The following is a 113,490-nucleotide window of genomic DNA, read 5'->3' on the forward strand; positions in this document are numbered from 1 at the left end:
GCGACGGCGCACCGATCAGGATCGCCGCCACATGGTTGGCAGGCTGCGGGTTGCCGACCTTGTGGCCCATGCCTTCGAGCAGCTTCTGCGTGTCGGGGCTGATCGCGAAGCGCTCGAAGTTGGTCGCCTCGGGCAGCCACTGCTGGTGGAAGCGCGGCGCGTCCACCGCCTCCTGGATGTTCATGCCGTAGTCGACCACGTTGAGGATGGTGTGCAGCACCACGGTGATGATGCGGCTGCCGCCGGGCGTGCCCACCACCATCACCGGCTTGCCGTCTTTCGAGACGATGGTCGGGCTCATCGAACTCAGCGGCCGCTTGCCGGGCTCGATCTTGTTGGTCTCGCCCTGCACCAGCCCGTAGATGTTGGGCACGCCCACCTTGGCGGTGAAGTCGTCCATCTCGTTGTTGAGCAGCACGCCGGTCTTGCCGGCGGTCACGCGCGCGCCGAACCAGTCGTTGAGCGTGTAGGTCACCGAGACCGCGTTGCCCCACTTGTCGACGATGGAGTAGTGCGTGGTGTTGCTGCCTTCGTGCGGCGGCACGCCAGGCTTGATGTCTTGCGACACCCCGGCTTTGGCCGGGTCGATGGCGGCGCGGATCTTCCCGGCGTAGGTCTTGTCGAGCAGCCGCTCGACCGGGTTCTTCACGAAATCGGGGTCGCCGAGGTAGGCGTTGCGGTCGGCATACGCATGGCGCATCGCCTCGATCTGGTAATGCACCGCCTGCGCCGAGCGGAAGCCCAGCTCCTTGAGCGGGTAGCCCTCCAGGATGTTGAGCATCTCGCACACGATCACGCCGCCCGAGCTCGGCGGGGGCGCCGAGATGACACGGTAGCCGCGGTAGTCGCACTCGATGGGCGCCATCTCGCGGGTGGTGTACTGGTCGAAGTCGGCCTGCGTGAAGAGGCCTCGTCCGGCCTGGCTTGCGGCGACCATCTCGGCGGCGGTACGGCCCTTGTAGAAGCCGTCGGCACCGTGGTCGCGGATGCGCTTGAGCGTGGTGGCCAGGTCCTTCTGCACCAGCGTCTGGCCGACGTCGAAGGGCTCGCCCTTGTTCAGGAAGATGGCGGCCGAGGGGGCGTCCTTGCGGAAGTCGTCGGTCGCGGTCTTCAGCATGTCGATGTCGCCCTGGTCGAGCACGAAGCCGCGCTGGGCGTAGCGGATCGCCGGGTCGATCAGCGCGGCGCGTTTCATCGTGCCGTATTTCGAGAGCGCGACTTCCAGTCCGTGCACCGTGCCCGGCACGCCGGCGGCGAGGTAGCCGCGCGTGCTCAGGCCTTTGACGATGTTGCCGTCGGGGCCTAGGTACATGTCGGGCTTGGCGGCGAGTGGTGCCTTCTCGCGGAAGTCGAGAAAGGTCTTGCGGCCGTCGGCGAGCTGGATCGTCATGAAGCCGCCGCCGCCCAGGTTGCCGGCCGCGGGGTAGACGACCGCGAGTGTGTAGCCCACGGCCACCGCGGCATCGATCGCGTTGCCCCCGTCCTTCAGCACGTCGACGCCCACGCGCGTGGCGAGGTGCTGGGCGGTGACGACCATGCCGTTCTCGGCGGCCACGGGCGCCACCGAGGCGGCTTGTACCGCCGGCAACACAACGGCGAACGCAAGGCTCAGAACGAAACGCAAGACGGTCATCGGTAGCTCCAGAAACGAGGAGCGCCGATCACAGCACAGCCCGCGCGGGCCGTCGACAAAGGCCCGCTCAGGTGTAAGGCGTGCCGTCCTTGTGCGTGAAGCGCCATTGGCCGTCGACGAGTTCGGCGCGCAGGTCGTCGTCGGGGTAGCTGCCCTGGTCGCCGGGCGTGCGGTCGCCGATCTCGAGGTAGACCACGTCTTCGGTCGTCTCGTTGAGCAGGCGGTGGCCGTTGCCGGTGCCGTGCGCGAAGCCGGCGCACATGCCGGGCGCGAGGCGGGTGAGACCTTCGTCGGTGTGCAGCGTGGGGTGGCCTTGCAGGATGTAGATGAACTCGTCTTGCTTGCTGTGCGCATGCCGCAAGGCCGAGGCGGCGCCTGGCGCGAGCGTGGTGTGGTTGACACCGAAGTTCACGAGCCCGAAGAGATCGCCGAGCGGCTTCTTCAGCCGGCCCGTCATGCGCGAGGCGAAGGGCTCGGGGTAGTTCGAGGGTTTGGTGCGGGCCGGGGCGTCTTCGGCGCGCAGGGCCACGGGGCGGTGGGAGTCGCTCATGTCGTCACTCAGCTTTCACGGGGGTGGGCTTCTCGCCACAGCTGGACCATCTCCATCGGATCCGCCGGGCTCTTCTCGTAGCGGCGCGTGCCTTCAGGCAGCACGACCCAGGGCTGCGCTTCGCTCATCCACTGGTGGGCGATCGGCACGAGGCCGGTCGGGCCTTCGAGCGTGCCGGGCTGCACCACGCGCACGGGTCGGCCATCGGGCCCGCCCCACAGGCGCGTGCCGCAGGTCGCGCACATGCGGCCGGCCTTGATGCGGCCGTCGGGCAGCGTGGCGGTGTAGGGCACCGTCTCGCCCTGCAGCAGTTCGATGGCCTCCTGCTTCACGAGCATCGACAGGCCGAAGGCCGCGCCGGTGCGGCGCTGGCAGTCGGTGCAGTGACAGGCGTAGTACGTGAGCGGCTCGGCGTTCACGCGGTAGCGGATGGCGCCGCAGAGGCAGTGGCCGAAGTAGGGCGCTGCCATGCGGGCTGCGATCACACGGCGACCGGCGCCTTGATCGTCTCGTGGTGCTGGTAGTCCACGAACTCGAAGTCTTCGTACTGGTAGTCGAAGATCGACTCGGGCTTGCGCTTGATGCGAAGCGTGGGGTACGGGTAGGGCTTGCGCGAGAGCTGCAGCGCCACCTGCTCGGTGTGGTTGCTGTAGATGTGGCAGTCGCCGCCGGTCCAGATGAAGTCGCCGACTTCGAGGTTGCACTGCTGCGCCAGCATGTGGGTGAGCAGCGCGTAGCTTGCGATGTTGAACGGCACGCCGAGGAAGATGTCAGCCGAGCGCTGGTAGAGCTGGCAGCTCAGTTTGCCGTTGGCCACGTAGAACTGGAAGAACGCATGGCAGGGCATCAGCGCCATCTTCGAGAGCTCGGCCACGTTCCAGGCGCTCACGATGATGCGGCGCGAGTCGGGGTTGGTCTTGAGCGCGTTGACGACTTCGGCGATCTGGTCGATGTGGCCGCCGTCGGGCGTGGGCCACGAGCGCCATTGCACGCCGTAGACCGGGCCGAGGTCGCCGTTGGGGGCGGCCCATTCGTCCCAGATGGTCACGCCGCGCTCCTGCAGCCACTTGGCGTTGCTGTCGCCGCGCAGGAACCACAGCAGCTCCAGGATCACCGCCTTGGTGAAGATCTTCTTGGTGGTGACGAGCGGGAAGCCTTCGCTCAGGTCGAAGCGCATCTGGTGGCCGAACACGCTCTTGGTGCCGGTGCCGGTGCGGTCGGCCTTGAAGACGCCGTGCTCGTGCACGTGCCGCATGAAATCTTCGTACTGGGAACGGATGGGGCGGGTCACGTGGGCGGCTCCTGGGTCGGGTGCCGCGGATTATCGGCGAGCATGAAAAAGGGCGCCTCGTGGGCGCCCTTCCGGGGTGCGTGATTCACGCGATGAAATGAATCACCCTTGCTGCGCAGGTTCGCGCAAATACATCTCGACGCGGCGGTTGCGGGCGCGGCCGGCTTCGGTGCTGTTGTCGGCGATCGGCTCGCGCTCGCCGCGGCCGGCGGTCTCGATGCGCGAGGCCGGCACGCCGCGGGCGGCCAGGTAGTCGCGCACGCTGCGAGCGCGCTCCAGCGACAGCGGGTTGTTGATGGCGTCGGAGCCGGTGCTGTCGGTGTGGCCGACGATGGTGAGCACCGAGCTCTGGTCGCCCCGCAGGCTGTTGGCGAAGGTGTCGAGCACACCGCGCAACTCGGGCTTGATGTTGGCGCTGTTGACGTCGAACGACACGTCGTTCGGCACGTTGAGCTTCAGCTGGTTGTCGGCGGTGCGGGTCACGTCGATGCCGGTGCCTTGCGTGGCCTGCTCCATCTGGCGCTTGCGCTCTTCCTGCCGCTTCGACCAGATGTTGCCGGCGATGGCGCCCACGGCGCCACCCACCACGGCGCCCACGCCGGCACGGTCACCCGCGGCCTTGCCGATCACGGCGCCACCGGCGGCGCCCACGCCGGCACCGACGGCGGTGCCTTTCTGGGTCGGGGTCATGCTTTCGCAGCCGGCCAGCGTCACCGCGGCGGAGGCGAGGGCGACGAGACTGAAGCGAGAGAGAGGGGATGCGGTTTTTCTATTCATGAGAGGCTCCTTCGAGAGCGGCGCGCCCCACGAGCGGGGGCGAGCGCCGATGCCGAAGGAGTGTCGGCGGCTCCTCAAGGGCTGTCTGTCGGAAGGGGCCGAGAGCCGGTTGTCGGACGATGCCTACACCCGCAACATCTCATTGCTGAAATTGCAGTGCCGCAAGCCGCGCGTACAGCCCGTTGCTGGCAATCAGGCTCGCATGCGTGCCGGTCTCGACGATGCGGCCGTGCTCCATCACCACGATGCGGTCGGCCCGCTGGATGGTGGCGAGCCGGTGGGCGATGACGAGCGTGGTGCGGCCCTGCATCGCAGACTCGAGCGCGGCCTGCACCATGCGCTCGCTTTCCGCGTCGAGCGCGCTGGTGGCTTCGTCTAGCAGCAGCAGCGGCGGGTTCTTCAGCATCGCGCGGGCGATGCTGATGCGCTGGCGCTGGCCGCCCGAGAGGCGCACGCCGCGCTCGCCGAGGAAGGTGTCATAGCCCTCGGGCAGCTGGCGGATGAACTCGTCGGCAAACGCCGCGCGGGCGGCGGCCTTCACCTCCTCGTCGCTCGCGTCGGGTTTGCCGTAGCGGATGTTCTCCATCGCGTTGGCCGAGAAGATCACACTGTCTTGCGGCACGATGCCGATGCGCTGGCGCAGCACGTCGAGCGCGATCTCGCGCACCGGCACGCCGTCGATGCGCACCTCGCCCTGGCTCGCGTCGTAGAAGCGCAGCAGCAGCTGGAACACGGTGCTCTTGCCCGCACCGCTCGGGCCCACGAGCGCCACCGTCTCGCCCGGCTTCACGCTGAGCGACACCTGCGCGAGCGAGGCCTGCGTGGGCCGCGAGGGGTAGTGGAAGCTGACGTCGCGCAGCTCCACCGACGAGCCCGCCGCCGTGGGTGGCAGCGCCGTCGGCTTGGGTGGCGATTGGATCGGCGAGCTGGCCGCCAGCAGCTCCATCAGGCGCTCGGTGGCGCCGGCTGCGCGCAGCATGTCGCCATACACCTCGGACAGCACCGCCACGCTGCCCACGAGGATGATCACGTACACCACCGTCTGCCCCAGGTGCCCCGGGGTGATCGCGCCGCGCATCACCGCCTGCGTGCCCTGGTACAGGCCCCACAGCAGCGCGCCGAAGGTGGCGCTGATGATGAAGGCGACGAGCAGCGAGCGCACGCGGGTGCGCTTGATGGCGGTGCGGAAGGCGCTCTCCGTGGAGCTGTCGAAACGCTGCGCCTCGCGGGCTTCCTGCGTGTAGCTCTGCACCACCGGCACGGCGTTGAGCACCTCGGCGGCGATGGCGGCCGAGTCGGCCACGCGGTCCTGGCTCGCGCGGCTCAACTTGCGCACACGCCGGCCGGCGTAGAGCGAGGGCAGCACCACCAGCACCAGGATGCCCAGCACCTGCGACATCACATACGGGTTGGTGATGACGAGCATCAGCAGCGCGCCGAGGCCCATCACCGCATTGCGCAGGCCCATCGAGAGGCTGGAGCCGACGACCGTCTGCACGAGCGTGGTGTCGGTGGTCAGGCGCGACAGCACCTCGCCCGTCTGCGTGGTCTCGAAGAACTCGGGGCTCTGCTTCACCACATGCGCGTAGACGGCGTTGCGCAGGTCGGCCGTCACACGCTCGCCGAGCCAGGTCACCGCATAGAAACGCGCGGCCGAGAAGATGCCGAGCGCGGCACCCACGGCGAAGAGGGCGAAGAAGTGCTCGCGCAAGGCCATCACCCGCTCGCCAGGATCGGCTGCGACGAGACCCTGGTCGATGAGTGACTTGAGCGCGAGCGGCAGCACCAGCGTGGTCACGGCGGCCAGCACGAGGAACAGCACGGCGAGTGCGATGTGAAAACGGTAGGGGCGCAGGAAGGGGCCCAGGCCGCTCAGGGAGCGGACGTTGCGCGGTGCGGCGCGTGCGGGGGTGGCGTCAGGCATGGGCAAGGAGTCTAGGTGCGGTGTGGCGTGACGGTTCGCACGACCCGCGTCGCGATCCTCTTCATTCGCCGCAAGAGTCCATTTCGGATTTAGCAGCCTTGACAGTATTTGCTTAGGCAATTAAATTCTCGACCCATGCCCCGCACGCCTGCCCCTGCCGAGTTCTACCGGCCCAACGAGTACACCGCCGACGAAAGCGTCGGCTACCTGTTGCGCCGCATCCTCACCTCGCTCAAGGGCGAGACCGACAAGCGCCTCGAGCCGCATGGCCTGACCAACGCGCAATGGGAGCCGCTCTTCAAGCTCAAGAAATGCCAGAACGCCACCGTGGCCGAGCTGGCCCGCGAGATGCAGACCGACCCTGGCGCCACCACCCGCATGCTCGACCGCCTCGAGGCGAAGGGCCTGTGCAAACGCGCGCGCTCGACCTCCGACCGGCGTGTGGTCAACGTCGAGCTCACCCCCGAAGGTGAGGCCGCGGCCGAGAAGGTGCCGCCCGCGCTGGCCGCGGTGATGAACGAGCACCTCGCCGGCTTTTCCAAGACCGAATGGCAGGCGCTCGTCGGCTACCTGCGCCGCATGCTGGCCAACGCCGAGTCGATGCGCGACGGGGCCGACAAGTAGACCCTGAGCCCACCAAGCCCTCACAAGAAAACCAGACGACAGCCATGACACCGCAAGACACCCTCCACACCTCGCCACACGCGCCGCCTTTCACGCGCACCGTGGCGCCCGTGCTCACCGCACTCGCCGTGGCGCTCGCCTCGGCCCTGGTGCTCACGCTCGCTGGCTGTGCCAGCACGCAGGGCATCGCACCCGCTGCGCAGAAGATCGACCCGGCCACGCTCGGCCTGCCCAGTGCGCCGACCGATGCCGCGCCGCGCGTCGAGGCGCAGTGGTGGCGCAGCTTCGGCGACGACACGCTCTCCGGCCTCGTCGACCAGGCGCTCGCGGGCAGCCCCAACCTGAAGGTGGCGCAGGCGCGCCTCCAGCGCGCACAGGCCGGTGCCGACGTCGTGCGCTCGGCCGACTGGCCGCAGCTCAACGCTGGTTTCGATGCGCAGCGACAGCACTACACCGCCAACGGCCTGGTGCCACCGCCGATCGCCGGCACCATGCGCGAGACCGGCACGCTGCAGGCCACGGCCTCGTGGGAAATCGATTTCTTCGGCCGCAACCGCGCCGCGCTCGATGCCGCCGTGGGCGCGCAGCGCGCGGCCGAAGCCGATGCGCAGGCCGCGCGCGTGCTGCTCGCGAGCAACGTGGCGCGCAGCTACCTGCAGCTCGCCCGTCTCATCGAGCAGCGTGAAGTGGCCAAGGCCTCGCTGCAGCAGCGCGACAGCGTGCTCTCGCTGATCCGCCAGCGGGTCGACGCCGGCCTCGACACCAAGGTCGAGCTGCGCCAGGGCGAGGGCGCATTGCCCGAGACACGCGCACAGCTCGAAGCGCTCGACGAGCAGATCACGCTCACCCGCCACGCGCTGGCCGCGCTCACGGTGCAGCCGCCGAACGCACTCGATGCGCTCACGCCGCGCCTGGCCACGCTCAAGGCGCAGCCGCTGCCGGGCGCCGTGCCGGCCGACCTGCTGGGCCGCCGGGCCGACATCAGCGCCGCGCGCTGGCGTGTCGAAGCCGCCACCGGCGACGTGAAGGCAGCACGCGCGCAGTTCTATCCCAACGTCAACCTCACCGCCTTCGTCGGCTTCTCGAGCATCGGGCTCGATCGCTTGTTGAAGAGCAGCAGCGAGCAGTACGGAGCGGGCCCGGCGATCCGCCTGCCGATCTTCGACGCCGGCCGCCTGCGCGCCAACCTGCGTGGCAAGTCGGCCGACCTCGATGCGGCGGTCGAAAGCTACAACGCCACGCTCGTCGACGCCGTGCGCGACGTGGCCGACCAGATCGCCTCGCTGCAGTCCATCACCCGCCAGCAGGCCGAGCAGGCCGCGGCGCGCGAAGCCGCCGAGTCGGCCTACGACATCGCCGTGCAGCGCTACAAGGCCGGCCTCGGCACCTACCTCGTGGTGCTCAACGCCGAAAGCGGCGTGCTCGCCCAGCGCCGCGCGGCGGCCGACCTGCAGGCGCGTGCGCTCGACACGCAGGTGGCGCTGATCCGCTCGCTCGGTGGCGGTTATGCCGACACCTCGCCCGTGCGGACCGCCGCCGGCCACTGAACACGACACCTCAAGAATTCCCCGGAGAAACCTCATGAACGCCCCTCAAGCCACCAACGTCAACGGCCCCACACCGGCCGGCAACCCGAAGCGCAAGAAGGCCCTGACCGCCGTGGCGCTGGTCGTGGCCCTCGCCGGCATCGGCTACGGCGCCTACTACGGCCTCGTGCTCAGCCACTACGAGCACACCGACAACGCCTACGTGCAGGGCAACGTGGTGCAGCTCACGCCGCAGGTCGGCGGCACCGTGCTCGCGATCAACGCCGACGACACCGACTTCGTGAAGGCCGGCCAGGTGCTGGTCAAGCTCGACCCGGCCGATGCGCAGGTCGCGCTCGACCAGGCCGAAGCCCAGCTCGCGCAGACGGTGCGCGAGGTGCGCACGCTGTACGCCAACAACGCCACCTACAAGGCGCAGATCGCGCTGCGCGACGCCGAGCTCGCACGTGTGCAGAGCGACGTGGCGCGCGCCCAGGAAGACGTGAACCGCCGCACCCCGCTCCTGGCCACCGGCGCCGTGGGCAAGGAAGAGTACGAGCACGCCACCGCGCAGCTCAACGCCGCCAAGGCGGCCGTGGCCTCGGCGCAATCGGCCGCACTTGCGGCGCGTGAGCAGCTCGCCTCCAACCAGTCGCTCACCGACAACACCTCGGTCGAGCAGCACCCCAATGTGCAGCGTGCCGCGGCGCGTGTGCGCGAGGCCTTCCTCGCCGTCAAACGCTCGGAACTCGTGGCGCCGGTCGACGGCTACGTCGCCAAGCGCAGCGTGCAGCTCGGCCAGCGGGTGCAGGCCGGCACGCCGCTGATGTCGGTGATCGCGCTCAACCAGGTCTGGGTCGACGCCAACTTCAAGGAAAGCCAGCTCAAGTCGCTGCGCATCGGCCAGCCCGTCACGCTGACGGCCGACATGTACGGCAACAAGGTGCAGTACCACGGCAAGGTCGAAGGCCTGGGCGCGGGCACGGGCGCGGCCTTCGCGCTGCTGCCGGCGCAGAACGCGACCGGCAACTGGATCAAGGTCGTGCAACGCCTGCCGGTGCGCGTGGCGCTCGACCCGAAGGAACTCGCCGAGCACCCGCTGCGCGTGGGCCTCTCGATGGAAGCCAAGGTCGACGTGGCCGACACCAGCGGCAAGGCGCTCGCCGATGCGCCGCGTGCGAACGCCGTGGGCCATGCCGCGGCCATCGAGGCCAACAACGCCGAGGCCGATGCCGAGGTGCGCAAGATCGTCGCGCTCAACGCGGGCCGCCCAGCGCCGCGCCAGGCGCTGCGCTCGGCCGCGCCGGCCGTGGTGCAGCCGAACGGCCACGTCGCCTCGTCGGCCGGTGCTTCAGGCGCACGGGCCTCGGTCGTCGCTGGCAAGTGAGCTGAGAGGCCTCGCCCATGTCGTCTTCCTCCACCGCGGCCGAGCTGCCGTCGGGCCCGGCCGCGCCAGCGCCTGCGCCCGCAGCGCCGCCGATGCGCCCCCCGGCCTTCCCGCCGCTGAGCGGCAGCCAGCTCGTGCTGGGCACGGTCGCGCTGTCGCTCGCGACCTTCATGAACGTGCTCGACAGCTCGATCGCCAACGTGTCGATCCCCGCGATCTCGGGCGACATGGGCGTGAGCCCGGCGCAAGGCACCTGGGTCATCACCTCCTTCGGCGTGGCCAATGCGATCTCGGTGCCGCTCACCGGCTGGCTCACGCAGCGCTTCGGCCAGGTGCGTCTCTTCGCGGCGAGCATCCTGCTCTTTGTGCTGGCCTCGTGGCTGTGCGGCCTGGCGCCGAGCATCGAGTTGCTGATCGCCTTCCGCGTGCTGCAAGGCCTGGTGGCCGGGCCGATGATCCCGCTCTCGCAGACGCTGCTGCTTGCGAGCTACCCACCCGCCAAGGCCGGCATCGCGATGGCGATGTGGGCGATGACGGTGCTGGTGGCGCCAGTGGTCGGCCCGCTGCTCGGCGGCTGGATCACCGACACGATTTCCTGGCCGTGGATCTTCTACATCAACATCCCGGTGGGCCTGGTGGCCGCGGCCTTCACCTGGTCGATCTACCGCAGCCGCGACCCGGGCCCGCGCCGTGTGCCGCTCGACACCGTGGGCCTCGTGCTGCTGGTGCTCTTCATCGGCGCGATGCAGATCATGGTCGACAAGGGCAAGGAGCTCGACTGGTTCGAGTCGAGCGAGATCGTGGTGCTGGCCGTCGTGTCGGTGGTGAGCTTCATGTTCTTCATCGCGTGGGAGCTAACCGAGAAGCACCCCATCGTCGACCTGCACCTCTTCGCGCGGCGCAACTTCTGGCTGGGCACGGTGTCGCTCTCGGTGGCGTATGGCGTGTTCTTCGGCAACGTGGTGCTGATGCCGCTGTGGCTGCAGCAGTACATGGGCTACACCGCCACCTGGGCCGGCATTGCGTTGGCACCCGTGGGGCTGCTGGCCATCGTGCTCTCGCCCTGGGTGGGCAAGAACGTGCGGGTGATCGACCCGCGCAAGCTCGCGACCGTGGCCTTTCTCGGCTTCGGGCTGGTGCTGTGGATGCGCTCGCACTTCAACACGCAGGCCGACTTCTGGCACATCCTGGTGCCGACCGTGCTGCAGGGCGCGGCGATGGCGTTCTTCTTCATCCCGCTGCAGGCCATCACCTTCTCGGGGCTGCAACCGCACCAGATGCCCTCGGGTGCGGGCCTCAGCAACTTCGTGCGCATCACCGCGGGCGCGGTGGGCACCTCGCTCTTCACCACCGCGTGGGACAACCGCGCCACGCTGCACCATGCGCAGCTGGCCGAGAGCATCCACCGCGGCAACGGCGCCGCGATGCAGACGCTCTCGCAGCTGCAGGCGGGCGGCCTGAGCTACGAGCAGGCGCTGGCGCAGGTCAACCGCATGATCGACCAGCAGGCCTTCACGATGGCGGCGACCGATCTCTTCTGGCTGTCGTCGATGCTCTTCGTGGCGCTCGTCAGCCTGGTGTGGCTTACGCGGCCGAAGATGGAGGCGGGGGCCGGCGCACCGGATGCTGGCGGCGCTCACTAGCTTCGTCATTCCCGCTTTCGCGGGAATGACGGCTACTGTTGGTTGTAGACGCGGATCGTGACTCGGCCGAGGCCCGGTGTGATCGTGCCGACGAACTGGCGGTCGTTGAGGCCGGCGTAGGCACCATCGCGCTTCGCCTCGAACATCACCTGTGTGAGATCGCCGCTCGCGAAGTTGCCGCAGTTGCGCACGACGAGGGTCTCGCCGTTGCTGGCCTTCAGCGTGTAGCGCGCTTCGATCTGCAAGCCACCGCCCGGGTTGAGCTGGTAGTCGGCGCCGCCCGGGTTGACCGAGCCCGGCACCAGCGTGCCCGAGAGGCTGCCGCCGGTGATCGGGATGATGTTGCGCGAGCCGTACTTCGAGCTGCCGATGGACTGCGAGCTGCCGATGTTCACGGTGGCCGTCAGCGCCAGCGTGCCCTGCGTGGCGGTGCTCGGCGGGTAGCTGCAGTTCCAGGCCTGCTGGCGCACGCTGGGGTCGGCCGGCACGCGCACGACGGCATGCGCCGGGTTGGGCGTGGGCGACACCGCGTACACCGAGACCTCCACGCCGCTGGCCGTGACGCGGCGCTTGCCGACGTAGGTGCCGGCGTTGAGCCACTGCAGGCTGCTGCTCGACGGGGCTTCGAAGTCGGCCACGAAGCGCACGTCGTTGCCATCGGCCACGCCGCAGCTGCGCATGTAGACCAGCGTGCCGGTGCTCGCGCGCAGCACGTAGCGGCTTTCGTGCTCGACCGCGCCGCTCGGCAGGGTGAGGTCGAAGTCGAGCGAGCCGCCCTGGATGCTGCCGCTCACGCGTGAGCCGCTCACGCTGCCGCCGCCGTTGGGCGTGACGCGCCGCGCGCCGTAAGGCGTGTTGCCCACGTTGAGCGCGGCGCCGCGGGCCAGCGTGCCGCTGAAGACGAGCGTGCCGCCCGACGGGTCGGGAATGCCGCCGGGCAGGCCGCAGGCCCAGCTCGCGTCGGGCACGATGGTGGTGGCGGTGCCCGGGTTGCAGTTGGGTTCGCAGCCGCCGCCGCTGGCCGTGCCTTCGAGCTTCACCGAGGTGACGGTGTAGGTCTCGAGCAGGCTGCTGGCGTTGACGGCGAACTGCAGGCTCACCGAGGTGATCCCGTCGCCGAGCTTGTAGGTGGTGGAGCCCGACGCGCTGCGCGTCGACTCGAGCGTGCGTGTCTGCCCGTTGACGATGGCCGTGAGCACGGCGGTCTCGCCGGCATCGAGCCCGCTGGTCGCGCGGTTCACGCTCAGCACCAGGCCGCTGTAGCCGGTGGTGCTGATGGTGGGCGAGTTGAGCCGCCCGGGCGACGAGCCGCCGCGCAGGCGTGCGCCTTCGGTCACGAGCGACACGCTGCCGGTGGCGCTGAACGAACCCAGGCCACCTGAAAACTGCTGGTCGAGCAGCACGGCCGCGTGCGCGCCGAAGGCGCATGCGGTGAGTGCTGCGCCGAGGAGGCCCCGGCGCAGACGTGGAAGAAGTTGGATCTGCACGGAGGGCCTCCGGTGTCAGGTCAGGCGCCGCAGGCGTCGGCCTTGAGGCCCGGCGTCACTTGCGTCTGGAAGACCTTCCACGCATCGACGGGCGGCGGGCCGAAGGAGGTGTCGGTGCAATAGCCGTGGCCGCACGAGAGGCTCGCCAGGCCGACGACCACGCCGTTCGGGCAGTTGCGGTATTGCTTGTTGTTGGCGGTCAGGCGCGACCACACGGTGGTGGGGCTGCCGGTGCACCCGCTCAGCTGCGCCCATTTTTCGAAGCTCGCATTGGCCGACAGGTGCGTGACGGTCTGGCCCTGCACGCTGCTCGTGCCGCCGCTGTAGCGCACCAGCAGGTCGTTGCGGCCGGCGTACTCGAGCACGGTGATCGGGCGCTGCGGCGCGCACACGTAGTCTTGCGGGCTGCTGTGCAGGTGGAAGACCACCGGTGCCGCTGCGGCGAAGTAGTTCGCTTGCGTGCACGCCATCTTGTGCGAGAAGCCACCGCCGAGCGAGGTGCCGCTGATGTAGACGCGGTTGGGGGCGATGCGCACGCGCTGCGAGATGTGGTCGACGATGGCCTTCATGAAGCCGGTGTCGTCAACGGTGGGGTTGAAGCCGGCCACGTTCCAGCGCGAGTTCACGCCGTCGGGGTAGGCGACCACGAAGTTGCGGTTGCTGTTGGAGACGGCGTCCCAGCCGCTGCCGTTCTGCTGCGACGACGACGAGCTGGAGAGCCCGTGCAGGCTCAGCACCACCGCGGCCGGCGTGGTGAGGTTGGCCGGCACGTGCAGGCGGTAGGTGCGGCTGATGCCGCCGTGGGTGATGGTGTGGGTGGTGTTGCCCGCGGCTTGCGTGGTGGTGTTGCACACCGGCGCGGCGTGGGCCAGGGGCAGTGCGGCGCCGAGTGCCACGGCGGCTGCGATGAGTTGCTTTTTCATGTGAATCTCCAATCAGGCGTGATGCCCAGGGTTTCGGAAAAATCGCGTGCACAACCCGTTCTTGCTTTTCGACGACCACTGGCCCATGCGCAATGCACTGCGGGTCGAGAGGTAGATACCGCGGCGAGAGAGATCAGTACGGCGACCGCGCTGCGGTCTTCAATGCGCCTTCCGGCAGCGAGGCCACCCACGCCTGGTAGGCGTGGGGGTCTTTCTTGTTCCACAGCTGCGCGAGCTGCTGCGCCGCCGCGGCCTGCGCTTCGCCGCTGGCCACCTGCGGCAGCAGCGTCGCCACGTGCTCGGGCTTGGCATACGACCACTGGTAGAGCAGGTTGCGCACGTTCTCGGCGTATCCGGGGTCGGCTCGGTGCTGCGTGAGCCAGGTCCAGGCGCCACCGAGGTCGTCTTGCGCCTTGTGCGCGGCGATCTCGCGGATGAGCTCGCTGCGGCGTTGCGGGTCGCGCTCCTGCAGCAGCGAGGCCTGCGCAGACTGCAGAGAGGTCGCCTTGGCGCTGGCCTCGCGCTCCAGCGACTCACGCTCGGCTCTGGCGACCTCGGCCGCACTCACGCTTGCTTCGGCCTGCTGCGGCGAGGGCGGGCACACCGGCGTTGGTAGTGCCTTCGGCACTGCCGCTACCGGCCGCTCCACCACGACGGGTGGAGCGCTCTCGACAGGAGGCATGCTCACACGGCCGAGCAACACCCCGACCAGCACGCCTACCAGCAACAAGAGCCCGCGCATGTCGGCTTACCAGTTCTTCTTCTTCGACGACCACTTGCCGCTGCAGAAGGCGCAGCTGCTGGCGAGGAACATGTCGCGGCGGAAGGTCTCGCCGCCGATGTGCCAGCGCAGCCACGCGGTGATCGCGGGCAGTGCCTCGCGGGCCGCCTGCACGTGGCTCACGTTGGCCATCACCGTGTAGAAGACCGGCACGTCGGTGTTGGTGTAGTCGCGGTCGCAGTTGGGCAGGGCGGTCGAGTCGCTGCCGCCGCACATGTAGGCCGCGGGCTTGCGCAGGTTGTCGGGGCCGTTGCCGTCGAACGAGCCGCCCGAGATGTGGATCGTGGTGGTCAGGCGCGTATCGCTGCCGATCGCGAAGGTGGCGATGGAGCCGCGCGAGTGGCCGCCGGCGGCGATCTTGGTGGTGTCGAGCTTCTGGTAGTAGGGGCTGGCGGCGCGCCTGTTCTCGGCGATGAGCCAGGTGATGGCCGAGGTCATCTCGCTGCCGCTGTTGCTCGAGGTCTGCGAGAACACCACGAAGCCGTGCGAGGCCAGGCGGCGCAGGTGGAACTCGTATTCCGCCGGGCCGGTGCCGGCGCCCGGGCCCCAGATGAAGATGGGGTGCTTGAGGCCGTTGGCGCCGAGGTTGGTGGGGTACACCACCCAACCGCTGCGGCTCGAGCCGGCGCTTTGCTGGATGCTGGTGGCGAAGGGGCCGTCGGCGTCGACGCTGTTGACCGGGGGCAGGGTGCCGCCGGTCGGGGGTGGCGTGGTGCCGGTGCTGCCTTGCAGCGTGAGGCTTGCCACGGTGTAGCTCTCGGTGGCGCTGTTGGCGTTCACGCGGAAGCGCAGGCGCAGCGCGCTCTGGTTGGCCGCCACCGAGGGCAGCGAGACGGTGATGGCGCCGCTCGCGCTCTGCGCCGATTCGAGCGTGGTGTAGTTGACGCCGTCGACCGAGAAGGCGGCGATGCCGGCCTCGCCGCTGTCGAGCCCGCTGGTGCTGCGGGTGAAGGTGAGCGTGAGGTTCGAGAAGCCTTGTGTGCTGATGGGGGCCGAGGTGATGGCGCCGTCGGTGCTCAGCAGGGCGGCCGTCATGCGCGCGCCGGCGCTGCTCGTGCTCACGCTGCCGGCCGAGGTGAAGCTGCCGAGGCCGCTGGCGAAGTTCTGCTGAAGCACGACGACCTGCGCGTGGGCGGCGAGGCTCATGGCCGCCAGCAGGCCGGTGGCTGCATGGCGCAGCCAGGGAATGGAACGATGAAGCATGCGTGTCTCCTGGAGGTTGGGAAGCGATTTCCAATCAGCTTCAGCCGGGTCCGCGGCCTCTGTGGGCCGATGCGGCGGCGACTCTAGGAGCGCAGGGCGCGAGGGTCTTTCAGATCCTTGCGCCGCGGGGCGCAATTTTGCGTGGCCGTCTTTTTTAGAGAGGGTGCGCGCTTCAGCGACGGCTTTCGCGCAGGCTGCGCGGTGTGACACCCAGCTCGCGCCGGCACAGGGCGCTGAAGTGCGCCTGGCTGGAGAAGCCGGCGCTCAAGGCCACCGCCGCCACCGACAGCTCGCTGCTCACCAGCAGATGGCGCGCACGCGCCAAGCGCTTGCGGATCACGTGCTGGTAAGGGCTGCGGCCGAGCGTGTTGCTGAAGAGGCGGCTGAAGTGGAAGCGGCTCAGGCCGACGGCCTGCGCGAGGTCGTCGAGGCCGATGCTCTGGTCGAGGTGTGCGTCGATGTAGTCGTCGATGCATTGCAGCTGGCGCTGCGTGAGGCGCGCCCCGGCCTCGCCGCGCTCGCTGCGGCTTTCACCGAAGCGGCGGTACACGTGCATCGCCAGGCCCAGGCACAGGCTGTCGGCGAAGAGCCGGCCGTGCGGGCAGCCGTCGTGCCCTTCGCGCCAGAGCATGCGCACCAGCGCGCCCAGCTCGGGGTCGGTGAAGCAGGGCTCGCCGCGCAGGTGCCGCTCGGGGTGGCGGGTGTCGTCTCGCGCATCCATGCGCAGGCGCTCGGGGTCGAGTTCCACCGCGATCAGCGTGGCGTCGCGCGTCTGCCAGTGCGCGTAGTCGATCTCCTTGCCGCCGCTGTAGAACATCAGCTCGTTGGCCTTCACCTCGGCGCGCATCTCACGCTGGCCTGCGCGCATGCGCGACGCCATCGTGCCCTCGCAGAGCAGCGAGACGATGGGGTGGGGCGCCATCACGTGCCGGTCGGTCACGAGTTCGGGCACGCGGAAGCGCACGATGCGCAGCCCCGTCCAGCCCGGCAGCACCTCGGGCCGCGCGCAGGGGCGTTCGCCCAGGGCGGTGGCCTGGCTGTCCTTGGTGATGCGGATCTGTTGCGTGTCCATGGGCTGCGGGTTTGGGCGGCCATGCTAGTGAACGTGCCGACGCTTTTTCAACGGAATGGATGGCACTCAGCAAGTCGATACAAGGTTCCGGGGAATCTCCCAATGCGCTAAAAGTAGACGGCCGTCTACATTTGCGCCGGCTACTACAAACAACCTCAAGGAGATCCGCCATGACCTTCCGTTTCAGCGCTGCGCTGCGCGCGCTGCTGCCCGCCCTGGCCCTGCTCAGCTTCGGTGCTGAGGTGGCGGCGTCCGGCATCACCCAGAACGCCTCGTGGACCGTCAACCGCTCGGGCACGACGACCAAGTACCGCGTCGTCGCCTACGGAGACTCGATCTACGCGGGCTACAACACCTCGCTGACCAACGTGGCGAAGTACTCCGCCCCGACCGTGCAGGCCGAGTACCTGTCGGCCGCCTGGAACGCCGACATCGAGAGCATCCGCCGCACCAAGTCGGGCGCGCTGGCGAAGGAGATCTACGACAGCAAGATCGTCTCCGAGCGCTCGTACATGCAGAACAGCAGCACGCGCGTGGTGGCCTTCGAGATGTGTGGCAACGACGGCTTGCAAAACCGCGCCGACTTCGACCGCCAGACCGGCACCTGCAGCTACGCCAAGCTCGACTCCGGCACCGAAAGCTGCCGCACCTACGTCGCTCGCGCGATGGATTACATCAACGCCAACGCCTACTCGGGCGTGAAGCTCAAGATCATCGGCAACCTGCACTACCCCGGTCTTGACGCCTACAACAAGACCAGCTCCTGCCGTGATGCGTCCACCGGCCGCGGTGTCAACATCTCCGAAATGATGCTGCGCTACGCCGCCAAGGTGAACTGGTTCATGGGCGACTTCGCCCGCCAGAAGGGTTTTGTGTACGTGGACAACTTCGCCCAGTACCACGCTGCCGACTACGACACCAACGGTGACGGCCTCGTCGACTCCGAAGCCATCAAGTACGTGCCGGGCGAGAGCGAGCAGAGCTACGTGACCCGCATCACGCAGACCCTGCGCTCGACCATCAAGGACGCCAACGTCAAGCGCCTCACGGCCAGCACCAGCATCGACTACATCCAGTCGGACGACATCCACCCCACCTACACGGGCGGCAACGTGTCGCTGAGCTTCGGCACGGGCACCGGCTCGGCAGCACCGCGCTACACCTCGTTCACCGGCGGCAAGAGCCCCATCTGGGACCGCTACGCCCACGAGCGCTCGGGCTGGTCGATGGCCACGAGCAACCCGTCGGCACCCTGAGGCTGACCGAGGTGTGACGTGACAGAGCCGGGAAGTACGGGCCGCCCTGCGGCCGATCCGGCAAACGGAAGACGGGCCGCGTCGTTCGGCCCGTCTTTCGGCTACCTGCTGGCCGTGGTGGTGGTGATCGGGGGCGTGGCCTATTGGCTGACCGTGCCGTCCGACGCTGACACCGCGGCCTCGCCGCGGCCTGTGCTCCCCGTGCAGGTGCCGACAAACCCCGAAGTGAGAGTCGCAGCCGAACTCGCGGCTTCTGCCCCGGCGGCGGCGAGCGCCCCGGCGCTGCCCGTGCGGGTGACGGCCCACGTGCCCAACCCCGACGACGACCAGACCCCTGATCTCACCGCCTACCTCAACCCCGGCGAGAAGCCGACGATGAACGAGGTGATCGACCGACTGCGCCGTGCCGGCGTGACGACCGGCGTCGCGGCCTTCAACCCGCCGGGCACCAAGCCGCCGATGATCGGCCTGGCCGTGCCCGAAGACTTCGTGCTGCCGCCGGGCTATGTGCGCCACCACCAGTCCACCGACGATGGGCAGGACATCGAGCCCATCCTCATGTACGCGCCCGACCACCCGCGCTTCGTCGACGCGTCCCGCCAGCCCATCGGCAGCACCCGCGACCGCATCGTGCCGCCCGAGCAGGCGCCGCCCGGCCTGCCGCTGCGCAAGGTCGTGATCCCGGCACCGGTCGAGCCCGACAAGGCCGGCAGCTGATGGGGCCCGCGACGGTGTTTTCCCGCGTCGGCGGGCGTGCGTGGGCGGGCATCCTCGCCAGCGCCGCGCTGAGCTTCCTCTATGCCCTGGGCGGCGCCGGCTGGGTGCTGGGTTTCGTGGCGCTCGTGCCCTGGCTTCGCACGCTCGACGCATCGCCCACCCTTGGCCGCACGCTGCTCAACGCGTGGGCGATGGCGGTCGCCTTCACGCTCGCGGCCTTCCCCTGGTTCGGCGCGGCGATCGGGCACTACGCCCACGTGGGCACGCCCGTGGGCCTGCTGGTGCTGCTGATCGCGGCGCCGGTCTTCCAGCCGCAGTTCCTCGTCTTCGCGCTGGTGCGCCGCCTCACGCGTGCGCGCGGTGCGGTGCTGTGCGCGCTGGCCGGCGCCGCCGCCTGGGTGGCGACCGAATGGCTCGTGCCCAAGATGCTGGGCGACACCTATGGCTACGGCCTCTACCCCTCTCGCCTGCTGCGCCAGGCGGCCGACGTGGGCGGCATCGCCGGGCTCACCGTCTTGCTGCTGCTGGTCAACGAAGCCGTCGCGGCAGCCCTCGCACGCCGTGGCGAGGGTGCCCGCGCGGTGGCCCAGCCGCTGGCGCTGGCGATGCTGGTGCCACTGGTGCTGGCCGGCTACGGCTGGGCGGCACTGGCGGGCCTGCCCGCGTCGGCCGACAAGCCGCTGCGCGTGGGCCTGGTGCAATCGAACATCGCCGACTACGAGCGGCTGCGCCAGGAGAAGGGCGCCGATGCCGTCGTGCGCGAGGTGCTCGACACGCATTACGAGATGTCGCACGGCGCCGTGGCGCAGCACCGGGCCGACGCGGTGCTGTGGTCGGAGACGGTCTACCCCACGACCTTCGGCCACCCCAAGAGCCTCGCCGGCGCCGAGCTCGACCAGGAGATCCAGGGCGTCGTCGACGAGCTCAAGGTGCCCTTCGTCTTCGGCACCTACGACCGCGACGACGCCGGTGAATACAACGCCGCCGCCTTCGTGAACCCCGGCACCGGCCTGCTCGGCTTCTACCGCAAGACGCGGCTCTTCCCGCTGACCGAATACGTGCCGGCGTGGCTCGACAGCCCCTGGCTGCGCCAGCTGCTGCCGTGGACGGGCGCCTGGCTCGCCGGCAACGGCGCACGGGTGTTCCCGCTGCGCCTGGCCGACGGGCGCGAGATCCCGGTGCTGCCGCTGATCTGCCGCGACGACGTCGACCCGAGCCTTGCCATCGACGGCGCGCGCCTCGGTGCCCGCGCCATCTTCACGATGTCGAACGACGCGTGGTTCACCACCTACCCGCAGGGCGCCGAGCTGCACCAGGCTGCCGCCGCCTTCCGCAGCATCGAGACGCGCCTGCCGCAGTTTCGCGTCACGACCACCGGCTTCAGCGCGGCGATCGACCCCAGCGGCACGATCATCGCCAGCACGCACATGGGCCGGCGCACGCTCGTGATCGGCGACCTGCCGGTGATGGAGCCGCCGCGCACGCTGATGGTGGCGTGGGGCGATTGGGTGGGCCGGGCGGCGACGGTGTTCCTCGTGCTCCTCGCCTTGGCGGTGGCCGTGCAGCGCTGGCGCCGGCCGACGCTCGCGGCTACCCCGGCCGCGGCCGAGCTGCCGGCGAAGGTGGCGGTGTTGCCGGCGGCCGTGCGCCTGGCGGCGGGGGGGCTGCGGGCCTTTGCCCGCGTGAGCCTGATCGCGATGGCGCTCGTCTTCCTGTTCGGCGACGGGCCGTTCCGTTCCAACAACTTCGCGCAGATCCGCGTGTTCACCGCGTTCTTCGTGGCGCCGGAGCTGGTGGCGTGGTGCCTGCTGCAGGCCTTTGCGGCGCGGCTCTCGATCGAAGGTGGGCGGCTTGTGCTGGCCCGCGGGCGCTCGCGGCTGGAGCTGCCCCTGGCCGAGATCGCGGCCGTCGAGCCGTGGCGCTGGCCGATCCCGGGCAACGGCGCCAGCCTGCTGCTGCGCACCGGTGCGCGCTGGTCGTATGGGCTGCTGCACGCCGACCCGGCCGGCCTCGCGCGGGCGATCGAGGCGGCCGGCGGCGCGCCGGCGCAGGAGCACCTGAGCCTGCGCGCGCACACCTACGCGCAAGTGCGCCAGGCCATCCAGCGTGGCTGGCTCGAGCACCCGCTGCTGAAGTTCGGGCTCTTTCCCTTGCTGCTGGCCATTCCGGCGTTCCGGGTGCACCAGTTCATCATGTTTGGCAGCGGCCTCGGCGAGTACCACGTGTACGGCCTCGCGGCCTACCTGAAGGCGTTTGCCCTCTGGTGGGCGGCGTGGACGATCGCGGTGGTGGTCTGCGCGGCGGTGCTGCGCGCGGTGACGGAAGCCGGCACGCTGGCCAGCGTGTGGCTGCGGCCGGCGGGCGCGCTCGACGCACGCTGGTGGCTCGACCGGCTGGGGCTCGCCGCGCTCTACCTCGGCCTGCCAGCGTGGCTGGCCGTGAAGACGCTGGCCTGAGGGCTCAGGCGGTTTCGAGTGTCTGTGCGTCGGCCTGGCGCGGGCGCACGCTCGCGAGCATCTCGGCCGCGTGTTCCAGCACCGCGTCGAGCGTGTCGCCGTGCATTGGCCAGATGGCCAGCCCGACGCTGCAGCCGATGTGCAGCGTGCTCAGGGTGCGGTAGTTCAGCGGTCGTTGCAACTCCGCCTTGATGCGTGCCGACATGCTGCGCGTGAAGCCCAGGCATTCGGTGTGCGGAGCGGCCAGCAGCAGCACGAACTCGTGTGTCTCGACACGCAGCACGCGGTCGTCCTCGCGCACCAGCTGGCGCAGTCGGCGCGCCACCTGGCGCAGGATCTGTTCGCCCGCGTCGGCGCCGTAGCGCTCGGTGATCGGGCCCAGCCGGTCGAGGCCGACGTGCAGCACGCACAGGCGCAGGCCGCGCTGTTCGAGGTCGTCCGACCAGGCGGTGTCGGCCTCGCCCAGGGCCCGCAAGGCCGAGAGGTCGGTGAGGGCGTCTTGATGGGCGGTGAGCAGTGGCACCGAGGGCTTGGCGGGCTGGCCGAAGGCATCGGTGCGGCGGCGTGTGGGGTGCACGGGCTCGGGCCGCGGGCGGCTGGGCGGGCGCGTGGTGCGGGCGTCGTCGGGCAGCGCGGCGCTGCGGCGGCTCACGAGGGCCAGCGCGAAGCAGGAGAACCACGCCCAGGCCGCGATGGGGGCCTGTGCCGCGGTGACCGCCCAGGCGAGCAGCGCCGGCCGCGCCGGCTGCACAAGCAGGGGGGCGGTCGAAGCGTCTTGGGTCGGGTCGGTCGGGTGCATGTGCGGGCCACGGGCAGGCAGAGGCGGGCGCTTTGATTGTGAGACCGCGTGCAATTTGCCGTCTGCCGAATAAGGCACGTTTGTGCCTCTTTTTTCAGCAGATCGACAAGAGGCCGCGAGCGGGGTGTTCAGAGCACGAGCCGGCCGGCGTATCCCGTCATCTCCAGGTAGCCGCGGCCGAGCTTGGCATCGCCCGCGCCATGCAGGTCGCACAGGCCTTCCCAGTACCAGGCGCCGGTGCTGCCACGGCTGTCGAGTTCCTGCGCGTCGAAGCGGGCCAGCACGCGGTAGCGGCCGGTGGGTGTGGCGATGGTCCATTCCACCGGGTAGCGGCCCTGCGAGGCCGGGCTCTGCCAGGTGCGGCCGGGGGTGAAGCGCAGGTCGGCGGGGCCGAAGGTCTGCAGCTGCCCCGCGGCGTTGCGCAGGCTGCCGCCGGCGTAGAGCACCGAGCCGTCGGCGCGGCGCAGGCGGAAGGCGGTGAGCGCGCTGCCGTCGTCGAGGTTCATGCCGATCCAGTCCCAGCCCACGGCCTCGGGGTGGAGCAGGGTGTCGCTCCATTCATGGTCGAGCCAGGCCCGGCCGTGGGCGGCAAGCGCCTGGCCTTCGAGCGTGAGCCGGCCCTGCACCCGCAGCTGCGGCTGGCTGTAGTAGTGGCTGGCGGGGCCGGGCTGCGGGGCCTTGGCCGAGAAGCCGGCGTTGCCTTGCAGCAGCACCGGCTGGGTGGTGTGGCAGTGCAGGTCGAGCGCGAAGCCGGCGCTGTCGCTCGCGATGCGGGCGCGGTAGACGCTTCGCTGCGGCTCGCCGCTGCGCTCGAGCGACCAGCCGCGCAGCTGCACGGCGGTGTCGCCCACGCCCGCCTCGGCGATGCCGAAACCTGCGCGGGCGATGCGCTGGTCGTGCCGCTGGCGGCGCTGGGCCAGGTCGCTCAGGGCCGAGTGGGCGAAGACGAGCTGTGTGGGCGCGAAGCGGCTGGCGCTGGGTTCGACCGGCGTTCGGCTGCGGAAGAAGGTGACCTGGAAGCCGAATTCGCGCTGACCGGCCTGGATCACGCCGGTCAGGTACCACCACTCGGTGCGGGTCTCGGGGTGGGCGCCGAAGTCGGCCGGGAAAGCCAGCGCGCGCGGCGCCACCGTGGCGTGCGAGGGCCGTGCCATCACCCCCAGGGCCGACAGTGCGGGCCCGGCGCCCATAACCCCGAGCAAATCGCGGCGTTTCATGCGTTCAAGCTTCTCATGCCAGATGACAATGCAGGGTTCCGCAGACAACGTTGCCGATGAGTTCATTCTCGCTACCCGAAGACTTCGACCTGGGCGAACACTTCGACCACCGCACCCTGATCCGCGCCATGGAGCTCAAGCCCCAGCAGGCGGTGACGGCGCTCCAGGTGGATGGCCCGCGGCTCGTGAGCCGCGTGCAGGGCACCGGCCCCACCGCCTACCAGCAGCACATCCAGTGGGTGGAAGACCGCCGCCTCGGCCCCAAGCTCGAAGGGCGTTGCTCCTGCCCCGCCGGCCACAACTGCCAGCACGTGGCCGCCGCGCTGATGGCCTTCGAGGCACAGCAGATCCGCATCAAGAAAGGCCTGCCCGAAAAGCCCGGCGTCGCCACGCCCGTGGCGCGGCCCGCACCGCCCCCGCCGCCCGAGATGCTGGAGCTGGGTGCGCTCGCCCTCGTGCCGGTGCTCAGGCTCACGACCTGCGTCGACGTCGCCTCCGAAGCCCTGCTGCACCACCGCTACGGCTCGGCCCAGGCGCGCGCCTCCACGCTGCGCCAGGGCGCGGCACAGCTGCTCTACCGCTACCAGCCGCCCGTTGGCAAGGCGCTCGAGTACCACGCGCCCGCCGGCACCGCGACCACCACGCTCGCCGAGGTGAACGACCCGCAGCGGCCTGGCCGCATCGTGATGGGGCACTTCCAGCGCCAGTCGCTCGCCGAGGCCGCGGCCTTGCGCTCGCTCGTGGGCGAGCTCGACCTGCGGCCGTGGAGCCTCTCGGCCGGCCTCGCCGTCGAGCGCGCCACACGCCAGTCGATGCTGCGCCAGCCGGCGAGCGTGCAGGCGCAGGGTGGCCCCGAAACGCACGCGCCCATGCTGCTCGTGCCGCAGCGGCGCGACCGCTGGCCCGAGCTGCTGGCGCACCACATCCCCGAGCTCGAGCGGCGCGGCTGGGTGGTCGAAGTGGCCGACGATTTCCCCTACGAGCTGCACCAGGCCGACGACTGGGCGGTCGACATCGGCGAAGAGCCGGGCGGCCACTGGTTCAACGTGGGCTTGCGCGTCACGGTCGATGGCGAGCCGGTCAACCTGGTGCCGCTGCTCGTGAGCCTGGTGCAGAACGGCTGGCTCAACACCGAAGCCCTGGTGGGCCGCGGCGAAGGCAGCGAGGTGCTGGTGCCCTGGTCGGTGGAGGCAGCGCCGACGCCTGGCACCGCGCCACGCCAGCGCCTGCTGCGCCTGCCGGTCGCACGTGTGCTGCCGCTGATGGAGTGGCTGCGCAGCGTCTTCCGCATGGGCGAGCGCACGAGTGCGCTGCGCCTGTCGCGCTTCGACCTGGGCACGCTCGAGTCGCTGGGCGACGCGGGGCGGGTCACCGCACCGCCCAGCTACACCCAGCTGATGGAGCAGGTGAAGCTGCTCAACGCCGACGGCGGCCTGCCCGCCATCGAGGCCTCGCCCAACGTGCAGGCCACCCTGCGCCACTACCAGCTCGACGGCCTGGCGTGGATGGACTTCCTGCGCCGCTCGCGCCTGGGCGGCATCCTGGCCGACGACATGGGCCTGGGCAAGACGCTGCAGGCGCTCGCGCTCCTGCAGGCCGAGCTCGACGCCGGCCGCCTCGACCGCCCGAGCCTCGTCATCGTGCCCACCAGCCTCATCGGCAACTGGGAGACCGAGGCGCGCCGCTTCACGCCGCAGCTCAAGCTCGTGGTGCTGCACGGCGCGCAGCGCTCGCGCCACTTCAAGGAGATCGCAGGCGCGCACCTCGTGATCACGAGCTACCCGCTCGCCATGCGCGACATGGCCACCCACGGCGTGCAGGAGTGGCACTACGTGATGCTCGACGAAGCGCAGCGCATCAAGAACTCGCGCAGCCAGGCCGCGCTCTCGGTGAAGGAGCTGAATGCCCGGCATCGCCTCTGCCTCTCGGGCACGCCGCTCGAAAATCACCTGGGTGAGCTGTGGAGCCTGATCGATTTCGTCTGCCCCGGCCTGCTCGGCAGCGAGGCGCAGTTCCGCGAGCACTACCGCACCCCCATCGAGCGCCGGCAGGACACGCTGCGTGCACAGCAGCTGGCACGCCGCGTCAAGCCCTTCCTCTTGCGGCGCACCAAGCAGCAGGTGGCGCGCGAGCTGCCCGAGAAGACCGAGACGCTGCTGCGCGTCGAACTCACCGGCACCCAGCGCGACCTCTACGAGACTGTGCGCGCCACGATGGACAGCAAGCTGCGCGAGGTCATCGCCCAGCAAGGCCTCGCGCGCAGCCAGATCATGGTGCTCGACGCACTGCTGCGCCTGCGCCAGGTGTGCTGTGACCCGCGCCTGCTCAAGACCGGCGGCGACGAAGGCGATGCCCCCGCTGCGCGCCCGCACCACCCGTCGGCCAAGATGGAGCTGCTGCTCGACCTCTTGCCCACGCTCGTGGAAGACGGCCGGCGTGTGCTGCTCTTCTCGCAGTTCACCGAGATGCTGGGGCTGATCGAGCTGGAGTTGCAGCGCCTGAAGCTGCCCTACCTGCTGCTCACCGGCGAGACCAAGGACCGTGGTGCGCTGGTCGAGAAATTCCAGGAAGGCAACACACCGCTCTTCCTCATCAGCCTGAAGGCCGGTGGTGTGGGCCTCAACCTCACCGCGGCTGACACGGTCATCCTCTACGACCCGTGGTGGAACCCGGCCGTCGAGCAGCAGGCCATCGACCGCGCCTACCGCATCGGGCAAGACAAGCCGGTTTTCGTCTACAAGCTGCTTGCGAGCGGCACGGTGGAAGACAAGATGCTCGAGCTGCAGGCACGCAAGGCGGGCCTCGCCGACTCGCTGCTCTCGGGTGTGGCGAGCGATGCGGCGCTGACCACGCAAGACTTCGACGAGCTCTTCAAGCCCCTTGGGGGAGAGTAGGAATAGACCCGCGCCGGGCCGACGCCTCGACGCGGATTTTTCCTACAGCCCTGGCTGGAACACGCTTCGATCATGGTGTCTCCACGAAGCACTCTCCAGGGGGCCCCATGTCAGACCTTCCCCGTTTCCAGCGCCAAGTCCAGGCCGTGGGCCAGATGTTGTCGTCGGCCGGCTACGACGCCAATGACTTCGAGATCCAGGCCGACCGTTCGTCGCCGCTCGCGCAGTTGTTCCGCCTTGCCGGCGGGCTGCTGGTGGTCAAGCGCCGCTCCACCGGCGAATCGCGCTTCTACGCCACCGACAGCGAATCGGCCTGGGCCGACACGCTGATGAGCGACCTGGAGCACGGCGCGCTGGCCGCGCCCACCGATACCCGACCGGGCCTGCTGTCATAGCGCCTGCGGGCCCGGAGGCGTGTCTATACTGAAATAGAGACGCCTTCGAGGGCCCGCCCATGACCTACAAGACCGCCAAGCTTTTCACCAACGGAGGCAGCCAGGCCGTGCGCCTGCCGGCCGAGTTCCGCTTCGAGGGAGACGAGGTCTACATCCGCCGCGACCCGCGCACCGGCAACGTCATCCTGTCGGCGCGGCCCGAGCTGTCTTGGGTGGAGTTCATGGCGCTGCGCCATCAGCTGGGCGAGCTGCCTGACGACACGCTGAGCGACCGTGCGCAGAGCACGCAACGCCGCGACCCGTTTGATACCTGGGTGGAGTGACGATGCTCTACCTGCTCGACACCAACACCGCCACCGCCGCGATGCGCGGCACCGCCGGCCTCGACAGCCGCCTCTCGCGCCTGCAGCCCGACGAGTGGTGCATCTCCGCCGTCACCAACGCCGAGATGCGCTACGGCGTGGCGCTCAAGCCGCAGGCGATCCAGCTCGAGCGCTACGTGGATGCCTTCCTCTCGGTCGCCCGCACGGAACCGTGGGACGACGCCTGCGCCGAGTTCCACGGCCTGCTGCGCGCGAAGCTGCGCGCCAAGGGCCACACGCTGGGCGACTTCGACGAGATGATCGCCGCCCATGCGCTCGCGCTCGGCGCGGTGCTCGTGACCGACAGCGTGCGGCACTTCAAGCGCGTCGAAGGGCTGCGGGTGGAGAACTGGATCCGCAGCTCGTGACGAGGCCTACTGCGCCACGCCGGTGACCCACGCGCGGCGGATCAGCGCGCCGCAGTCGGCCGACTCGTTGCCTCCGCCCAGCACGTCGGAGCGCGCGACGATGCCGTACCAGGTCTTGGTCGCGTCGACCCAGGGGTAGAAGCCGAAGGCCCCGGCGCTGCTGAAGGCGCCGTCGCTGCGTGTGGCGTCATCTTCCACCCAGTGGCCGATGGAGTAGTGCCAGTCGAGCCCGTTGGTGATCGGCGTGGAGAGTGCGTCGCTGCAGGTCACGGGGTTGGTGCAGACCTTGTTCGCGCCGAGGAGTGCGCCCATGCGCAGCTGGTTGGTGATGAGCTTGCGCAGGAAGACGGCGTAGTCGTTCGCGCTGGTGCGCACGCCGCCGGCCGGCTGCGGCTGGGTGTAGGTCATCGCGATGTCGTTGCCGAGCAGGCGGCGCATCTCGGCGGCGAGTGCTGCGTTGTCCATCGCGCCGAGGTCCACACCGGGCGCGGCGAGGCTCGCATGCTTCTGCATGTGGCCGCCGTTGTAATAGAACTTGCCCACGTGCGCGGGTGTCTGCACGTCGTTGTCGTTGCGGGCCACGCAGCCGGCCACGGTGTCGGTCTGCTGGCAGTCGCCGATGGGCACGAGGCCGGTGTAGCCGCTGCGGAAGGTGAGGTACTGGATGTCTTCGGTGGTGAGCGCGCCGCCTCTGCGCTCGGCCACGTAGGCGCCGTAGAGCCACTTCGAGGCCGAGGCGATCGACATCACCGTGCTCGCGGTGTAGGTGGTGGCGTTGCCGGCGGCGTTCACCGAGCCGCTGGCGCGGCGCTGCGTGCCGTCGCCGATCTCCCAATAGAAGGGTCGGATCGCGTTGCAGAGGTTGGTGCTGCTTTGCGCGGTGGCGGTGGCCGCGTTGCTGCGCTGTGTGAGGTCGGGGCCGCTCGGGGGCGGCGCGGGCGAGTCGGAGCTGCCACCACAGGCGCTGAGGGTCACGGTGGCGAAGAGCATGGCCAGTGCGGCGGCGGGCCGGCGGTCGAGCATGGTGGTCCCTCGGGTGTTGCTGTTGTGGGGTGAATTCTGGCAAGCGGCTTCGCGGGCTTGTGTTTCCGGCGTGCAAAGACGCGGTATCTGTTTGCGACACGCGGCCGGTGCTGACGATAAAGTGGGCGCCCCTCTTCCAGGAGTTCGTGATGAGTGTCGTCTTGCAGCAGCTCGACGCCGACGCCACGCGGGCGCATGTGCCGGCGCTGTGTGACCTGTTGATGGACTGCGTGGCCGGCGGCGCCTCGGTCGGCTTCGTGCAGCCGATGTCGGTCGCCAAGGCCCAGCGCTTCTGGGAGGGTGTGGCCGACGCGGTCGAGCGCGACGAGACCGTGCTGCTGGTGGCGCGAGACGGCGATGGCCGCATCGCCGGCACCGTGCAGCTCGTGCTCGCGATGAAGGAAAACCAGCCGCACCGCGCCGACGTGTCGAAGCTCCTCGTGCACCGGCGCGCACGGCGCCTCGGCGTGGGTGCGCAGCTGATGCGCGAAGCCGAGGCCGTGGCACGGCGCATCGGTCGCACGGTACTCGTGCTCGACACCGCCACGCCGGAAGCCGAGCGGCTCTACCGGCGCGAAGGCTGGTCGCTGTGCGGCACCATCCCCGACTACGCGCTCATGCCCGACGGCTCGCTCTGCGGCACCACCATCTTCTTCAAGAGGCTGTCATGACCCTCGAGATCATTCAAGCGCCGTCCGGGTTCCAGCAGTGGCCCGAACTCTGGGCGCTGCTGCTCGCGGCGTTCGACTATCAGCGGGCGCGGATCGACCCACCGTCGTCGCTGTACCGGCTGGATGCGACGTCGCTGGCGCAGAAGGCGCAGGATGAAACGCTCTTCCTGGCAGTCGAATCGGGGCAGTTGATCGGCTGCGCTTTCGCGAAGGTGAAAGCCGAATGCGTCTACGTCGGGAAGGTGGCGGTCAAGCCGGGCCGGCAGGGGCAGGGCATCGGCCGCCGGCTGATGCAGGCCGCCGAGCACTTTGCGCTGCAGACCGGCCGGCCGGTGATGGAGCTCGAGACGCGCATCGAGCTGGTGGAGAACCACAAGACCTTCGCCGCCCTCGGCTTCGTGCGCACGGCCGAGCATTCGCACGAGGGCTATGCACGCCCCACCTACATCATGATGCAGAAGCCGCTGCGGGCGGAGATCACTTCCCCAGCGGCCTGACGCTGCCGCACTCGGCGCCGAGCCAGCGGCCGGTCTGCTCGACCGACACCCGCTCGCTCTGGCCGAGCACCACCGTGTCGACGATGCCGCGGCTGGTGTAGGCGGTCGGGCTCTGGAAGTCGACCACCGCTTCGCCGCTGGCCGGTGGGTTGGTGGTGCAGCTGAACTTCACCTTCATCGAGCTGGCGGTTTTCTCCAGCACGTCTTGTGTGCAGTCGCCGGCCTGCTGGGGGATGGTGCCGCGCTCGGCGTCTTCCTTGCTGATGCAGGCGTTGACGGTGCTCGTCTTGTCGCCGAGCTTCACGCCCTGCTGGGCCATCACCTCCTCGACCTGCTTGCGCTGCGCGGGCGGCAGGCTCGCGATGTAGGCCTGCGCCTGGCGCATCGCCATCTCGGCCTTGCCGGTCTGGCTCTTGATCGACATGTTGATCTCCCACAGGCCCGCTTCGATGCGCGGGCTGGGGCTGGTCTGGGCCTGCGCGGCGAGCACGGTGCCAGCGCAGAGCAGGGCGGTGAGCGTTGTCTTCGACTTCATCATCGATGCGGGGTCCTCTGGAGATGCTGCGGTCGGGTCATCGGCCAGAATGCCGGCCTGTGACGACCCATCTGCCAATGATCCGACGAGTGCGGAACCTGACCGTGGCCGCGGCCCTTTTCTTCACAGGGGTTCTGGCCGTGGCGCAGACCGCGAGCACCGCGCCCTGCGTGGAGCCCGTGCCGCCGGCGGCCTCGGGTGCTGCGCCCGTGCTGCCCCCGCCGCGCCTGCAGCAGCTTCAATACAAGTGCCTCAAGCTCAACGGCGGCCAGCGGGTGCTGACGGGCGAAGCGGGCGATGCGAAGGCGCCGCCGGTGCTGCTGGTGCATGGCCTCGGCAACAACGCGCATCGCGACTGGGCGCCGGTGATCCGGCCGCTGGCGGCGCAGTTCCATGTGATCACGGTCGACCTGCCGGGCTTCGGCGCCTCGCCGGGGAATGGCGAGGGCTACTCGTTCATCGCGCTTGGGCGCGTGCTGTCGCAGGTGCTGGAGCAGCTCGCGCCAGGCCAGAAGGCCCATGTGGTGGGCCACTCGCTGGGCGGAGCGGTGAGCCTCTTCTTCGCGCATGCCTATGGCGCGCAGGTCGAGCGGCTCGTGCTGGTCGACGCGGCCGGCATCCTGCTCAAGACGGTCTACGTGCAGCACATGGCCAACCTGCGCACGCCGCAGGTCGGCATCGCGCCGGTCGATCGCATCCTCAGTGGCGTGAGCGATCGGCTGCGCGGCATCAAGCGCGGCGTGTTCGGCAACCTCGACGACCGTTTCGACTTCAGCCGCTGGCTGGCGCAGAACCCGGGTGTGCGCTACGCCCTGCTTGGCCGCTACACGCAGGTGGAAGCCGGGCTCGGGCTGGTGGAGCACGACTTCACCCGCGCCATCCGCGAGACCACCGCGGCCACCACCGTGATCTGGGGCGCCGACGACCCGATCGCCCCGCTGCGCACCGGCCGGCTGCTGGCCGCGCGCCTGCCCGATGCAAGGCTCAAGGTGATCGACGGCGTGGGCCACACGCCCATGCTGGAGAGCCCCGAGGCCTTCCGCGCGCTGCTGCTGGAGGCGCTGACCGCACCGCTCGCGCCCAAGTACGCGGTGACGGTGCCCGAGATCTCGCAAGGCGACGTGACCTGCTCGGCCGAGGCCAACCGCAGCTACACCGGCCGCTTCGACACCCTCACGCTCGACAACTGCCTCGGCGTGCGGGTGCACTCGGCGCGCATCAAGCGCCTCGTGCTCAAGGGCTCGACGGCGACGATCGACGACACCGTGGTCGAAGCCGACGACGTGGCACTCGCTGCCACCGACAGCGAGGTGACGGCCACCAACCTGCGCCTCACCGGCCGGGTGGCGGTGCGCGCCGACAACAGCCGCATCGACCTCGCCGGCGCCAGCCTCGTGGCGCGCGACATGGCGGTGGAAGCCCCGCCGCCCAGCCGCGTGTACTTCTCGGTGAGCGAGATGCGCGGCCGCGAGAACAACGGCGACGTGCACACCATCTGGTCGCAGACGCCCGCCATCACCAAGTGACGCCACGTTGAAGAGCGAGCCGACCGCGCTTTGGCTATCCCTTGAGTTTGGGGGTTAGCACACCAAGTTGTCACCAAGTACGCCTGGGGGACGCCTGCGCAAACAACTCGCAACAACTCATGCGCATGACCCCTCTAGGTGCCGACACGCCGCCTTGAGATGCTTGCACCGGGAGCCCGACAGAGCGAAACGCCACGGGTTGCAACAGGGACCATCATGTACAGGGAAGACTTTTCTCCGGCAACGCTGTTGCCGGTGTCGCGTGCGCCTGAATTGGGCAGGAGCACCACCAGCAACATCACCACCACGCCACTCGGCGACGGCACGGGCCCCGATGCGGTCATCACCGCCATCCCGCGGCCGGCGCAACCCGCCATCGGGCTTGGCCTGCCGTTCAAGGTGAAACTCGTGTGCGACGAGCTCCAGCTGCTACGGGTACAGGCGCTTCGGCAGATGGCTTATGGCCGGCACCTGCCCGAGCAGGCCGCCGCCTTCGGCAGCGCCGACGCGCAAGACCGCACGCCGGGCACCGTGATCTTCTACGCCGAAGACAAGGCCACCGGCAGCATCGTCGGCTCGGCGCGCATCCAGAGCAACCGCCATGCGCCGCTGCAGATCGAAGGCAGCATCGAGCTGCCGCCCGAGAAGCAGGGGCGACTCCTCGCCGAGATCACCCGCCTGTGCGTGCTGCCCGGCTACGAGCACCAGGTGCGCCTGGCCCTGCTGAAGGCGGTGCACCTCTACTGCATCGCGATGCAGATCGGCGGCGTGGTCGCGGGCTCGCGCCGCTCGCTGCTGCGCACCTACCTTTGCCTCGGGTTCACCGATCTCTACGGCGACGAGCGCCTCGCGCCACTCAAGCACGCCGGCAACCTGCCGCACCGCGTGCTCTTCCGCGACACGCTGCTGGCCGACTCGCAGGTGCGCGACAAGCGCCCGCAGGACTACGACTTCGTGTTCCGCGAGTTCCACCCCGACATCGAAGTCTTCGAGGCGCTGGCGTCGGCGGTGAGCTTCGGCCTCGGGGGCCGCGCCACCTCGGGCCTGTCGCACTGAGCGCTCAGGCCGGCGTTCGCGCCGTGGCTTCTTCGAGGTGCAGCGCGAGCACGGCGCGCAGTTGCTCGATGTCGAAGGGCTTGGCGAGGTAGTCGTCCATGCCAGCGGCACGGCACTGCTCGCGGTCTTCGGGGAAGACGTTGGCGGTGAGCGCGACGATCGGCAGGCGCGGCAGACCGTGTTCGGCCTCGTGCGCGCGGATGCGGCGCGCCGCCTCGAAGCCATCCATCTCGGGCATCTGGCAATCGAGCAGCACGAGGTCGGGCCGGGGCTGCTCGGTCTGGCACACCCGCTCGACCACGCCCACGCCGCTCGGCACCCGGTCGACCTGCAGCCCCAGGCGCACCAGCGCCGACTCGCCCACGATGGCGTTGACCTCGTTGTCTTCGGCCAGCAGCACCTTGCCGCGCAGGCGGGCGGTCGATGCGCCGTGGCCGGGCGGCAGCGAGGCCGGGCTTTGCGCTGGTGTGGGCGGCAGCTCGATGGGCAGCATCACCTCGAAGGTCGAGCCCTGGCCCAAGGTGCTGCGGCAGGTGATGCGACCGCCCATCGCCTCGCACAGCGAGCGCGTGATCGACAGGCCCAGGCCGGTGCCGCCGAAACGGCGGGTGTTGGAGCTGTCGACCTGCACGAAGGGCTCGAAGATGCTGTCGAGCGCCGAGGGCGCGATGCCCACGCCGGTGTCTTCCACACGCACGCGCAGCTGCCGGCCGCCTTCGGTGGCAGCGGCGTGCACACGAATCGACCCACGCTCGGTGAACTTCACCGAATTGCCGATCAGGTTGAGCAGGATCTGCCGCAGGCGGAACGGGTCGGCCATCGCCACGCAGGGGCGCGGCAGGTCGATGCTGCCGTGGATGGGCAGGCCTTTCTCGGCCGCGCTCGGCTTGCACATCGCCACGCTGTCGTCGACCAGCTGCGCCAGGTCGACCGCCTGCGGGTGCAGCTTCACGCCCTGCACGCCGAAGCGCGAGTACTCGAGGATGTTGTTGATGAGCCCCAGCAGGTGCTCGCCGCAGCGGCGGATCACGCCCAGCCCCTCGCGCGGGCTCGCGCCGGCCGGGCCGCTGAGCAGCATGTTCGACACGCCGAGGATGCCGTGCAGCGGCGTGCGCAGCTCATGGCTCATGTTGGCGACGAACTCGTTCTTCGCCTGGTTCTCCAGGCGTGCCATCTCGAGCGCCGAGCTGAGCTGCGTGGTGAGTTGCTCGTTGGTGTAGCGCAGCGTGAGCATCTCCACCACCTGCCGCTCGGAGCGCCGGGTCGACACCAGCAGCAGCGTGTAGAAGGTCAGCACGGCGAAGGCGCCGTAGACGCCAAGCGCATCGCCGCGCGACAGCATCATCACGATGCCGGGCACCTGCATCGGCGCGGTGTAGGCCACGCACGAAGGCCAGTCGGCGTGCAACACGAAGGCGGCGATGGTGCTCACGCCGGCCAGCGTGGCCACCACGAGCGTGAGCGTGGAGTGGTCTTCGATGCCGGCGAACATGAGCCCGGCCAGGCCCCAGGCGGCGCCGTCGATGAAGAGCATGGCGCGGCCCCAGTGCAGCCAGCTCAGCGAGTCGTTCTTGCGGCTGCGGAAGAGCAGGCCGTGCGCCACGCGCGGCACCACCACGGCCACCTTGATGGCGAGCCACAGGTAGACGATGTCGCGGCCGATGATGTCTTGCAGGTAGAGCGCCAGTGCCACGGCAAAGCCGGTGGCGGCAAACACGGCCACCGAGGTCTGGTCGAAGACCATCGCCATCTGGGCCACACGCACCCGCCTGCGGATGTCGTGCGCCGCATCGGGTGCGGCACCCGCTGCGCTTCGAGGCGCACCGGGGGTCGCAGAAGGCGTGGGGTCGGCTGATGCCATGTGGCGAGCAATGTACCCCCGTTGGTGGGGCCCACGAACAAAAACGCCCTCGCACGGTGCATGCGAGGGCGGGCCTGTGGTGGCGTGACGACGCACGCCGTGAGGTGCGCCGTGTGCTCAGCTCGTGAAGAGCACTGCAGCGATGGCGATGGCCCCCGGCAGGGCCTGCACGAAGAGGATCTTGCGGCTCGCGGTGAGGGCACCGTAGACCCCGGCGACGACCACGCAGCCGAGGAAGAAGAGGGCGATCGGGCGCCCCGCCGCGGCCAGGCCGAGCCACAGGCTCCACACGAGGCCGGCGGCGAGGAAGCCGTTGTAGAGCCCCTGGTTCGCTGCCAGCACCTTCGAGGCCGCGGCGAACTCGGGCGTGTTGCCGAAGACCTTGCGGCCGGTGGGCGTGTCCCAGAGGAACATCTCCAGCACCAGGAAGTAGAGGTGCAGCAAGGCCACGAGGGCGACAAGAGCGACGGCGATCCACATGGTGTTCTCCTTTGTACGTATTTGGCTGGGTAGTTTCTTCAGCGCCTTCCGCGGAACGGCGTCTAGGGCATTCCCGGCTGGGCAGTGTACGGATCGGCACGCATAGTGCGCCGCCTCACACCGCTGTCATCCCCACACCATGAACCTGTCTGCCGACCGTCGCCGCCTGCTGCTGGCGGCTGCCGCCGCCCCCATCGCCCTGTCAGCCCCGCGCGCCCAGGCCCAAGGCTGGCCGAGCAAGCCGGTGCGCATCGTCGTGCCCTTCGCCCCTGGCGGCACGACCGACGTGCTGGCCCGCGCGCTCGCCCCCGAGCTGCAGAAGGCTTTCGGCCAACCCTTCGTCGTCGACAACAAGGCCGGCGCCGGCGGCAACGTGGGTGCGGCCGAGGTGGCCAAGTCGCTGCCCGACGGGCACACGCTGCTGCTGGGCACCGTGGGCACGCACGCGATCAATGCCGCGCTCTACCAGAGCATGCCCTTCGATCACATCAAGGACTTCGCCCCCATCACGCTCGTGGCCAACGTGCCCAACGTGCTGGTGATGAACCCGGCCAAGGCCGCCGCCGCCAAGATCAACAGCGTGGCCGACCTGATCAAGTACGCCAAGGCCAACCCCGGCAAGCTCAACATGGCCAGCGCCGGCAACGGCACCTCCATCCACCTCGCGGGTGAACTCTTCAAGACCATGAGCGGCACCTTCATGGTCCATTTCCCGTACCGCGGCTCGGGCCCGGCGCTGATCGACCTGATCGGCGGCACGATGGACGTGATGTTCGACAACTTCCCGTCGTCGATGCCGCACATCAAGTCGGGCAAGCTCAAGGCGCTGGCCGTCACCGGCAGCACCCGCTCGTTGACGATGCTGGACCTGCCCACCGTCGAAGAGGCGGGCGGCCCGGCGCTCAAGGGCTACGAGGCGACCTCATGGTTCGGCCTGCTGGCGCCGGCCGGCACGCCACCCGACGTGGTGAGCCGCGTGCAGCAGGAGACGGCCAATGCGCTCAAGAACCCCGCCCTGCGCGACCGCATGCTCGCGCAGGGCGCCATTCCGAGCGGCATGAGCTCGGCGGCTTTCACCCGGCTCATCGCCTCCGAGACCCGCAAGTGGGCCAAGGTGGTGAAGGCCTCGGGGGCGCGCGCCGAGTAGGGGGACGATCAGCACCTCGGCCGATCGCGGGCCGAGGGCCTCCAGCTCCACCCACCCGCCGCGCTGCAGACAGTGGGCGCTGCCGGCGGGGAGCGTGAGCGTCGCGCGCGGCCCCATGGCCAGCCAGCCGGCCGCGGGCAGGGTGATCCTGGCGCCGCCGCGCTGCACGATCAGGTGGCTGCCTCCTTCGATCCATGACGATTGCGCCTGGCCGGGTTGCAGCCATTGGGATTCGGTGTGCATGGTGGCTCCTCAGGGTTGCCCATTGCGGCCGTGGCGCAGAAAGCCCGGCCGTGTGCTCAGACGCTCGTAGTAAGCGGCGACGGCCGGCAGTGCGGGGCGCTCCACCGGCAGCGAATGCCAGCGGTGCGTCGACAGGCCCAGCACCACATCGGCCAGCGTGAAGGTGGCGCCTGCCGCATAGGCGCCGGTGCGGGCCAGTTGCGCATCGAGCATCGCCATGTGGCGATGGAACTCGGCGACGCTCGCTGCGATGGCGCTGCGGTCGGCGTGCTGCGGGCTGTGCCGCACCAGGCCCATGAAGGCGTAGCGCCAGCTGTTGTTGAGCTCGGTGGCTTGCCAGTCCATCCACTTCTCGACGGCAGCGCGGCCCTGCGCATCGGCCGGCAGCAGGTCGGTGCGGCCGGCCTTGTGCGCAAGGTAGCGGCAGATGGTGTTCGACTCCCACAGCACGAACTCGCCGTCCCGGATCACCGGCACCATCGCGTTCGGGTTGAGGGCGGTGAACTCGGGAACGCGGGTGTCGCGGAAGCCCGCGCCCCATTCCTCCTGCTCGAACGCAAGGCCTAGCTCTACACAGGTCCACAGCACCTTGCGCACGTTGATCGACGATGACTTTCCGAGCACTTGCAGCATGGCGGCCTCGTGTTGATGCGATGGCTGCAAGCGTAGGGATCGCGCTTCACGCCGAACAGGCACAGGCCGCGGCCGTGTGTTCCGCATCAGATGCGCAACGCCGTGCCTGTTATGGCGCAGTAAGCTGGCATCTGTTCCGGTCTGCCCGCGCCTGCGGCCTGCATCATGGACACCGTGGAAACGAACCTCGCCTCCGAGCCTCTGTATCAGCGCGTCGCGCACCACTACCGCGGCGCCATTCGCGCCGGCACGCTCGCGCCCGGCGCCCGCATGCCCTCGGTGCGCTCGATGACGCGCCTGCACCAGGTGAGCCTGTCGACCGCCTTGCAGGCCTGCCGCCACCTCGAAGACGAAGGCCTGCTCGAAGCGCGGCCCCGCTCGGGCTACTTCGTGCGCACGGCCCGGCGCCTCGCGATGCCGCCGGCACGCGAGCCCGACACCGCCGAGGCGGTCGACGCCGCGCGCTACGTCGGCATCCACGACCGGGTGTCGGCCTTCGTCGCGCAGGGCGAGCGCAGCGCGGTCAAGCACGACTTCGCCGCAGCCTATGCCGCGCCCGAGCAATACCCCGGCGAGGCGCTGAAGAACGCCGCGATGCGCGCCCTGCGCCAGCACCCCGACCTGCTGGTCAAACCCGTGGGCTCGTCGGGCGATGCCGGCCTGCGCGCCGTGCTCGCCCGCCGCGCGCTCGACGCCGGCATGCAGCTGACCGCGCACGACATCGTGGTCACGCAAGGCTGCGTGGAGTCGCTCAACGTCGCGCTGCGCGCGGTGTGCCAGCCCGGCGACACGGTGGCGGTGGAGTCACCGGCCTACTACGGCCTGCTGCAGGTGCTCGAGAGCCTGAGCCTGCGCGCGCTCGAGATCCCCACCAGCCCCAGCACCGGCCTCTCGATCGAGGCGCTGGAGCTCGCGCTGCAGACGCACGAGCGCATCCAGGCCGTCGTCGTCGTGCCGAATTTCCAGAACCCGCTCGGCTGCGTGATGCCCGATGGGCACAAGCAGCGCCTGGTCGAGCTGTGCAGCCGCTTCGAAGTGCCGGTGATCGAAGACGACACCTACAGCGCGCTCTGCGACGACGGCGTGCCGCTCAAAGCCGTGAAAGCGTGGGACCGCGACGGCAGCGTGATCCACTGCGCGTCGCTGCGCAAGACGCTCGCGCCCGGCCTGCGCCTGGGCTGGGTGAGCGGCGGGCGCTGGCATGCGCGCATCCAGATGCTCAAGTACGCGCAGAGCCGCGCCAACGAAGCGCTCTCGCAGATCACCGCGGCCGAGTTCATCGCCAGCAGCGCGTATGACCGCCACCTCGCGCGCCTGCGCCGGCTGCTCAAGGCGCAACGCGAGCAGGTGGCCGAGTGCATCGTCGCGAGCTTCCCGGAAGGCACGCGCTTCAACGTGCCGGCCGGCAGCCTCTTGCTGTGGGTGCAGCTGCCCGACGGCTGCGAGGCCCAGCGCGTGAGCGATGCGGCGCTGGAGCGTGGCATCCGCGTGGTGCCCGGGCCGCTCTTCTCGAACTCGAAGCGCTACGACAACTGCCTGCGCATCAGCAGCGGCTTTCCCGTCACGGCCGAGGCGCAGCAGGGCTTGCGCGAGCTGGGGCGCCTCGCGGGGAACCTGATCAGCGCGCGGCCTTGATGCGCGCCTGCAGCGCGGCCCAGCCCTCGGGCCCCAGCCGTTCCATCGTCTCGATGTTGGCCTCGTAGATCGCCTCGGCCTCGGGGAAGGCCGCCACCGCCCGGTCGATGCTCGCCTCGCGCAGCAGGTGCAGCGTGGGGTAGGGCGCGCGGTTGGTGGCGTTGCCCACGTCGTCGGCGTCGGTGCCGGCGAACTGGAAGTCGGGGTGGAAGCTCGCGAGTTGCAGCACACCTTCATGTCCAGCCTCGGCCAGCGCGTCTTCGGCGAGGCCGAGGAAGTCGTTGAAGTCGTAGAAGTCGTGCAGCACCTGCGGGTGGATCAGGAGCGTGGTGTCGACCTCGGCCGGGTCGGTGTCGGCAAGCCGCTGCATCTCGGCGAGCAGCTCGGCGAGCAGTGCCTCGGGGTCGGTGGCTTCGCTCACCACGTAGCGCACCTGGCCCTTGGCGTGCACGGCCTTGGCGAAGGGGCAGAGGTTGAGGCCGATCACCGCGTGTTCGAGCCAGGCGCGGGTTTCGGCGATGACGGTGCTGGCGTGGGGCGTGTTCACGGTGGGCCGTGGTGGTGGGAGGTGCAGAGCATCCCACACAGCGCGGGTGCTTGACGGAGCTGTGGCAGGCGCGATTCAGGCGCTTCGCGCCAGGGAGCGGCGAGCCTCCGCTGCGGCCAGTGCGACGAGTGCGATGACGGCGAACGCGGCACCCGCCAGGAACGTGGTCGCTGCCCCAAGATGGTCCCACAGCAGGCCGGCGATGGCGCTCGCCGCCAGCATGGCCAGGCCGCTGACCAAGTTGAATAGGCCGAAGGCGGTCCCGCGCAGGTCCTCTGGCGCCGTGTCTGCCACCATTGCAGCGAGCAGCCCCTGCGTCATGCCCATGTGCAGGCCCCACAGGGCCACGCCGAGCAGCATCACCGGCCAGCCTGACGCGAAGGCGAGCGTCAGGTCGGCGGCGACAAGTGCTACCAGGCCGCAGGCCAACAAGGCGGCGTGGCTCATGGTGTCTGCGAGCTTGCCAAACGGGTAGGCGCTGAACGCGTAGGCGAGGTTCATCGCCACCATCACCAGCGGCACAAAACTGGCCGCCACGCCGAGCTGCTCGGCCCGGAGCACCAAAAAAGCTTCGCTGAAGCGTGCGAGCGTGAACACGCCGCCAATCGACACCACGGCCCAGTAAGCAGTGCCCAGGCGCCGCAGAGACTCAGGCCGGATGGGGTTGACCGCAGTGGGCCCAGGCGTGGACTCGGGCTCTCGCACACCGAAAAGCAGCAGCGCCACCGCCATCAAGGCCGGCACCACTGCCAGCCAGAACACCGCGCGGAAGTCGCCGAGGAACAGCAGCATCAGCGCGGTGGCGAGCAGCGGGCCGACAACGGCGCCCACGGTGTCGAGCGACTGGCGCAGCCCATAGGCCGCGCCGCGTTGATCGGCGCCGACCAGATCGGCCACCAGCGCATCGCGCGGGGCCCCACGAATGCCCTTGCCGATGCGGTCGACGAAGCGTGCTGCGACGACCAGGCCGGCGCCCTGGGCCAGCGCGAAGGCGGGCTTGGTCAGCGCACCCAGGGCATAGCCCACCACGGCGAGCAGCTTGCGCCGGCGGAAGTAGTCGCTGAGCGCACCCGAGAAGACTTTGACGATCAGCGCCGTCGACTCGGCGACGCCCTCGATGAGCCCGACCACCAGCACGCTCACGCCCAGCGTGCCCACGACGAACAGCGGCAGCAGGCTGTGAATGAGCTCCGACGAGACGTCCATCAGCAGGCTGACGAAGCCGAGAACCCAGATCGCGCGTGGCAGCGGTGGTTTGGGCGATGCCCCGTCGCGAGTCGGCTGGTGGCGCATGGGAGTGGCCTGATGCGAAGTCGTTCAGGATTGTGCGACTTCGATCCCGGTGACCTTCCTGCGATCGGTGGTCATGCCGGCGCCGATGTGAAATGGCGCCGCATCACATTCCCACGGGGCATGTCACCCCGGTGTCGATTCCGCCACGATCCATTGCTGCATCTTCTCGACCTCACGGCGAGGATGCGCGTCGGCCCGGATCAGCCAAAAGCCATAGTTGGACGCGCAGGGCGGGTTTTCGTCGACGACCACCAGCTGTCCAGAGGCCAGCAATGGCTGAATCAGTTCAAGCCGACCCAGCGCCACGCCTTGGCCTGCCAGCGCTGCCTGGATCGTGTGGTCATATTGATTGAAGTGGACCATCCCTCCAGGCTTGGCGGCAGCCCAGCCACGAGCCTCGAGCCACCCGGCCCATTGCAGCCAAGGGTGACGCGGCGAGTCGAACTCCAGCAGAACCTTCGAGCGCAGGTCTTTGGGCCCGCGCCATGGGGTTGACGCAAGCGACGGGTGCGCGACAGGGGCGATCGACTCGCCAAACAGCTGGATGGCGCCCTTGGGCGCATGCGCGGCAGCGGTGTAGCGAATGGCCAGATCGACACCTTCCTTGTGGATGTCGGAAACCTTGTCGCTTGCCGCGATTCGCACGTCCAGCCCCGGATGGGCCTTCTGGAGTCGGCTCAAACGAGGCAGGAGCCACAGCGCGGTGATGCCGATGCTGGCCGTGACGGTGACGGGCCGCGACTTGCCTTGAGCTTTCAAACCGGCCGTCACGTCTTGCAGCTGTTGCACGGCGACATCGGCAAGGCGGAACAGGTGCTCGCCTTCAGGCGTGAAGGTGACGGCGCGATAGGCCCGGACCAGCAAGCGCACGCCAAGGTGTGCCTCCAACGCATGAACCTGGCGGCTCACCGCCGATTGAGTGACGCACAGATCGTGGGCTGCGAGCGTGATGCTCATGCGTCGCCCGACCGCGACGAAACCTCTGATCAGATCGAGCGGTGGCAACTGAACCAAGGGAAGTGACATTCGTGCAACTCATGTCGTGGTACCGAAAGGTCGATTGAAGCAGATCCGAAGCGGCTCTCCAATGCGTCGAAGGATGAACCACATGAACAATGCGCCTCGCTCTTCCGTTTGGACTCTCGCAGCTTCTGGGGGGCTCATCATGGGCCTGGCACTTGGCGTGCGCCATGTTCTGGGGCTGTTCATGGTCCCGGTCACGCTCTCGCATGGCTGGACGCGAGAAACCTTCTCGATGGCACTCGCGTTGCAAAACCTGACTTGGGGCCTCACCCAGCCCTTTGTCGGGATGGTGGCCGATCGCTACGGCAGCGCGCGCGTCATCGTCGCGGGGCTGATCTGCGGCGCGCTCGGCCTGCTGGTCATGGCGACTGCGACCACACCTGTGCTTTTCATGGTCGGTGCCGGCTGTCTGATGGGGCTTGCGTTGTCGGGTACCGCGTTCGGTGCGATCTATGGCGCGCTTAGCAGGCTGGTGGCGCCGGACCGCAGGGCATGGGCCCTTGGCGTGGCGGGGGCCATCGGGGGGTTGGGACAGTTCATCCTGGTGCCAGCCGCACAAGCGTTGATCGAGGCCTACGGATGGAGCGCGGCATTTGCAGTTCTCGCCGCGGCCTTGGCAATCGCCCTGCCATTGGCCCGGCAGTTGCGCGACCAGGCGGTGTACGGTGAGGCGGTGCAAGCGGGTGGCATGCGCCAGGCCATCGCTGAAGCGTTTGCGCTGCCATCCTTCTGGCTGCTGAACCTCGGCTTTCTGGCATGTGGCTTTCAGCTGGCATTCATCGCGAACCACCTGCCAGCCTATCTCCTGGACCGCGGCTTGCCGGCTTCGAGCGCCGTGACCGCGCTGGCGCTTGTCGCCCTGGCCAACGTGGCGGGCACGTATGCATGCGGCGTGCTGGGCGCAAGGTTCAGGCGCAAATACCTGCTGGCGTGGGTCTATCTGCTCCGCACGGCAGCGATGGCCGTGTTTGTGCTGGCGCCGCTCAGCGCGCTCTCGGTATATGCGTTCGCCATCGTGATGGGGCTGCTGTGGCTGGGAACCGTGCCCCTGACGAATGGCCTGGTGTCGCAACTCTTCGGTGTCCGCTACCTCAGCACACTGTTTGGGTTCGTGTTCCTCGGCCATCAACTCGGCGCATTTCTGGGCAGTTGGCTTGGCGGTTTCGTCTTCGAGTCCACGAGGTCCTACGACCTGGTCTGGCTGCTTTCAATGGGACTGGGCTTGCTTGCCGCGGCGTTGCACTTCCCGATCCAGGATCTCGCACCGAGGCGGGTGTCACCCGCATCCTCGTGAAGGCACGCACCTTGGTGGGCGCCGTCCTTGGCGGGTTGCTGTTGGCCGGTGCGGCTGGCGGGGGAGTCGTGCTCTGGCGTGATGCTGCGTTGTCGGCCGGCCTCTACCTGGCGCTGAGGCTCTGCGGGTGAATCCGCATGCATTGCCGCGCCGCGGCCACTGCCTCAATAGAGAACCAGGCAGCGTGCCTCGATGCTCTCCCGCGGAGGGGCGCCCTCTGGCATGCCGGGATGGTCGAACGCGGCATGGAGCACGAACCGCGAGACGCCTTGCGTTTGCGAGTCGTACTGCTTGAAGACGAGCGCTTCATCGCGATCCATGCGCGAGAAATACGACCAACGATGCGCTTGCGAAAAGCGGCCTTGATAGATCTCACCGGTGCGATGTGGATACCGTACTTCGCTGTGGACCAGGTCCGCTGTGGCGACCGTGCGCGCGTCGCAAAGCGCGAGGGGCGTGTCGACCACCGGCCCCCCGATGGACCGCCACACATTCACGATCGCGTGTCGCCGGCCTTGGGCGGCGGGAAGCGCATCGCCCAGCACGAGCCCGAGTCTTCGTCTTCCTGAGGATTCGGTGTAGTCGTTGTGAACCCGCCCGTTAGCTGAAGCCACACCACGGCCGTCCTTTCGCCCGAAACCAAGCGGCCCTCGGGCGGCTTCTCGCCGGCGCAGCAGGTGGTCGAAGACGAACGCCTGCTCCGCGCCAGTAGCTCCTAGCACCAGCTCGGCGATTTCCGGGTAATGCACTTCACGCACCGCGGCCTCGTCCGTGAAATCATCGATGCCGCTGTGCGATGGCAGCAGCTCGAACCCCTCCCGGTCGATTGACGGCCGAGTGGTGCGCGCATCTGAAATTTGCACGCGATGCTGCTCGTAGGAGGCGCCTTCCCACGGAACGCCAGGAGGTGGCTCAGACACGTAGCTGAACGGGCGCTCGCCATACGCCGGCACCACAAAACTCAGGCACGCTTCGACGTCACCGCTTGCTGGCATTTGCATGGGCAGGTTCTCCTTGGACGAAGGAGATTTGAGCGTCGGAAGTTTTTTCGCTCAAACGACATTTGCACCCGTCGGGATGCGCCTGACGAATGTCAATCCATGCCGGCGCTCTCGACTAGCCAGGCGCCTTAGGCCGCCACCCCGAAGAGCGCGCCGACGCCCGCCGTCAGGGCCATCGCCAGCGCCCCCCAGAACGTCACACGCCCCGCGGACAAGAGCACGCCGGAGCCTCCGGCACGCGCCGCGATGGCGCCGAGTGCCGCCAGGAAGACGAGTGAACTGATCGCGACGCCCCACATCAGCACGGAGACCGGCAGCAGGAGCACCACCAGCAGCGGCAGCGCCGCACCGGCCGCGAACGTGGCCGCCGAGGCCAACGCCGCCTGCACCGGCTTGGCTGCGAGCGTCTCGGAGATGCCGAGTTCGTCACGCGCATGCGCTCCCAGCGCGTCGTGTGCCATCAGCTCGGTGGCCACGCTCGACGCCAAGGCTTCGCTCAGGCCGCGCTGGCGGTAGATGGCGGTGAGCTCGGCGTGTTCCTGCTTCGGGTCTGCGGCCAGCTCGGACCGTTCTCGGGCGAGGTCGGCGCTCTCGGTGTCGGCCTGCGAGCTCACCGAGACGTACTCCCCCGCCGCCATCGACATCGCTCCGGCCACGAGGCTCGCCACCCCCGCCACGAGGATGGCCCGGGTGCCGGCGCCCGTGGCCGCCACGCCGAGGATGAGGCTGGCCGTCGAGACGATGCCGTCGTTGGCGCCGAGGACGGCGGCCCGCAGCCAGCCCGTGCGGTGCGTTCTGTGTCTTTCGCTGTGTCGCATGTGATGTCGAGGTCTTGCTCTTTTGATCGTGAACAAAGGATGAACGCGCCGTTCAGTTTGCATGCAGGTGGTGAGTTCCACAATGACATCCAACAGAAAGGCAGCGTCTCGAAGGAGCCCTCCCATGCGATACCCAAGCACTTGGCGCCACGGCGTCGTGGTTCTGTCACTGGGTGCGGCGATGCTCCCCGCGTGGGCGGGTGACGACTGCGATGCGCCGCTGAGCCGTTGGCAGTCGCGCGACGCCGTGCGGCAGATGGCCGAGGCGAAGGGCTGGCAGATCCAGCGGCTGAAGATCGACGACGGCTGCTACGAGATCCGCGCCACCGATGCCGAGGGGCGCGCCTTCAAGGCCAAGCTCGACCCCGAGACCCTGAAGGTGCTGAAGATGAAATCGGGTGATCACGAGCGCGAGCGCGAGCGAGCACGCCATCGTGATCGCACCCCCGCAAGCTCACCCGCCTCGGCGCCGGATGTGCCGCCACGCCGTTGACCGAACGATCACCACGCCCTAGGAGCACCCTCATGTCCAAACCCCTCCTGACCGCCCTGGCCGCCGCCTGCGCGATGGCCTTGCCCGCCGCGGCACAGAGCCGCCCCTTCACGCTGAGCACCCAGCTCAAGAACTACGGGGGCAACGGTGCCTACCTGGCCGTGTACCTCACCGATGCGAAAGGCGCCTACGTGCGCACGCTGTGGGTGGCGGGCGGCAAGGCCAAGTACCACAAGCACCTGTCCGACTGGAGCCGCCTCTCGGCCGGCGACGCCAAGCGCCTCAACGGCGTCACTGGCGCGAGTGTCGGCGCCGGGCGCTCGCTCCAGGTCACGGCCGATCTGGCCGATGCCTTGATCGATGCGGGCTACGAGATCCGCATCGATGCGGCGGCAGAAGACATGCGCGACAGCCCGTCGGAGGTTCGTGTGCCGCTGACCAAGGCCAACGCCGGCAAGCCGCAGGCGGGCAAGCAGTACATCCAGTCGGCCACCTTCCAGCTTCAGTAGCCGCGCACGCATGGGCTGGAAGGCGATCCACCGCTGGCTGGGCCTGACGCTCGGCACGCTGGCGGTCGTGCTGGGCATCACCGGCGCCGTGCTGGCGGTCGACCCGGTCCAGCAGGCCTGGCAGGCCCCGGCGGCCCCGCGCGACCTGCCGGTGGCCACCCTGGTGGCGCGTGTGACGGCCACGGTGGCGGGTGCGGAAGAGATCCGCCGCCTGCCCTCGGGCGCCATCGTGGTGTACAGCTTCGCGGGCGACCAGCCGCAGGCCTCCTACGTCGACCCTGCCGATGGGCGGGTGCTCGGGGCGTGGCAGGCCTCGACGCTGCCGCGCTGGGTCAAGAACCTGCACCGCTCGCTGCTCCTGGGCGACACCGGGCGCTGGGGTGCGGCCATCACCGCGCTGGTGATGGCGGTGCTGTGCGTGTCGGCGCTGGTGCTCCTGCTGCGCCGCATGGGTGGGTGGCGGCGGCTCGCGGGCCGGGTGCGGGGCACGCTCGCGCAGCGCATCCACGTGGTGGCGGGGCGCGTGCTGCTCGTGGTGCTGGGCCTCACGTCGATCGCGGCGCTCACGATGAGCGCCTCGACCCTCGGCCTGGTGGAGCTGGACGCACGCGTCGAGCCCGAGGTGCTCTCGGTGGTGACTGACCCGCCGGCTGCCGTGCTCCCCGGGCCGCAGTTGGCCGCGCTGCAAGGCCGGGTGGTGGGTGACCTGCGCAAGCTCACCCTGCCCAGCGCCACCGACCCCGAAGACACCTGGAAGATCGCCACCACGCAGGGCCAGGGTTGGATCGACCGCTACTCGGGCCAGATGCTGGCCTGGCAGGACGCGACCCTCGCGCAGCGCGTCTACGACTGGGCCAGGCTGCTGCACACCGGCGAAACGGCCTGGCCGTGGGCGGTGGTGCTCGGGGTCACCGGTGCGAGCGTGCTGCTCTTCTGGCTGTCGGGCGTCGTCATCTGGTGGCAGGCGCGTGGCCAGGCGCCGCGCATCACCGGCAATGCTGTGCTGGCGCAGGCCGACGTGCTCATCTTCGTGGCGAGCGAGGGCGGCAGCACCTGGGGCTTTGCTCAGACGCTGCACGACGCGCTGAGCAAGAGCGGCCACCGCGTCCACACCGGCGCGCTGGAGGACTTCCGCACCACGGCCGCCACGCGGCATGTGTTCGTGCTCGCGGCGACCTATGGCGACGGGCAGGCTCCGGCGCACGCGAGCCACGCGCTCGACACCATCGCCCGGCTCGACGCTGGCGCCGCGCCGGTGACGGTGCTCGGCTTCGGAGACCGCCAGTACCCCACCTTCTGCGCTTTCGCCGTGGCGGTGGACCATCTGCTGCGCCAGCGCGGCTGGCCCGCGCTGCTGCCACTCGAATGCATCCACCAGCAGTCGAGCCAGCAGTTCGCGCGCTGGGGCGATGCGCTCGCGCAGGCGCTGGGCGAACCGCTGGTGCTCGAACACGTGCCGCGCCTGCCGCGCACTGCGACGCTCACGCTCACGGCCCGGCAGGACTACGCCGGCGCCATCGGGCAGCCGGCGTCGATCCTGCGCTTTGCGTGGCCCGACGGCACCCTCGGCACGCGACACGGGCTGGCCCGGTTTGCGGCCGGCGATCTCGTGGGCATCGTGCCCCCAGGGTCGGCCGTGCCGCGCTACTACTCGCTCGCGTCGGGCGCACAAGACGGCTTCCTCGAAATCTGCGTGCGCCAGATGCCGGGCGGCCTGTGCTCCAACCACCTGCTCGGCCTGAAGACGGGTGAGACCATCACCGCCTTCATCCGACCCAACCCCGGCTTCGCCCTGCCGCAGAGCCGCAAGCCCGTGCTGCTGATCGGCGCCGGCACGGGCGTGGCGCCGCTGGCCGGCTTCATCCGCCGCAACGACCGGCGCCAGCCCATGCACCTCTACTTCGGGGGGCGCGACCCGGCGCGCGATTTCTACTTCGGCCCCGAGGTGCAGCACTGGCTGGGCGAGGGCCGCCTCACCACCTTGCACACGGTCTTCTCGCGCGTGCCCGACGGCGGCGGCTACGTGCAGAACGCCTTGCGCCGTGACGCCGAGCGTGTGCGCAGCCTCGTGGCGCAAGGCGCGCTCGTGCGCGTATGCGGCAGCCGCGCGATGGCGAATGGTGTGGCCGAGGCGCTCGACGAGCTGCTGGCGCCGTTGCGCGTCAGCGTGTCGATGCTGAAGGCCCAGGAGCGTTATGCCGAAGACGTCTTCTGAGCGCACCACGCTGCACGGCCCCACGATGGGCACGCGCTGGTCGGCCACCGTCGACGCTGAGCCCGGTCTCGACTTGGCCGCGTTGCAGCGCGACCTGGCCGCCGCCGTGCAACGGGTGGACGAGCAGATGTCGCCGTGGAAAGAGACGAGCGATCTCGTGCGCCTTAACCGTGCCCCGCTCGACACCTGGGTCGACCTGCCCGCAGGAATCATGGAAGTGCTCGACGCCGCGCTCGAGGTGCACCGCCTGAGCGCCGGCGCCTTCAACCCCTGCGTGGGCGCGCTGGTCGATGCCTGGGGCTTCGGCCCTGCGCGCGACGCGCCCGATGCGCAGGCGATCCGTGCCGCGCGCGACGCCGCGCCGCGGGCCGCGCATGAAGCCCTGGAGCTGGACCGGCCCGCAGGCCGCGCGCGCAAGCATGCGGCGCTGCAGGTCGACCTGTGTGGCATCGCCAAGGGCTACGCGGTGGACCGCATGGCCCAGGTGCTCCAGCAGCATGGCGTGCGGCATGCGCTGGCCGCGCTCGACGGCGAGTTGCGTGCGGTGGGCGGCCAGGCCGATGGCACGCCCTGGGCCGTGGGGCTTGAGCGCCCGGAGGCCGGGCGCCGAGCCGTGCACGGGGTCCTCGAACTGGAAGACCTCGCGGTGGCCACCTCGGGCGACTACCGCCACTACGTCGAAGTGGGCGGCACGCGCCTCGCGCACACGATGGACCCGCAGCGTGGCGCACCTGTCAACAACGCCGTGGCCTCGGTCACCGTGCTGGCCCCGACCTGCATGCAGGCCGACGCGTGGGCCACGGCGCTGCTGGTGGCGGGGCCCGCCCAAGGCCCGGCGCTGGCGCAGCGCCTGAAGTTGGACGTGCTCTTCCTGCTGCGCCACGCCGACGGCCTGACCGAGCTGGGCTTGGGGCGCTTCGGGATGGCCGATTCACCAGTCTTCCTTGACCGCCAACGCCATCTGCCGTGACGCCGCACTGCGCGCCGCCAGCCAGGCCGTGACGGTGCCGGCCACCACCACCGCCGCGCACAGCAGCGCCAGCCGCCCGCCGGGCAGCGCCATCTCCATCGTCCAGTGGAAGCTCTGCGGGTTGACCACCTTCACCAGCACCACGCTCACGGCAAGGCCGAGCACGAGGCCGAGCAGGGCGCCGGCGCAGGTCCACACCGCGCCTTCGGCGGCGACGACTGCGAGCACCTGGCGGCGTGTGAAGCCCAGGTGCGCAAGCAGGCCGAACTCCTTGCGGCGTGCGAGCACCTGCGCCGAGAAGCTCGCCGCGATGCCGAAGAGCCCGATGCCGATGGCGACCGCCTGCAGCCAGTAGGTGACGGCGAAGCTGCGGTCGAAGATGCGCAGCGACACCGCGCGCAGCTCGCCGGCCGTGGCGAACTGCAGGGACTCGGCGTCAGCACCCGCCAAGGCCCGCAGCGATTGCTGAAGCGCCGTGAGGTCGGTGCCGGGCTGCAGGCCGAGCGCGAGGTCGGTGATGCGCGTGTCGCCGCTCAGGCGCCGGTAGTCGTCGGCGTGCAGGATGACCGCGCCGTGCTGGTGGGCGTAGTCGCGCCACACCCCGCGCACGAGCACCTCGATGCGTTTTCCATCGGGCAGTGGCAGGGTGGTGCGTTGGCCCGGCCGCAGGTCGTACAGCCGCGCCATGCCTTCGCTCACGTAGGCGGCGGTGGCGCCGGGCGGCAGCGGCACCAGCGGTCCGACGAGGGGCAGCGACTGCGCGGCGTCGGTGATGTCGCGGGCCATCAGGGCGACGGGCGGGCGCTCGGCGGCGAGCTGCACGGTGGCCGCGCGCTGCGTGATCACGCGGCGCACGCCGGGCAGTCGCGGTGCCTGCTCCACCAGGGTTGGCGGCAGGCCCGCGCTGTCGCCCGAGGGCACGCGCACGTAGAGGTCGGCGGGCAGCACCTGGTCGAGCCAGTCGACCATCGAATCGCGGAAGCTCGTGACCATCACCGTCAGTGCCACCGAAAGGCTCAGGCTTGCCACCACGCCGGCCACCGCGATGGTGGCGGTGTGCCGCTCGTGCCGGGCCCGCTCGACGGCCAGCAGCGCGAGCGCCTGGCGCGGCGGCGGCAGTGCCTTCAGCAGCAGCCCCACGCCGGCCGGCACGCAGGCAATGCCACCGAGCAGCAGGCAGGCCACTGCGGCGTAGGCGGGGAGTGGCAGCTCGGCCACGGGTGGCAGCAGCGCGAGCACGCCCGCGGCCAGCAGCATCGCGGGGCCGAACCACACGAAGCCCGCCGGGCCGTGCGCGCTGCTGAGCCCCTTCAAGGCCTGCGCCGGTGCCATCTGCTGCGCGGCGCGGGCCGGCACCCACGCGCCGACCACCGCCGCCGCCACGCCCAGCGTGCCGTACAGCGCGGCCGCCCAGACGCTCAGCTGCAGCCGCGGGGCGACGCCGGGGAAGTACCCGCCACCGAGATCCCCCGCCAGCAGGCGCAGCGCCAGCGCCGCGAGGCCGGTGCCCAGCAAGAGGCCGATGGCGCTGCCGACGATGCCGAGCAGCAGCGCCTCGAAAAGCACGAGCCGCAGCCGCTCGCCGGCCGAGAGGCCCAGCACGCCGAGCAGCGCAAACTGCGGCTGCCGCTGCGCGACCGAGAGCGAGAGGATCGAGAACACCAGGAACGCGCCGGTGAAGAGCGCCACCAGCGCCAGCACCGTGAGGTTCACGCGGTAGGCGCGCGACATGTTCGACGCGCGTTCGGCCGATTCGTCGGGCGAGGCGGCGCGCAGGCCCTCGGGCAGCGCGAGTGAGCGCAGCACGGCGGCGCGGTCGGCGCCGGGCTGCAGGCGCACGTCGAGCCGGCTCAGGCGGCCGAGCCAGCCGAAGCGCGTCTGCACGGCGGCGATGTCCATCACCGCGAGCGGCGGGCCGCCGGCGGCGATGCGGCCTTGCACCTTCACGCTGGCCCAGCCGTCGGGCGTCTTGAGTTGCAGCGGGCCGTTGCCCAGGCGCTGCCGGGCGGCGTCGTTCAGGAACACGGCGTCGGGCGAGAGCAGGGCGAGCCGCTCGGCCTCGTCGTTCACACGCGGCATCAGCGTGGGCGCGACGGGGGCGGCGGAGAGGGCATCGAGCCCGAGCAGCTTCAGCGAAACGCGCTCGCCCGAGGCGGCCTGCGCCTGCCCGTCGAGCTCGATCACGGGGCTGGCCACACGCACCTGCGGGTGCCGCGCCACGCGCTCGTAAAGCGCTTCGTCGAAGCCGTCGCGCTGGGCGCGCAGCTCGAAGTCGGGCTGACCGTTGACCGAGCGCACCGCGGCGCCAAACTCGGCGAGCGCCGACTGGTTGATGAGTTGCACCGAAAACGCCAGCGCCACACCCAGCACGATGGCGAGCAGGGCGGTGAGCGTGCGCAGGGGCTGGTGGCGCCACGCGGGCCACGAGACGTGGCGCAGCAGGGCGAAGGCGGTGGAGGTCACCGCCCGATTGTGGTCTGGCGGCGCGGGCCGATCAGGCGGGCACGCGGTAGTCCTTCTCGCCCAGCAGGTCGATGCCGCATTCGAGCCGCTCGGCCCACTCGATGAACTCGCGCACGGCCGGGCCTTTCATCGGCGAGCCGTGCTGCGGCACGATCATGTGGATGTCGAGCCCGCGCACCATCTGTGCCCAGTGGCGCATGACCTTGTTCGACACCATGTAGCGGCGGTGGAAGCCTTCCATGCGCGGCACGTGGCCGGCCAGCCGCGTGACGAACTCCTGCGCCTGCGCGCCAGTGCCCATCGAGGCGCCGAGGTCGCCCGAGAAAAGGATGCGGCTCACCGGGTCGTAGAACTGGAAGTTGCCCTCGGAGTGCAGGAAGTGCGCCGGCAGCGCCACGAGCTCGCTGCGCCCCACCGGCACGCGCATGCCCGGGTCGGGAATGCCGACGATGCGGCCGTCGGTCTTGCCCGACTTGCAGAAGTGCGGAATGAAGCGCTCCCACACGCGCGAGATGTAGATCTTGGCCTTGGGCGTGGCGGTCATCCAGCGGTCAAGCGAGGCAATGATGTCGGGGTCGGCGTGCGAGGCGAAGATGGCCGAGAGCCGCTGCGGCGCGAAGTGCCGCGTCATCGCGAGGTACAGCTCGCCGTAGGCGAGGTTGCCGCCCGGGTCGATGATCGCGCCGGTGTCGCCGTCGATGATCAGGAACTGGTTGGACTGCACGACCTCGGTGCCTTCCTGGCAGAGGTCGGTGAACATCAGGCACTGGTGGCCGTCGTGGTTGTAGAGCTCGATGGGCATGGGGCCGCAGCTTAGGGATTCGCGCCGCGCCACCCCTTGCGCGCCGTCAAGCCGGCGCGGTGGCGGTCACACCCTGCAACGAATCACGGCGCGATGCCGTTCTGTCGCAGTGTGAGCACACGGTCGGCGTGCTCGGCGGCGTGCAGCGAGTGCGTGACCAGCACGCACGCCGCACCCTGCTCGCGCACCTGCGCGGCGAGCAGCGCCATCATCTTCTCGGCGGTCTCGGGGTCGAGGTTGCCGGTGGGCTCGTCGGCGAGGATGAGCTTCGGCCCATGCACCAGCGCACGCGCCAGCGCCACGCGCTGCAGCTGCCCGCCCGAGAGCGTGCGCGGCAGTCGCTCGCCGAGTGCGCCGAGGCCCACCGCGTCGAGCAGCGCGCGCACGCGCGCGGCGTCGGGCCGGCCTTGCAGCAGCAGCGGCAGGCCCACGTTGTCGGCCACGCTCAGGTGGGGCAGCACGTGGAAGGCCTGGAACACGAAGCCGAGCTGCGTGCGCCGCAGGATGGCCTGCTGCGCTTCGGTGAGGTGGGTGATGTCGGTGCCGGCGATGAGCACGCTGCCGTCGTCGACGGTGTCGAGGCCGGCGATGCAGTTGAGCAGCGTCGACTTGCCCACGCCCGACTCGCCGAGGATCGCGACGAACTCGCCTTCGGCCAGCGTGAGGCTCACGTTGCTGAAGACGGTGCTCTCGCCATAGCGCTTGGCGAGCGAGCGGATCTGCAGCAGGTCAGGCATGGCCCATCGCCTGCACGTGCTGCTGGGCGAGCGCCACCACCTGCTGCACCGCATCGGGCGCTTCGCAGGCCACCACCTGCCGCTGGGGCATGCTGCGCAGCCAGGTGATCTGGCGCTTGGCCAGCTGCCGCGTGGCGGCGATGCCGCGCTCGGGCAGGTCGTAAAGGTCGTCGGCGTCGAGCGCTTCCCAAGTCTGGCGGTAGCCCACGCAGCGCATCGAGGGCAGGTCGGCGTGCAGGTCGCCGCGCTCGCGCAGGGCCTGCACCTCTTCCACCAACCCGTGTTCGAGCATGGCGTGGAAACGCTGCGCGATGCGCTCGTGCAGCCAGGCGCGGTCGGTCGGCTCCAGCGAAATGAGCGGGGCGTGCGCCAGCACCTTCTTCTCGCTGTGGAACGACGACATCGGCTCGCCGCTCACGCGGTAGACCTCGAGCGCGCGCGTGATGCGCTGCTGGTCGGCGGGCTTGAGGCGCGCGGCGGTGATCGGGTCGACCCGCTGCAGCTCGCGGTAGAGCGCATGCAGGCCTTCGCGCTCCAGCTGCTCGTAGAGCGCGGCACGCACGCCGCGGTCGGCGGCGGGCATGGCGTCGAGCCCTTCGAACAGCGCCTTGTAGTACAGCATCGTGCCGCCCACCAGCAGCGGCAGTTTGCCGCGTGCGCGGATCTCGGCGATGAGGCGCTGCGCGTCAAGCACGAAGCGCGCGGCCGAGTAGGCCTCGGCCGGATCGATGATGTCGATGAGGTGGTGCGGCGCGCGGGCCAGCTCGTCGGGGCTGGGCTTGGCGGTGCCGATGTCCATGCCGCGGTAGACGAGCGCCGAGTCGACGCTCACGATCTCGACCGGCAGCACGTCGGCGATGGCCAGCGCCGAGGCGGTCTTGCCCGAGGCGGTGGGGCCGGCGAGGCAAAGGTAGTGGTGATCGGTGCTCATGCGGGTGATGCCGTGGAGGCGCGGTGAGGCTCGCCGTGGCGCTGCACCAGCGTCCACGCCACGAGCGCGATGCCCACGCCGAAGAAGCCCACGCCGAGCGTCATCGGGTAGACGGTGCCGTCGAGGTGCTTGCCGAGCCACAGGCCCACGAGGAAGGCGCTGATTGACATGCCGAAGCCCGAGAGGGACGCGGCCGTGCCCGCCTTCTCGGGGAAGGGGCCCACCGCGCCCGCCTGCCCGCAGGGCTGGTGGATGCCGTGGCCCAGCGCGTAGAGCCACTGCGGCACCGCGATGGCCCACACGTTGTGCACGCCGAGCAAGCTCAACGCCGCCATGCTCACGCCGCCCGCGAGCGACAGCGCGCCGCCCACAGCCACCGCGCCACGCAGGCCGCGCGAGAGCAGCAGGCGCCGGCACAAGAAGGTGCCGGCGGTGTAGGCGATCGAGCTCGACAGCAGGAAGGCGCCGTAGCCCGCGCGGGAGCTGCCCAGCACCTCGATGAACACGAACGACGAGCCGGCGAGCGTGACGAAGAGCCCGCCGTAGGTGAGCGCCGAGAGCGCGGCCCAGGCGAGGAAGGTCGGGTGCGAGGCGACGCTGCGCCAGTTGCGCAGCATCGGGGCGATCTGCGTGGCGCTCGGGTTGCGCACCGGCACCGTCTCTTCGAAGCGCCAGACCACGAGGCCGAGCGCGACCGCGCCGAAGACCGCGAGCACGGTGAGTGCCGCATGCCAGTTGATGTACTCGACCAGCACGCCGCCGAGCAGCGGGCTCGCCATCGCGATGGTGCCGAGGCCGGTGAGCGCGCGCGACATCACGCGCGCCCCGTCGTGCGGTGCATAGAGGTCGCGGATGATCGAACGCCCGCAGGTCACGGCGGCTGCCATCGCCGCGCCTTGCAGCGCACGCCACAGCACCAGCCAGCCGATGGCCGGGGCCGCGGCGCTGAGCACGCTCGCGATCGTGTACAGCGAGAGGCCTGCCAGCAGCACCGGCCGGCGGCCGAAGCGGTCGGCCAGCGGGCCGCACACCAGCTGGCCGAAGCCGAAGCAGATGATCAGCGCCGACAGCGTGAGCTGCGCCGAGGCGATGGTGGCGCCGAGGTCGCGCGTGAGCGCGGGCAGGGCCGGGAGGTAGAGGTCGGTGGTGACGGGCTGGATGCCCATCAGGAGGGTCAGCAAAAGCACCACCGTGGCTGGGCTCATCGCCACACGGTGGGCCGCGGGGGCGGCCGGGGTCGGGATCATCGCGAGAGGGTAGCAGCCTTGATACGATGCCGCTCCCGTTCGATTGCCGGAGCTGTACCGATGCTGACGAAATCCCGCCGCCTTGTGGCCCTCTGCGTTGCGCTGAGCTTCGGCGCCGTGCACAGCGCGCAGGCCGTCGAGCTGATCACCGCCGAACAGGTGGTGCAGCGCGCGGCCCAGGGTGAGGCACAAGGGCGTCTGCGTGCGGTGCTCGAACGCAGCGACGTGGCCGCCGCGCTGGCCGAACGTGGCGTGACCGTCGAGCAGGCGCGTGCGCGGGTCGCGGCGCTGAGCGACGACGAAGCGGCGCAGCTGCTCGCCGAGATCGACGCGGCGCCCGCGGGGGCGTCGGGCGAACTGATCGGCACGCTCATCCTCGTGTTCGTGATCCTGGTGTTCTCCGACATCCTCGGCTTCACGCGCATCTTCCCGTTCCTGCGCCCGGCCCGTTGAGCTGACGTGCGCCGGCGCGCCTGCCTTGCGCTGACGCTCGCGCCGCTGGCCGGGTGTGCGGTGCAGGCCGAGGCCTGGCTCGCCGAGGCGCCTGCGGGCTTGCCGACACGCGCGGAGCTGTCGCGCACACCGTTCTTTCCGCAGACCGAACTGCATTGCGGCCCGGCCGCGCTGGCCACGGCCCTCGGGGCGACGGGCATCGTGGCATCGCCCGAGGTGCTGGGCGGCGAGGTGTTCCTGCCCGCACGCGGCGGCAGCCTGCAGGCCGAGATGCTCGCCGGGGCGCGACGGCATGGCGCGGTGGCGGTGCGCATTCCGGGCACGGTGGAAGCGGCGCTGCGCGAGGTGGCGGCCGGTGACGTGGTGGTCGTGCTGCTCAACCTGGGCCTGGCCATCGCGCCCCGCTGGCACTACGCGGTGGTGGTGGGCTACGACCTCGACCAGCGCGAGCTGCTGATGCGATCGGGCACCACCGAGCGCGACCGCATCGCCCTGCGCACCTTCGAGCACACCTGGGCGCGCGCGGGGCACTGGGCCTTCGTTGTCACCTTGCCGGGCCGTTGGCCTGCCACGGCAACGGTGGATGCGGCGGTGGAAGCCGCTGTAGGTTTCGAGCGCAGCGCGTCAGCAGCGCAAGCGTTGAAGGTCTACGAGAGCGGCCTCGCGCGCTGGCCCGACAGCCTGCCGCTGGCCATCGGCCTGGGCACGAGTGCACATGCGGTGGGTGACACGGCGCGGTCGAAAGCGGTGTTCCGCCGCGCCGGCGAGCAGCACGGCAGCGGCGCTGCGTGGCTCAACCTCGCGCGGCTCTTGCAAGCAGAAGGGAAACGCGACGAGGCCCTCGCCGCTGCGCAACGCGCGCTGCGTGACCCGCGGTGGGAACGGCAGGCTCGGGAGTGGCTTGCGCGGTGAAAGGGCTTCGACAGGCTCAGCCCGAACGGATCCTGGGACCCGCACCGTTCGCCCTGAGCCTGTCGAAGGGCCCGATCAGCCCACCATGCGGCCGTAGCGGTCGAGCGCGACCAGCTCGACATACTTCGAGCCCTGCGTGCTGCCCGGCGTGAACTGCACGGTGTAGCCGCCCAGGTCGGCGCGCAGGTTCGACAGCGCGTCTTTGATGCCGCGCTTGTTGGCGCCGGCACCGCGCATGGCGTTGCGCGTGGCCTCGACGGCGATGCGGCCGCTGATGTAGCCCTCGAGCGTGGCCACGTTCACGCGCTCGTCGCTCTTGATCGCGGCGAGGTCTTGCTGGCAGCGGCTCACCACCTGCAGGCCCATCGCCGACGGGCGTGGCACCACCACGCTCAGGATGGCGCTCTGGCCGCGCGAGGTGAGGGTCTCGATCAGGTCCTGCCCCGCCATCGACGAGGCGTAGAAGAGGCCCTTGTACCGGGCCGCGTGCATCTGGTCGATGATCGCGGCCACCGGGGCGGCGTTGGTCACGAAGAGCACGCAGTCGAGGCTGGCGCCGGCGAGCTTGGTGGCGGCGGCCTGGAACGAGGCCGGGTTCTGGTCGACGGCGATCACCTCGCGCGGCGCGATGCCGGCGTTGGCGAGCGCGCCCGTCATCGCACCCAGGTTGGCCGGCGTGATGCCGACCTGGTGCACCAGGCCCACGCGCAGCAGGGCGCGCTCATGGGCGTAGGTCACCATGCGCTTGAATTCGAGGTCGTGGCCGGCACGCACGTGGAAGGCCGAATGCACCTTCTCGTTGCGCAGGCCCATCGTGCCGCTGGCCGGGCCCACGAGGGCCATCTGCTGCTGCTCGATGGCGCTGATGGCGGCTTCGGTGCCGGCGCCGCTGGTGAGGCCCACCAGTGCGGCGACGTTGGAGCCGAGCAGGGTGCCCACGTTCTGCACGCAGCGCTCGGGCGAGCCGGCGTCGTCGAGCGTGATCAGCTCGAAGCGCGTGCCGCCCGTCTTGGAGGCTGCTTCGAACGCGGCCACGATGCCGGCGCGCACGTCTCGCGCGTGTTCGGAGCCCACGCCCGTCATGGCGGCCGACTGGCCGAACTTGATGACGTTGGTCTGCGCCAGCACGCGGCCCGCAAACCCGGCGCCCAACGCGCCCGCCACACCCCCAACGATCAGATTTCTGCGATTCATTTGAAGCACCCCTGTGGTCTTGCGACAGGTGCGCATTAGCCGCCCGATCGGGGTGTTACGGCGTGTCTGCTTGTTGCACGGCTTTTGCCACGGCAAGGGGGTGGACCCCCTTGTTTAAGGGGGAAATTGCACGAATCGAGGTCCGGGTTTGCCCTGGAAATGAAGTTACGCGGCGTTACGAACTCAGTGAATCACCGTGCAATTCCTTGAATCCAGCCGCTGCCCGCGGGCGATCAGCGCAACGAGATCTTCACGTTCTTGAGCTCGGTGTTCTCGAGGATGGCGTCCATGCCGCGCTCCTTCCCGAGGCCCGATTCCTTGAGGCCGCCGAAGGGTGCGTCAGCCGAGGCCTTCATGCCGCTGTTGATCGAGATGTTGCCGATCTTGAGCGCCTTCGCCACGCGCAGCGCACGCGCCGAGTCGCGGGTGTAGACCACGCCGGCCAGGCCGTAGCGGCTGTCGTTGGCGATGCGCACCGCCTCCTCTTCCGTCTTGAAGCGGATGACGGTCTGCACCGGGCCGAAGACTTCCTCCTGCGCGATCTGCATGCCGTTGTGCGCATTGAGCACGAGCGTGGGCGCGATGAAGCAGCCTTGGGCGAGTTCCTTCCGGCCACTGAGGTCTTGCACCACGTCGAGCGTGGCACCGGCTTCTTTCGCGCCTTCCAGGTAGCCCTGCACGCGCTTCAACTGCGCCGGGCTCACGAGCGGGCCCATGTGCGTGTCGTCGAGTTCGGGCAGGCCGACCTTGAGCTTGGCGCAGGCGGCACGCAGCTTGGCGGTGAACTCGTCGGCGATGGCCTCGTCGAGCAAGAGGCGCGTGCAGGCCACGCAGATCTGCCCGGTGTTGAGCATGATGTCGCTCGCCGCGAGCTTCACGGCCTTGTCGATGTCGGCATCGGCGAACACGATCAGTGGCGACTTGCCGCCGAGTTCGAGCGTGAGGCGTTTGATGCGGTCGGCCGCGGCGCGGAAGATCGATTTGCCCGTGACCGTGCCGCCGGTGAACGAGATGCGCTCGACCAGCGGGTGTGCGACGAGCGCGTTGCCCACCGTGCGGCCGGGCCCGTTGACGATGTTGACCACGCCTTCGGGGAAGCCGGCTTCGAGGATCGCAAGGCCCAGCTCCACCGACGACAGCGGCGTGATCTCGCTCGGCTTGATGACGACCGTGTTGCCCGCGGCCAGCGCCGGCGCGAGCTTGCTCAGCGTGAGCGTGAGCGGGTAGTTCCACGGCAGGATCATGCCCACCACGCCGAAGGGCTCGCGCAGCGTGAAGTTCATCAGCGAGGTGTCGGCCACGTTGAGCGTCTGCCCGCCCAGGCCCATCGCCACGCTCGCGAAATAGTCGATGGTGTCGGGCAGCACCGCCATCGACTGCCGCGTGAAGGTGATGGGCCGGCCGACGTTGAGCGTCTCCAGCCACGAGACCTGCTCCATGCGTTTCGCGAAGGTGGCGGCGAGCTTGCGCAGCAGCTTGGCGCGGTCGCGCGCCGAGGTCTTGCTCCACACGTTGTCATACGCACGCTGCGCAGCCTTCACCGCGCGGTCCACATCCGCCTCGTCGGCCTCGTAGGCGCTGGCGAGCTTCTGGCTGAGGCTGGGGTTGAAGGTGTCGAAGGTGCGCTCGGACTGCGAGGCCACCTCCTTGCCGTCGATCAGCATCGGGTAGGGCGCGGTGCGAAGAATGTTGTCGGGGATCATGGTCGTCCTGGGGTAGGGTTCAGATCGTTCGCCCCGCGTTCGCCCAGTACGGCGCGCGCAGTTGGTTCTTGAAGAGCTTGCCCATGCCTTCGCGCGGCAGCGCGGCGTGGAAGTCGACCACCTTGGGCACCTTGTAGCCGGCGAGGCGCTCGCGCACCCAGGCGCGGATGCTCTCCGGCGTGGGCGAACGACCGGGGGCCGGCACCACCGCGGCGGCCAGCGCCTCGCCGTACTCGGCATCGGGGATGCCGAACACCGCCACGTCGAGCACCTCGGGGTTGGCGAGCAGCACGTGCTCGATCTCGGCGGGGTAGATGTTCACGCCGCCCGAGATCACCATGTCTCGCTTGCGGTCGGTGATGAAGAGGTAGCCCTCGGCGTTGAGGTAGCCCATGTCGCCGTTGGTGATGTGGCCGTCGCGCTCGATGCTCTGGCGAAGCTGCGGGTCGTTCTTGTAGGTGAAGGGCAGGGCGTTGTCGCCGGGGTTCACGTAGATCTCGCCGACCTCACCCGTGGGCAGGATGCGGCCCTCCCCATCGAGGATGCGCAGCGAGAAGCCCTCGACCGGCTTGCCCACGGTGCCCGGGAAGCGCAACCACGCTTCGCTCGTGCCGAGCGTGACGAGCCCGGCCTCGGTGGAGCCGTAGGTCTCGGTGAGGATGGGGCCCCACCAGTCGATCATGGCGCGGCGCACCTCGGGCGGGCAGGGCGAGCCGCCGTGGGTGGCGTTCTCGAGCGTCGACACGTCGTACTTCGCGCGCACGGCCGGGCTCAGCTTGAGCAGGCGCACCAGCATCACCGGCACGAGCGACAGGTGCGTGAGCTTGTAGTGCTCGATGGCCTGCAGCAGCAGCTCGGCGTCGAAGCGCGGCATGACCACGATCACGTCGGCCATCTCCAGCGCGAGGCGCGCGCCCGCATTGGGCCCGGCGTGGTACAGCGGGCCGACGACGGCCGTGCGCATGCCTTCGCGTGCACGGTTGACGAGGGCCCGCACGCGCAGTTGCCCGGCGTGCTGGGCCGGGGTGCCGGGCAGGCGCATCACGCCCTTGGGGCGGCCGGTGGTGCCCGAGGTGTAGAGCAGCGTGCCGAGCGTGGGCACGGGCGCGGCACGCCAGGGCTCGAAGCCGCTGCGCCACGCGGCCCAGCGCAGCACGCCGTTGGGGAGCGTGGGTTCGCTGCCGGCCAAGCCATAGGCGCAGGCGATCTCGGGTGGGGTTTCCACCGCGATCACCGTCACCTGCGGTGGCACCACCGCCGCCACCTGCGCCAACAGGTCGTCATGGATCACCAGCACCTTGGCGCCGCTGTCGGCGAGCAGGAAGCCGGCCTCGTCGGCCTGGAAATGCCAGTTCACCGCCACGAGGTAGGCGCCCAGGCGGTTCACCGCGAGCATGGCCTCCATGTAGGCCAGGTCGTTGCGCATCATCACCGCCACGGCGTCGCCCTGGCCCACCCCGAGGGCCGCGAAGCCCGCGGCCGCGCGAGCGGCATTCAGGCGCAAGGTGCTCCCGCTCATGCGGCGCTCGCCGCAGATCAGCAGTTGGTGGTCGGGGTTCAAGCGATGTTCTCCAGCGTCTTCAATCAGGTGAGGTGGGCGGCGGCGTCGGCCATCAGTGCGTGCACGGTGTCGGCGATGGACTCGCGCTTCGTCGCGAAACCGATCGAGGGGCCCATCGACACCATGCCCTGCTGCACGTCGCCGCCGCGGTAGCAGAGGTCGCGGGTGGTGGTGCCCTTGATGCGGTCGCCGAACTCGGGGTGGCTGCGCGCGCCGTCGGCTTCCATCTGCTGCACGATGCGCGCGTTGTCGTTGGCGAGCACGCGCCAGGTGTCCTTGAGCGTGCGCAGGGCGGTGGTCGACGCGTCTTCGTCGCAGCCGATCAGGTGGTTCTTGTAGTTCTCGTGCGCCCAGACCTCGTGGCAGGTGAGGAAGCGTGTGCCCATCACCACGCCGTCGGCGCCGAGCGCGAGCGCGGCCAGGATCTGCCGGCCGCTGCCGATGCCGCCGCCGATGACGAGCGGGATCGTGATCCGATCCACGGCGTAGGCACCCATCACGAAGGCTGGCAGCTCGTTCATGCCCGGGTGGCCGCCCGCTTCCATGCCGACGAGGCACACCGCATCGGCGCCGAGCGCTTCGGCCTTTTGCGCGTAGCGGATGCGCGAGGCCTTGTGCACCACGATGCCGCCGCCGTCGTGGATGGCCTGGAAGAGCGGCTCGGGGTTCGCCGCCACGGTCTCGAAATGGCGCACGCCTTCTTCGAGCGCGATCTCGATGTGGCGCGGCACGGCCTCGTTCTGGGCGTTGCGCGACGAGAGCGTGAGGTTCACGCCGAAGGGCTGGCCTTGCGTGAGTTCACGGCAGAGCTTCAGTTGATCGCGAAACGCATCGAGCGTGTCGAACGAGCGCGGCGTGATGAAGCCCATGCCACCGGCGTTCACGATGCCGGCGACGTAGCGCGCGTCTGACAGCCACATCAGCCCACCCGCGAGGATGGGGTGCGTGATGCCGAAGAGCTCGGTGAGGCGAGTCTTGAACAAGCCTTGGCTCACAGCATCGTGAACCCGCCGCTCACCCCGATGCTCTGCCCGGTGATGAACGCGGCGCGGTCGGACGCGAGGAAGGCGACCATGCCCGACACGTCTTCCGGCTTGCAGAGCCGGTTGAGGCCGCGCGAGATCGGGTAGGCCTTGAGCATCTTGGCCAGGCGCTCGTTGTTCTCGGGCGTGGAGCTTGGGGCAAGCGCGCCGTCCTTGATGCCTTCGTGCGAGACGGCGCCGAGCGCGATCACGTTGACGTTGATGCAGTCCTTGCCGTGCTCTTGCGCGATGGCCTTCGAGAAGCCGAGGATCGCGGCCTTGGCGCCGGAGTACACCGCGAGGTTGGCCTCACCGACACGCCCCGCCTCGGACATGATCGAGACGATCTTGCCGCCGCGCTTTTCCACCATGCCGGGCAGCACCGCCTTGCAGCAATACAGCATGCCGTAGACGTTGAGGTCGACGATCTTTTTCCAGCCGATCGAATCGGTCTGCAGGAACTTCGGCGGGATGCCGCCTTTCTCGCGCCGCTCGGGAATGATGCCGGCGTTGTTGACGAGGATGTCGATGGTGCCGAAGGCGGCGGTGCCGTCGGCGATCATCCTGTCGACGGCCGCTTCGTCGGTGATGTCGGCGACGGCCGCGCGGGCCTGGCCGCCGGCGTCGTTGATCTCCTGCGCCACGGCATTCGCGCGCTCGGCGAAGAGGTCGTTCACCAGCACGTGCGCGCCTTCTGTGGCGAGGTCGAGGCAGATGCGCCGGCCCACGCCCTGGCCACCGCCGGTGACGAGGGCGACCTTGCCCTTGAGATGCAGATCCATGGAATGACTCTCCTTGTGCAAAAAAATGCCGCTCGCCCTGAGCTTGTCGAAGGACCTGCGAGCCACTCGCTGGCTTCGACAAGCTCAGCCCGAACGGTGGTGTGGGGTGAGTGACGTCAGCGGCCCTTGAAGACCGGGGCGCGTTTCTCGACGAAGGACTTCATCCCTTCCTTGCGGTCTTCGCTGTCGACCACCATCGTCGCGGCATAGCGTTCGAATTCGAGGCCCGCCTCGATGCCGACCTCGATGCCGAGGTTGATCGACTGCTTGGCGAAGCGCAGCGCGAGTGGCGCGTTGCGCGCGATCTTGGCGGCCATCTCGAAGGCGGCGTCCATCAGTTTCTCGGGCGCGACCACGTGGTTGACGAGGCGGATCTCGTGCGCACGCTGCGCATCGATGATCTCGCTGGTGAAGATCAGCTCCTTGGCGATGCCCACGCCCACCACGCGCGGCAGGCGCTGCGTGCCGCCGGCGGCGGGGATGACGCCGATCTTTCCTTCCGGCAGGCCGAAGCGGGCGGTGCTGGAGGCGATGCGGATGTCGGCGCACAGCGCGAGCTCCAGCCCGCCGCCGAGCGCCACGCCGTTGATGGCCGCGATGATGGGCTTCTCGAACTCCTCGATGTTGCGAAAGAGCTGGTGCGTGGCCTTCTGCTTCACGTAGTAGTCGGCGGGGTGCGTCTGGGTGGCGGCGCGCTCCTTGATGTCGGCCCCCGCGCAGAAGGCGCGGTCGCCCACGCCGGTGAGGATCACGCTGCGCACGCTGTCGTCGTTTCGCGCGAGGTCGAGGATGGCCGCCTGCAGGTCGGGCTTCATCGTGCCGCCGAGCGTGTTCATGCGCTCGGGGCGGTTGAGGCGGATCACGGCCACGCCGTCCTTCACCTCGTACAGCAGGGTCTCAAATGGCATGTCGGTCTCCTTCAATCCGTCTTCTGCAGCACGTGGGCGATGGCGACCGAGCCGAGGCCGATCATGTGGGCCATCGCGAGGCGTGTGTTGGGGTGCTGGCGGCCGGTGGCTTCAGAACGCATTTGGCGGGTGATCTCGGCGATCTGGCCGATGCCGGTCGGGCCGATGGGGTGGCCCATGCCGATGAGGCCGCCCGAGGCGTTGACGGCGCAGCGGCCGCCGATGGCGGTGTCTCCACGCGCGAGGTCGTGGGCGCCTTCGCCAGGTTGGCTCACGCCGATGGCTTCGCCGTACACGATCTCCTCGATGGAGAAGGCGTCGTGCAGCTCGACCATGTTCAAGTCGCTTGCGGCGATGCCGGCTTGTTCCAGCGCTGCCAGCGACGACTCGCGCACCATGTCGACGATGGGCGGCACGTCGCCGCGGCCGAGCTTCTCGCTCGTCGACACCGAGGCGATCACGCGCGGGGAGCGCGAGCGGGCGAGGCCCAGGCGTGCGATGGCGGCGGCCGAGGCCACGATTACCGCCGCCGCGCCTTCGCCACGCGGGCAACACTGCTGCACCGTCAGCTCGCCCGCCACCTTGGGCGAGGCCAGCACCTGCTCCAGCGTGCGCGGCTTGCGGAACTGCGCATACGGGTTGAGCGACGCGTTGCCGTGGTTCTTCACCGCGACACGGGCCAGGGCTTCGACGTCGAGCCCACCGTCACGCAGGTAGCGGCGCGCGAGCAGCGCGAACTTCGCGACCGGCAGGTTGCTGGTCGGGCTGAGGGTCGAGAGGCCGTCGCTGCCCGACGCACGCCGTGCGTGGCCGGTCTTGTCGACGCCGACCGTAAGCACGATCTCGTGTTCGCCGCTCGCTACCGCCTGGCAGGCGAGGCGGAACGCGGAAGAGCCCGAGGCTGACGCGTTCTCCACCTGCGTGACCGAGAGGCCGGTCGAGCCCAGGTGGCGCAGCATCACCCGCCCCGCCGCCATGCCGATCGCGGCCGTGCCGACGAAGGCGGCCTGCACCTGCGGCCATTGCAGGCCGGCGTCCTTCAGTGCCTCACGGATCGCGGTGAGGCCGAGGTGCACGTAGGGCGTTTCGCTCGGGAACTGGTACGGGTGCATGCCGATGCCGACCACGTGCACCGCGCGTTCCTGCAGCAGGCGGCTCATCGTTGTGCCTCCAGCGGGCGAAAGCGCAAGCCGCGCTGCGTGTCGGCTGGGTCGGCGCCGATCGCTTCCATCGGCATGTCGAGCGTGAGCTGTGATTCATCGGCGACCGCGATCAGCGCTTCTTCCACCACGCCGGGTGCGATTTCGACTTCGCCCACCACCACGGGTGGTGTGAGGCCGGGCACCACGTCGCCGTGGAGGGTGATGAAGTTGCGCAGCACAGGCGTTTGCGGCATCGGCACCTTGGCCAGCGTGTCGGCGCCGCACTGGCGGCAGCCCCAGGCGTTCGACGGGAAGGTGTAGGTGCCGCACTGGCGGCAGTGCGCGAGCAGCGTCGGCAGGTGGTCGACGCCCCAGGCGGGCATCAGGTTGGCAGTCGTCATGGCGCGAGGCGTTGGGTGAGGGTGGCTTTCAGCGCCGCGATGTCGCGGGCGATGTCGCTCGACGCGGGGTCGAGCATCGATTGCGTGCGCAGGCCGCGCAGCGTGGCGATCAGGAGGCGCGCTTCGTCGGCTGGCTTCACGTCGGCGCGGATGCTGCCGAGCTGCTGGCCCTTGCCGATCGTGCGCGAGAGCGAGGCCTGCCACTTCTTGCTGAAGCGCGCGAAGTGCTCGCGGATCTGCGGCGCAGGGCCGATGGACTCGAGCATCAGCACGAAGAAGGCGCGTGACGACAGCGGCGGGTCGTCCATGCCTTCGAGGTAGCAGTCGATCTCGCAGAAGAGGGCGCCCAGGCCGGTGAGGCCGCGCAGGCGCTGCAGCAGGCCGACGCGGAAGTCTTCGAGCACGCGGTCGACCAGCTCTTCGAGGAGTTTGTCTTTCGTGCCCCAGCGGTGCGAGACGAGGCCGCGGCTGTAGCCCGACTCGGCGCCGATGGCCTCGAGCGTCGTCTGCGCATAGCCGCGCGTGGCCACGAGGCGCATCGCCGCCTGCAGCATGCGCGTGTCGGACTCGGCCACCCGCTCGGCCTGGGTGCGGCGCGGTGGGGTGTCGACGGCTCGTTCAGCAGGCATGCGGCCAGTCTAGAAACTTGTTGACGCAGCAACAAGTAAGTTTCGCCGCCTTTTCGTCGGTGTTAACGCCAGGGCGTTCTGCCCCGGGAAACGGCTTCTAGAAGCGCTCGTTGCCGCGCAGGTAGCGCCAGGCGCCGGGCGGCAGGTCACCGAGCATCACGTTGCCGATGCGCACGCGCTTCAGGCCCACGACCTTCAGGCCGACGGCTTCGCACATGCGGCGGATCTGCCGCTTCTTGCCTTCGCGCAGCACGAAGCGCAGCTGGTCGTCGTTGACCCACTCCACCTGCGCCGGCTTGAGCGGCTCGCCGTCGAGTTCGAGGCCGTGGTTGAGCAGGGCGAGGTTCGCTTGCGACAAGGGCTCGCCGCTCACGCTCTCCACGCGCACGAGGTATTCCTTCTCGATCTCGCTGTCTTCGCCGATGAGCTGCTTGGCGATGCGGCCGTCTTGCGTGAGCACGAGCAGGCCGGTGGAGTCGATGTCGAGCCGGCCCGCGGGCGCGAGGCCGCGGTGGTGCGATTGCAGGAAGCGGATGCCCGAGCGGTCTTCGCGCCACTGGTTCTGCGGCGTGACGAGCACCGAGGCCGGCTCGTAGCCGTCTTCGGCCTGGCCGCTCACGTAGCCGATGGGCTTGTGCAGCAGCACGGTGACCTTCATCGCCTGCGCATCGCGCGCTTTGGCCTCGATGCTGATCAACTGGCCGGGCAGCACGCGCGAGCCGAGTTCGGTGACGACCTTGCCGTCGACCCGCACCCAGCCCTTGGGAATCCACTCGTCGGCCTCGCGGCGCGAGGCGATGCCGAGTTCGCTCATGCGCTTGGACAGGCGCATCGAGCCCGGGGTGTCGGTGTGCACCTGGAAGTCGTCGTCATCGTCATCGTGATCGCGACGGCGCGGCATCGGTGGGCGCTTGGGGGCCTGATGGGGATGGGCCGGGCGAGCCGGCCCGCCGAACGCGGTGTTGGGCTTGCCGAAGGCGGTGTTGCCGCCCTGGCGGTTCGGGCTCACGGGGCGCGCGGGCGGGAGCGGGCGGCGTTCCTGGCGGTCCTGACGCTCTGGCCGCGGCGGGCGGGCGTCCCGTGGCTGCCGCGCGTTCGGATCGAACGGGGCGCGGTCGTCACGCCGCGGCGCGCGGGCGAGGCCTTCGGGCTCGGGCCGGCGCTTGGCCGAAGCGGGCGGCCGGTCGCCGTAGCGCAGCCTCAGCTGCTCCTGGTAGCGCGCCTCGCGCGCTTCGCGCTCGGCCTGCGCCTGGGCGAGCGTCGGCCGTTTCTTCACCGCCGACGCGGTGCCGCGCACCGGGCTGCGGTCGGACTTTGCGGGGCCGGCAGGCGGCGTCTTCTTCAACTTCAAGGTGGCCATGCCGGGATTGGAACATGGCGTGCCCGCGCGGCCTAGCCTCGTGGGTGGTGCGCGGCGTGCAGCGACTTCAAGCGCTCGCGTGCCACGTGGGTGTAGATGGTGGTGGTGGAGATGTCGGCGTGGCCCAGCAGCATCTGCACCGCGCGCAGGTCGGCGCCGTGGTTGAGCAGGTGGGTGGCGAAGGCATGGCGCAGGGTGTGCGGCGAGAGCGGCACACGCACGTCTCCCAGCAGCGCGTATTTCTTGATGAGCTGCCAGAACATCTGGCGCGTCATCGGGCCGCCACGGCCGGTGACGAAGAGCGCGTCGCTCGCCTGGCCGTGCAGGATGCTGCTGCGCGCCTCGGCCAGGTAGCGCGTGAGCCACACATGCGCTTCTTCGCCGAAGGGCACGAGCCGCTCCTTCGCGCCCTTGCCGGTGACGCGCAGCACGCCTTCGTTCAGGCTCAGGTGCACGCTCTTGAGCGTGACGAGCTCGCTCACGCGCAGGCCGCTCGCGTACATCAGCTCGAGCATGGTGCGGTCGCGCAGGCCGAGCGGGGTGTCGACGTCGGGGGCCCTGAGCAGCGCCTCGACCTGCGCCTCGCTCAGCGTCTTGGGCACGCGCAGTGGCTGCTTGGCGGAGAGCAGCTTGAGCGTCGGGTCGGCCTGCACGAGGTGCTCGCGCAGGGCCCAGCGGAAGTAGCGCTTGAAGACGGTCAGGCGCCGGTTGGCGCTGGTCGCCTTGCTGGCGGCGTGCTGCGCGATGGCGTGCTCGCGCAGGTGGCTCTCGCGCGTCTCATTGATTGCGGCGCCGGCGTGGGCCGTGGCGAGCCATTGTGCGTAGAGCGTCAGGTCGCGGCGGTAGGCCGCGAGGGTGTTGGGCGACAACCCGTCCTCGATCCACAAGGCATCGATGAATCGGTCGATCGAAGACTGGCTGTCGTCGGGGAGCGTCAAGTCGTCAATTGTCCAGGCTCAGCTTCTGCTGCACGACCACCTTCTTGTAGACATCGAATTCAGCCTTGATCTGCTCGCTGAACTGCTCGGGCGTGTTGGCCACGATCAGTGAGCCGGTGTCTTCGATGCGCTTCTTCACGGCCGGATCTTCCAGCGTCTTCTTCACCGCGCCGTGGACCTTGTCGACCACGTCTTTCGGCAGGCCCTTGGGCCCGTAGATGCCGTAGTAGGCCATGCGGTTCACCGGCTCCAAGCCCACTTCCTTGAAGGTGGGCACGTCGGGCAGCACGCTCAGGCGGGTGGGGGCTGCCACCACGATGGCGATGAGCCGGCCGTCCTTGATGAAGGGCAGTGCGGAGGGCAGGTTGTCGAAGATCATCGGCACCTGGCCGGCCACGGTGTCGTTGAGGGCCGGGCCCGCGCCACGGTACGGGATGTGCGTGACGAAGGTGCCCGAGAGGTTCTTGTAGAGCTCCATCTGCAGGTGGCCGATGCCGCCGGTGCCGGAGCTGCTGAACGAATACTTGCCCGGGTTCTTCTTCAGCTCGGCGACGAAACCCTTGTAGTCGCGCGCCGGGAAGCTCGGGTGCACCGCGATCACGTTGGGCGTGGCGGCCACGTTGATGATCGGCGTGAAGTCGGTAATGGGGTTGTACGGGATCTTGGGGTTGATCGCGGGGTTGGCCGCCGTGGTGGAGACGGTGGCCATGCCGAGGGTGTAGCCGTCGGGCGCGGACTTGGCGACTTCGTTGGCGCCGATGGAGCCGCCGCCGCCGGCCTTGTTCTCCACGATCATGGTCTGGCCGAGCGCGGCGTTGACCTTCTCCGAGACCACGCGGGCCACGATGTCGGTGGTGCCCCCGGGGGCAAAGGGCACGACCAGGCGCACGGGCTTCGCGGGGTAGGCCTGCGCGAAGGCGAAGGGTGACGTGGCTGACAGGGCGAGCGCGGTGGCGATCAGATGTCTGCGGTGCATGCGTACTCCTGGGGTGTGGACCGGCGAAGCGGCCATGCTGCCCGCGCGAAGGCGCACTGGCGACTGTGGAAACTACGCAGGGCGTTGTACTGCAAACTCGCGCGATGTCGAATGGCCTTCTGCTGCTGCCGGACTTTCTGCTGATCGCGTGCGGCTTCCTGCTCTGCCGCTACACCGCCCTCGACCGCCCCCTCTGGGAGAGCGCGGAACGGCTGGTGTACTACCTGCTGTTCCCGGTGCTGCTCTTCAACTCGATCGTGAAGACGCCGCTGCAGCCCGCGCAGACGCTGGGCCTGGCGGCGGCGGGCGTGGGCGTGATGCTGTGCGGCGTGGCGCTCGCGTTGGCACTCCGGCGCTGGCCTGGGGTCGATGCGCGGCTGCATGCCTCGGGCGCGCAGATCGCGTTTCGCTTCAACTCCTACATCGCGCTCGCGCTGGCCGAGCGGCTCGGCGGCTCTCAGGGCGTGGCCTGGATGGCGCTCCTGATCGCGCTGTGCGTGCCGGTGGCCAACGTGGCGGCGGTGTGGTCGCTGGCGCGGCACGGCGGGCACAACTACCTGAAGGAGATCGCGCGCAACCCGCTCATCATCAGCACGCTCGCGGGGCTCGTGGCCAATGCCGCGGGCGTGACCTTTCCCGAGGCGGTGGCCACCACGCTGCAGCGCATCGGCGTGGCCGCTCTGCCCATCGGCCTGCTGGCGGTGGGTGCGGGCCTGCGCATGGGCGGGCTGAAGAAAGGGCCGTGGCTCGCGGCCACGCTGCTGGGCATCCGGCACGCGGTGTTGCCGGCCATCGGGCTCGGGCTCACGCTCACGCTCGCCTTTCCACCGGAGCAGCGGCACATCGCGGTGCTGTTCGCGGCCATGCCGACGGCGTCGAGCGCCTTCGTGCTGGCCTCGCGCATGGGCGGTGACGGGCCATATGTGGCGGCGCTCGTGACGACCTCGACCTTGCTCGGGATGGTGAGCATCCCGATCTGGCTGGCGTTGATCTAGTGCTGGGCAAGCGCCCAGTCGATGTGCTCGCGCAGCAGCGTGCTGGCGCTGTCTCGTGCGGCCTGCAGGGCGGTGGCGATGGCGGGGTCGTGCGTGGCGCGCAACGCGTTGCCTAGCGCGACGGCAATGTTGCGCCGCCAGCGCTCGTGGCCGATGCGCCGGATGGCGCTGCCTTCGGTGTGGCGCAGGAACTCGTCTTCCGTCCACGCCCACAGCTGCAGCAGCGTGGCACCGGTGAGCGCCGCGCGCGGGTCGAAGTCGGGCAGCTCGTTGCGTTGCGCGTACTTGTTCCAGGGGCAGACGAGCTGGCAGTCGTCGCAACCGTAGATGCGGTTGCCGAGCAGCGGGCGCAGGTCTTCGGGAATGGGGCCGTCGTGCTCGATGGTCAGGTACGAGATGCAGCGCCGTGCGTCGAGCCGGTAGGGCGCGACGATGGCCTGTGTGGGGCACACGTCGAGGCAGGCGCTGCAGCTGCCGCAATGCGAACTCACCGGCTCCGAGAGCGGCAGCGGCAGGTCGACGTAGATCTCGCCGAGGAAGAAGGTCGAGCCGGCCTCGCGGTGCAGTGTGAGGGTGTGCTTGCCGCGCCAGCCGATCCCGCTGCGTGAGGCGAGCTCGACTTCGAGGACCGGGGCCGAGTCGGTGAACACACGGTGGCCGTAGGGGCCGACTGCGGCGGCCAGCTTGTCGGCGAGCTTCTGCAGGCGGTTGCGCAGCACCTTGTGATAGTCGCGGCCGCGGGCGTAGAGCGAGATGGTGGCCTCGCTCGGGCGCTTCAGTCGGGCCCACTCGATGGCTTGCCAGTCGTCGGGGGTGTGGCGCGGCAGGTAGTCCATGCGGGCGGTGACCACGCGCACCGTGCCGGGCACCAGCTCGGCCGGGCGCGCTCGCTTCAGGCCATGCGCGGCCATGTAGTCCATCGAGCCGTGAAAGCCGTTGTGCAGCCATGCCATGAGCCCCGGCTCGGCGGAGGACAAGTCCACGTCGGCCACGCCGATCTGTGAAAATCCGAGCGCTGCGGCCCACTCGCGCAGAGAGGGCATCAGCGCGAGGAGTGCCTCATCGTCCAACTTGCGAGCGTCATCCATTGCCGTCGATTCTAGGAACCCGCACCCTGCACTGGGCCGATGAGGCCGGCTGCCAGGCCACCGCGCAGGCACTGGCCGCGCGGCCCGCACTGCGCGATGCGTTCATCGAGCTGCACGGCACGCTCGGCGCCGGCAAGACCACCTTCTCGCGCCACCTGCTGCAGGCGCTCGGGGTCACGGGCCGCATCAAGAGCCCGACCTATGCGGTGCTCGAGTCGTATGAGGTGGCCGGCTTGGCGATCTCGCATTTCGACTTCTACCGGTTCAAGGATCCGCAGGAGTTCGAGGACGCCGGCTTCCGCGACGTCTTCGCCAGCCCGGGCCTCAAGATTGCCGAGTGGCCGGAGCAGGCCGAGGGCCTGTTGCCCGTGGCCGACCTGCGGGTGGAACTCATTCCGCTCGATGGAGACGAACGCCGCGTGATCTTCACCGCTCAGACCCCCCGTGGACTGGAGTTGCTGCCTTGAAGCGGCGCCAGCTCCTCCAAGGCTCCCTCGCCCTGCTGCTCGGCACGCACGAGCTGGCCTTCGGCGCCAGCATCCTCGCGGTGCGTGTGTGGCCGGCGGCCGAGTACACCCGCGTCACGCTGGAGTCGGACACCGCGCTCACGATCAAGCACTTCATGGCCGAGAACCCCTCGCGGCTGGTGATCGACATCGACGGGCTGGAGCTGAGCCCCGCGCTGCGCGAGCTGGTGGGCAAGGTGCGCTCCGACGACCCGTTCATCGCCGGCGTGCGCGTGGGCCAGAACCAGCCGCGCGTGGTGCGCCTCGTGATCGACCTGAAGCAGTCGACGGCGCCGCAGCTCTTCACGCTGGCGCCGGTGGCGGCGTACCAGCACCGCTCGGTGTTCGACCTGCACCCGACGCAGGAGCGTGACCCGCTGCTGGCGCTCATCCAAGACAAGTCGCAGGCCGAGCAGAAGGCAGCGCAAGCGGTGGAAGATGCACTCGGCGAATTCCTCGGCAAGATGAACAAGCCGCCCACCGCGGCCTCGGGCGCGGGGCCTGCGCCATCACCCGCGACAACTCCTGCACCGGTGGCGGCGGCTTCGGCGCCCACGATGAGCAAGTCGCGCATCGACCGCCTGATCATCGTGGCCCTCGACCCCGGGCATGGCGGCGAAGACCCTGGCGCCATGGGCCCGACCGGCCTGCGCGAGAAAGACGTGGTGCTGGCGGTGGCTTTGAAGCTGCGCGACCGCATCAATGCCGTGCCCGGCATGCGCGCGATGCTCACGCGGGATGCCGACTACTTCGTGCCGCTGCAGGAGCGGGTGCGCAAGGCGCGGCGCGTGCAGGCCGACCTGTTCGTCTCGATCCACGCCGATGCGTTCATGAAGCCCACGGCGCGCGGTGCGTCGGTGTTCGCGCTCTCGCAGAACGGCGCCACGAGCACCGCCGCACGCTGGATGGCCGACAAGGAGAACGCGGCCGATCTCGTGGGCGGCGTCAACTTCAAGGCCAAGGACTCGACCGTGCTGCGCGCCATGCTCGACATGAGCACCACGCGCCAGATCAAGGACAGCCTGAAGCTCGGCGGCGAAGTGCTGGGGCAGATCCGCAAGGTGGGCCACCTGCACAAGGGCAGCGTGGAGCAGGCGGGCTTCGCGGTGCTGAAGGCGCCCGACGTGCCGTCGATCCTGGTGGAGACGGCCTTCATCTCCAACCCGGAAGAAGAGAAGAAGCTGCGCAGCGACGACTACCGCGAGCAGCTGGTGGATGCGCTCACCGCGGGCATCAAGCGCTACTTCGCGAAGAACCCGCCGCTCGCGCGCAACCGCCAGCTGTGATGCTGCTGCGCCAGCGCTGAGGCGCTGTCAGGCGACGGTGGCCGCCTTCTTGCCCTTGGCCTTCAAGGCCCCCACGATCACCAGCAGCCCGGGCAGCAGGATGGCGCCCCAGATGATCTTGTCGAGGTGCTCCTTGACCCACGGGATGTTGCCGAACGCGTATCCGGCCAGCGTGACGCCGCCGACCCAGAAGCTCGCGCCGACCACGTTGTAGAGCGTGAAGCGGCTGCGCGTCATCTCCGCCACGCCGGCGACGAAGGGCACGAAGGTGCGCAGGAACGGGAAGAAGCGCGCCAGGATGATGGTGATGCCGCCGTGCTTCTCATAGAACGCGTGCGCCTGGTCAAAGGCGTGGCGATTGAAGAAGCGGCTCTGTTCCCACTGGAACACCTTGGGGCCGATGTAGCGGCCGATGCTGTAGTTGCACTGGTCGCCGAGGATCGCGGCCACGGTGAGCAGTGCCAGCGCGAGCGGCAGGTTCATCAACCCCGCGCCACACAAGGCACCCACCACGAAGAGCAGCGAGTCCCCAGGCAGGAAGGGCATCACCACCACGCCGGTCTCGACGAAGATGATGAGGAAGAGCAGGGCGTAGACCCAGTTGCCGTAGGCCGCCACGAAGTTGGCGAGGTGCACGTCGACGTGCAGGACGAAGTCGAGCAGGAAGGTGATGAATTCCATGGGCGGCGATTATGGGTGAGTGATTCTTACAATGCCCCGATGAATGCCGTGCCCGAGCGAGCCCCTCGTCGCCCCATCCGCGAGCTGCCCGACGAGCTCATCAGCCAGATCGCGGCCGGCGAGGTGGTGGAGCGGCCGGCGTCGGTGGTGCGCGAGCTGGTCGACAACGCGCTGGACGCAGGGGCCACCGAGGTGGTGGTCAAGCTGATGGCGGGTGGGGTGCGAAGCATCCTGGTGGAAGACGATGGGGTGGGCATACCGGCCGACGAGCTGCCGCTCGCACTGCGCCGCCATGCCACGAGCAAGATTGCGTCCTTGGGCGAATTGGAGAGCGTGGCGACCATGGGGTTCCGTGGCGAGGCGCTGGCGGCGATCTCGTCTGTGGCCGAACTCAGCATCGCCAGCCGCACCGAGGGCGCGCCGCATGCGCAGCGCATCGATGCGCGCAGCGGCGAGCTGGTGCCCGCCGCGCGTGGGCGCGGCACGAGCGTGGAGGTGCGCGAGCTTTTCTTCAGCACGCCGGCACGGCGCAAGTTCCTGAAGACCGATGCGACCGAGCTGGCGCATTGCGTGGAAGCGGTGCGCCGGCATGCGCTGGCGCGCCCCGACGTGGGCTTTGCGGTGTGGCATGAGGGCAAGCTCGTGGAGCAGTGGCGGCGCAGCAGCTTGGCGCAGCGTGTGCGCGAGGTGCTGGGCGAGGACTTCGTGGCCGAGAGCCGCGAGGTGCAGTTCGAAGCTGGGCCGCTGCGCGTGATGGGCCGTGCCGGCACGCCCGCCGCAGCGCGCTCGCGGGCCGACCAGCAATACGTCTACGTCAACGGCCGCTACGTGCGCGACAAGCTGATCGCGCACGGCGTGCGTTCGGCCTACGAGGATGTGTTGCACGGGGGCCGGCAGCCGGCCTATGTGCTGTTTCTGGAGATCGCCCCCGACCGCGTCGACGTGAACGTGCACCCGACCAAGATCGAAGTGCGCTTCCGCGATTCGCGCGAGGTGCACCAGGCGATGCGGCGAGCCGTGGAGGCGGGCCTGGCACCGCCGCAGGCCGTGGTGGCGGCGATGCCGGTGGCGCAACCGCAGGTTGAAGAGGCGAGCCGCAGCGCGTTCACGCCGGCGTACATGCCCCGCGTGCAGAGCTCGCTGGGCCTGGAGCAGGCGGCGGTGTTGTACGCCCAGGAAGCGCCTGCAGCCTGGCAGGTGACGCCGAGGGCCATGCCCGCGCCGGCGCTGCCAGCCGAGCCTGCACCGGCCCTACCGGCCGGCGACTGGCCCCTCGGCCGGGCGATCGGGCAGGTGGGTGGTGTGTTCGTGCTCGCGGAAAACGCGCAAGGCCTCGTCGTCGTCGACATGCACGCGGCGCACGAGCGCATCGTCTACGAGCGGCTCAAGGCGAGCCTGGGCGCCGCGGCCATCGAATCGCAGCCGCTGCTGATCCCGGCGACCTTTGCGGCCACGCCGCAGGAGATCGCCACGGCGCAGGCGCAGGTCGACAACCTGCTGGCGCTCGGGCTCGACGTCTCGGTCCTGTCGGCCACGACGCTGGCGGTGCGCTCGCGGCCCGCCGCGCTGGCCGGGGGTGACGTGGTGGAACTGGCGCGCAGCGTGCTCGCCGAACTCGCGCAATACGAGGGCAGCACGGTGATCCAGCGCGCGCAGCACGAGCTGCTGTCGACCATGGCTTGCCACGGCGCCGTGCGTGCCAACCGCCAGCTCACGCTCGACGAGATGAACGCACTGCTGCGCGACATGGAGCGCACCGAGCGCAGCGACCAGTGCAACCACGGCCGCCCGACCTGGCGGCAGATCACGATCAAAGAACTCGACGGCCTCTTTTGGCGCGGAAGATAGGAAGCCCCCCAGTCGCTGCGCTCCTGCCCCCAAGGGGCGCCTCCCAGCGGCCCGGCAAAGCCGGTTCCGCGGGAGTGGCTTGATCTGGTTCAGTTGACATTGAAACGGTGTGCCCCATGGACCACAGTTTTTCATCTGCGTTGATCCTCTTGCTGCTGGTGCTCGACCCGCTCGGGAGCCTGCCGATCTTCATTCCGGTGATGCGCCATGTGGCACCCGAGCGGCGGCGCTGGGTCGCGCTGCGCGAAGTAGGCATCGCGTTCGCCGTGCTCTTCGTCTTCATGTTCGTCGGCGAAGGGTTCCTGCGGGTGATGCGCCTGTCGGAGCGCTCGCTCGAAGTGGCGGGCGGCGTGATCCTGCTGATGGTCGCCATCCGCATGATCTTCGGTGGCGGCGGGGGGGCTTATGGCGTGCCCGAGGGCAAGGAGCCGCTCATCTTCCCGCTCGCGGTGCCACTGCTGGCTGGCCCGTCGGCGATGGCGACGGTGCTGCTGCTGGCCTCGCGCCAGCCTGACCGCATGGGCTCGTGGATCGGCGCTCTGGCCTGCGCGATGGCGGTGTCGCTGCTCGTGCTGCTGCTGTGCAACCAGATCCGTCGCGTGGTGGGCGACTCGGTGGTGTCGGCGACCGAAAAGCTGATGGGTCTCGTGCTCACCGCGATCGCGGTGGAGATGATCCTCGCGGGACTGAAGCGCTACTTCCTCGGCTGAGAAAGAAAAACGGCCGGTCTTGCGACCGGCCGTTCTTGTCTTGCGACAGCTTGTTGATCAGATGATCAGAAGTTGTGGCGCACGCCCAGGGCGAAGGACTGCAGGTTCTGGCCTGCCGTCGGAGCGGTCACGAAACCGCCCGGGTTGTAGGTGGCGTTCGCGTCGTTGTCGACCTTCGTGTAGAAGGCGTAGACCTTGGTGCGCTTGCTCAGGTTGTAGTTGTAGCCGAGCGTGAACTGCTTGGCGCCGGTGTTGTCGACACCACCACGATCACCCGCCAGGCCGGCGTTGACGTGGAACTCCGAAGCGCCCATGGCGTACATGCCGGCGAGGCGGAAGTTGTTGCGCTTGAAGGTGTCGCCGGTGGTGCGCTCGTAGTAGCCACCGATGGTGAAGGCACCGAGTTCGTACAGGGCACGCAGGGCGGTGCTCTTGCGGTCGGTGTCGGTGGCGGCTTCGTGGCCCAGGCCCAGGTGCAGGGCGCCCAGGTCGTAGTTCAGCGCCAGCGCGCGGCGGCTCACGGTGCCGGCTTCATGCAGCGAGTACTGGACGTCGGCGCGCAGGCCGGCGATCGTCGGCGAGGTGTAGGCGATGGCGTTTTGCAGTGCGCCGGTGGTCACGAATTCGTACAGGGCGTCAGCCGAGCTGCCGGTGTCGTGGTTGTGCATCGACACGTAGTCGGCGGTCGCGAAGTAGGCTTCCGATGCAGCCATGTTGCCCAGGCGGATCGCACCGAAGGTCGGGTGCGACAGGCCGACGGTCGACTCACGACCCCAGAAACCGCCGGTGGCATTGGAGACCTTCAGAGTGCCGGTGTCGGCATTGAAGCCGTGCTCGATGATGAAGTTGGCCTTGAGGCCGCCACCCAGGTCTTCCGTACCCTTGAAGCCGATACGCGATGCGCTGTCGACGACGGCGGTGGTGCTGGTGCTACCGACCTTCTGGCGTTCGACGGAATCGTTCAGGCGACCGAAGATGGTCACGTTGCTTTGTGCGAGGGCGGAGCCGGCTGCCAGGGTCGAGAGGGCAGCGATGAGAAGAGAGCGCTTCATGAGCATTCCTTATGTGTGAATTGCGGAGTTGGTTACCGCGGAAGGTTTCACTGTTGAGTGGTTGAGTCCTGACTGCTGACCCAAACGCGCATGGAGTTTAGGCGCGCATGTACTGGAAAGTCCCAATCTCGTTGCTCGTTCGCAACAAGCATTTTTGTGCTTGATGCGCTAGCACAAATCAACGGCCACGGTGGTGCGCGGGGGCTTCCAGCCGCTTGGCCAGCAGCGACAGCATCAAGGTCAGCACGAGGTACATCACCGAGATGGTGAGGTACGGCTCCCAGTAGCGCGAGTACGCCCCGGCCACTGTGCGCGCGGCCATGGCCAACTCGGCCAGGCCGATGGCCGAGACGAGCGAGGAATCCTTGATCAGCGTGATGCCCTCGTTCACCAGCGCCGGCAGCATGCGCCGGAACGCCTGCGGCAGCACGATGAAGCGCATGGCCTGAGCGTGCGTCAGCCCGAGGCTGTAGCTCGCCTGCGTCTGCCCGAGGTGGATGCTCTGGATGCCGGCGCGGAAGATCTCGGAGATGTAGGCCCCGGCGTTGAGACTCAGCGCGAGGGCGCCGGAGAAAAAGGCGCCGTGCGACTGCCGGAATTCCCGCGCCGACTCACCCGCGAGCAGCAATCCGGTATCGGGGTGGATCAGCAAGGGCATCACCGCGAAGTGCACCAGCAGGATCTGCACGAACAGCGGGGTGCCGCGGAAGAAGGTGACGTAGGCGACGGTGAAGGCCCGCGCGAGCCGCAGGGCCCACGCGAGCGCCATCGACTTCGGCGGCGGTGCGTCGCTCGAACTGCTGACGAGGCCGAACAACACGCCCAGCACCAGCCCGCACACGATGGCGACGATGGTGAGCTGGACGGTCATCCACAGGCCGGTCACGAAGAGCGGCCCGTAGCCGACGAGGATCTCCCAGCGCAAGTCCATCGTCGGGGCTGCGAGTCGTGTGCGTTACTTCGATGCGGCAGAAGCAGCCGGTGAGGCGGCTCCCGGCGCAGCGCCGAAGTACTGCGCGTAGATCTTGTCGTAGGTGCCGTCGGCCTTGATGTCGGCCAGGCCCTTGTTGATCTTGCCCAGCAGGTCGGCGTTGCCCTTCTTCACGGCGATGCCGTACTGCTCGTTTTGGAAGGCCTTGTCGGCCACCGTCTTGAACTTGCTGCCGGAATTGTTGGCGACGTAGTTGATGACCACGCCGTTGTCGGCCACGACCGCATCGACACCACCGCTTTCGAGTTCCTTCAGTGCGAGCGGGGTCGATTCGAAGCGCTTGATGTTGGTGCTGGTCTTGCCTTGCAGCTTGGTCACGACTTCGTCGCCGGTGGTGCCGGTCTGCACACCGACCTTCAGCTTCTTCAGCTCGTCGAACTTCGTGACCTTGGAGTTGGCCTTCACCGCGATGAGCTGCTGCGCATCGAAGTAGGGGTCGCTGAAGTCCATGGTCTGCTTGCGTTCGTCGGTGATGGTGATGGCCGACACGAGCAGGTCGCGGTCACCTTGCGCCAGTGTGTTGAAGATGCCTTCCCACGGGGTGTTGACGAACTTCACCTCGATGCCGGCCTTCTGGGCCACGGCCTTCACCACGTCGATGTCGAAGCCGACGATCTCCTTCTGCGGGTTCTCCGACTCGAAGGGCGCGTAGGCGGCATCGGTGCCGACGACATAGACCTTGGCAGGTGCCGGGGCCGGGGCGGAGGCCGCGGCGACGGGTGCCGATGCGGCCGGGGCCGGCGTCTCGGCCTTCTTGCCGCAAGCGGAGAGCAGGAGGCCGGTGATCAGCAGGGCGCTGGCTTGGAGAAACCGACGTGTGGAGAGCGTGTTCATGGACGTCCTTCGAATGGGGGCCTGGAAAGCGGCCGCTCGTGGCGGCCGCAAGGGGGCCCCAGTGTAATGGCGCTCGGCACGGGGGCGGCGAGCCCGGCAGCAAGATGTGAGCCAGCTCAAGCCTGGTTCAGCAGGGCGATTTCTTCGTCGGTGAAGCCGGCGGACAGGCGGGCACTGAGGTTGAACGGCGGGCGCAGCTTCGGTGCTTCGTAGCGGCGCGTCAGCTCGTGGTAGTGGCTCACGGCGTCGAGCCCCTGGCGCTCGCACAGCCAGCGGTACCAGCGGTTGCCGATCGCCACGTGGCCCACTTCGTCGCGCAGGATGATGTCGAGGATCTCGACCGTGCGGGTGTCGCCCGCCTTCGCGAACTTGGCCTGCAGCGGCGGGGTGGCGTCGAGCCCGCGTGCTTCCAGCGTGCGGGGCACGAGGGCCATGCGTGCCGTCACGTCGCCCGCCGTGCGCTGCGTCATGAGCCAGAGGCCGTCGTGGGCGTCGAAGTCGCCGTAGTCGTGACCCAGGCTCTGCAGGTGCTCGCGCAGCAGGCTGAAGTGCAGGGCCTCTTCGCTCGCCACGCGCAGCCAGTCGACGTAGAAGAGTGCCGGCAGGCCCTCGAAACGGAAGGCGGCGTCGAGCGCGAGGTTGATCGCGTTGAACTCGATGTGGGCGATGGCGTGCAGCAGCGCGGCGCGGCCGTCCGGCGTGTACGGCGTGCGAGACGGCACCTCCTTCGGTGGCACGAGCCGTGGGCGGGGTGGGCGGCCGGGCAAGTCGAGTGGGGCCTCTAGTCGCTCCGTGGTGTCGATGAGACTTCGGTCGAGCCCCGCAAAAAGCGCGCGCGCTTCGGCGGCCTTGGTGGCCGGGTCGTGCAGGCACAAGACCTCGAGGGCGCGGCGTCGGGGGTTCATCCTTAAAATTATCCGCTTCACCTCGAGGATGACCCATGGCCCTTTATCAACTCGGCGACGAGTCGCCCGACATTGCCGACTCCGCGTGGGTTGCTGACAGCGCCCAGCTCATCGGCGCGGTGACGCTCGAAGACAACGCAAGCGTGTGGTTCGGCGCCATCCTCCGCGGTGACAACGCGCGCATCACCATCGGCCGCAACGCCAACGTGCAAGACGGCACGGTGATCCACTGCGACACCGGCTACCCCTGTACCCTCGGCGAGAACGTGACGGTCGGCCACCAGGTGATGCTGCACGGCTGCACCATCGGCGAGGGCTCGCTGGTGGGCATCCAGTCGGTGATCCTCAACGGCGCGAAGATCGGCAAGCATTGCATCGTGGGCGCGGGTGCGCTGGTCACCGAGGGCAAGGAGTTCCCCGATGGCTCGATGATCCTCGGCTCGCCGGCCAAGGTGGTGAAGACGCTGTCGCCCGAGCAGATCGAGCGCTTGAAGCTGAGTGCGCTGCACTATGTTGAAAACGCCAAGCGCTACAAGGCTGGGCTGAAGAAGATCGGTTGATGAGCGAACTCCACAAATTCCTGTTTGATGGCTTGCCGGTGCGCGGCCTGCTGGTGCGGCTGACGGGCGACTGGCGCGAGGTGCTGGCACGCCGTGAATCGGCGCAGGATGCCTTTCCCGCGCCCGTGCGTGAGCTGCTGGGCGAGATGGCCGCCGCGGGCGTGCTGATGCAGTCCAACATCAAGTTCGATGGCGCGATCGTGATGCAGATCCACGGCGAAGGGCCGGTGAAGCTGACGGTGGCCGAAGTGAAATCGGACCTGACCTTCCGCGTGACGGCCAAGGTGACGGGTGAGATGCCGGCGGTGCCACGGCTCGACACGCTCGTGAACGTCAACGGCAAGGGCCGCTGCGCCATCACGCTCGACCCGCGTCAGAAACTACCGGGCCAGCAGCCCTATCAAGGCGTGGTGGCGCTGCATGGCGACCAAGGCGAGCCGCTGCACCGCCTGAGCGAGGTGCTCGAGCACTACATGCTGCAGTCGGAGCAGCTCGACACCAAGCTCGTGCTGGCCGCCAATGACGAAGTGGCCGCGGGCCTGCTGATCCAGCGGCTGCCGGTGGAAGGCGCCGGCAACCTCGGCGGTGCGCGCAACGAAGACGACATCGGCCGCGACGAAGACTACCGCCGCATCTCGATGCTCGCCGCCACGCTCACGAGCGACGAGCTGCTCACGCTCGATGCCGACACCATCCTGCGCCGCCTCTTCTGGGAAGAGAAGGTCGTGCGCTACGAGCCGCTGCAACCGCAGTTCGCCTGCAGCTGCTCGCGCGAGCGGGTGGGCAACATGCTCAAGTCGCTCGGGCGCGAAGAGATCGACGGCATCGTTGCCGAGCAGGGCCGCGTCGAAATCGGCTGCGATTTCTGCGGCGTGAAGTACCACTTCGACGTCGTGGACGTGGGCGAACTCTTCACGCCCCAAAGCCGGCAGCAGCCCGGCACCACCACGCTCAACTAGACAACGAGGCAACACGATGGGCTACGCACTTCTGAAGATGTTGCACTGGGGCACCATCGTCATCTGGCTCGGCGGCATGTTCTTCGCGCTCTTCTGCCTGCGGCCGGCCGCGGGCAGCCTGCCGCCCCCCGTGCGCGTGCCGTTCATGGCCGATGCGCTCGGGCGGTTTCTCAACATCGTGCTGTGGGTGGCCCTGCTCGCCGTTGGCAGCGGCGGCGCGATGCTGTGGCGCGCCGCGCAGACCACGCGGCAGACGAGCCTGGCATTCAACGCGCCGGCCGACTGGCTGTTCATGGCCGGCATGGGCGTGCTGATGCTGGTCGTCTATGGCTTCATCCGCTTCGTGCTCTACCCGCGCGTGCAGCGTGCGGTGGCAGCCCAGGACTGGCCGGCTGGTGGCAAGGCCCTGAACGAGATCCGCTTCTGGGTCGGCGCCAACCTCGTGTTCGGCGCGTTGATCGTGGTGGCGGTGGCGCTCGGGCAAGCGAGCTAAACGTCGCCGCGCGCGAGCAGGTGGCGCTCGCAATCGGCGTCGCCGCAGCGCTCGCAGATCCATTGCCAGGGGCGTTGCGGTGAGTCGTCAGGCAGCGCGTGGCCGATGGCCGCGAGCGCCGAGCGCAGCCGCTGCGGGCCCTCGCCGCTCACCACGGCATACGGCACCTCGGCGCGCGCGAGGCTCGCACGCACCAGCGCGGTCACCGGCTCGCGCACGTGGGCGCCGTCGCGCATGTGGCCGTCGGCTTCCCAAGGCAGGTCGACCGCCGTCAGCAAGGTGTGCCGGTAGCGGCGCTGTCGGGCTTCTGCATCGGCATAGAGGCCGGTGTCGCGAAAGATCAGGTCGCTGTAGACGGCGATCATGAGTGCCGAGGTGTCGGCGACGACGATGTCGTGCCCGGCCGCGGCTGCCTCGATGCGCCGCGCTTGCTCGAGTGCGATGCCGGCTTGCTCGTGGACGTGTGGTGTGCGGCCGTGGAGGATGCAGAACTCGCGCAGGTACTCATCGACCCGCGCGACGCGCAGCCCTTTTTGCGAGAGCGCCTCGGCCAGCCCGGTCGCGAGGGTCGTCTTGCCCGTGCTTTCGGCACCGACGATCGCGATGATGTCGCTCATGCCGCCACCGCCAGGCGCCGCCAGGCGCGCAGCCCGGCCACCGACATCACGATGAAGATCGCGTAGAGCACCACCGTGAGCCAGAGGCCCTTGTAGGCGAAGAGCGCGACGCTCACCGAGTTGACGACGAGCCATGCCGCCCAGTTCTCGACGTACTTGCGGCCGAGCAGCCATTGGCCGAGCAGGCTGGCGGCGGTGGGGAAGGCGTCCCACCAGGGCACGTCGGTGTCGGTGGTGCGGGCCAGGAAGAGGGCCGTGACCGGCCAAGCGACGGCCAGGGCGAGCAGCAGGCCCCAGCGCATGCGGGGTGCGAGCGAGCGCACGTGCAACGGCTGGCCGTCGTCCTGCTTTCCTCGCAGCCATTGCCACCAGCCCCAGGTCGCGACGACCACGAAGAAGATCTGCAAGCCGGCTTCACCGTAGAGCTTGCTGTTCCAGAAGAGCAGGAAGTACAGCAGGGAACTCGCGATGGCCAGCGGCCACGCGACAGGGTTGACGCGCATGTTGCACACCACCATCACGATCGCCAGCACGAAGGCCACGATCTCGAGCCAGGTGACGGGCGACCCGAGGAGGGTGAAGGGTGCGGCAAAGATCGGCTGCAGAGCCTGCAGCAGGGCATCCATGTGGCGCTAGCGCTTGGGCGTGACCTGGACGTAGATCTCGTCCGGTTTGACCATGCCGAGTTCGAAGCGGGCTTTCTCTTCGACCATCTCCAGGCCTTCCTTGAGGTCGCTCACCTCGGCCAGCAGCTGCTCGTTGCGCTCGTGTGCCGCTTCGTTCTGCGCCTTCTGGTCGAGCAGCTTGGACTCCAGCTCCATCACGCGCGGCACCCCCGACCGGCCGAGCCAGAGCTCGGCATGCACCAGCGCGATGAGCGCCAGCAGGGCGAGGGTGACGAGACGCACGTGAGGGCCGGCTTGGGCTTAGCGGAGGTTGTAGAACGCGCCGCGGCCCGGGTAGCTCGCCACATCACCGAGGTCTTCTTCGATGCGCAGCAGCTGGTTGTACTTGGCGATGCGGTCGCTGCGGCTCATCGAGCCGGTCTTGATCTGGCCGGCGTTGGTGCCGACCGCGATGTCGGCGATCGTCGAGTCTTCGGTCTCGCCCGAGCGGTGCGAGATCACGGCCGTGTAGTTGGCGCGCTTGGCCATCTCGATGGCGGCGAAGGTCTCGGTCAGCGTGCCGATCTGGTTGATCTTGATGAGGATCGAGTTGGCGATGCGCTTCTCGATGCCTTCACGCAGGATCTTGGTGTTGGTGACGAAGAGGTCGTCGCCCACCAGCTGCACCTTGCCGGCGAGTTTTTCGGTGAGGTGCTTCCAGCCGTCCCAGTCGCCCTCGTGCATGCCGTCTTCGATGCTGATGATCGGGTACTTGTCGCACCAGGTGGCGAGGATGTCGGTCCACTCGGGCGCGGTGAGCTGCAGGCCTTCGCCTTCGAGGTGGTACTTGCCGTCCTTGTAGAACTCGCTGGCGGCGCAGTCGAGACCGATCGCGATGTGCTCGCCCGGGGTGTAGCCGGCCTTGTCGATCGCTTCCAGGATCATCTGGATCGCCGCTTCGTGGCTGGCCACGCTCGGGGCGAAGCCACCTTCGTCGCCGACGGCGGTGCTCATGCCCTTGGCGTCGATGATCTTCTTCAGCGCATGGAACACCTCGGCGCCGTAGCGCACCGCCTCGCGGAAGCTCGGAGCGCCCACGGGGATGATCATCAGCTCTTGCAGATCGAGGTTGTTGTTGGCGTGTGCGCCGCCGTTGATGACGTTCATCATCGGCACCGGCATCTGCATCGCGCCCGAGCCACCGAAGTAGCGGTAGAGCGGCAGGCCCGACTCTTCGGCCGCGGCGCGCGCCACGGCCATCGAGACGGCGAGCGTCGCGTTGGCGCCGAGTCGGCTCTTGTTCTCGGTGCCGTCGAGGTCGATCAGGGTGCGGTCGAGGAAGGCCTGCTCCGAAGCATCGAGGCCGAGCACGGCTTCGCTGATCTCGGTGTTGATGTGTTCGACGGCCTTGAGCACGCCCTTGCCGAGATAGCGGCTCTTGTCACCGTCGCGCAGCTCGATGGCTTCGCGCGAGCCGGTGGAGGCGCCCGACGGCACGGCCGCACGGCCCATGGTGCCGCTTTCCAGCAGCACGTCGCATTCGACGGTCGGGTTGCCGCGGCTGTCGAGAATCTCGCGGCCGACGATGTCAACGATGGCACTCATCTATCTTCCTCTTGGTTATCGTGAATTCTGTGGGGCACCGATTCTCTGCCGACGCGGGTTACACGCCGTCGACAACGATCATGCGCATGATCCCGGCGCCTTCGCGCAGGGTGCGGGCGTGGGTGTAGGCTTCGCTGGCGTAGAAGGCCTTGGCCTTGGCCCGATCGGGAAAGCGCAGCACGATGATGCGGCTGGGCGTCCAGGGGCCTTCGAGCACTTCGAACTCGCCGCCGCGCACCAGGATCTCGGCGCCGTGCTCCTGCATGGCTTTCGTCGACCACTCGCGGTACTTCGCCATCTTCTCGGCGTCGGTGACGGTGACGTCGGCAATGATGTAGGCGCTCATCGTCTTCAGCAGGAGAAGTCGTTCTCGAGCAGCGGCTGCTGCTTGATCACGCGGTCGAGGGCGACCAGTTGTTCGAGCAGCGCCTTCATGTGCTTCAAGGGCACGGCGTTGGGGCCATCGCTCATCGCGTTCTTCGGGTCGGGGTGCGTTTCCATGAACACACCGGCCACGCCCACCGCGATGGCGGCACGCGACAGCACCGGCACGAATTCACGCTGGCCACCCGAGCTCGTGCCCTGGCCACCGGGGAGCTGCACCGAGTGCGTGGCGTCGAACACCACCGGCGCACCCGTCTCACGCATGATCGCGAGTGACCGCATGTCGGACACGAGGTTGTTGTAGCCAAAGCTCGCGCCGCGTTCGCAGGCCATGAAGTTGTCTTCGTTCAGACCCTTGGCCTTGGCCGCCGCACGCGCCTTGTCGATCACGTTCTTCATGTCGTGCGGCGCGAGGAACTGGCCCTTCTTAATGTTGACCGGCTTGCCCGACTGCGCGACAGCGTGGATGAAGTCGGTCTGGCGGCATAGGAAGGCGGGCGTTTGCAACACGTCGACGACCTTGGCCACTTCGGGAATCTCGGCTTCGCTGTGCACGTCGGTCAGGATGGGCACGTTCAGTTCGCGCTTCACCTTGGCGAGGATCTCGAGGCCCTTTTCCATGCCGGGCCCGCGGAACGAGGTGCCCGACGAGCGGTTGGCCTTGTCGTAGCTGCTCTTGAAGATGAACGGGACGCCCAGCGCGGAGGTGATCTCTTTGAGCCGACCGGCTACGTCCATCTGCAGCTGCTCGGACTCGACCACGCAGGGGCCCGAGATCAGGAAGAAGGGCTTGTTCAAGCCCACGTCAAAACCGCAAAGTTTCATCTGAGGCCCCCGCAGACCACCGTTCGCACTGAGCTTGTCGAAGTGCATGCGTGTGAGGAAAGGGCTTCGACAAGCTCAGCCCGAACGGTGCGGGTCATCATGCCGCGACCTTCTGTTTCTTGCGCGAAGCCTGATGCGCCAGCGCGGCCTCGATGTACGACTTGAAGAGCGGGTGACCGCCCCACGGGGTCGACTTGAACTCCGGGTGGAACTGCACGCCCATGAACCACGGGTGCACGCTCTTCGGCAGCTCCACGATCTCGGTCAGCTTCTCGCGCTGGGTGATGGCCGAGATGACGAGGCCCGCTTCGGTCAACTTGTCGAGGTAATGGACGTTGGCTTCGTAGCGGTGGCGGTGCCGCTCGGTCACCACGTCGCCATAGATCTCGTGCGCAAGCGTGCCCGGCTTCACGTCGGAGCTCTGAGCGCCCAAGCGCATGGTGCCGCCGAGGTCGGACTGGGCCGTGCGCTTCTGGATCGAGCCGTCGGCGTCTTGCCACTCCTCGATGAGCGCAATCACCGGCTCGGGCGTGTCGGGGTCGAACTCGGTGCTGTTCGCGTTCACGAGGCCAGCCTTGTGGCGGGCGTACTCGATGGTCGCGACCTGCATGCCCAGGCAGATGCCGAGGTAGGGCACCTTGTGCTCGCGGGCGAACTGGGCGGTGAGGATCTTGCCTTCCACGCCGCGCTTGCCGAAGCCGCCGGGCACGAGGATGGCGTCGTACTTGTCGAGCTGGTTGACGTTGGCCGGGGTCAGCGTCTCGGAGTCGACGTACTCGATGTTGACCTTCGCGTGGTTGGCAATGCCAGCGTGGCGCAGCGCTTCATTGAGCGACTTGTACGAGTCCGACAGATCGGTGTACTTGCCGCACATCGCGATGGTGACCTCGCGTTGCGGGTGCTCCACCTCCTCGACCAGCGCATCCCAGCGCTTGAGGTTGGCGGGTGGCGTGTTGATGCGCAACTTGTCGCAGATGAGCCCATCGAGCCCCTGCTCGTGCAGCATGCGCGGCACCTTGTAGATGGTGTCGGCGTCCCACACGGAGATCACGCCCCACTCGGGCACGTTGGTGAAGAGCGAGATCTTCTCGCGCTCTTCGGCCGGAATCGCACGGTCGGCGCGGCACAGCAGCGCATCGGGCTGGATGCCGATCTCGCGCATCTTCTGCACCGTGTGCTGCGTGGGCTTGGTCTTGAGCTCGCCGGCGGCGGCAATCCAGGGCACGTAGGTGAGGTGCACGAAGGCCGCGTTGTTGGGGCCCATGCGCAGGCTCATCTGGCGCGCGGCTTCGAGGAAGGGCAGCGATTCGATGTCGCCCACCGTGCCGCCCACTTCGACGATCGCAACGTCGACCGCATGGTCGGTGCCGATGCCAGCACCGCGCTTCACGAATTCCTGGATCTCGTTGGTGACGTGCGGGATCACCTGCACCGTCTTGCCGAGGTAGTCGCCGCGGCGCTCTTTCTCGAGCACGCTCTTGTAGATCTGGCCGGTGGTGAAGTTGTTCGACTTCTTCATCCGCGTGGTGATGAAGCGCTCGTAGTGGCCGAGGTCGAGGTCGGTTTCAGCGCCGTCGTCGGTGACGAACACCTCGCCGTGCTGGAAGGGCGACATGGTGCCCGGGTCGACGTTGAGGTAAGGGTCCAGCTTGATGAGCGTGACTTTGAGGCCGCGCGATTCGAGGATCGCTGCAAGTGACGCTGCCGCGATGCCCTTGCCCAGCGAGGACACCACACCGCCGGTGACAAAGACGAACTTGGTCATTGCTGTGGCACTTGCGTGCTGCAAATGCTCTGGTGGTAAAGCGCGATTATAGGCGTGGCCCCGGGGGGCACATCCCTGCGCCGATGGGGGTCAACGCGCGACGCTCAGGCTTCGACCGGCGCGCGCAGTTCGGCCAGCACCTTGAGCCAGCGCAACACCTCGGCCGAGGTCTCGTCGGGCCGCTCGAATGGGAAGAGGTGCTCGCCCTCGATCCACGACACGCGGCCGTGGGCCAGCCGCTCGGTGGCGAGCATGCCCACGCGCTTCACCTCGGTCGACTGCGTGCCACCGATGAAGGCCAGCGGGTGGCGCAGCGGGTGGCGGCGCAGGAAGCCGGGGATGTCGTGCGCGAGGGTGTTGTAGATGTCGGTCTCGACGTCGCGGCGGAAGGCGAGCGTCACGCCGGGCTCCATCGGCGGGCGGGCGTCTTCGATGCCGCAGGCGATGTAGTCCTCGAGCACACGCGGGTCCCAGCGGGCAAACGACGACTTGCTCGCGAAATGCCGGTGGGCGGCCTCTCGGCTCGGCCAGTGGTCGCGGCGGCGGCGCGAGATCGCACCTGGCGAGAACTGCATGCCCAGGCCGGTGAGCTTGGCGAACTGGATGGTGGGGGTGAGCAGGCCACCGATCACCGGCGAGTCGAGCATCACCACGCCGCGGGCGAGGTCGGGCCGCTTGGCCGCGGCGAGCAGGCTCAGGAAGCCGCCCAACGAATGGCCGACGAAGAACGCCGGCTCCTTGGCCTGGGCCTCGGCGAACTGCACCAGTTGGTCGCGCAGGCGAGGCCAGTGGTTGGTCACCGGGTACTTGGGGTCATGGCCGTACTTCTCGACGGCGAGCACGGTGTAGCCCGCCTTCTTCCACGCCTCGAACAGCACCCGGTAGGTACCCGCCGGGAAGCTGTTGGCGTGCGAGAAGACGATGGTGCCGGCGTGCTTCTTGGCCATGATCAGATGATCTTCTCGCTGGCGTTGGTGATCTTGCGCATGGGCTCGAATCGGCCCGAGCGCACCACCAGCGGGTAGGCGGTGGTGCTGCCGCTTTCCCAGTGCGGGTCTTCGATCGACTCGAACACCTGGCGCAGCTTCTGGCCCCAGGTGTTGCGGATCATGTGGAAGTAGGGGTTGTGCTCGTCGATGCAGACCATCTGCTCGCTCTGCAGCCGATCGGCTTCGTAGACCAGCAGGTCGAGCGGCAGGCCCACCGAGAGGTTGGACTTGAGCGTCGAATCCATCGACACCAGCGCGCACTTGGCGGCTTCGTCGAGCGGGGTGTGCGGCGTGATCATGCGGTCGAGCACCGGCTTGCCGTATTTCGATTCGCCCACCTGGAAGAAGCAGGTCTCGCGCGTGGCTTCGATGAAGTTGCCGGCCGAGTAGACGAGGAAGAGCCGCATTGCCTCGCCGGCGATCTGGCCGCCGAAGATCATCGAGGCGTTGAAGTCGATGCCGGCTTGCTTGAGAGAGGGGCCGTCCTGGTCATAGACGCGGCGCACGGCGCTGCCGAGCACACGCACGGCGTCAAACATGCTTTTCGCGTTCCAGATGGTGAGTGGTGGCTCGTCGGGCCCGTTGTCGAGTTTTTCCACCTGCAGGATCTCGCGCACCGATTGAGAGATCGACAGGTTGCCGGCCGAGAGCAGCACCATGAAGCGGTCGCCCGGCTTCTCGTAGACCATCATCTTGCGGAAGGTGCTGATCGCATCGAGGCCCGCGTTGGTGCGCGAGTCGGAGAGGAAGACCAGGCCGGCATCGAGCTTGATGCCTACGCAGTACGTCATGTCTTGCTGCTTTCTTGGAGAGACTTCAGGCGGTAGAGCGCGTCCAGCGCTTCCTTCGGCGACAGCATATCGGGATTGATCGCGGCCAAGGCCTTGTCCACGGCCGAAGCCTCGATTTCTACCGGGGCGGCTGGGGCTGCGAAGAGATCGATCTGGGCGTCGCTCGCCTTTTGCTGGGCTTCGAGCGCTTCCAGCGCGGCGCGGGCCTGCCGCACCAGCACCGTGGGCATGCCGGCCAGGCGCGCGACCTGCACGCCGTAGCTGCGGCTGGCCGGGCCGGGTTGGATGTCGTGCAGGAAGACGATGTCGTCGCCGCTCTCGGCGGCCGACACGTGAACGTTGAGCGCCCGCTCGTGCTTGACGGGGAACTCGGTCAGCTCGAAGTAGTGCGTCGCGAAGAGGGTGAACGAGCGATTGCGCTCATGCAGCTGGCTCGCGATGGCGCCGGCCAGAGCGAGACCGTCGAAGGTCGACGTGCCGCGACCGATCTCGTCCATCAGCACCAGCGACTGCTCGGTGGCGCTGTGCACGATGGCGGCGGCCTCCGTCATCTCGAGCATGAAGGTCGATTGCGCATTCGCCAGGTCGTCGGCCGCGCCGATGCGGGTGTGGATCGCGTCGATGGGCCCGAGCCGGCACTCGGTGGCCGGCACGTAGGAGCCGATGGCCGCCAGCAGCACGATCAACGCGACCTGGCGCATGAAGGTGCTTTTGCCGCCCATGTTGGGGCCGGTGATGACGAGCATCTTGCGGGCGGCGTCAAGCCGGCAGTCGTTGGCCATGAAGTTGCCGCCACCGGTTTCCGCGAGGCGCGCTTCGACGACCGGGTGGCGGCCGGCGGTGATGTCGATGCAGGGCTCGCGCACGAACTGCGGGCGGCACCAGTTGAGCGTGCTCGCGCGTTCGGCCAGGGCCGCCAGCGCGTCGAGGCTGGCGAGCGCGCGGGCCAGGCCGCCGAGTTCTTCGAGGTGGGCTTGCAGCTGGTCGATCACCGCCTCGTAGAGCATCTTCTCGCGCGCGAGCGAGCGGTCTTGCGCCGAGAGCGCCTTGTCTTCGAAGGCCTTCAACTCAGGCGTGATGAAGCGCTCGGCGTTCTTGAGCGTCTGGCGCCGCTGGTAGTCCATCGGCACCTTGCTCGCCTGGCCTTGCGTCACCTCGATGTAGAAGCCGTGCACCTTGTTGTATTGCACGCGCAGGTTGGCGATGCCGGTGCGGGTGCGCTCGCGCGCTTCCAGGTCGAGCAGGTAGGCGTCGCAGTTCTGGCTGATGCCGCGAAGTTCATCGAGGTCCTTGTCGTAGCCGGGGGCGATGACGCCGCCGTCGCGCAGCAGCACGGCGGGCTCGTCGGCGATGGCCGCGCGTAGCAGCGATTCGATCCCGGGTGGCGGGCTCATGGCCTCGGCCAGCATGTTGAGCAGCAGCGACTGGCCTTGCGGCACGAGCGAGCGCAGCGCCGGCAGCCCTTGCAGCGTGGCGCGCAGGCCGGTCAGCTCGCGCGGGCGCACCTGGCGCAGCGCGATGCGTGCGGTGATGCGCTCGACGTCGCTCACGTGGCGCAGGGCCTCGCGAAGCGCGTCTGGCGAGCGCTGGATCAGCACCTCGATCGCGTCGTGCCGCTGCATCGCCACCTGCCGCTCGCGCAGCGGGTGCGTGAGCCAGTGGCGCAGCGCGCGGCTGCCCATGCCGGTGCGGCAGGTGTCGAGCAGCGAGAGTAGCGTGGGGGCATCGTCGCCGCGCAGCGTCTGCGTGAGTTCGAGGTTGCGGTGGGTGGTGGGCGGCAGGTCGAGCAGGTCGCTCGCGCGTTCGACGGTGAGCGTGCGCACGTGGGCGAGCGCCTGGCCTTGCGTGTGTTCGGCGTAGCTCAGCAGCGCTGCTGCGGCGGCGTGGGCACAGGCGAGGTCTTGCGCGTTGTAGCCGGCAAGGCTCGCCACGCGCAGCTGCTCGCAGAGCTTGCGCATGCCGAGCGTGGCGTCGAACTGCCAGTCGGGCCGATGGGTGATGGCGATGCGCGAGGCGGTGAGGGCGGCGGGCACCTGGTCGCGCGCCACCAGCACCTCGGCCGCGTTGAGCCGCGACAGCCAGCCGGCGAGTTCTCGTTCATTGCACTCGGTGATGCCCAGCTGGCCGTTCGAGACGCCCAGCCACGCGAGGCCATAACTCACCACGCCGCGCTTGGTTTGCTGCGACAGCGCCATCAGCAGCGCATCGCGCTTGTCGGCCAGCAGCTCCGTGTCGGTGACGGTGCCCGGCGTCACCACCCGCACCACCTTGCGTTCCACCGGCCCCTTGGCCGTGGCCACATCGCCCACCTGCTCGGCAATCGCCACCGCTTCGCCCAGCTTGATCAGCTTGGCGAGGTAGCTTTCGACCGCATGCACCGGCACGCCGGCCATCACCACCGGCTCACCACCGCTCTGGCCACGCTGGGTGAGCGTGATGTCAAGCAGCTTGTTGGCCCGGCGCGCGTCGTCGTAGAAGAGCTCGTAGAAGTCGCCCATCCGGTAGAACACCAGCGTGTCGGGGTGCTCGGCCTTGATGCGCAGGTACTGCTGCATCATCGGCGTGTGGTGGGCCAGGTCGGAGGCCAGGGTGGCGGTGTTCATGCGGGGCGGGCGCTGAGGTCAGCCGCGTATTGTCCACAGAGCGGCCCCGCCCTATGCTGCCAGCCCATGTTGAGACTCCGACAGATCTGCCTCGTGACGCCGCAACTCGAAACTGCCGTGGCGCAGGTGCAGCGAATCTTCGGTGTCGACGTGTGCCATCGCGACGAGGCCGTGGCGAAGTACGGCCTCGTGAACGCGCTCTTCGTCTTCGGCCACCAGTTCCTCGAAATCGTGGCGCCCACGCGCGACGGCACGGCCGCTGGGCGCTTTCTCGAACGCAGCGGCGGGCGCGGTGGCTACATGGCCATCTTCGACACGCACGACCCGGAGCGCCGGCAATCGTTGGTCGAATCGCTCGGCGTGCGCATCGCGCACACGATGAGCGTGCCCGGCTTCCGCGGCATCCAGCTCCACCCGCGCGACGCCCGCGCCACCATGCTCGAATTCGACCGCAGCGACGGCAATGAGCGCCTCGACGGTGCCTACTGGCCCGCGGGCCCGCATTGGCACGAGCACCAGCGGCTCGACCGCGTGGCCGGCATCCCGTGGGTCGACGTTGAAACGCCCGACGTGAACGGCCTGGCTGTGCACTGGGCGCGCCTCATCGACGTGCCCATCGGTGTCGACGAGGACGATGCGACCGTGCTGCGTTTCGACCTGGGCGGTGTGCGTTTCCTGCCGGGCACGCCAGAGCGGCTGGCGGCGGTGCATGTCGCGGTCAACGACCCCGCGGTCGTGCTGGCAGCGGCCCGAGCGGAAGGGCTGGCGGTGGAAGAGGGTGGCTTCTTCTTCTGCGGCGTGCGGATGCTGCCGCGCCGCGCTCAGCCCTGAGCGGGCACCCAGCGCTCGTTCACCAGCACCTCGTGCGGCCTGAACTGGGCCTTGTAGGCCATCTTGTCGCTGTCGTTGATCCAGTAGCCGAGGTACACGTGCTTGAGCTTGAGCAGGCGCGTCTGCTCGATCTGCCACATCACGTTGTAGGTGCCGTAGCTGGTGCGCGGCTCGGGCTCGTAGAAGGTGTAGACCGCCGACAGCCCGTCGTTGAGGATGTCGAGGATCGAGATCATCTTCAACGCGCCCAGCGTGCCGTCGGCCGCGGGCGGCTCGCGGAACTCGACCAGGCGCGAGTTCACGCGGCTTTGCAGCAGGAACTGGGTGTACTGGTCGACGGAATCGTTGTCCATGCCGCCGCCGCTGTGGCGCCCGGCCTGGTAGCGAAGGTAGAGCTGGTAGTGCTCGGGCACGAAGCACAGGCGCAGCACGCGGGCCTGCAGGTTGCTGTGCTGCTTCCACGCGCGGCGCTGGCTGCGCGTGGCTTCGAAAGTCTTGACCGGGATGCGCAGTGGCACACACGCGCGGCAGCCGTCGCAGAACGGCCGGTAGGTGAACATGCCGCTGCGGCGGAAGCCGTTGGCGACGAGGCCTGAATACGCGTCGGCGTGGATGAGGTGGCTGGGGGTGGCGACCTGCGAGCGCGCCATGCGACCCGCGATGTAGCTGCACGGGTAAGGCGCGGTGGCGTAGAACTGGATCGACGAGAGCGGGAGCTCTTTCGGGTGGGTCACGTGCCGGGTTCCTCAGAGGCCGCGCCATCGAGATTCAGCTCGGCCCACATCGCAGGATGATAGGTCCAGTCCTTTATAGCCGGTTCCCTTACCCGTGGGGTGATCGCGGCCTCGAACTCGGTGCGGGAAATTTCGCGCGCGCCCAAGGAAGCAAGGTGCCGCGTGCGCTGCTGGCAGTCGATGAGGTCGATGTGGTGTGCGCGACAGAACGCCACCATCGCGGCGGTGGCGATCTTCGAGGCATCGGTGCGGTGCGAGAACATCGACTCGCCGTAGAACATGCGCCCGAGGTTGATGCCATAGAGCCCGCCGACCAGCTGCCCGTCGACCCAGGTCTCGAAGCTGTGCACCGCGCCCTGCGCATGCCAGCCGCAGTAGGCATCGATCATCTCCGGCAGGATCCAGGTGCCGGCCTGGCCGTCGCGCGGTGTCGACGCGCAGGCGGTGATCACGCGGCGGAAGGCGCTGTCGATGCGCACCTCGCAGCGTGGGTGATCGAGGATGAAATGGCGCAGCGTCTTGCGCAGCGAGCGCGAGACCTTGAACTCGCTCGTGAACAGCACCATGCGCGGGTCGGGCGACCACCACAGGATGGGCTGGCCCTCGCTGTACCAGGGAAACACGCCCTTGCTGTAGGCCTCGGTCAGGCGTGCCGTGGTGAGCTCGCCTCCTGCTGCCAGCAGGCCGGGCGCTTCGGAGCCGGCGGGCAGGGCGAGCCGCGTGTCAGGGAGCGGGTCGAGAGGGTGGCGCAGCCACGGGATCATGCAGGGCGCGAATCACAGGCCGGCGCGTCGTGCAGCACGGGCTTTTTCTGCGAGAGCGCCACGCCATGCCTCACCGCGACGATCTCGGCGAGGATGGACACGGCAATCTCCGCCGGTGTGCGCCCCCCGAGATCGAGCCCGATCGGGCCGTGCAGCCGGCCGATCTCTTCGGCCGACAAGTCGAAGAGCGCGAGGCGTTCCTTGCGCTTGGCGGTGTTGCCGCGCGAGCCGAGTGCGCCCACGTAGAAGGCGGGTGACTTGAGTGCTTCGAGCAGCGCGAGGTCGTCGAGCTTGGGGTCGTGCGTGACGGCGACCACGGCACTGTGCGGGTCGAGTTGCAACTCCTGCACCAGATCGTCGGGCATCGTGGTGCTGAAGGTGGTGCCGGGCACGTCCCAGGTGAGGTGGTATTCCTCGCGCGGGTCGCAGCAGATGATCTCGAAGTCGAGCGCGAGCGCCATCTGCGCGAGCACGCGCGAGAGCTGCCCGGCGCCGATGATGAGCATGCGCCAGCGCGGGCCGAAGAGGGCGCGCATCACCTGGCCGTCGAAGGCGAAGGTGTCGCCGCGGGTCGCGGCTTCCACCGTCACCTCCCCGGTGGCGAGGTCGAGCCGGCGCGCGACCAGCTCGTGCCGCGCGGTGCGGGCCAGCACCTCGTCGATCCAGGCGACGTCGGCGAGCGGCTCCTGCACCAGGCGCAGGTTGCCGCCGCAAGGCAGGCCGAAGCGTGCGGCCTCTTCCTTGGTGACGCCGTAGGTCACGAGCGAGGGCTTGTCCATTGCCTCGCCGGCACGCACGCGCTCGATGAGGTCGTCTTCCACGCAGCCGCCCGAGACCGAGCCGACCACGAGGCCATCCCCGCGCATGGCCAGCAGCGCGCCGGGCGGGCGCGGGGCCGAGCCCCAGGTCTCGATCACGGTGACCAGGCGCACCGGGTGGCCATCGGCGTGCCACTGGCGGGCCTGGGTGAGGACTTGCAGGTCGAGGCTGTCCATGAGGGGCGGGAGCTGGGACGGGTTGAGGCCATCCTAGCTCGCGCCTTCGGGCCGTGCAGGCCCGAGATTTCCCGGCCCTTCGGCGAGAAGCGCCTGTGCTGCTTCAGCGGGCGGTCATGCCGCCGTCCACCAGCAGCGGGTGGCCGACCACGAACGACGCATCCTCCGAACTCAGGAACACCGCCGCACGCGCGATCTCCTCGGCCTGCCCGAGACGGCCGATCGGGTGTGCCTGCTCGATGTAGGGCGCCCGCTTGGGCTCGCGGGCGATGGCGCGCTCGGTCATCTCGGTGTCGATGATGCCGGGGCACACCGCGTTGACACGGATGCCCTTGCGGGCGTACTCCACGCCGGCCGCACGGGTGAGGCCGAGCACCGCATGCTTGGTCGCGCCGTAGACCGGCTGCCGCGCCGCACCGATCACACCCCCCACCGACGAGGTGTTGACGATTGCGCCGCCCGAGCCTTGCTCCAGCATCTGCGTGATCTCGTGCTTCATGCACAGCCACACGCCCTTGATGTTGACCGCCACCAGCTTGTCGAACTCTTCTTCGGTCGCCTTGTGCAGCGGCAGGTGCTCGATGTCGATGCCGGCGTTGTTGAAGGCGACGTCGAGCCGGCCGAAGCGCGTCACGACCTGCTTCACCATCGCCTCGACCTCTGCCGACTTCGTCACGTCGACGGTGATCGCGATGGCTTCACCACCCGCCGCTTCGATCTCGGCGGCGACGGCACGCGCCGCCTCGCCATTGAGGTCGGCCACGGCCACCTTTGCGCCTTCGCGCTGGTACGCCAGTGCGGTGGCACGGCCGATGCCGCCGCCGCCGCCCGTCACGAGGGCGATCTTGTCCTTGAGTCTCATGCGTTCACCTCGTCGAGCGAGGGGTAGTGGGTGTAGCCGAAGGCGCCTTCGCCGCCGTAGAGCGGTGCGGCCTTGTCGGGTGCGTTCAACGGCGCGTTTTCGCGGAAGCGGCGCACGAGGTCGGGGTTGACGATGATCTTGCGACCGAACGAGACCATGTCGGCGCGCCCGCTCTTGATTGCCTCGACGGCCATCTCTTTTGTGTAGCCGTTGTTGACCATCCAGATGCCCGAGTAGAGCTTGCGCAGCGCCTCGTAGTCGAAGGGCCGGTTGTCGCGCGGGCCGCCGGTGTGGCCCTCGACCACGTGGATGTAGACCGGGTGCAGCTTCTCCAGCTCGCGCACCACGTGCTCGAAGAGCGGCTGCGGATCGGGCTCGACCGAATCGTTGACCGGCGACACCGGCGATAGGCGCACGCCCACCCGCTTGGCGCCGATCTCGCCGATCACCGCCGCGGCGATCTCGAGCAGGAAGCGGGCGCGGTTCTCGATCGAGCCGCCGTAGCGGTCGGTGCGCTGGTTGGAGCCGCTGCGCAGGAAGGCGTCGATCAGGTAGCCGTGGGCGGCGTGCAGCTCGATGCCGTCGAAGCCGGCCTGGATGGCGTTGGCGGCGGCGGTGCGGAAGTCGTTCACCACACCGGCGATCTCCTCGGTGGCGAGTGCGCGCGGCTCCGAGGTCTCGACGAAGCCCTGGCCGATCACGTAGGTACGGGCCGCCGTGGCCTTCAGGGCCGACGGCGCCACGGGCGCCTGCTGCCCCGGCTGGAAGCGCGTGTGCGAGACACGGCCGGTGTGCCACAGCTGCACGAAGATCTTGCCGCCCTTGGCGTGCACGGCATCGGTCACCTTCTTCCAGCCGGCGATCTGCTCGGGCGTGTGCAGCCCGGGCGTCGCGTCATAGCCCTGGGCCTGGGCCGACACCTGCGTGGCTTCGGCGATCACGAGGCCCACGCTCGCACGCTGGGTGTAGTACTCGACGGCCAGCGGCCCCGGCACGTTGCCGGCGGCGGCGCGGTTTCGCGTGAGCGGGGCCATCGCCATGCGGTTGGCCAGGGTGATGTCGCCGAGTTGGATCGGCTGGAACAGGGGGTCGTCTGCGGAGTTGGCGGTCATGGTGGGGTCAGTGGGAGGAAGGACTCGGATAGAAGCGGTCGAGCAAGAGGGCGACGGTATCGCGCAGGGGCTGCACCGAGCGCTCGACCTTCACGCGCAGCAGCGCGCCTTGCCAGGCGGCCCAGGTGAGGGCGGAGAGTTCGGTGGCGTCGATGTCGCGGCGGACCACGCCTTCGGCCTGCGCCGCGCGGATCAGCCCAGCCAGCCGCTCGCGCCAGCCCAGTTGCGCGGCCAGCAGCGTCTCGCGGCAGCTTTCGCTGACGAGCGCGATCTCGGAGGCGAAGTTGCCGATGAGGCAGCCCGAGGGGCAGTCGGCGTGACGCTCGTGGTAGCTCGTCATCTGGGCGAACACATGGTGGATGGTCGCCATGGGCTCGGAGGGGGCGGTGGCCAGCATGCGCGCCCACGACAGCTGCATGAAGGCGGCGTAGCGCTCGGCCACCGCGGTGGCGAAGGCCTCTTTGCTGCTGAAGTGGTTGTAGAACGAGCCTTTGGGCACGCCCGCCGTGTCGGTGATCTGCTGGATGCCGGTGGCGTTGTAGCCCTGCTGGAGGAAGAGGTCGCGCCCGGCGTCGAGCAGGCGCTTGGGGATGTCGGTCGGGTCGGCTGTGCGCGGCATGGGGCCGAATAATATGACCAGTCGTCTTAATGCGTCAAGGCGACGTTTTCGGTGCGCCAACGACAAAGGCCGCGACGCCTGGGCGTGCGGCCTTCGAACCGAGAGGGTGTGGGAATCAGGACGTGTACAGCAGGTAGTCCGCCGTGTACGGCACCTTGTCGACCTTGCCGAGCACGCTCTTGTCGCAGCGTTGCGATGGCGCGAGGCCACCCACCGTGTTGACGCGCTGCACGCTCGTCACCGACGCATAGCGCCCGCTGCCACCCACCGAGCGAGCCGACAGCAGCAGCCACGGGATCGCGCCGCCCTCGGGGGCTTCGGCCCGCGCTTCGACCTTGCCGACGATCTTGCTGCCGTCGGCGGCCTCCCAGTGCGGGCCGGCGTAGTGGGTGCCGCTCGGCTTGCCCTGGCCGTCGAAGAGCTCGGCCTGGGGGGCGACGAACACCCACTGCGCGCCGTTGGCCGCGGCCTTGTCGGCCCGGCATTCGTAGACCTGCACGCCCCGCGCCGCCACGCGCTCGACCAGCTTCGCGTCACCCGCCGGGGCCAGCGCGAACTGCGCCACCGCCTGGGCGCCGATCTGCCGGCCCATCACCAGGCCCACCTCGGTGGCGGTGCGGAAGTGGATGCCGCCCCAGATGCGCGACACCGCCACCTCGCGGGTGAAGTCGTCGACCGTCTTCCACTTGCGCGTGGCGCCACCGAGCGTGGGGCTCGTGGTGCTCAGCACCGGCAGGCCGCCCGTGCCGGCCTCGGCCTGCAGGATGCTCGCCATGGCGCCGGCCAGGATCGAGTGCGTGCTCGGGTACTCGGGGTGCAGCGGGGCGTCGATCAGCGAGGCCCAGCCGGCTTCCATCGGCGTGCCGTCGTGGCCGTCCTGGTCGCCGTTGCGGATGGCGGTGACGGGTCGCCAGAAGTTGTAGTGGTACTTGGCTTCCAGGCCGGCGATCAGGCCGTCGTCCATCGCCTGCGCGGCGGTGGCGAAGAGGCGGGCGTTCTGCGCCACGGTGCGGTTCGGTTGGGTGGCCACCGAGCGCAGCACGGCGTGGTAGATCGGCGGCAGGGAGTAGTCCCAGAAGCGGGCGACGTCGGTCTGCTCGGCGCTGCGCTTCGAGCTGGTCTTGGCGCCGAGGACGCGCACCTCCTCGTAGTCACGGGCCCACTGTGCGCTCGTGAGCGCGGGCGGCGGGCCGGGCCGGAACTGCGCCGGGCTCGCGAGGTTCCAGGGCTTGCGCTGCACCCACTGCGGCGCGGCCACGGCGGCGGTGGGCACGTAGGTGCCGGCCACGGTGAGCGGGCGGTAGCGCTCGGGTGTGGCGGCGCCGTCGTCGAGGCGGCGCGCGAGCACGGCGGCGGCGGCCTTCTCGCCCACGGCGATGCCGGCCGCCTTGGCGGGGCCGTCGGCCAGCTTGGCCAGCGCCGCCTGGTAGGCGGCGCCGATGGCAGCCTCTTGTGAAGGCAGCAGTTTCGCGAGCGTCACGCGGTTGGCGGAGGCCACGGCCGCGTCGACGCTCGCGTTCTGGCCAGCGCCGTTCACGGCGTCGTACACGGCGGTCTGCACGATGGCGATCACGCGGTTGGCCGGGGGCGTGCCGAGCTTGGCGTTGACGATGGCCTCGCCGGCGACGATGTTCCAGTCGGTGATGACGTCGGCCTGCGAGGGGGCGCTCAGGCCGGCCAGGGCGCCCAGGCAGGCGCCGGCCATGAAGTGGCGATGGTTCATTTGGTTGTCTCTTGCGTTGGTGGATGGGGGAGGCGGATCAGAAGCGGCTGATCACGACCTGCAGGTATTCGCTCGGCACGACCATCGTTCCGTCGTCGGCGCGGTTGAAGCGGGCGATGAGCGAGAGCAGGTCGTCGGCGAGCACCGCCTGCCGGGTCACGTCGAGTGCGGCAAAAGCCTTGTGCACCGGGCCGTACCAGCTTTTGAAGACGTGCAGGAAATGCTCGGGCGAGCGGTAGCGGAACATGAACTGGCGCGATTCGGCGCGCACCAGCCCCTGCGTCTCGAAGAGCTCGGCCAGGTGAGGCCGCGAGCCCCACAGCGCCGGCGACTTCACGCCAGCGGGCGGTGCCACGTGCTTGCCCAGCACCTTGAACATCTCGCCGATGAAGCTCTCGGGCGTCCAGTTGGCCATGCCGATCTTGCCGCCCGGGCGGCACACGCGCAGCATCTCGCTCGCGGTGCGCACGTGGTTGGGCGCGAACATGCAGCCAAAGGTCGAGACGACCACGTCGAAGCTCGCGTCGTCGAAGGGCAGGGCCTCGACGTCGGCTTCGCGGAAGTCGATCTCCGGGAAGCCTTCGGCGATGGCGCGGGCCCGGCCGCGCTCCAGCAGCGAGGGCACGTAGTCGGTCGAGGTCACCTCGGCCCAGCGGCGTGCAGCGGCGAGCGTGGCGTTGCCGTTGCCGGCGGCCACGTCGAGCACGCGCTGGCCCGAGCGCAGGTCGAGCGCTTCGCACAGCGACTCGCCCACGATCTGCAGGGTCGTGCCGACCACGGCATAGTCGCCCGACGACCAGGCGGCCTGCTGGCGGGTCTTGATGGCGGTGAAGTCGGGGGCGTCCGCGGTGGCGGTGGAAAATGCATTCATGACAGGGGCTCCAAAGGTTTCTGTTGAAGGGCTCGGCCGCCGCGTGTTGTTCGTGGCTGCAACCGTGAACGAAACTGTCCGGGCGGGGCGTTGAAACCAGCGTGGAAATGAGCGTGGGAACTGGCGTGGAAACCGACGTGGCGGCAGCTGACGAGTCCAACGGCCTGCGGCTTGAGCTGCTCGGCCCGCTGGTGCTCAGCCGCGCCGGCAGCCCGCTCGCGATGCCCTCGTCGCGCAAGGTGCGGGCGCTGCTGGCCTACCTGGCGCTGGCCGGCCATGCGGTGTCGCGCCACCACTTGTGCGAGCTGCTCTGGGACCTGCCCAACGATCCGCGTGGCGAGTTGCGCTGGTGCCTGAGCAAGCTGCGCGGCGTGCTCGACGACGACGGCCGGCCTCGCGTGCTGGCCGAAGGCGAGAGCCTGCGGCTCGACCTCTCGGGTGTCGACGTCGACGCAGCCCGGCTGGTGCACGCGCTGCAGGGCGGCGTGGCCACCCTCGGGGCCGATGCACTGCGTGCCTGGTCGCGCGGGTTCCGCGGCGACTTCCTCGAAGGCCTCGACATCCCGCGCAGTGCCGGCTACACGGCATGGCTCACCGCGCAGCGGCGCCGCTTCCGTGCGGCGCACGCCGCGGTGCTGGAGCGGCTGGCCTTGTCGCTGCCGCCCGGGGCCGATGACACCGTGCCCACCTTCGAAGCCTGGCTGCGGCTCGCGCCCTTCGACGGCCGGGCCCACGAAGGTCTCTTGAACGCACTCGCGGCGAGTGGCCGGCTGCGCGAAGGCGACGAACACCTCGCGGTGGTGGCGCGCCAATACGAAGCCGAAGGTCAGGACTGGGGCGCCATCGGCCACGCGTGGCGCGCCGCGAAGCAGCGCCACAGCGGCGCGCCCGGGGTGGTCACGGTCGTCACCGTCGACGTCGCCAAACCCGAGCCCGAAGCGTCATCGGCGTCGCCTGCACGCGCACGCCGCGCGTCGCTCGCGGTCATGCCCTTCAGCGACCGCTCGCGCGGCGTGAGCGCCCGTGGCGGGCTGGGCGATGGGCTGGCGCACGACATCATCACGCGCCTGTCGAAGCTGCGCAGCATGTTCGTCATCGCGCAAGGCACCGTGTTCGCGCTCGACGAGCGGCACATCGGCGCCGAAGACGCGGCGCGCCGCCTCAATGTCGACTACGTGGCCGGTGGCTCGCTGCGCGTGGAGCCGGGCGGGCGCTTGACGGTCTCGGTGCAGCTGAGCGAAACGCGCACCGCGCGCGTGCTGTGGGCCGACACCTTCCAGGGCCGCCTCGGCGACACCTTCGGCGTGCTCGACGAGATCGGCGACCGCATCGTGGCCTCGCTGTCGGGCCAGATCGAAGTGGCCGAGCGCAACCGCGCCATCCTCAAGTCACCCAACTCGCTCGACGCCTGGGAAGCGCACCACCGGGGCCTCTGGCACATGATGCGGTTCAACCGCGAAGACAACGAGCAGGCGCGCCATTTCTTCCAGACCGCGGTGCAGCTCGACCCGAGCTTCGCGCGGCCCTATGCCGGCCTGTCGTTCACCCATTTCCAGGATGCCTTCCTCGGCTGGGCCGACCGCCCGCAGGCCGAGGAGCAGGCCTACCGCATCGCCTCGCAAGGCCTGATGGCGGACGACCTCGACCCCGCTGCACGCTGGGCGCTCGGACGGGCGCACTGGCTGCGCGGGCGGCTCGACGAGTCGATCGCAGAGCTCGACACCTGCGTCGACCTGAGCCCGAACTTCGCGCACGGCCACTACACGCGGGCCTTCGTGCACTCGCAGTCGGGCGACGCGCAACTTGCCATCGAGGCCACCGACCATGCGCGCGACCTGAGCCCCTTCGACCCGCTGCTCTTCGCCATGCTGGGCACTCGCGCGATGGCCTTGCTGCGGCTCGGCCGCTACGACGAAGCGGCCGATTGGGCGATGAAGGCCGCGGCGCGCCCCAACGCGCACGTGCACATCATGAGCATCGCCAAGCACTGCCTCGCCCTGGCCGGGCGCCGCGAGCAGGCGCTCGAGATGGCCGCCGCCATCCAGCGTGTGCAGCCGGGCTACCGGCTCGACGACTTTCTCTCGGCCTTCCGCTACGACGCCGATGCCGATGCCCTTATGCGGCAGGCCGACCGCCTGATGGCCGGCTGGTCTCACACCCACTGAAGGAACACACCATGAAGATCGCTTTTTTCGGAACCGGGCTGATGGGCGCCGGCTTCATTGACCGCCTGCAGGCCAATGGCCACGAGGTGCAGATCTGGAACCGCAGCGCCGCCAAGGCGCGCGCACTCGAGCGCGCCGGCATCAGGGCCTTCGACGAGGCCGCCGCCGCGCTCGACGGTGCCAGCCGCATCCACCTCTCGCTGGCGGATGACGCCTCGGTCGACGCAGTGCTGGAGCCGCTGGCCGGGCGCATCGCGAAGCACACCTGGATCGTCGACCACACCACCACCGCCCCCACGCCCACCGCCGAGCGCGCGGCGCGCTGGAAAGCCCGCGGCATCACCTTCGTGCACGCGCCGGTGTTCATGGCGCCGTCGAACGCGCACGAAGGCACCGGCCTCATGCTCATCTCGGGCGACAAGGCCCATCACGACACGCTGTTGCCCGACCTGCAAAAGATGACCGGCAACGTGATGTACCTCGGCGAGGCGCCCGAGCGGGCCGCCGCGTTCAAGCTCTTCGGCAACCTCACGCTGATCGGCATCATGGGCGTGCTCGGCGACGTGAACCGGCTCGCCGCCGCCTGCGGCATTTCCACCGGCGAGGCGTTCTCGCTCTTCAAGAATTTCAACCCGGGCGCGATGCTGCCGGCGCGTGCCGCGCGCATCGAGTCGGGTGATGTGACGAAGCCGTCGTTCGAGGTGACGATGGCGCGCAAGGACGTGCGCCTCATGCTCGAAGAAGCCGAGCGGGGCGGCTTCCCGCTCTACGTGATGCCGGGCGTGGCCGCGATGTACGACGCGGCCATCGCGCGCGGCGAAGGTGCGCTCGATTCGGCGGCGGCGGCGAGGGTGCCGCCGCGCTGAGACCGGCTCAGCGGTAGTACGCCTCGACCGTGCCCTTGAGCTTGATCATCAGGGGCTGGCCCTTGCGGTCGAGCGTCTTGCCGGCGGGCACCTTCACCCAGCCTTCGCTGATGCAGTATTCCTCGACGTCGTGGCGCTCCTTGCCGTTGAGGCGGATGCCGATCGGGTGCTCAAAGACCGCGGCCACGTGATGTGGGCTGCGCGGGTCGCACGAAAGATGGTCGGGCAGGGTGGGCTTGGTCTCGTCGCTCATCGCGTGTGAAATCTGGATGCAAAGGCGGCGATTGTCTGCGACTCACAGGCGCGGGCCGCGCGGCAGGCCGGCCTCGTCGTAGGCCATGCGGTGCGAGACCCAGGCCCACAGCCAGGCGACCAGCGGCAGCGCCAGCAGTAGCCACAACCAGGTGCCGTAGGCGCTGAAGAAGCCGGGCTCACCGTCGTCTGCAGCGGGGGCGGGTGACAAGGGCATGGCGGCCGGCTCGACGGGCTGCAGCGTCGGCGCAGTGCGGGTCACGAGGGGGGCGGCTGGTGCCTCGGCGACGCTCGGTTTGACGGGCGTCACCACGGGGGCAGGGGCCGAGGCCACCGGTGCGGGGCGCACCGCGGGCGCCGGCATGGAGGCGGGCGCAGGCGCCGGCTTGGGCGTGGCCGTTACGGGGGCGGGCTTGGGCACCGGGGCCGCAGGCGCCGACGCGACGGGCGGTGGCATGGGTTTCGGCGGCACAACGGGCTCAGGCTTGGGCTTGGGCGCTTCCTTGGGCTGCACCGCCACCGGTGCTGGCGCCGAGGCCGCCGCGGGCGTGGTGGACGTGGCGCCGTCGGCCACCAGCGGCGGGCCACCGAAGCGCCGGTAGATCACCTTGCGCGCACCGCCTTCACAGGTGCCGATCACCTTGCCGCCCGAAGGCACCGGCGTTCTGGCTGGCACGTCGTCCATCGCATAGCCCTTGATCTCGGGCGGGATGCGCGAGGCCAGCGTCTGCTTCAGCAGCTCACACGAATTGGATTGAGCCTGGGCACCAGGGGCCAGCAGCATCGCGATGGTGCACAGCAGCAGGCCGTTGCGGAACGAAGACATGGAGAGACGAAAGGCAGGCGGGTGATGCGGCGGCAACGCTACACCATCCGCGCCGCTGCTGCACCGCGGCAACACCCAGGGGGTATGACGGAAGTCACCTGTCCTTCGAATGCGGGATGTCGGTGCGGGGCGCCTCGCGCAACATCTCGGCGCAATTCTGGGGGTTCGCCTTGGGTCATCAACGTTGGGTGTCGCTGCCGTGCATGCTGGCAGCGCTGTGGGCCGCCTCGGGCGGCGCGTGGGCGCAGGCAGGCGCCGTGCAACCGGGCCGCGTGGAGCGAGACACACGCCAGCCACCCGAGCCGGTGCGGCGCGACAGCGTGCGCATCGACGCGCCGCGCTTCGCCGAGCAGGTGCCGCCGGGCGCGCAAGACGTGCGCTTCCTCCTCGGCGAAGTGCAGGTCGACGGCAACACCGCGCTGTCGACGCAGGCGCTGTCGCCGGCGTGGGCGCCCCTCGTGGGCAAGCCCATCACGCTGGCCGATGCCTTCGGCATCGCCGCCGCCATCTCGGCACGCTACCGCGCGGCGGGCTACATCCTGTCGCAGGCGATCATCCCGCCGCAAGACATCCGCACCCTCGGCGTGGCCGTGCTGCGCATCCAGGTCGTCGAGGGCTTCATCGGCCAGGTCAACGTGACCGGCCTGCCGCCCGGGAAGCTCGCGCCCTACCTCGAGCGGGTGAAGCTCGACCGGCCGCTGCAGCTCGCCACGCTGGAGCGCAGCCTGCTGCTCATCGGCGAGCTGCCGGGCGTGTCGTCTCAAGCCAACCTGAAGGCCAGCGCCACGCCGAACGCGTCGGACCTCGAACTCGTGGCCAGCCAGAAGCGCAGCGAGTTCGCGTTTTCGGCACACAACCGCAGCGCGCCGTCGCAAGGCCGCCTGCGGCTGGAAGCCTCGGGCGAAGTGCGCGGCGTGCTGGGTGACTTCGACCGCCACAACCTGCGCTGGGTGGGCTCGGGCGACGACCGGCTCAACATGCTCGCGTATGCGACTGACATGCCTCTGGGCCGCAACGGCCTCAAGTTCAACCTGGGCCTCTCGGCCTCGCGCTCCCAGCCCGACACCGACGTGGCGCTCAGCAACATCGACACCCGCAGCGACAACCTCTCGCTGGGCCTGAGCCAGGCCCTGCTGCGCAGCCGCCAGGCCAACCTCTCGGCGCGCGCCACGCTGGCCGGTTATGACAACAGTTCCGAGGTGGCCGGCACCATCGCGAGCGAAGACCACATCCGCGCGATGCGGCTCGGCCTGACCGGCGACGTGGCCGATGGCTGGGGCGGCATCTCGCTGCTCGACGTGGAATGGTCCAAGGGCCTGTCGAGCCTCGGGGCCGACAAACAAAGCGAGCTGCCCGTCGGCTCCGCCAACCCGCAGTTCAGCAAGTGGACCGTCTACGCGGCGCGCCTGCAGAGCATCACCGGCAACTGGTCGGCCCTGCTCGCCGGCACCGCGCAGGGCTCGGGCGACAAGCTGCCCACCGCCGAGCAGCTGGGCCTGGGCGGCGAGACCTTCCTGCGCGCCTTCGACCCGTCGGAAGTCATCGGCGAGAAAGGCTCCGCGGCCAAGCTCGAGCTGCGCTACGACCTCGGCGGCACACGCGTCGCGTCGACGCTCTATGTGTACGCCGAGAGCGGCAAGGTGCAGCGCCGGCAGGCCGACGGCTCCTACCTCTCCACCTCGCTGTCGTCGACCGGCCTGGGCGTGCGCCTGAGCGGCCCCGCGCGGACCCGCGGCTACCTCGAAGTGGGCAAGCCCGGCCGCAAGGACGTCGCCAGCGAAGGCAACCGCAAGGCCCGCGTCTTCGCCGGCCTCGGCATCGATTTCTGAGGGACCAGGACATGAAGCAACACGCTCCCACGTCATTCCGCCTGCGCGCCTTGTCGCGCGAGATCTCGCTCATCTTCGGCGCCAGCACGCTGCTGGCGATGCCGCTCGCCCAAGCCGCGCCGCAAGGCGGCTCGGTGACGGCCGGGCAGGCGGCGATCCAGCAGAACGGTGCGCTCACCACCATCACGCAGGCTTCGCAGCGTGCGGCCATCGACTGGCGCAGCTTCAACGTGGGCGCCAACGAGACGGTCAACTTCGTGCAGCCCAACGCCAGCGCGGCCATTCTCAACCGCGTGGTGGGCAACGACCCGTCGGCCATCTTCGGGCGCATCACCGCCAACGGGCAGGTGCTGCTGATCAACCCCAACGGCATCCTCTTCGGCCGCACGGCGCAGGTCGACGTGGGGGCCCTCACGGCGACTACGTCCAACCTGAGCAACGCCGACTTCATGGCCGGCCGGCTCCAGTTCAACGAAGCCGGCAAGCCGGGCGCAACGGTCGAGAACCAGGGCCGCATCACCGTGGCCGAAGGTGGCTTTGCGGCGCTGGTGGGGCGCCAGGTCGCCAACAGTGGTGTGATCACCGCGCGCCTCGGCAAGGTGGCGCTCGCCGGTGGCGATGCCTTCGTGCTCGACCTCTATGGCGACAAGCTCGTCAACCTCGTGGTCGACCCGGCCGCGATGAACGCGCTGACCGACGCGAATGGCCAGCCCCTGGCCGCGTGTGTCGACCACAGTGGCCAGATCGTGGCCGACGGCGGGCGGGTGCAGCTGAGCGTGGCGACCGTCAAGCAGCTCGTCGACAACCTCATCAACCTGAGCGGCACGTTGCGCGCCACCTCGTTCACCAGCGCGCCCGGCCTCATCTCGCTGCATGGCGATGCCAACACCCGCGTGAACGTGAGCGGCACGCTCGACACCTCGGGCGACGGCCGCGGCGGGCGCATCGAGGTCACGGGCCGTGAGGTGAACCTGCAGTCGGGCTCGTCGCTCGCCGCCACCGGCGGCGAGGGCAGCATCGCCGTGGGCGGCGACTGGCAGGGCCGCGGCCCGCTGGCGCACGCCGAGCAGGTGAACGTGGCGCAGGGCGCGAGCCTCGACGCCAGCGGCGGCACGCGAGGTGATGGCGGCACCGTGGTGCTGTGGTCCGACAAGAACACGCAGTTCGCCGGGCGCATCGACGCCAACGGCGGCAGCGCGGCCGGCAACGCCGGCCAGGTCGAGGTCTCTTCCAAAGGCACGCTCGGCTTCCAGGGCGACGTGGGCGTCTTCGCCACGAACGGCCAGCAAGGCTCGCTGCTGCTCGACCCGCTGAACCTCACCATCGCGGCCACGAGTTCCGGCGATTCGCAGGTCTCGGCCGACCAGCTGCGCTACTTCCTCACCCGCGGAACCAGCGTCACCCTCTCGGCCGACCAGAACGTGACGGTCGACGCCGAGGTCAACGGGCTCGTGAGTGGCGGCGGCGGGACGGCCGGCGGCGGGCTCACGCTGACGGCTGGCAACAACCTCGCGGTCAACCAGAGCATCGGGCTCAACAACGGCGCGCTGAACCTCACAGCGACCAACGGCACGCTGAGCCAGGCCAATGGCACGGTGCTCTACACCGGCACGGGCGCGGCGACTCTGCGCGGCGGGGCAGGCGTGGACCTCGGGCAGGTGGCCAGCGGCGGTGCGGTCGACATCCGCAGCGCCAATGGCGCGGTCACGGTGCGCAATGCGATCGTGGCGGCCACGTCGAACGGCGCGGCGGCGCCGGTGGCGAGCCTCAACGTGCAAGGCGCCGGGGCCGTGACGCTGAACGGAGCGCTCGTGCAAGGCGACGCCACGGTGCGCAGCGTCAACTCGGGAGTGAGTCTTGCGGGCGCCGTGATCCAGAGCACGGCGGGCAACGTGCAGGTCAACGCCGGCACGACGATCAGCAGCGCGGCCAGCAACATCGGCGTGGTGGCGGCCGGCACGGCAACGGTCACGGCCGGCCAGGCCATCGACCTTGGTGCCGTGCTGAGCAACGGCGCGGCCACGCTCACGTCGACCGGCGGTGGGGTGACGGTGCGGCAGGCGGTGGCGGGTGCCAGCAACTCCGCGGCCGGTGGCCTCACGATCAACGCCGCAGGCGCCGTGGCGCTGGCAGGCGCCAACACGGGCGCGGGTGGCATCGTCGTGTCGACGAGCGGCAACATCACCTCGCAAGGCGCGAACGCATCGCAAGGAGGGCTGCTCAGCACCGGCAGCGTGACGCTCACGTCCACGGCCGGACAGGTGGGCACCGGAGGGGTGCCGCTGCGTGTACAGGCCGGCGGCAACGTGCGCCTCGAGGGGCAGGCCGGCATCACCGCGGCCACCCTGCTGGGCGCCGGCAACATCGACCTGGTGGCCGCGGCGGGTGGCATCACCGTCAGTGAAGCGATTGCGGCGCAGCCCGGCACGGTCAGTGCAGCGACGACGGCGAGACCCACGGCCGTCAACCTGACGGCGCGTGATGCCATCGACGTCGCGGGCGCGGTCGCCGGGGCCAATGGCATCGGCATCGAAAGCCAGGCGGGTGCGGTGACGGTGCGCAACTCGCTCTTCAGCAACGGCCGGGTGAGCGTGGTGGCCGCGGGAGCCGTCAACGTGCAGAACGGTGCGGGCATCGTGACGACGCGGGACGATGGCCTGGGCAACGTCCTGCTCCAGTCGACCGGCAACAGCCTGACCCTCGGCAACGGCGGCATCCGCGTGGAGGGCGCCACGTCGGGTGCGACGCTCCTGGGGCAGACGGGCGTGACGGTGAACGGCGACATCCAGGTGCACAGCGGCACGATCACGCTCGGGTCCAGCCTGGGCGCCGTGCGGGTGCTCGCGAGCAACACGAGCAACGATCCAGCGCTCAACGCAACCCTCGACGCTGGCAACGACGTGGTGCGCTCCGCCATCAACGTGTCTGCGCTGGGCGACGTGGAAGTGGGCGAAATGATTGCCTACAAGGACATCAACCTCACCTCGACCACCGGCAACGTGACCCTCATGCGCGGCCTGGGTGGCAATGCCAGCGGCACCTTCGGCGGCAACCCGGTGCTGCTCAACACCGGCTACGTTGACCACGCCCGTGGCTACCTGTCTCAGTACCGGCCCAACGTCGGCCGGCTCGTCATCAGTGCGGCTCAGGGCTCGGTCGAACTGAACGGCCTGAACCTGGATGGCAACACGTCGGCGACCGACACCACGCCGGGCCTGTCGGTCACGGCGGGCCGCCGCATCGTCAGCAACAACGAGATCGCGGTGAACAAGGGCGACATCGTGCTCACCTCCACCGGCACCGGCGCGACCGACGGGGTCTACCTCGGCAGCAGCGTCTACTCGCGCGGCTACGACAGCGTGGGCGCCGACGGCGTGCGCGGCGGCAGCGACGACCTGAAGATTGGCTACGGCATCCGCATCGGCGGCCGTGTGCTGGGCCTCTTCGACAACACGCTCGAGATGGCGCAGCTGCCGGTCAACAACTTCATCGTGTCGTGGTACGAGGCCGGCCCCGGCAGCCCGCCGCCGCTGCACCAGGTGCGCACCGATGCGCAGGGCTTCGTGGTCGACACCGCCGGCGTGCGGGTGCGCAACCCCGATGGCAGCTACCAGATGGTGGGCGTGCTCTCCACGCTGGCGAGCCTCAATGCCTCCGACCTGGCCGTGCACAACGTCACCCTCGCGGGCGTGGTGGCCTCCGGCCCGAACCAGGGCATCGCCATCGACAGCGTGCGCGGCGTGCCGGCCGCGACCGACGGCCTGGGCAACCTGAGGGTCGTCACCCAGGAGATCGCCAAGATCGAGATCGCCAACAACGTGGCGAACTACCAGGACCCGGCCAACGTGGGCACCCTGGTCGCCCCCACGACCGGCACGGCTGCCAGCCGCGAGATCGCCATCACCACGCCCACCATCGCCGGCGTGGCCAACCACACCGCGCAAACGCCGATGCGCCTCAGCGAGACGCCGGTGCTCACCACGCTCAACCAGACGCCCATCGTCTCGGCGCCCACGCAGGCAGGCGTGGTGGCCGCCACGCGCGGCATCGGCCTCAAGCTGCTGAGCTTCCGCGAGAGCGGCGATGCCAGCAGCCAGGTGTGGAACACCAGCATCCGCATGGCCGACAGCGTCAACTTCAGCAGCTACTTCTTCCGGGTCGATGGGGCGAGCCTGGACCAGCTGGTCATCCCCGACCTCACCTCGACGGTGCCGGTCGAAGGTGTGTTCTCGGTCACCGTGCCGGCGCTGGCGGTGCGCACCTACCGCGACTCGGGCAACCAGCTCGTCACCGAAGTCGTGCAGCTGCCCAACGGCGCGGGCACCGCCACGCACACCTTCCGCATCGAAACCAGCGGCAACACCGAGCTGGCCCGGCTGGAGCAGGTGACGCTGGCCAACGTCAACCTGTCGTCGCTGTCGAACAGCGCCCCAGGCGGGGCCACGCAGGTGAGCGCGTGGTCGGCCAGCGGCTGGCGCGACCTCGGCACCACCGCCATCGTGCGCCTCTCCAGCCCGGTGCTCAGCCGCCCCGGCACGGCCGATGGCGTGGCCTTGTCGGGCGGCATCCTCACCTCGACCGGCAGCACCACGGCGGCACTGCAGAGCGGCGCGAGCATTGCGCCGAACTACGAGTTGCTGGTGCCGCGCTTCCTGCAGCCCACGCCCTTCGGCGCGCTGCAACCGCTGAACCCGCTCAGCGAGCCGCGCACCTTCCAGGTCACCAACGTGCTGGCCGATTCGGTGTCGACGGCGAGTTCGACCACGCGCGTGGGCACGCGGGTGTTCGTCTACGACAGCGTGATCGACACCTCCAACGGCACCCGCACCTTCGACTCCAACACCGGCGTGGCCATCCCGGGCCTCGGCGGCATTCCCGGCTTCAACAACAGCACCGTCGGCTTCGCGGGCGTCGGTGCCGGTTTCGGCGCGGTGGGCAATGGCACGGCCGGCAGCACCGGCGTGGGCAGCACGAGCGGGCAGGGCGTGACCGGCGCCACCATCCCAGGCGGCCTGACCGGCACGGGCACCGCGCCTCCGCTGCCGGCGGTGGAAGACCGCAGCACGCAGGACGTGGCCAACAGCGGCGCCAACGCACCCGAGGCGACCGGCCAACCCGGCAGCACCGAGCTGGCCTTCAGCGTGCGGCCGGCGGCCGAGGCCGACCTGGGCCGTGGGCAATCGGTGCCCGGTTCGGCGGTCAACGTGTTCAAGCGGCTCTACCGTCTGGCCACCTCGTCGGCGCCGGGAGTGTGCGCCCCTGGGGTGGTGCAGCAGACGCCCTCGGCCGACGGCGGCACCGGGCGGGACTGCCCGGCGAAGTGAAACCTGCAGTGACGCTGGCGCTCAAGGCGTGGCTGGGCCTCGCCGCGGCGCTGGCCGCGTGCGCTGTGTTTGCGGCCACGCCGAGCACCACGCCGCAGCTGCGCCTGGTGCAGGAGATGCACAACGCGCCGCTCGGCCAGATCCGCAGCGACGCGGCGCACACCCGGCTCTTCAGCGTCTCGCTCGACAAGACCCTGCGCATCTGGCGCATGGCCGACCTGCAGTTGCTGCGCACCGTGCCCTTGCCCGCCGAGGCGGGCATGGAAGGCACACCCTACGGCCTGGCTGTGGCCCCTGATGGGCAACGGGCCTACGTGGCCGGCATCACCGGCTGGGCGTGGGGCAGGGCCTCGCACGTCTACGTGGTCGACGCCGACCGTGGGCGCATCACCGGCAAGCTCGGCCGCTTCGACAACGACGTGGTGGTCTCGCTCGACCTGTCGCCCGATGGCAAGCGCCTCGCGGTGGGCCTGGCGCGCGGTGGCTTGCAGGTGATCGATGCCGAGACGGGCGCATCGCTCGGCGGTGATGCGGCCTATGGCGCGCCCGTGACCTTCGTGCACCACGCGGCCGACGGGCGCATGGCCACCACCTCCGAAGACGGCTGCGTGCGTGTGTATGCGCGAGACATGGCGCTCGCCTTCCGTGCGCAATACCCGCCGGTGGCCGCCGGGCAACCGCAATGCACCGGCTCCGAGCTCGGCGGCATCCGCTTCTCGCCCGATGGCAAGTGGCTGGCCTTCGGTGTGCGCTACAAGGCCGACGGCGGCCGCCAGCAGCCCGAGGTGACGGTGATGGACGCCGCGACGCTCACCGTGCGCCGCACCTTGAAGCCCGACGCCGCCGACCAGCAATCGCTGTGCTGCATCGCCTGGTCGCCCGACAGCGGCACGCTGTACGTCAACGGCAACGTCGAAGGCGACGGGCCGACGCCCATCTACCGGGTGCGCGACGTGAGGTCGGGTGCGCTCGAGCGCTGGAACGTGGGGCGCCAGCAGATCGCCAACATGCTGCCGCTGCCTCAGGGCCAGGTCGTGTTTGCGACGACCGTGCCCTCGCTCACGCGTGTGGGGGCCGATGGGCAGATCGTGATCGACCGCGACGGCCAGCCCCAGCAGCGCCTGCCGCACAACATCGACTTCCACGCGCAGCGCAGCGACCCGAACGCGCTGCGCCTGTCGGCCGACGGGCAGTCGCTGGTGCTCTCGCGCGGCGATGCCTCGCGACTGTGGGTGAACCTTGCCGCGCAGAACCAGCAGGCCGTGCTCTCTACCGACGGGCTCGACGATGCCGCGCTGCAGCCCGCGCGGCGCAGCGGGGCGGTGAAGGTGGCCACCGCCACCGGCTTCTATGCCTACCGCGAGCCGACGACCGTCAACGGCAAGCCGGTGACGCTCGACCGCGAGGAGGGCGTGCGCAGCTGGGCCGTGCATGCCACCCTGCCGATCGCCGCCTTCGGCACGCAGTGGCGCCTGCGCCTGGTCGATGCGCAAGGGCGGCCGCTCAAGGGCTGGGAGAACCCGCCGTATCTCGGCGCCCCGGCGTACCACACGCTCCTCACGGCCGACGGCAAGAAGGCCGTGGTGGCCCTGGGCGACGGCACGCTGCGCTGGTTCGCAGTCGACAGCGGCCGCGAGCTGCTGGGCCTCTTCGTGCACAACAACGGCAGCGACTGGGTGGCCTGGCGTGCCGACGGCTACTACGCATCG

104 protein-coding genes (2 of these 104 only partly in view) are annotated in these 113,490 nt (G+C 69.3%); 38 read left to right on the forward strand and 66 right to left on the reverse strand.

Going from position 1 to position 113,490, the window contains the following annotated elements:
- The 6 genes from ggt to KF892_00560 all read right to left on the reverse strand — a co-directional run.
- A protein-coding gene (ggt, locus tag KF892_00535; GenBank protein ID MBX3623468.1) for a gamma-glutamyltransferase crosses the window boundary here: on the reverse strand, positions 1-1,633 show its 5' portion. Its footprint begins 83 nt before the window's first position; 1,633 of the gene's 1,716 nt are visible here — the first part of the coding sequence; its start codon is at positions 1,631-1,633; its stop codon lies beyond the left edge, outside the window.
- A 67-nt stretch (positions 1,634-1,700) separates the two neighbouring features.
- On the reverse strand, positions 1,701-2,183 hold the full coding sequence (locus tag KF892_00540) for a cupin domain-containing protein (protein ID MBX3623469.1): 483 nt from the start codon (positions 2,181-2,183) through the stop codon (positions 1,701-1,703).
- Positions 2,184-2,191: 8 nt separating this feature from the next.
- Complete coding sequence (locus KF892_00545; protein ID MBX3623470.1) at positions 2,192-2,653, reverse strand: GFA family protein; 462 nt, start codon at positions 2,651-2,653, stop codon at positions 2,192-2,194.
- 11 nt (positions 2,654-2,664) lie between these two features.
- On the reverse strand, positions 2,665-3,438 hold the full coding sequence (locus KF892_00550; protein ID MBX3623471.1) for a thymidylate synthase: 774 nt from the start codon (positions 3,436-3,438) through the stop codon (positions 2,665-2,667).
- Between the two features lie 138 nt (positions 3,439-3,576).
- Entirely contained in the window at positions 3,577-4,251 is a 675-nt protein-coding gene (locus KF892_00555) for an OmpA family protein (GenBank protein MBX3623472.1), read from the reverse strand.
- 139 nt (positions 4,252-4,390) lie between these two features.
- The gene (locus KF892_00560; protein ID MBX3623473.1) at positions 4,391-6,175 is read right to left on the reverse strand and encodes an ATP-binding cassette domain-containing protein; all 1,785 of its coding nucleotides are present in this window, start codon (positions 6,173-6,175) and stop codon (positions 4,391-4,393) included.
- A 135-nt stretch (positions 6,176-6,310) separates the two neighbouring features.
- On the opposite strand from KF892_00560, the gene KF892_00565 reads away from it, so the two are divergent.
- From KF892_00565 to KF892_00580, 4 genes are read left to right on the forward strand one after another with little or no spacing between them, the layout of a single operon-like run.
- Positions 6,311-6,799 carry a MarR family transcriptional regulator gene (locus KF892_00565; protein ID MBX3623474.1) on the forward strand — a complete coding sequence of 163 codons (489 nt, stop codon included), beginning with the start codon at positions 6,311-6,313 and terminating at the stop codon, positions 6,797-6,799.
- Between the two features lie 44 nt (positions 6,800-6,843).
- Positions 6,844-8,346: an efflux transporter outer membrane subunit gene (locus KF892_00570; protein MBX3623475.1), complete on the forward strand. Its 1,503-nt coding sequence runs from the start codon at positions 6,844-6,846 to the stop codon at positions 8,344-8,346.
- Between the two features lie 34 nt (positions 8,347-8,380).
- Positions 8,381-9,712 carry an HlyD family efflux transporter periplasmic adaptor subunit gene (locus tag KF892_00575; GenBank protein MBX3623476.1) on the forward strand — a complete coding sequence of 444 codons (1,332 nt, stop codon included), beginning with the start codon at positions 8,381-8,383 and terminating at the stop codon, positions 9,710-9,712.
- 17 nt (positions 9,713-9,729) lie between these two features.
- Positions 9,730-11,355 carry a DHA2 family efflux MFS transporter permease subunit gene (locus KF892_00580; GenBank protein ID MBX3623477.1) on the forward strand — a complete coding sequence of 542 codons (1,626 nt, stop codon included), beginning with the start codon at positions 9,730-9,732 and terminating at the stop codon, positions 11,353-11,355.
- A gap of 32 nt (positions 11,356-11,387) precedes the next feature.
- Here KF892_00580 and KF892_00585 read toward each other — a convergent pair whose 3' ends face one another.
- From KF892_00585 to KF892_00605, 5 genes are all read right to left on the reverse strand, one after another.
- Positions 11,388-12,842, reverse strand: a complete 1,455-nt coding sequence (locus KF892_00585; GenBank protein MBX3623478.1) for a DUF3237 family protein — start codon at positions 12,840-12,842, stop codon at positions 11,388-11,390.
- 20 nt (positions 12,843-12,862) lie between these two features.
- The gene (locus tag KF892_00590; protein MBX3623479.1) at positions 12,863-13,765 is read right to left on the reverse strand and encodes a hypothetical protein; all 903 of its coding nucleotides are present in this window, start codon (positions 13,763-13,765) and stop codon (positions 12,863-12,865) included.
- Positions 13,766-13,898: 133 nt separating this feature from the next.
- Positions 13,899-14,507, reverse strand: a complete 609-nt coding sequence (locus KF892_00595; protein MBX3623480.1) for a hypothetical protein — start codon at positions 14,505-14,507, stop codon at positions 13,899-13,901.
- Between the two features lie 6 nt (positions 14,508-14,513).
- Complete coding sequence (locus KF892_00600) at positions 14,514-15,749, reverse strand: hypothetical protein (GenBank protein MBX3623481.1); 1,236 nt, start codon at positions 15,747-15,749, stop codon at positions 14,514-14,516.
- A 172-nt stretch (positions 15,750-15,921) separates the two neighbouring features.
- On the reverse strand, positions 15,922-16,821 hold the full coding sequence (locus tag KF892_00605; protein MBX3623482.1) for a helix-turn-helix transcriptional regulator: 900 nt from the start codon (positions 16,819-16,821) through the stop codon (positions 15,922-15,924).
- Positions 16,822-16,991: 170 nt separating this feature from the next.
- Between KF892_00605 and KF892_00610 the strand changes: the two genes are divergently transcribed.
- The 3 genes from KF892_00610 to lnt are packed head-to-tail and all read left to right on the forward strand — an operon-like array spanning position 16,992 to position 21,250.
- Positions 16,992-18,077: an SGNH/GDSL hydrolase family protein gene (locus KF892_00610; protein MBX3623483.1), complete on the forward strand. Its 1,086-nt coding sequence runs from the start codon at positions 16,992-16,994 to the stop codon at positions 18,075-18,077.
- A gap of 18 nt (positions 18,078-18,095) precedes the next feature.
- Positions 18,096-18,794 (forward strand): hypothetical protein, encoded by a 699-nt coding sequence (locus KF892_00615; protein ID MBX3623484.1) that lies wholly within the window; start codon positions 18,096-18,098, stop codon positions 18,792-18,794.
- Positions 18,794-21,250: an apolipoprotein N-acyltransferase gene (lnt, locus tag KF892_00620; protein MBX3623485.1), complete on the forward strand. Its 2,457-nt coding sequence runs from the start codon at positions 18,794-18,796 to the stop codon at positions 21,248-21,250. Before KF892_00615 ends, lnt begins: the two co-directional genes overlap by 1 nt.
- A gap of 4 nt (positions 21,251-21,254) precedes the next feature.
- Here lnt and KF892_00625 read toward each other — a convergent pair whose 3' ends face one another.
- Together KF892_00625 and KF892_00630 are read right to left on the reverse strand one after the other, a co-directional pair.
- Positions 21,255-22,049: a GGDEF domain-containing protein gene (locus tag KF892_00625; protein ID MBX3623486.1), complete on the reverse strand. Its 795-nt coding sequence runs from the start codon at positions 22,047-22,049 to the stop codon at positions 21,255-21,257.
- Positions 22,050-22,177: 128 nt separating this feature from the next.
- Positions 22,178-23,266: a carotenoid 1,2-hydratase gene (locus KF892_00630; protein ID MBX3623487.1), complete on the reverse strand. Its 1,089-nt coding sequence runs from the start codon at positions 23,264-23,266 to the stop codon at positions 22,178-22,180.
- A 56-nt stretch (positions 23,267-23,322) separates the two neighbouring features.
- Between KF892_00630 and KF892_00635 the strand changes: the two genes are divergently transcribed.
- The 4 genes from KF892_00635 (at position 23,323) to KF892_00650 (ending at position 27,285) form a co-directional block, all read left to right on the forward strand.
- Positions 23,323-26,160 carry a DEAD/DEAH box helicase gene (locus tag KF892_00635; GenBank protein MBX3623488.1) on the forward strand — a complete coding sequence of 946 codons (2,838 nt, stop codon included), beginning with the start codon at positions 23,323-23,325 and terminating at the stop codon, positions 26,158-26,160.
- A gap of 107 nt (positions 26,161-26,267) precedes the next feature.
- Positions 26,268-26,555 carry a hypothetical protein gene (locus KF892_00640; GenBank protein MBX3623489.1) on the forward strand — a complete coding sequence of 96 codons (288 nt, stop codon included), beginning with the start codon at positions 26,268-26,270 and terminating at the stop codon, positions 26,553-26,555.
- Between the two features lie 59 nt (positions 26,556-26,614).
- A complete protein-coding gene (locus tag KF892_00645; GenBank protein MBX3623490.1) occupies positions 26,615-26,878 on the forward strand; it encodes an AbrB/MazE/SpoVT family DNA-binding domain-containing protein in 264 nt (87 codons plus the stop codon).
- Between the two features lie 2 nt (positions 26,879-26,880).
- Complete coding sequence (locus tag KF892_00650) at positions 26,881-27,285, forward strand: PIN domain-containing protein (protein MBX3623491.1); 405 nt, start codon at positions 26,881-26,883, stop codon at positions 27,283-27,285.
- Between the two features lie 6 nt (positions 27,286-27,291).
- On the opposite strand, the gene KF892_00655 is transcribed toward KF892_00650, so the two are convergent.
- The gene (locus KF892_00655; GenBank protein MBX3623492.1) at positions 27,292-28,308 is read right to left on the reverse strand and encodes a hypothetical protein; all 1,017 of its coding nucleotides are present in this window, start codon (positions 28,306-28,308) and stop codon (positions 27,292-27,294) included.
- Positions 28,309-28,457: 149 nt separating this feature from the next.
- On the opposite strand from KF892_00655, the gene KF892_00660 reads away from it, so the two are divergent.
- Positions 28,458-28,979 carry a GNAT family N-acetyltransferase gene (locus KF892_00660; protein MBX3623493.1) on the forward strand — a complete coding sequence of 174 codons (522 nt, stop codon included), beginning with the start codon at positions 28,458-28,460 and terminating at the stop codon, positions 28,977-28,979.
- Entirely contained in the window at positions 28,976-29,476 is a 501-nt protein-coding gene (locus KF892_00665; GenBank protein ID MBX3623494.1) for a GNAT family N-acetyltransferase, read from the forward strand. Before KF892_00660 ends, KF892_00665 begins: the two co-directional genes overlap by 4 nt.
- Here the strand turns inward: KF892_00665 and KF892_00670 are convergent.
- The gene (locus KF892_00670; GenBank protein MBX3623495.1) at positions 29,457-30,014 is read right to left on the reverse strand and encodes a DUF3617 domain-containing protein; all 558 of its coding nucleotides are present in this window, start codon (positions 30,012-30,014) and stop codon (positions 29,457-29,459) included. The two genes, KF892_00665 and KF892_00670, sit on opposite strands and share 20 nt — an antisense overlap.
- A gap of 86 nt (positions 30,015-30,100) precedes the next feature.
- Here KF892_00670 and KF892_00675 point away from each other — a divergent pair, with 86 nt between their 5' ends.
- Entirely contained in the window at positions 30,101-31,537 is a 1,437-nt protein-coding gene (locus tag KF892_00675) for an alpha/beta hydrolase (protein ID MBX3623496.1), read from the forward strand.
- A 216-nt stretch (positions 31,538-31,753) separates the two neighbouring features.
- The gene (locus KF892_00680; protein MBX3623497.1) at positions 31,754-32,593 is read left to right on the forward strand and encodes a hypothetical protein; all 840 of its coding nucleotides are present in this window, start codon (positions 31,754-31,756) and stop codon (positions 32,591-32,593) included.
- Positions 32,594-32,597: 4 nt separating this feature from the next.
- Here the strand turns inward: KF892_00680 and KF892_00685 are convergent, their stop codons facing one another.
- Both KF892_00685 and KF892_00690 read right to left on the reverse strand, forming a co-directional pair.
- Positions 32,598-34,454, reverse strand: coding sequence for a response regulator (locus KF892_00685; GenBank protein ID MBX3623498.1), 1,857 nt, complete (start codon positions 34,452-34,454; stop codon positions 32,598-32,600).
- 117 nt (positions 34,455-34,571) lie between these two features.
- Positions 34,572-34,934, reverse strand: a complete 363-nt coding sequence (locus KF892_00690) for a DUF1304 domain-containing protein (protein MBX3623499.1) — start codon at positions 34,932-34,934, stop codon at positions 34,572-34,574.
- A 139-nt stretch (positions 34,935-35,073) separates the two neighbouring features.
- Between KF892_00690 and KF892_00695 the strand changes: the two genes are divergently transcribed.
- Positions 35,074-36,081: a tripartite tricarboxylate transporter substrate binding protein gene (locus KF892_00695; GenBank protein MBX3623500.1), complete on the forward strand. Its 1,008-nt coding sequence runs from the start codon at positions 35,074-35,076 to the stop codon at positions 36,079-36,081.
- Positions 36,082-36,333: 252 nt separating this feature from the next.
- Here the strand turns inward: KF892_00695 and KF892_00700 are convergent, their stop codons facing one another.
- A complete protein-coding gene (locus tag KF892_00700) occupies positions 36,334-36,957 on the reverse strand; it encodes a glutathione S-transferase (protein ID MBX3623501.1) in 624 nt (207 codons plus the stop codon).
- A gap of 165 nt (positions 36,958-37,122) precedes the next feature.
- Here KF892_00700 and KF892_00705 point away from each other — a divergent pair, with 165 nt between their 5' ends.
- Positions 37,123-38,592 carry a PLP-dependent aminotransferase family protein gene (locus tag KF892_00705; GenBank protein MBX3623502.1) on the forward strand — a complete coding sequence of 490 codons (1,470 nt, stop codon included), beginning with the start codon at positions 37,123-37,125 and terminating at the stop codon, positions 38,590-38,592.
- On the opposite strand, the gene KF892_00710 is transcribed toward KF892_00705, so the two are convergent.
- The 3 genes from KF892_00710 to KF892_00720 all read right to left on the reverse strand — a co-directional run bounded on the left by KF892_00710 (position 38,576) and on the right by KF892_00720 (position 41,458).
- On the reverse strand, positions 38,576-39,139 hold the full coding sequence (locus KF892_00710; GenBank protein ID MBX3623503.1) for a DUF1415 domain-containing protein: 564 nt from the start codon (positions 39,137-39,139) through the stop codon (positions 38,576-38,578). The genes KF892_00705 and KF892_00710 overlap by 17 nt on opposite strands.
- Positions 39,140-39,214: 75 nt before the next feature.
- Positions 39,215-40,432 carry an MFS transporter gene (locus KF892_00715; protein ID MBX3623504.1) on the reverse strand — a complete coding sequence of 406 codons (1,218 nt, stop codon included), beginning with the start codon at positions 40,430-40,432 and terminating at the stop codon, positions 39,215-39,217.
- A gap of 123 nt (positions 40,433-40,555) precedes the next feature.
- On the reverse strand, positions 40,556-41,458 hold the full coding sequence (locus KF892_00720) for a LysR family transcriptional regulator (protein MBX3623505.1): 903 nt from the start codon (positions 41,456-41,458) through the stop codon (positions 40,556-40,558).
- Positions 41,459-41,597: 139 nt separating this feature from the next.
- Between KF892_00720 and KF892_00725 the strand changes: the two genes are divergently transcribed.
- Positions 41,598-42,749: an MFS transporter gene (locus tag KF892_00725; GenBank protein MBX3623506.1), complete on the forward strand. Its 1,152-nt coding sequence runs from the start codon at positions 41,598-41,600 to the stop codon at positions 42,747-42,749.
- A gap of 164 nt (positions 42,750-42,913) precedes the next feature.
- Here the strand turns inward: KF892_00725 and KF892_00730 are convergent, their stop codons facing one another.
- Positions 42,914-43,744 carry a methyltransferase gene (locus KF892_00730; GenBank protein ID MBX3623507.1) on the reverse strand — a complete coding sequence of 277 codons (831 nt, stop codon included), beginning with the start codon at positions 43,742-43,744 and terminating at the stop codon, positions 42,914-42,916.
- A 134-nt stretch (positions 43,745-43,878) separates the two neighbouring features.
- Complete coding sequence (locus KF892_00735) at positions 43,879-44,568, reverse strand: VIT family protein (GenBank protein ID MBX3623508.1); 690 nt, start codon at positions 44,566-44,568, stop codon at positions 43,879-43,881.
- A 124-nt stretch (positions 44,569-44,692) separates the two neighbouring features.
- On the opposite strand from KF892_00735, the gene KF892_00740 reads away from it, so the two are divergent.
- From KF892_00740 to KF892_00755, 4 genes are read left to right on the forward strand one after another with little or no spacing between them, the layout of a single operon-like run.
- Positions 44,693-45,061: a PepSY domain-containing protein gene (locus KF892_00740; protein ID MBX3623509.1), complete on the forward strand. Its 369-nt coding sequence runs from the start codon at positions 44,693-44,695 to the stop codon at positions 45,059-45,061.
- Between the two features lie 32 nt (positions 45,062-45,093).
- Positions 45,094-45,570, forward strand: a complete 477-nt coding sequence (locus KF892_00745; GenBank protein MBX3623510.1) for a DUF2271 domain-containing protein — start codon at positions 45,094-45,096, stop codon at positions 45,568-45,570.
- 10 nt (positions 45,571-45,580) lie between these two features.
- Positions 45,581-47,785, forward strand: a complete 2,205-nt coding sequence (locus KF892_00750; GenBank protein MBX3623511.1) for a PepSY domain-containing protein — start codon at positions 45,581-45,583, stop codon at positions 47,783-47,785.
- A complete protein-coding gene (locus KF892_00755) occupies positions 47,766-48,755 on the forward strand; it encodes an FAD:protein FMN transferase (GenBank protein MBX3623512.1) in 990 nt (329 codons plus the stop codon). Before KF892_00750 ends, KF892_00755 begins: the two co-directional genes overlap by 20 nt.
- Here the strand turns inward: KF892_00755 and KF892_00760 are convergent.
- The 5 genes from KF892_00760 to KF892_00780 all read right to left on the reverse strand — a co-directional run bounded on the left by KF892_00760 (position 48,717) and on the right by KF892_00780 (position 54,935).
- A complete protein-coding gene (locus KF892_00760; GenBank protein ID MBX3623513.1) occupies positions 48,717-51,197 on the reverse strand; it encodes an ABC transporter permease in 2,481 nt (826 codons plus the stop codon). The two genes, KF892_00755 and KF892_00760, sit on opposite strands and share 39 nt — an antisense overlap.
- A gap of 52 nt (positions 51,198-51,249) precedes the next feature.
- Entirely contained in the window at positions 51,250-52,020 is a 771-nt protein-coding gene (locus tag KF892_00765) for an FprA family A-type flavoprotein (protein MBX3623514.1), read from the reverse strand.
- Between the two features lie 83 nt (positions 52,021-52,103).
- Positions 52,104-52,757, reverse strand: a complete 654-nt coding sequence (locus KF892_00770) for an ABC transporter ATP-binding protein (GenBank protein MBX3623515.1) — start codon at positions 52,755-52,757, stop codon at positions 52,104-52,106.
- Positions 52,750-53,688 (reverse strand): tRNA (adenosine(37)-N6)-dimethylallyltransferase MiaA, encoded by a 939-nt coding sequence (gene miaA, locus KF892_00775; protein ID MBX3623516.1) that lies wholly within the window; start codon positions 53,686-53,688, stop codon positions 52,750-52,752. The genes KF892_00770 and miaA overlap by 8 nt, the downstream gene beginning before the upstream one ends.
- On the reverse strand, positions 53,685-54,935 hold the full coding sequence (locus KF892_00780; protein ID MBX3623517.1) for a multidrug effflux MFS transporter: 1,251 nt from the start codon (positions 54,933-54,935) through the stop codon (positions 53,685-53,687). The genes miaA and KF892_00780 overlap by 4 nt, the downstream gene beginning before the upstream one ends.
- Positions 54,936-54,998: 63 nt before the next feature.
- On the opposite strand from KF892_00780, the gene KF892_00785 reads away from it, so the two are divergent.
- Positions 54,999-55,388 carry a PA2779 family protein gene (locus tag KF892_00785; protein ID MBX3623518.1) on the forward strand — a complete coding sequence of 130 codons (390 nt, stop codon included), beginning with the start codon at positions 54,999-55,001 and terminating at the stop codon, positions 55,386-55,388.
- 6 nt (positions 55,389-55,394) lie between these two features.
- The gene (locus KF892_00790; protein ID MBX3623519.1) at positions 55,395-56,300 is read left to right on the forward strand and encodes a PA2778 family cysteine peptidase; all 906 of its coding nucleotides are present in this window, start codon (positions 55,395-55,397) and stop codon (positions 56,298-56,300) included.
- Positions 56,301-56,375: 75 nt separating this feature from the next.
- On the opposite strand, the gene KF892_00795 is transcribed toward KF892_00790, so the two are convergent.
- From KF892_00795 to KF892_00850, 12 genes are all read right to left on the reverse strand, one after another.
- Complete coding sequence (locus KF892_00795; GenBank protein MBX3623520.1) at positions 56,376-57,494, reverse strand: ABC transporter substrate-binding protein; 1,119 nt, start codon at positions 57,492-57,494, stop codon at positions 56,376-56,378.
- A 233-nt stretch (positions 57,495-57,727) separates the two neighbouring features.
- The gene (locus KF892_00800) at positions 57,728-59,197 is read right to left on the reverse strand and encodes an aldehyde dehydrogenase (GenBank protein ID MBX3623521.1); all 1,470 of its coding nucleotides are present in this window, start codon (positions 59,195-59,197) and stop codon (positions 57,728-57,730) included.
- A 19-nt stretch (positions 59,198-59,216) separates the two neighbouring features.
- A complete protein-coding gene (locus KF892_00805) occupies positions 59,217-60,758 on the reverse strand; it encodes an AMP-binding protein (protein MBX3623522.1) in 1,542 nt (513 codons plus the stop codon).
- Positions 60,759-60,781: 23 nt separating this feature from the next.
- A complete protein-coding gene (locus KF892_00810) occupies positions 60,782-61,741 on the reverse strand; it encodes a nitronate monooxygenase (protein ID MBX3623523.1) in 960 nt (319 codons plus the stop codon).
- Between the two features lie 8 nt (positions 61,742-61,749).
- On the reverse strand, positions 61,750-62,562 hold the full coding sequence (locus tag KF892_00815) for an SDR family oxidoreductase (protein MBX3623524.1): 813 nt from the start codon (positions 62,560-62,562) through the stop codon (positions 61,750-61,752).
- Positions 62,563-62,678: 116 nt separating this feature from the next.
- Positions 62,679-63,470: an enoyl-CoA hydratase/isomerase family protein gene (locus KF892_00820; protein ID MBX3623525.1), complete on the reverse strand. Its 792-nt coding sequence runs from the start codon at positions 63,468-63,470 to the stop codon at positions 62,679-62,681.
- Positions 63,471-63,481: 11 nt separating this feature from the next.
- A complete protein-coding gene (locus KF892_00825; GenBank protein ID MBX3623526.1) occupies positions 63,482-64,630 on the reverse strand; it encodes a thiolase family protein in 1,149 nt (382 codons plus the stop codon).
- A complete protein-coding gene (locus KF892_00830) occupies positions 64,627-65,013 on the reverse strand; it encodes a hypothetical protein (protein MBX3623527.1) in 387 nt (128 codons plus the stop codon). Before KF892_00830 ends, KF892_00825 begins: the two co-directional genes overlap by 4 nt.
- The gene (locus KF892_00835; protein ID MBX3623528.1) at positions 65,010-65,642 is read right to left on the reverse strand and encodes a TetR/AcrR family transcriptional regulator; all 633 of its coding nucleotides are present in this window, start codon (positions 65,640-65,642) and stop codon (positions 65,010-65,012) included. The genes KF892_00830 and KF892_00835 overlap by 4 nt, the downstream gene beginning before the upstream one ends.
- A gap of 97 nt (positions 65,643-65,739) precedes the next feature.
- Positions 65,740-67,002 (reverse strand): pseudouridine synthase, encoded by a 1,263-nt coding sequence (locus KF892_00840; GenBank protein ID MBX3623529.1) that lies wholly within the window; start codon positions 67,000-67,002, stop codon positions 65,740-65,742.
- Between the two features lie 32 nt (positions 67,003-67,034).
- Entirely contained in the window at positions 67,035-67,940 is a 906-nt protein-coding gene (xerD, locus tag KF892_00845) for a site-specific tyrosine recombinase XerD (protein ID MBX3623530.1), read from the reverse strand.
- Between the two features lie 4 nt (positions 67,941-67,944).
- Complete coding sequence (locus KF892_00850) at positions 67,945-68,916, reverse strand: tripartite tricarboxylate transporter substrate binding protein BugE (GenBank protein ID MBX3623531.1); 972 nt, start codon at positions 68,914-68,916, stop codon at positions 67,945-67,947.
- A gap of 104 nt (positions 68,917-69,020) precedes the next feature.
- On the opposite strand from KF892_00850, the gene KF892_00855 reads away from it, so the two are divergent.
- Complete coding sequence (locus KF892_00855) at positions 69,021-69,911, forward strand: AEC family transporter (protein ID MBX3623532.1); 891 nt, start codon at positions 69,021-69,023, stop codon at positions 69,909-69,911.
- Here KF892_00855 and queG read toward each other — a convergent pair.
- Positions 69,908-70,999, reverse strand: a complete 1,092-nt coding sequence (gene queG / locus KF892_00860) for a tRNA epoxyqueuosine(34) reductase QueG (GenBank protein MBX3623533.1) — start codon at positions 70,997-70,999, stop codon at positions 69,908-69,910. The two genes, KF892_00855 and queG, sit on opposite strands and share 4 nt — an antisense overlap.
- A gap of 26 nt (positions 71,000-71,025) precedes the next feature.
- On the opposite strand from queG, the gene tsaE reads away from it, so the two are divergent.
- Positions 71,026-71,466, forward strand: a complete 441-nt coding sequence (gene tsaE, locus KF892_00865; protein ID MBX3623534.1) for a tRNA (adenosine(37)-N6)-threonylcarbamoyltransferase complex ATPase subunit type 1 TsaE — start codon at positions 71,026-71,028, stop codon at positions 71,464-71,466.
- The gene (locus tag KF892_00870) at positions 71,463-72,791 is read left to right on the forward strand and encodes an N-acetylmuramoyl-L-alanine amidase (protein MBX3623535.1); all 1,329 of its coding nucleotides are present in this window, start codon (positions 71,463-71,465) and stop codon (positions 72,789-72,791) included. Before tsaE ends, KF892_00870 begins: the two co-directional genes overlap by 4 nt.
- 27 nt (positions 72,792-72,818) lie before the next feature.
- Here the strand turns inward: KF892_00870 and KF892_00875 are convergent, their stop codons facing one another.
- Positions 72,819-73,472 carry a DedA family protein gene (locus tag KF892_00875; protein ID MBX3623536.1) on the reverse strand — a complete coding sequence of 218 codons (654 nt, stop codon included), beginning with the start codon at positions 73,470-73,472 and terminating at the stop codon, positions 72,819-72,821.
- Positions 73,473-73,511: 39 nt separating this feature from the next.
- Between KF892_00875 and mutL the strand changes: the two genes are divergently transcribed.
- Together mutL and KF892_00885 are read left to right on the forward strand one after the other, a co-directional pair.
- On the forward strand, positions 73,512-75,320 hold the full coding sequence (gene mutL, locus KF892_00880) for a DNA mismatch repair endonuclease MutL (protein MBX3623537.1): 1,809 nt from the start codon (positions 73,512-73,514) through the stop codon (positions 75,318-75,320).
- 116 nt (positions 75,321-75,436) lie between these two features.
- Positions 75,437-76,030, forward strand: coding sequence for a MarC family protein (locus KF892_00885; GenBank protein ID MBX3623538.1), 594 nt, complete (start codon positions 75,437-75,439; stop codon positions 76,028-76,030).
- Between the two features lie 65 nt (positions 76,031-76,095).
- Here KF892_00885 and KF892_00890 read toward each other — a convergent pair whose 3' ends face one another.
- The 4 genes from KF892_00890 to KF892_00905 all read right to left on the reverse strand — a co-directional run bounded on the left by KF892_00890 (position 76,096) and on the right by KF892_00905 (position 79,812).
- On the reverse strand, positions 76,096-77,082 hold the full coding sequence (locus KF892_00890; protein ID MBX3623539.1) for a porin: 987 nt from the start codon (positions 77,080-77,082) through the stop codon (positions 76,096-76,098).
- Positions 77,083-77,260: 178 nt separating this feature from the next.
- Positions 77,261-78,013, reverse strand: a complete 753-nt coding sequence (locus tag KF892_00895; GenBank protein ID MBX3623540.1) for an amino acid ABC transporter permease — start codon at positions 78,011-78,013, stop codon at positions 77,261-77,263.
- A 24-nt stretch (positions 78,014-78,037) separates the two neighbouring features.
- Complete coding sequence (locus tag KF892_00900; GenBank protein MBX3623541.1) at positions 78,038-78,907, reverse strand: basic amino acid ABC transporter substrate-binding protein; 870 nt, start codon at positions 78,905-78,907, stop codon at positions 78,038-78,040.
- Positions 78,908-79,023: 116 nt separating this feature from the next.
- Positions 79,024-79,812, reverse strand: coding sequence for a ferritin-like domain-containing protein (locus KF892_00905; GenBank protein MBX3623542.1), 789 nt, complete (start codon positions 79,810-79,812; stop codon positions 79,024-79,026).
- A 35-nt stretch (positions 79,813-79,847) separates the two neighbouring features.
- On the opposite strand from KF892_00905, the gene KF892_00910 reads away from it, so the two are divergent.
- The 3 genes from KF892_00910 to KF892_00920 are packed head-to-tail and all read left to right on the forward strand — an operon-like array spanning position 79,848 to position 81,824.
- The gene (locus KF892_00910; protein MBX3623543.1) at positions 79,848-80,372 is read left to right on the forward strand and encodes a gamma carbonic anhydrase family protein; all 525 of its coding nucleotides are present in this window, start codon (positions 79,848-79,850) and stop codon (positions 80,370-80,372) included.
- The gene (locus tag KF892_00915) at positions 80,372-81,331 is read left to right on the forward strand and encodes an Hsp33 family molecular chaperone HslO (GenBank protein MBX3623544.1); all 960 of its coding nucleotides are present in this window, start codon (positions 80,372-80,374) and stop codon (positions 81,329-81,331) included. The genes KF892_00910 and KF892_00915 overlap by 1 nt, the downstream gene beginning before the upstream one ends.
- 16 nt (positions 81,332-81,347) lie before the next feature.
- Positions 81,348-81,824 carry a CopD family protein gene (locus KF892_00920; protein ID MBX3623545.1) on the forward strand — a complete coding sequence of 159 codons (477 nt, stop codon included), beginning with the start codon at positions 81,348-81,350 and terminating at the stop codon, positions 81,822-81,824.
- Here the strand turns inward: KF892_00920 and KF892_00925 are convergent.
- From KF892_00925 to mutS, 10 genes are all read right to left on the reverse strand, one after another.
- Positions 81,821-82,441 (reverse strand): ATP-binding protein, encoded by a 621-nt coding sequence (locus KF892_00925; protein MBX3623546.1) that lies wholly within the window; start codon positions 82,439-82,441, stop codon positions 81,821-81,823. The two genes, KF892_00920 and KF892_00925, sit on opposite strands and share 4 nt — an antisense overlap.
- Complete coding sequence (gene pnuC / locus KF892_00930) at positions 82,438-83,067, reverse strand: nicotinamide riboside transporter PnuC (protein ID MBX3623547.1); 630 nt, start codon at positions 83,065-83,067, stop codon at positions 82,438-82,440. The genes KF892_00925 and pnuC overlap by 4 nt, the downstream gene beginning before the upstream one ends.
- A gap of 6 nt (positions 83,068-83,073) precedes the next feature.
- Positions 83,074-83,349, reverse strand: coding sequence for a cell division protein FtsB (gene ftsB, locus KF892_00935; protein ID MBX3623548.1), 276 nt, complete (start codon positions 83,347-83,349; stop codon positions 83,074-83,076).
- A gap of 18 nt (positions 83,350-83,367) precedes the next feature.
- Entirely contained in the window at positions 83,368-84,651 is a 1,284-nt protein-coding gene (gene eno, locus KF892_00940; protein ID MBX3623549.1) for a phosphopyruvate hydratase, read from the reverse strand.
- A 58-nt stretch (positions 84,652-84,709) separates the two neighbouring features.
- The gene (locus tag KF892_00945) at positions 84,710-84,997 is read right to left on the reverse strand and encodes a DUF1330 domain-containing protein (protein MBX3623550.1); all 288 of its coding nucleotides are present in this window, start codon (positions 84,995-84,997) and stop codon (positions 84,710-84,712) included.
- A 5-nt stretch (positions 84,998-85,002) separates the two neighbouring features.
- Positions 85,003-85,860 carry a 3-deoxy-8-phosphooctulonate synthase gene (gene kdsA / locus KF892_00950; protein ID MBX3623551.1) on the reverse strand — a complete coding sequence of 286 codons (858 nt, stop codon included), beginning with the start codon at positions 85,858-85,860 and terminating at the stop codon, positions 85,003-85,005.
- Between the two features lie 97 nt (positions 85,861-85,957).
- Positions 85,958-87,625: a CTP synthase gene (locus KF892_00955; protein ID MBX3623552.1), complete on the reverse strand. Its 1,668-nt coding sequence runs from the start codon at positions 87,623-87,625 to the stop codon at positions 85,958-85,960.
- 104 nt (positions 87,626-87,729) lie between these two features.
- A complete protein-coding gene (locus tag KF892_00960) occupies positions 87,730-88,572 on the reverse strand; it encodes an alpha/beta hydrolase (protein MBX3623553.1) in 843 nt (280 codons plus the stop codon).
- 2 nt (positions 88,573-88,574) lie between these two features.
- Positions 88,575-89,405: a proteasome-type protease gene (locus KF892_00965; GenBank protein MBX3623554.1), complete on the reverse strand. Its 831-nt coding sequence runs from the start codon at positions 89,403-89,405 to the stop codon at positions 88,575-88,577.
- A complete protein-coding gene (gene mutS, locus KF892_00970; GenBank protein MBX3623555.1) occupies positions 89,402-91,963 on the reverse strand; it encodes a DNA mismatch repair protein MutS in 2,562 nt (853 codons plus the stop codon). Before mutS ends, KF892_00965 begins: the two co-directional genes overlap by 4 nt.
- Before the next feature lie 111 nt (positions 91,964-92,074).
- Here mutS and KF892_00975 point away from each other — a divergent pair, with 111 nt between their 5' ends.
- The gene (locus KF892_00975) at positions 92,075-92,839 is read left to right on the forward strand and encodes a VOC family protein (protein MBX3623556.1); all 765 of its coding nucleotides are present in this window, start codon (positions 92,075-92,077) and stop codon (positions 92,837-92,839) included.
- On the opposite strand, the gene KF892_00980 is transcribed toward KF892_00975, so the two are convergent.
- The 8 genes from KF892_00980 to KF892_01015 form a co-directional block, all read right to left on the reverse strand.
- Entirely contained in the window at positions 92,830-93,573 is a 744-nt protein-coding gene (locus KF892_00980) for an arginyltransferase (GenBank protein MBX3623557.1), read from the reverse strand. The genes KF892_00975 and KF892_00980 overlap by 10 nt on opposite strands.
- Positions 93,570-94,337 (reverse strand): leucyl/phenylalanyl-tRNA--protein transferase, encoded by a 768-nt coding sequence (gene aat / locus KF892_00985; GenBank protein ID MBX3623558.1) that lies wholly within the window; start codon positions 94,335-94,337, stop codon positions 93,570-93,572. Before aat ends, KF892_00980 begins: the two co-directional genes overlap by 4 nt.
- Positions 94,334-95,332, reverse strand: coding sequence for an XdhC family protein (locus KF892_00990; GenBank protein MBX3623559.1), 999 nt, complete (start codon positions 95,330-95,332; stop codon positions 94,334-94,336). Before KF892_00990 ends, aat begins: the two co-directional genes overlap by 4 nt.
- 103 nt (positions 95,333-95,435) lie before the next feature.
- A complete protein-coding gene (locus KF892_00995; protein MBX3623560.1) occupies positions 95,436-96,194 on the reverse strand; it encodes an SDR family oxidoreductase in 759 nt (252 codons plus the stop codon).
- Positions 96,191-97,306 carry an alkene reductase gene (locus KF892_01000; protein ID MBX3623561.1) on the reverse strand — a complete coding sequence of 372 codons (1,116 nt, stop codon included), beginning with the start codon at positions 97,304-97,306 and terminating at the stop codon, positions 96,191-96,193. Before KF892_01000 ends, KF892_00995 begins: the two co-directional genes overlap by 4 nt.
- 7 nt (positions 97,307-97,313) lie before the next feature.
- On the reverse strand, positions 97,314-97,925 hold the full coding sequence (locus KF892_01005; GenBank protein MBX3623562.1) for a TetR family transcriptional regulator C-terminal domain-containing protein: 612 nt from the start codon (positions 97,923-97,925) through the stop codon (positions 97,314-97,316).
- Positions 97,926-98,040: 115 nt separating this feature from the next.
- The gene (locus tag KF892_01010; protein MBX3623563.1) at positions 98,041-99,648 is read right to left on the reverse strand and encodes a DUF3455 domain-containing protein; all 1,608 of its coding nucleotides are present in this window, start codon (positions 99,646-99,648) and stop codon (positions 98,041-98,043) included.
- A 37-nt stretch (positions 99,649-99,685) separates the two neighbouring features.
- The gene (locus KF892_01015; GenBank protein MBX3623564.1) at positions 99,686-100,519 is read right to left on the reverse strand and encodes a methyltransferase domain-containing protein; all 834 of its coding nucleotides are present in this window, start codon (positions 100,517-100,519) and stop codon (positions 99,686-99,688) included.
- Between the two features lie 107 nt (positions 100,520-100,626).
- Between KF892_01015 and KF892_01020 the strand changes: the two genes are divergently transcribed.
- Positions 100,627-102,684, forward strand: a complete 2,058-nt coding sequence (locus KF892_01020) for a transcriptional regulator (protein ID MBX3623565.1) — start codon at positions 100,627-100,629, stop codon at positions 102,682-102,684.
- An 11-nt stretch (positions 102,685-102,695) separates the two neighbouring features.
- Positions 102,696-103,550: an NAD(P)-dependent oxidoreductase gene (locus KF892_01025; GenBank protein MBX3623566.1), complete on the forward strand. Its 855-nt coding sequence runs from the start codon at positions 102,696-102,698 to the stop codon at positions 103,548-103,550.
- A gap of 7 nt (positions 103,551-103,557) precedes the next feature.
- Here KF892_01025 and KF892_01030 read toward each other — a convergent pair whose 3' ends face one another.
- Together KF892_01030 and KF892_01035 are read right to left on the reverse strand one after the other, a co-directional pair.
- Complete coding sequence (locus KF892_01030; GenBank protein MBX3623567.1) at positions 103,558-103,803, reverse strand: DUF3297 family protein; 246 nt, start codon at positions 103,801-103,803, stop codon at positions 103,558-103,560.
- Positions 103,804-103,845: 42 nt separating this feature from the next.
- Positions 103,846-104,628: a DUF1161 domain-containing protein gene (locus KF892_01035; GenBank protein MBX3623568.1), complete on the reverse strand. Its 783-nt coding sequence runs from the start codon at positions 104,626-104,628 to the stop codon at positions 103,846-103,848.
- A 170-nt stretch (positions 104,629-104,798) separates the two neighbouring features.
- Here KF892_01035 and KF892_01040 point away from each other — a divergent pair, with 170 nt between their 5' ends.
- The 3 genes in view from KF892_01040 to KF892_01050 are tightly spaced (at most 11 nt apart) and all read left to right on the forward strand, a layout consistent with a single transcriptional unit that may run on beyond the window.
- The gene (locus tag KF892_01040; protein ID MBX3623569.1) at positions 104,799-106,457 is read left to right on the forward strand and encodes a ShlB/FhaC/HecB family hemolysin secretion/activation protein; all 1,659 of its coding nucleotides are present in this window, start codon (positions 104,799-104,801) and stop codon (positions 106,455-106,457) included.
- An 11-nt stretch (positions 106,458-106,468) separates the two neighbouring features.
- Entirely contained in the window at positions 106,469-111,781 is a 5,313-nt protein-coding gene (locus tag KF892_01045) for a filamentous hemagglutinin N-terminal domain-containing protein (GenBank protein ID MBX3623570.1), read from the forward strand.
- Positions 111,778-113,490, forward strand: the 5' portion of a protein-coding gene (locus KF892_01050) for a caspase family protein (GenBank protein ID MBX3623571.1). The gene runs 1,356 nt beyond the window's last position; only the first 1,713 of its 3,069 coding nucleotides appear in the window; it begins with the start codon at positions 111,778-111,780; its stop codon lies off the right edge, out of view. The genes KF892_01045 and KF892_01050 overlap by 4 nt, the downstream gene beginning before the upstream one ends.

Origin of the sequence: Rhizobacter sp. (assembly GCA_019635355.1) — a bacterium.
Lineage (GTDB): Bacteria > Pseudomonadota > Gammaproteobacteria > Burkholderiales > Burkholderiaceae_C > Rhizobacter.

Coding starts and splice junctions, on each gene's coding strand:
- KF892_00540 (MBX3623469.1), bottom strand. CDS start 2,183: ATGAGCGACTCCCACCGCCCCGTGGCCCTGCGCGCCGAAGACGCCCCG.
- KF892_00545 (MBX3623470.1), bottom strand. CDS start 2,653: ATGGCAGCGCCCTACTTCGGCCACTGCCTCTGCGGCGCCATCCGCTAC.
- KF892_00550 (MBX3623471.1), bottom strand. CDS start 3,438: ATGCGGCACGTGCACGAGCACGGCGTCTTCAAGGCCGACCGCACCGGC.
- KF892_00555 (MBX3623472.1), bottom strand. CDS start 4,251: ATGAATAGAAAAACCGCATCCCCTCTCTCTCGCTTCAGTCTCGTCGCC.
- KF892_00560 (MBX3623473.1), bottom strand. CDS start 6,175: ATGCCTGACGCCACCCCCGCACGCGCCGCACCGCGCAACGTCCGCTCC.
- KF892_00565 (MBX3623474.1), top strand. CDS start 6,311: ATGCCCCGCACGCCTGCCCCTGCCGAGTTCTACCGGCCCAACGAGTAC.
- KF892_00570 (MBX3623475.1), top strand. CDS start 6,844: ATGACACCGCAAGACACCCTCCACACCTCGCCACACGCGCCGCCTTTC.
- KF892_00575 (MBX3623476.1), top strand. CDS start 8,381: ATGAACGCCCCTCAAGCCACCAACGTCAACGGCCCCACACCGGCCGGC.
- KF892_00580 (MBX3623477.1), top strand. CDS start 9,730: ATGTCGTCTTCCTCCACCGCGGCCGAGCTGCCGTCGGGCCCGGCCGCG.
- KF892_00590 (MBX3623479.1), bottom strand. CDS start 13,765: ATGAAAAAGCAACTCATCGCAGCCGCCGTGGCACTCGGCGCCGCACTG.
- KF892_00595 (MBX3623480.1), bottom strand. CDS start 14,507: ATGCGCGGGCTCTTGTTGCTGGTAGGCGTGCTGGTCGGGGTGTTGCTC.
- KF892_00600 (MBX3623481.1), bottom strand. CDS start 15,749: ATGCTTCATCGTTCCATTCCCTGGCTGCGCCATGCAGCCACCGGCCTG.
- KF892_00605 (MBX3623482.1), bottom strand. CDS start 16,821: ATGGACACGCAACAGATCCGCATCACCAAGGACAGCCAGGCCACCGCC.
- KF892_00610 (MBX3623483.1), top strand. CDS start 16,992: ATGACCTTCCGTTTCAGCGCTGCGCTGCGCGCGCTGCTGCCCGCCCTG.
- lnt (MBX3623485.1), top strand. CDS start 18,794: ATGGGGCCCGCGACGGTGTTTTCCCGCGTCGGCGGGCGTGCGTGGGCG.
- KF892_00625 (MBX3623486.1), bottom strand. CDS start 22,049: ATGCACCCGACCGACCCGACCCAAGACGCTTCGACCGCCCCCCTGCTT.
- KF892_00630 (MBX3623487.1), bottom strand. CDS start 23,266: ATGAAACGCCGCGATTTGCTCGGGGTTATGGGCGCCGGGCCCGCACTG.
- KF892_00635 (MBX3623488.1), top strand. CDS start 23,323: ATGAGTTCATTCTCGCTACCCGAAGACTTCGACCTGGGCGAACACTTC.
- KF892_00640 (MBX3623489.1), top strand. CDS start 26,268: ATGTCAGACCTTCCCCGTTTCCAGCGCCAAGTCCAGGCCGTGGGCCAG.
- KF892_00645 (MBX3623490.1), top strand. CDS start 26,615: ATGACCTACAAGACCGCCAAGCTTTTCACCAACGGAGGCAGCCAGGCC.
- KF892_00650 (MBX3623491.1), top strand. CDS start 26,881: ATGCTCTACCTGCTCGACACCAACACCGCCACCGCCGCGATGCGCGGC.
- KF892_00655 (MBX3623492.1), bottom strand. CDS start 28,308: ATGCTCGACCGCCGGCCCGCCGCCGCACTGGCCATGCTCTTCGCCACC.
- KF892_00660 (MBX3623493.1), top strand. CDS start 28,458: ATGAGTGTCGTCTTGCAGCAGCTCGACGCCGACGCCACGCGGGCGCAT.
- KF892_00665 (MBX3623494.1), top strand. CDS start 28,976: ATGACCCTCGAGATCATTCAAGCGCCGTCCGGGTTCCAGCAGTGGCCC.
- KF892_00670 (MBX3623495.1), bottom strand. CDS start 30,014: ATGATGAAGTCGAAGACAACGCTCACCGCCCTGCTCTGCGCTGGCACC.
- KF892_00680 (MBX3623497.1), top strand. CDS start 31,754: ATGTACAGGGAAGACTTTTCTCCGGCAACGCTGTTGCCGGTGTCGCGT.
- KF892_00685 (MBX3623498.1), bottom strand. CDS start 34,454: ATGGCATCAGCCGACCCCACGCCTTCTGCGACCCCCGGTGCGCCTCGA.
- KF892_00690 (MBX3623499.1), bottom strand. CDS start 34,934: ATGTGGATCGCCGTCGCTCTTGTCGCCCTCGTGGCCTTGCTGCACCTC.
- KF892_00695 (MBX3623500.1), top strand. CDS start 35,074: ATGAACCTGTCTGCCGACCGTCGCCGCCTGCTGCTGGCGGCTGCCGCC.
- KF892_00700 (MBX3623501.1), bottom strand. CDS start 36,957: ATGCTGCAAGTGCTCGGAAAGTCATCGTCGATCAACGTGCGCAAGGTG.
- KF892_00705 (MBX3623502.1), top strand. CDS start 37,123: ATGGACACCGTGGAAACGAACCTCGCCTCCGAGCCTCTGTATCAGCGC.
- KF892_00715 (MBX3623504.1), bottom strand. CDS start 40,432: ATGCGCCACCAGCCGACTCGCGACGGGGCATCGCCCAAACCACCGCTG.
- KF892_00720 (MBX3623505.1), bottom strand. CDS start 41,458: ATGTCACTTCCCTTGGTTCAGTTGCCACCGCTCGATCTGATCAGAGGT.
- KF892_00725 (MBX3623506.1), top strand. CDS start 41,598: ATGGGCCTGGCACTTGGCGTGCGCCATGTTCTGGGGCTGTTCATGGTC.
- KF892_00730 (MBX3623507.1), bottom strand. CDS start 43,744: ATGCCAGCAAGCGGTGACGTCGAAGCGTGCCTGAGTTTTGTGGTGCCG.
- KF892_00735 (MBX3623508.1), bottom strand. CDS start 44,568: ATGCGACACAGCGAAAGACACAGAACGCACCGCACGGGCTGGCTGCGG.
- KF892_00740 (MBX3623509.1), top strand. CDS start 44,693: ATGCGATACCCAAGCACTTGGCGCCACGGCGTCGTGGTTCTGTCACTG.
- KF892_00745 (MBX3623510.1), top strand. CDS start 45,094: ATGTCCAAACCCCTCCTGACCGCCCTGGCCGCCGCCTGCGCGATGGCC.
- KF892_00750 (MBX3623511.1), top strand. CDS start 45,581: ATGGGCTGGAAGGCGATCCACCGCTGGCTGGGCCTGACGCTCGGCACG.
- KF892_00755 (MBX3623512.1), top strand. CDS start 47,766: ATGCCGAAGACGTCTTCTGAGCGCACCACGCTGCACGGCCCCACGATG.
- KF892_00765 (MBX3623514.1), bottom strand. CDS start 52,020: ATGCCCATCGAGCTCTACAACCACGACGGCCACCAGTGCCTGATGTTC.
- KF892_00770 (MBX3623515.1), bottom strand. CDS start 52,757: ATGCCTGACCTGCTGCAGATCCGCTCGCTCGCCAAGCGCTATGGCGAG.
- miaA (MBX3623516.1), bottom strand. CDS start 53,688: ATGAGCACCGATCACCACTACCTTTGCCTCGCCGGCCCCACCGCCTCG.
- KF892_00780 (MBX3623517.1), bottom strand. CDS start 54,935: ATGATCCCGACCCCGGCCGCCCCCGCGGCCCACCGTGTGGCGATGAGC.
- KF892_00795 (MBX3623520.1), bottom strand. CDS start 57,494: ATGAATCGCAGAAATCTGATCGTTGGGGGTGTGGCGGGCGCGTTGGGC.
- KF892_00800 (MBX3623521.1), bottom strand. CDS start 59,197: ATGATCCCCGACAACATTCTTCGCACCGCGCCCTACCCGATGCTGATC.
- KF892_00815 (MBX3623524.1), bottom strand. CDS start 62,562: ATGGATCTGCATCTCAAGGGCAAGGTCGCCCTCGTCACCGGCGGTGGC.
- KF892_00820 (MBX3623525.1), bottom strand. CDS start 63,470: ATGCCATTTGAGACCCTGCTGTACGAGGTGAAGGACGGCGTGGCCGTG.
- KF892_00825 (MBX3623526.1), bottom strand. CDS start 64,630: ATGAGCCGCCTGCTGCAGGAACGCGCGGTGCACGTGGTCGGCATCGGC.
- KF892_00830 (MBX3623527.1), bottom strand. CDS start 65,013: ATGACGACTGCCAACCTGATGCCCGCCTGGGGCGTCGACCACCTGCCG.
- KF892_00835 (MBX3623528.1), bottom strand. CDS start 65,642: ATGCCTGCTGAACGAGCCGTCGACACCCCACCGCGCCGCACCCAGGCC.
- KF892_00840 (MBX3623529.1), bottom strand. CDS start 67,002: ATGGCCACCTTGAAGTTGAAGAAGACGCCGCCTGCCGGCCCCGCAAAG.
- KF892_00850 (MBX3623531.1), bottom strand. CDS start 68,916: ATGCACCGCAGACATCTGATCGCCACCGCGCTCGCCCTGTCAGCCACG.
- KF892_00855 (MBX3623532.1), top strand. CDS start 69,021: ATGTCGAATGGCCTTCTGCTGCTGCCGGACTTTCTGCTGATCGCGTGC.
- queG (MBX3623533.1), bottom strand. CDS start 70,999: ATGGATGACGCTCGCAAGTTGGACGATGAGGCACTCCTCGCGCTGATG.
- KF892_00875 (MBX3623536.1), bottom strand. CDS start 73,472: ATGGAATTCATCACCTTCCTGCTCGACTTCGTCCTGCACGTCGACGTG.
- mutL (MBX3623537.1), top strand. CDS start 73,512: ATGAATGCCGTGCCCGAGCGAGCCCCTCGTCGCCCCATCCGCGAGCTG.
- KF892_00885 (MBX3623538.1), top strand. CDS start 75,437: ATGGACCACAGTTTTTCATCTGCGTTGATCCTCTTGCTGCTGGTGCTC.
- KF892_00890 (MBX3623539.1), bottom strand. CDS start 77,082: ATGAAGCGCTCTCTTCTCATCGCTGCCCTCTCGACCCTGGCAGCCGGC.
- KF892_00895 (MBX3623540.1), bottom strand. CDS start 78,013: ATGGACTTGCGCTGGGAGATCCTCGTCGGCTACGGGCCGCTCTTCGTG.
- KF892_00900 (MBX3623541.1), bottom strand. CDS start 78,907: ATGAACACGCTCTCCACACGTCGGTTTCTCCAAGCCAGCGCCCTGCTG.
- KF892_00905 (MBX3623542.1), bottom strand. CDS start 79,812: ATGAACCCCCGACGCCGCGCCCTCGAGGTCTTGTGCCTGCACGACCCG.
- KF892_00910 (MBX3623543.1), top strand. CDS start 79,848: ATGGCCCTTTATCAACTCGGCGACGAGTCGCCCGACATTGCCGACTCC.
- KF892_00915 (MBX3623544.1), top strand. CDS start 80,372: ATGAGCGAACTCCACAAATTCCTGTTTGATGGCTTGCCGGTGCGCGGC.
- KF892_00920 (MBX3623545.1), top strand. CDS start 81,348: ATGGGCTACGCACTTCTGAAGATGTTGCACTGGGGCACCATCGTCATC.
- KF892_00925 (MBX3623546.1), bottom strand. CDS start 82,441: ATGAGCGACATCATCGCGATCGTCGGTGCCGAAAGCACGGGCAAGACG.
- pnuC (MBX3623547.1), bottom strand. CDS start 83,067: ATGGATGCCCTGCTGCAGGCTCTGCAGCCGATCTTTGCCGCACCCTTC.
- eno (MBX3623549.1), bottom strand. CDS start 84,651: ATGAGTGCCATCGTTGACATCGTCGGCCGCGAGATTCTCGACAGCCGC.
- KF892_00945 (MBX3623550.1), bottom strand. CDS start 84,997: ATGAGCGCCTACATCATTGCCGACGTCACCGTCACCGACGCCGAGAAG.
- kdsA (MBX3623551.1), bottom strand. CDS start 85,860: ATGAAACTTTGCGGTTTTGACGTGGGCTTGAACAAGCCCTTCTTCCTG.
- KF892_00955 (MBX3623552.1), bottom strand. CDS start 87,625: ATGACCAAGTTCGTCTTTGTCACCGGCGGTGTGGTGTCCTCGCTGGGC.
- KF892_00960 (MBX3623553.1), bottom strand. CDS start 88,572: ATGGCCAAGAAGCACGCCGGCACCATCGTCTTCTCGCACGCCAACAGC.
- KF892_00965 (MBX3623554.1), bottom strand. CDS start 89,405: ATGACGTACTGCGTAGGCATCAAGCTCGATGCCGGCCTGGTCTTCCTC.
- mutS (MBX3623555.1), bottom strand. CDS start 91,963: ATGATGCAGCAGTACCTGCGCATCAAGGCCGAGCACCCCGACACGCTG.
- KF892_00975 (MBX3623556.1), top strand. CDS start 92,075: ATGTTGAGACTCCGACAGATCTGCCTCGTGACGCCGCAACTCGAAACT.
- aat (MBX3623558.1), bottom strand. CDS start 94,337: ATGATCCCGTGGCTGCGCCACCCTCTCGACCCGCTCCCTGACACGCGG.
- KF892_00990 (MBX3623559.1), bottom strand. CDS start 95,332: ATGGACAGCCTCGACCTGCAAGTCCTCACCCAGGCCCGCCAGTGGCAC.
- KF892_00995 (MBX3623560.1), bottom strand. CDS start 96,194: ATGAGACTCAAGGACAAGATCGCCCTCGTGACGGGCGGCGGCGGCGGC.
- KF892_01000 (MBX3623561.1), bottom strand. CDS start 97,306: ATGACCGCCAACTCCGCAGACGACCCCCTGTTCCAGCCGATCCAACTC.
- KF892_01005 (MBX3623562.1), bottom strand. CDS start 97,925: ATGCCGCGCACAGCCGACCCGACCGACATCCCCAAGCGCCTGCTCGAC.
- KF892_01010 (MBX3623563.1), bottom strand. CDS start 99,648: ATGAACCATCGCCACTTCATGGCCGGCGCCTGCCTGGGCGCCCTGGCC.
- KF892_01015 (MBX3623564.1), bottom strand. CDS start 100,519: ATGAATGCATTTTCCACCGCCACCGCGGACGCCCCCGACTTCACCGCC.
- KF892_01020 (MBX3623565.1), top strand. CDS start 100,627: ATGAGCGTGGGAACTGGCGTGGAAACCGACGTGGCGGCAGCTGACGAG.
- KF892_01025 (MBX3623566.1), top strand. CDS start 102,696: ATGAAGATCGCTTTTTTCGGAACCGGGCTGATGGGCGCCGGCTTCATT.
- KF892_01030 (MBX3623567.1), bottom strand. CDS start 103,803: ATGAGCGACGAGACCAAGCCCACCCTGCCCGACCATCTTTCGTGCGAC.
- KF892_01035 (MBX3623568.1), bottom strand. CDS start 104,628: ATGTCTTCGTTCCGCAACGGCCTGCTGCTGTGCACCATCGCGATGCTG.
- KF892_01045 (MBX3623570.1), top strand. CDS start 106,469: ATGAAGCAACACGCTCCCACGTCATTCCGCCTGCGCGCCTTGTCGCGC.